The 112,310-nt window shown below is 71.5% G+C and carries 115 protein-coding genes, 4 tRNA genes and 2 pseudogenes (2 of these 121 running past the window's edge); 40 read left to right on the top strand and 81 right to left on the bottom strand.

All coding sequences use genetic code 11. The annotated features are described in order from the left end of the window. The 6 genes from ettA to FZC61_RS19705 all read right to left on the bottom strand — a co-directional run. A protein-coding gene (ettA, locus tag FZC61_RS19730; RefSeq protein WP_148615880.1) for an energy-dependent translational throttle protein EttA crosses the window boundary here: on the bottom strand, positions 1–894 show its 5' portion. 789 nt of this gene lie to the left of the window's left edge; 894 of the gene's 1,683 nt are visible here — the first part of the coding sequence; its start codon is at positions 892–894; its stop codon lies off the left edge, out of view. A gap of 79 nt (positions 895–973) precedes the next feature. Next, positions 974–1,378 (bottom strand): single-stranded DNA-binding protein, encoded by a 405-nt coding sequence (locus tag FZC61_RS19725; RefSeq protein WP_148615879.1) that lies wholly within the window; start codon positions 1,376–1,378, stop codon positions 974–976. Positions 1,379–1,524: 146 nt separating this feature from the next. Then, the gene (locus FZC61_RS19720) at positions 1,525–2,004 is read right to left on the bottom strand and encodes a nuclear transport factor 2 family protein (protein WP_148615878.1); all 480 of its coding nucleotides are present in this window, start codon (positions 2,002–2,004) and stop codon (positions 1,525–1,527) included. Between the two features lie 5 nt (positions 2,005–2,009). Continuing rightward, positions 2,010–3,680, bottom strand: a complete 1,671-nt coding sequence (locus FZC61_RS19715; protein WP_148615877.1) for a GTPase — start codon at positions 3,678–3,680, stop codon at positions 2,010–2,012. Continuing rightward, positions 3,677–5,458 (bottom strand): dynamin family protein, encoded by a 1,782-nt coding sequence (locus FZC61_RS19710; RefSeq protein ID WP_246142809.1) that lies wholly within the window; start codon positions 5,456–5,458, stop codon positions 3,677–3,679. The genes FZC61_RS19715 and FZC61_RS19710 overlap by 4 nt, the downstream gene beginning before the upstream one ends. Next, entirely contained in the window at positions 5,455–6,576 is a 1,122-nt protein-coding gene (locus FZC61_RS19705; RefSeq protein ID WP_148615876.1) for a PrsW family intramembrane metalloprotease, read from the bottom strand. Before FZC61_RS19705 ends, FZC61_RS19710 begins: the two co-directional genes overlap by 4 nt. Positions 6,577–6,646: 70 nt before the next feature. Between FZC61_RS19705 and FZC61_RS19700 the strand changes: the two genes are divergently transcribed. Continuing rightward, positions 6,647–8,089 carry an aminopeptidase P family protein gene (locus tag FZC61_RS19700; RefSeq protein ID WP_246142808.1) on the top strand — a complete coding sequence of 481 codons (1,443 nt, stop codon included), beginning with the start codon at positions 6,647–6,649 and terminating at the stop codon, positions 8,087–8,089. Between the two features lie 29 nt (positions 8,090–8,118). After that, positions 8,119–8,931, top strand: a complete 813-nt coding sequence (locus FZC61_RS19695) for a sensor domain-containing protein (RefSeq protein ID WP_148615874.1) — start codon at positions 8,119–8,121, stop codon at positions 8,929–8,931. 36 nt (positions 8,932–8,967) lie between these two features. On the opposite strand, the gene FZC61_RS19690 is transcribed toward FZC61_RS19695, so the two are convergent. From FZC61_RS19690 to FZC61_RS19680, 3 genes are all read right to left on the bottom strand, one after another. After that, positions 8,968–9,041 (bottom strand) — tRNA-Arg (locus tag FZC61_RS19690). A gap of 285 nt (positions 9,042–9,326) precedes the next feature. Further along, positions 9,327–10,070 carry an SDR family oxidoreductase gene (locus FZC61_RS19685; protein ID WP_148615873.1) on the bottom strand — a complete coding sequence of 248 codons (744 nt, stop codon included), beginning with the start codon at positions 10,068–10,070 and terminating at the stop codon, positions 9,327–9,329. 1 nt (position 10,071) lies between these two features. Beyond that, entirely contained in the window at positions 10,072–10,464 is a 393-nt protein-coding gene (locus FZC61_RS19680; protein ID WP_148615872.1) for a VOC family protein, read from the bottom strand. Between the two features lie 95 nt (positions 10,465–10,559). Between FZC61_RS19680 and FZC61_RS19675 the strand changes: the two genes are divergently transcribed. After that, positions 10,560–11,018: a MarR family winged helix-turn-helix transcriptional regulator gene (locus FZC61_RS19675; RefSeq protein WP_148615871.1), complete on the top strand. Its 459-nt coding sequence runs from the start codon at positions 10,560–10,562 to the stop codon at positions 11,016–11,018. Positions 11,019–11,112: 94 nt separating this feature from the next. Here the strand turns inward: FZC61_RS19675 and FZC61_RS19670 are convergent. The 5 genes and pseudogenes from FZC61_RS19670 to FZC61_RS19650 all read right to left on the bottom strand — a co-directional run. Beyond that, a pseudogene (locus FZC61_RS19670) lies at positions 11,113–11,547 on the bottom strand (SMI1/KNR4 family protein); the annotation flags it as partial. Between the two features lie 135 nt (positions 11,548–11,682). After that, positions 11,683–12,246, bottom strand: coding sequence for a manganese efflux pump MntP (locus tag FZC61_RS19665; RefSeq protein WP_148615869.1), 564 nt, complete (start codon positions 12,244–12,246; stop codon positions 11,683–11,685). A gap of 262 nt (positions 12,247–12,508) precedes the next feature. Beyond that, the gene (locus tag FZC61_RS19660) at positions 12,509–13,540 is read right to left on the bottom strand and encodes an adenosine deaminase (protein WP_148615868.1); all 1,032 of its coding nucleotides are present in this window, start codon (positions 13,538–13,540) and stop codon (positions 12,509–12,511) included. Between the two features lie 30 nt (positions 13,541–13,570). Further along, positions 13,571–14,287, bottom strand: a complete 717-nt coding sequence (locus FZC61_RS19655; protein ID WP_148615867.1) for a DsbA family protein — start codon at positions 14,285–14,287, stop codon at positions 13,571–13,573. Then, the gene (locus FZC61_RS19650; RefSeq protein WP_148615866.1) at positions 14,287–14,829 is read right to left on the bottom strand and encodes a DoxX family protein; all 543 of its coding nucleotides are present in this window, start codon (positions 14,827–14,829) and stop codon (positions 14,287–14,289) included. Before FZC61_RS19650 ends, FZC61_RS19655 begins: the two co-directional genes overlap by 1 nt. Before the next feature lie 76 nt (positions 14,830–14,905). On the opposite strand from FZC61_RS19650, the gene orn reads away from it, so the two are divergent. Then, positions 14,906–15,589, top strand: a complete 684-nt coding sequence (orn, locus tag FZC61_RS19645) for an oligoribonuclease (RefSeq protein WP_281289846.1) — start codon at positions 14,906–14,908, stop codon at positions 15,587–15,589. A 50-nt stretch (positions 15,590–15,639) separates the two neighbouring features. Further along, positions 15,640–15,715 (top strand) — tRNA-His (locus FZC61_RS19640). Positions 15,716–15,757: 42 nt separating this feature from the next. On the opposite strand, the gene FZC61_RS19635 is transcribed toward FZC61_RS19640, so the two are convergent. Then, positions 15,758–17,377 carry a DEAD/DEAH box helicase gene (locus tag FZC61_RS19635; protein ID WP_170286192.1) on the bottom strand — a complete coding sequence of 540 codons (1,620 nt, stop codon included), beginning with the start codon at positions 17,375–17,377 and terminating at the stop codon, positions 15,758–15,760. 588 nt (positions 17,378–17,965) lie between these two features. On the opposite strand from FZC61_RS19635, the gene FZC61_RS19630 reads away from it, so the two are divergent. Next, a complete protein-coding gene (locus FZC61_RS19630) occupies positions 17,966–19,969 on the top strand; it encodes a glycoside hydrolase family 31 protein (RefSeq protein WP_170286191.1) in 2,004 nt (667 codons plus the stop codon). Between the two features lie 52 nt (positions 19,970–20,021). Here the strand turns inward: FZC61_RS19630 and FZC61_RS19625 are convergent, their stop codons facing one another. The 30 genes from FZC61_RS19625 to FZC61_RS19480 form a co-directional block, all read right to left on the bottom strand. Further along, positions 20,022–20,303 (bottom strand): hypothetical protein, encoded by a 282-nt coding sequence (locus FZC61_RS19625; RefSeq protein ID WP_148615863.1) that lies wholly within the window; start codon positions 20,301–20,303, stop codon positions 20,022–20,024. Next, the gene (locus tag FZC61_RS19620) at positions 20,300–22,375 is read right to left on the bottom strand and encodes a flagellar biosynthesis protein FlhA (protein ID WP_246142807.1); all 2,076 of its coding nucleotides are present in this window, start codon (positions 22,373–22,375) and stop codon (positions 20,300–20,302) included. Before FZC61_RS19620 ends, FZC61_RS19625 begins: the two co-directional genes overlap by 4 nt. Before the next feature lie 115 nt (positions 22,376–22,490). After that, positions 22,491–23,624: an EscU/YscU/HrcU family type III secretion system export apparatus switch protein gene (locus tag FZC61_RS19615; RefSeq protein ID WP_148615862.1), complete on the bottom strand. Its 1,134-nt coding sequence runs from the start codon at positions 23,622–23,624 to the stop codon at positions 22,491–22,493. Continuing rightward, on the bottom strand, positions 23,621–24,391 hold the full coding sequence (locus FZC61_RS19610; RefSeq protein ID WP_148615861.1) for a flagellar biosynthetic protein FliR: 771 nt from the start codon (positions 24,389–24,391) through the stop codon (positions 23,621–23,623). The genes FZC61_RS19615 and FZC61_RS19610 overlap by 4 nt, the downstream gene beginning before the upstream one ends. A 13-nt stretch (positions 24,392–24,404) precedes the next feature. Next, positions 24,405–24,674, bottom strand: coding sequence for a flagellar biosynthesis protein FliQ (gene fliQ, locus FZC61_RS19605; protein ID WP_148615860.1), 270 nt, complete (start codon positions 24,672–24,674; stop codon positions 24,405–24,407). Between the two features lie 15 nt (positions 24,675–24,689). Further along, entirely contained in the window at positions 24,690–25,619 is a 930-nt protein-coding gene (gene fliP / locus FZC61_RS19600; RefSeq protein ID WP_246142806.1) for a flagellar type III secretion system pore protein FliP, read from the bottom strand. After that, a complete protein-coding gene (locus FZC61_RS19595; protein ID WP_148615859.1) occupies positions 25,616–26,161 on the bottom strand; it encodes a flagellar biosynthetic protein FliO in 546 nt (181 codons plus the stop codon). Before FZC61_RS19595 ends, fliP begins: the two co-directional genes overlap by 4 nt. 1 nt (position 26,162) lies before the next feature. Beyond that, positions 26,163–27,041, bottom strand: coding sequence for a flagellar motor switch protein FliN (gene fliN, locus FZC61_RS19590; protein ID WP_148615858.1), 879 nt, complete (start codon positions 27,039–27,041; stop codon positions 26,163–26,165). Then, complete coding sequence (locus FZC61_RS19585; RefSeq protein WP_246142805.1) at positions 27,038–27,997, bottom strand: flagellar motor switch protein FliM; 960 nt, start codon at positions 27,995–27,997, stop codon at positions 27,038–27,040. Before FZC61_RS19585 ends, fliN begins: the two co-directional genes overlap by 4 nt. Positions 27,998–28,110: 113 nt before the next feature. Next, a complete protein-coding gene (locus FZC61_RS19580) occupies positions 28,111–28,551 on the bottom strand; it encodes a flagellar basal body-associated FliL family protein (RefSeq protein ID WP_148615856.1) in 441 nt (146 codons plus the stop codon). Next, positions 28,548–29,543 (bottom strand): OmpA/MotB family protein, encoded by a 996-nt coding sequence (locus FZC61_RS19575; protein WP_170286190.1) that lies wholly within the window; start codon positions 29,541–29,543, stop codon positions 28,548–28,550. Before FZC61_RS19575 ends, FZC61_RS19580 begins: the two co-directional genes overlap by 4 nt. A 9-nt stretch (positions 29,544–29,552) precedes the next feature. After that, positions 29,553–30,326 carry a motility protein A gene (locus FZC61_RS19570; protein ID WP_211357345.1) on the bottom strand — a complete coding sequence of 258 codons (774 nt, stop codon included), beginning with the start codon at positions 30,324–30,326 and terminating at the stop codon, positions 29,553–29,555. Then, the gene (locus tag FZC61_RS19565; protein WP_148615854.1) at positions 30,323–30,643 is read right to left on the bottom strand and encodes a flagellar FlbD family protein; all 321 of its coding nucleotides are present in this window, start codon (positions 30,641–30,643) and stop codon (positions 30,323–30,325) included. Before FZC61_RS19565 ends, FZC61_RS19570 begins: the two co-directional genes overlap by 4 nt. A 136-nt stretch (positions 30,644–30,779) precedes the next feature. Then, positions 30,780–31,634, bottom strand: coding sequence for a flagellar hook-basal body complex protein (locus FZC61_RS19560; RefSeq protein WP_148615853.1), 855 nt, complete (start codon positions 31,632–31,634; stop codon positions 30,780–30,782). Between the two features lie 84 nt (positions 31,635–31,718). After that, positions 31,719–32,219 (bottom strand): flagellar hook assembly protein FlgD, encoded by a 501-nt coding sequence (locus tag FZC61_RS19555; RefSeq protein WP_148615852.1) that lies wholly within the window; start codon positions 32,217–32,219, stop codon positions 31,719–31,721. 10 nt (positions 32,220–32,229) lie between these two features. Further along, positions 32,230–33,510: a flagellar hook-length control protein FliK gene (locus tag FZC61_RS19550; RefSeq protein WP_148615851.1), complete on the bottom strand. Its 1,281-nt coding sequence runs from the start codon at positions 33,508–33,510 to the stop codon at positions 32,230–32,232. Next, the gene (locus FZC61_RS19545) at positions 33,507–34,505 is read right to left on the bottom strand and encodes a lytic transglycosylase domain-containing protein (protein ID WP_148615850.1); all 999 of its coding nucleotides are present in this window, start codon (positions 34,503–34,505) and stop codon (positions 33,507–33,509) included. Before FZC61_RS19545 ends, FZC61_RS19550 begins: the two co-directional genes overlap by 4 nt. Beyond that, on the bottom strand, positions 34,502–35,026 hold the full coding sequence (locus FZC61_RS19540; RefSeq protein ID WP_148615849.1) for a flagellar FliJ family protein: 525 nt from the start codon (positions 35,024–35,026) through the stop codon (positions 34,502–34,504). The genes FZC61_RS19545 and FZC61_RS19540 overlap by 4 nt, the downstream gene beginning before the upstream one ends. After that, the gene (locus FZC61_RS19535) at positions 35,023–36,372 is read right to left on the bottom strand and encodes a FliI/YscN family ATPase (RefSeq protein WP_246142804.1); all 1,350 of its coding nucleotides are present in this window, start codon (positions 36,370–36,372) and stop codon (positions 35,023–35,025) included. The genes FZC61_RS19540 and FZC61_RS19535 overlap by 4 nt, the downstream gene beginning before the upstream one ends. Then, entirely contained in the window at positions 36,369–37,100 is a 732-nt protein-coding gene (locus FZC61_RS19530; RefSeq protein WP_148615848.1) for a FliH/SctL family protein, read from the bottom strand. Before FZC61_RS19530 ends, FZC61_RS19535 begins: the two co-directional genes overlap by 4 nt. Continuing rightward, complete coding sequence (gene fliG / locus FZC61_RS19525; protein WP_148615847.1) at positions 37,084–38,109, bottom strand: flagellar motor switch protein FliG; 1,026 nt, start codon at positions 38,107–38,109, stop codon at positions 37,084–37,086. The genes FZC61_RS19530 and fliG overlap by 17 nt, the downstream gene beginning before the upstream one ends. A gap of 1 nt (position 38,110) precedes the next feature. Beyond that, positions 38,111–39,712: a flagellar basal-body MS-ring/collar protein FliF gene (fliF, locus tag FZC61_RS19520; protein ID WP_148615846.1), complete on the bottom strand. Its 1,602-nt coding sequence runs from the start codon at positions 39,710–39,712 to the stop codon at positions 38,111–38,113. Continuing rightward, positions 39,712–40,035: a flagellar hook-basal body complex protein FliE gene (gene fliE / locus FZC61_RS19515; RefSeq protein WP_148615845.1), complete on the bottom strand. Its 324-nt coding sequence runs from the start codon at positions 40,033–40,035 to the stop codon at positions 39,712–39,714. The genes fliF and fliE overlap by 1 nt, the downstream gene beginning before the upstream one ends. Next, positions 40,035–40,424 (bottom strand): flagellar basal body rod protein FlgC, encoded by a 390-nt coding sequence (locus FZC61_RS19510; RefSeq protein WP_148615844.1) that lies wholly within the window; start codon positions 40,422–40,424, stop codon positions 40,035–40,037. The genes fliE and FZC61_RS19510 overlap by 1 nt, the downstream gene beginning before the upstream one ends. After that, positions 40,424–40,798, bottom strand: a complete 375-nt coding sequence (gene flgB, locus FZC61_RS19505) for a flagellar basal body rod protein FlgB (protein ID WP_246142803.1) — start codon at positions 40,796–40,798, stop codon at positions 40,424–40,426. The genes FZC61_RS19510 and flgB overlap by 1 nt, the downstream gene beginning before the upstream one ends. Before the next feature lie 161 nt (positions 40,799–40,959). Then, positions 40,960–41,448, bottom strand: coding sequence for a hypothetical protein (locus FZC61_RS19500; RefSeq protein ID WP_148615842.1), 489 nt, complete (start codon positions 41,446–41,448; stop codon positions 40,960–40,962). Continuing rightward, a complete protein-coding gene (locus tag FZC61_RS19495; RefSeq protein WP_148615841.1) occupies positions 41,448–41,813 on the bottom strand; it encodes a response regulator in 366 nt (121 codons plus the stop codon). The genes FZC61_RS19500 and FZC61_RS19495 overlap by 1 nt, the downstream gene beginning before the upstream one ends. After that, on the bottom strand, positions 41,810–42,289 hold the full coding sequence (locus tag FZC61_RS19490; protein WP_148615840.1) for a chemotaxis protein CheX: 480 nt from the start codon (positions 42,287–42,289) through the stop codon (positions 41,810–41,812). Before FZC61_RS19490 ends, FZC61_RS19495 begins: the two co-directional genes overlap by 4 nt. Beyond that, the gene (locus FZC61_RS19485) at positions 42,286–42,669 is read right to left on the bottom strand and encodes a response regulator (protein WP_148615839.1); all 384 of its coding nucleotides are present in this window, start codon (positions 42,667–42,669) and stop codon (positions 42,286–42,288) included. Before FZC61_RS19485 ends, FZC61_RS19490 begins: the two co-directional genes overlap by 4 nt. A 1-nt stretch (position 42,670) precedes the next feature. Further along, a complete protein-coding gene (locus FZC61_RS19480; RefSeq protein ID WP_211357344.1) occupies positions 42,671–43,573 on the bottom strand; it encodes a CheR family methyltransferase in 903 nt (300 codons plus the stop codon). Positions 43,574–43,674: 101 nt separating this feature from the next. Here FZC61_RS19480 and FZC61_RS19475 point away from each other — a divergent pair, with 101 nt between their 5' ends. Then, positions 43,675–44,730, top strand: coding sequence for a protein-glutamate methylesterase/protein-glutamine glutaminase (locus tag FZC61_RS19475; RefSeq protein ID WP_246142802.1), 1,056 nt, complete (start codon positions 43,675–43,677; stop codon positions 44,728–44,730). Positions 44,731–44,886: 156 nt separating this feature from the next. Here the strand turns inward: FZC61_RS19475 and FZC61_RS19470 are convergent, their stop codons facing one another. The 5 genes from FZC61_RS19470 to FZC61_RS19445 all read right to left on the bottom strand — a co-directional run bounded on the left by FZC61_RS19470 (position 44,887) and on the right by FZC61_RS19445 (position 49,433). Then, complete coding sequence (locus FZC61_RS19470; RefSeq protein WP_148615838.1) at positions 44,887–45,240, bottom strand: hypothetical protein; 354 nt, start codon at positions 45,238–45,240, stop codon at positions 44,887–44,889. Continuing rightward, complete coding sequence (gene fliS / locus FZC61_RS19465) at positions 45,237–45,617, bottom strand: flagellar export chaperone FliS (RefSeq protein WP_148615837.1); 381 nt, start codon at positions 45,615–45,617, stop codon at positions 45,237–45,239. Before fliS ends, FZC61_RS19470 begins: the two co-directional genes overlap by 4 nt. Positions 45,618–45,783: 166 nt before the next feature. Beyond that, positions 45,784–47,115 carry a flagellar filament capping protein FliD gene (gene fliD, locus FZC61_RS19455; RefSeq protein ID WP_148615836.1) on the bottom strand — a complete coding sequence of 444 codons (1,332 nt, stop codon included), beginning with the start codon at positions 47,113–47,115 and terminating at the stop codon, positions 45,784–45,786. A 106-nt stretch (positions 47,116–47,221) separates the two neighbouring features. After that, complete coding sequence (locus tag FZC61_RS24005; RefSeq protein ID WP_148615835.1) at positions 47,222–48,349, bottom strand: flagellin N-terminal helical domain-containing protein; 1,128 nt, start codon at positions 48,347–48,349, stop codon at positions 47,222–47,224. Between the two features lie 214 nt (positions 48,350–48,563). After that, positions 48,564–49,433 (bottom strand): sigma-70 family RNA polymerase sigma factor, encoded by an 870-nt coding sequence (locus tag FZC61_RS19445; protein WP_148615834.1) that lies wholly within the window; start codon positions 49,431–49,433, stop codon positions 48,564–48,566. Between the two features lie 349 nt (positions 49,434–49,782). On the opposite strand from FZC61_RS19445, the gene FZC61_RS19440 reads away from it, so the two are divergent. From FZC61_RS19440 to FZC61_RS23225, 9 genes are all read left to right on the top strand, one after another. Then, a complete protein-coding gene (locus FZC61_RS19440; RefSeq protein WP_148615833.1) occupies positions 49,783–50,262 on the top strand; it encodes a flagellar protein FlgN in 480 nt (159 codons plus the stop codon). Positions 50,263–50,264: 2 nt separating this feature from the next. After that, positions 50,265–51,665, top strand: coding sequence for a flagellar hook-associated protein FlgK (flgK, locus tag FZC61_RS19435; RefSeq protein WP_148615832.1), 1,401 nt, complete (start codon positions 50,265–50,267; stop codon positions 51,663–51,665). Then, complete coding sequence (gene flgL, locus FZC61_RS19430) at positions 51,665–52,555, top strand: flagellar hook-associated protein FlgL (RefSeq protein ID WP_148615831.1); 891 nt, start codon at positions 51,665–51,667, stop codon at positions 52,553–52,555. The genes flgK and flgL overlap by 1 nt, the downstream gene beginning before the upstream one ends. Before the next feature lie 65 nt (positions 52,556–52,620). Next, on the top strand, positions 52,621–53,040 hold the full coding sequence (fliW, locus tag FZC61_RS19425) for a flagellar assembly protein FliW (protein WP_148615830.1): 420 nt from the start codon (positions 52,621–52,623) through the stop codon (positions 53,038–53,040). 54 nt (positions 53,041–53,094) lie between these two features. Next, a complete protein-coding gene (csrA, locus tag FZC61_RS19420) occupies positions 53,095–53,334 on the top strand; it encodes a carbon storage regulator CsrA (protein ID WP_148615829.1) in 240 nt (79 codons plus the stop codon). A gap of 88 nt (positions 53,335–53,422) precedes the next feature. After that, positions 53,423–55,729, top strand: a complete 2,307-nt coding sequence (locus FZC61_RS19415) for a chemotaxis protein CheA (RefSeq protein ID WP_148615828.1) — start codon at positions 53,423–53,425, stop codon at positions 55,727–55,729. Next, on the top strand, positions 55,726–56,220 hold the full coding sequence (locus tag FZC61_RS19410) for a chemotaxis protein CheW (protein WP_148615827.1): 495 nt from the start codon (positions 55,726–55,728) through the stop codon (positions 56,218–56,220). The genes FZC61_RS19415 and FZC61_RS19410 overlap by 4 nt, the downstream gene beginning before the upstream one ends. Then, positions 56,217–58,160, top strand: coding sequence for a methyl-accepting chemotaxis protein (locus tag FZC61_RS19405; protein WP_148615826.1), 1,944 nt, complete (start codon positions 56,217–56,219; stop codon positions 58,158–58,160). Before FZC61_RS19410 ends, FZC61_RS19405 begins: the two co-directional genes overlap by 4 nt. 202 nt (positions 58,161–58,362) lie before the next feature. Further along, on the top strand, positions 58,363–58,713 hold the full coding sequence (locus FZC61_RS23225) for a hypothetical protein (protein WP_170286189.1): 351 nt from the start codon (positions 58,363–58,365) through the stop codon (positions 58,711–58,713). Between the two features lie 12 nt (positions 58,714–58,725). Here FZC61_RS23225 and FZC61_RS19395 read toward each other — a convergent pair whose 3' ends face one another. The 3 genes from FZC61_RS19395 to FZC61_RS19385 are packed head-to-tail and all read right to left on the bottom strand — an operon-like array spanning position 58,726 to position 63,772. Next, on the bottom strand, positions 58,726–60,594 hold the full coding sequence (locus tag FZC61_RS19395) for a penicillin acylase family protein (RefSeq protein WP_148615825.1): 1,869 nt from the start codon (positions 60,592–60,594) through the stop codon (positions 58,726–58,728). Between the two features lie 32 nt (positions 60,595–60,626). Then, positions 60,627–61,574 carry a pirin family protein gene (locus FZC61_RS19390; protein ID WP_148615824.1) on the bottom strand — a complete coding sequence of 316 codons (948 nt, stop codon included), beginning with the start codon at positions 61,572–61,574 and terminating at the stop codon, positions 60,627–60,629. A 35-nt stretch (positions 61,575–61,609) separates the two neighbouring features. Further along, positions 61,610–63,772: a sensor histidine kinase gene (locus FZC61_RS19385; RefSeq protein ID WP_148615823.1), complete on the bottom strand. Its 2,163-nt coding sequence runs from the start codon at positions 63,770–63,772 to the stop codon at positions 61,610–61,612. A gap of 68 nt (positions 63,773–63,840) precedes the next feature. Here FZC61_RS19385 and FZC61_RS19380 point away from each other — a divergent pair, with 68 nt between their 5' ends. The 3 genes from FZC61_RS19380 to FZC61_RS19370 all read left to right on the top strand — a co-directional run bounded on the left by FZC61_RS19380 (position 63,841) and on the right by FZC61_RS19370 (position 69,353). After that, on the top strand, positions 63,841–65,427 hold the full coding sequence (locus tag FZC61_RS19380; RefSeq protein WP_148615822.1) for a phytoene desaturase family protein: 1,587 nt from the start codon (positions 63,841–63,843) through the stop codon (positions 65,425–65,427). A gap of 98 nt (positions 65,428–65,525) precedes the next feature. Then, positions 65,526–69,197, top strand: a complete 3,672-nt coding sequence (locus FZC61_RS19375) for a WD40/YVTN/BNR-like repeat-containing protein (protein WP_148615821.1) — start codon at positions 65,526–65,528, stop codon at positions 69,195–69,197. A gap of 80 nt (positions 69,198–69,277) precedes the next feature. Beyond that, positions 69,278–69,353, top strand: a tRNA-Lys gene (locus FZC61_RS19370). Positions 69,354–69,415: 62 nt separating this feature from the next. On the opposite strand, the gene FZC61_RS19365 is transcribed toward FZC61_RS19370, so the two are convergent. After that, positions 69,416–70,645, bottom strand: a complete 1,230-nt coding sequence (locus FZC61_RS19365; protein ID WP_148615820.1) for a tyrosine-type recombinase/integrase — start codon at positions 70,643–70,645, stop codon at positions 69,416–69,418. Positions 70,646–71,285: 640 nt separating this feature from the next. Between FZC61_RS19365 and FZC61_RS19360 the strand changes: the two genes are divergently transcribed. After that, on the top strand, positions 71,286–72,281 hold the full coding sequence (locus FZC61_RS19360) for an IS481 family transposase (protein ID WP_148615921.1): 996 nt from the start codon (positions 71,286–71,288) through the stop codon (positions 72,279–72,281). Between the two features lie 541 nt (positions 72,282–72,822). On the opposite strand, the gene FZC61_RS19355 is transcribed toward FZC61_RS19360, so the two are convergent. Both FZC61_RS19355 and FZC61_RS19350 read right to left on the bottom strand, forming a co-directional pair. Then, positions 72,823–73,779: an alpha/beta hydrolase gene (locus FZC61_RS19355; protein ID WP_148615819.1), complete on the bottom strand. Its 957-nt coding sequence runs from the start codon at positions 73,777–73,779 to the stop codon at positions 72,823–72,825. Positions 73,780–74,791: 1,012 nt separating this feature from the next. Beyond that, positions 74,792–75,811 carry an AraC family transcriptional regulator gene (locus tag FZC61_RS19350; protein WP_246142801.1) on the bottom strand — a complete coding sequence of 340 codons (1,020 nt, stop codon included), beginning with the start codon at positions 75,809–75,811 and terminating at the stop codon, positions 74,792–74,794. A 113-nt stretch (positions 75,812–75,924) separates the two neighbouring features. Here FZC61_RS19350 and FZC61_RS19345 point away from each other — a divergent pair, with 113 nt between their 5' ends. The 6 genes and pseudogenes from FZC61_RS19345 (at position 75,925) to FZC61_RS19320 (ending at position 81,414) form a co-directional block, all read left to right on the top strand. After that, entirely contained in the window at positions 75,925–76,245 is a 321-nt protein-coding gene (locus tag FZC61_RS19345) for a 2Fe-2S iron-sulfur cluster-binding protein (protein ID WP_148615818.1), read from the top strand. A gap of 66 nt (positions 76,246–76,311) precedes the next feature. Then, a pseudogene (locus FZC61_RS19340) lies at positions 76,312–77,637 on the top strand (cytochrome P450); the annotation flags it as partial. A gap of 19 nt (positions 77,638–77,656) precedes the next feature. Next, positions 77,657–78,859 (top strand): NAD(P)/FAD-dependent oxidoreductase, encoded by a 1,203-nt coding sequence (locus FZC61_RS19335; protein ID WP_148615817.1) that lies wholly within the window; start codon positions 77,657–77,659, stop codon positions 78,857–78,859. Between the two features lie 145 nt (positions 78,860–79,004). After that, a complete protein-coding gene (locus tag FZC61_RS19330) occupies positions 79,005–79,688 on the top strand; it encodes a transglutaminase-like domain-containing protein (protein ID WP_148615816.1) in 684 nt (227 codons plus the stop codon). 55 nt (positions 79,689–79,743) lie between these two features. Then, complete coding sequence (locus FZC61_RS19325) at positions 79,744–80,811, top strand: BtrH N-terminal domain-containing protein (RefSeq protein WP_148615815.1); 1,068 nt, start codon at positions 79,744–79,746, stop codon at positions 80,809–80,811. A gap of 48 nt (positions 80,812–80,859) precedes the next feature. Further along, positions 80,860–81,414: a PaaI family thioesterase gene (locus FZC61_RS19320; RefSeq protein WP_148615814.1), complete on the top strand. Its 555-nt coding sequence runs from the start codon at positions 80,860–80,862 to the stop codon at positions 81,412–81,414. Between the two features lie 12 nt (positions 81,415–81,426). Here the strand turns inward: FZC61_RS19320 and FZC61_RS19315 are convergent, their stop codons facing one another. Beyond that, complete coding sequence (locus FZC61_RS19315) at positions 81,427–82,059, bottom strand: TetR/AcrR family transcriptional regulator (RefSeq protein ID WP_148615813.1); 633 nt, start codon at positions 82,057–82,059, stop codon at positions 81,427–81,429. A 192-nt stretch (positions 82,060–82,251) separates the two neighbouring features. Between FZC61_RS19315 and FZC61_RS19310 the strand changes: the two genes are divergently transcribed. The 8 genes from FZC61_RS19310 (at position 82,252) to FZC61_RS19275 (ending at position 90,697) form a co-directional block, all read left to right on the top strand. Continuing rightward, positions 82,252–83,430 carry a cytochrome P450 gene (locus FZC61_RS19310; protein ID WP_148615812.1) on the top strand — a complete coding sequence of 393 codons (1,179 nt, stop codon included), beginning with the start codon at positions 82,252–82,254 and terminating at the stop codon, positions 83,428–83,430. An 83-nt stretch (positions 83,431–83,513) separates the two neighbouring features. Then, positions 83,514–83,993, top strand: coding sequence for a hypothetical protein (locus FZC61_RS19305; protein WP_148615811.1), 480 nt, complete (start codon positions 83,514–83,516; stop codon positions 83,991–83,993). Positions 83,994–84,433: 440 nt separating this feature from the next. Next, positions 84,434–87,244 carry a MobF family relaxase gene (gene mobF / locus FZC61_RS19300; protein WP_342780344.1) on the top strand — a complete coding sequence of 937 codons (2,811 nt, stop codon included), beginning with the start codon at positions 84,434–84,436 and terminating at the stop codon, positions 87,242–87,244. Positions 87,245–87,427: 183 nt separating this feature from the next. Beyond that, a complete protein-coding gene (locus tag FZC61_RS19295; RefSeq protein ID WP_148615810.1) occupies positions 87,428–87,997 on the top strand; it encodes a hypothetical protein in 570 nt (189 codons plus the stop codon). A 52-nt stretch (positions 87,998–88,049) separates the two neighbouring features. Continuing rightward, positions 88,050–88,271: a helix-turn-helix domain-containing protein gene (locus tag FZC61_RS19290; RefSeq protein WP_148615809.1), complete on the top strand. Its 222-nt coding sequence runs from the start codon at positions 88,050–88,052 to the stop codon at positions 88,269–88,271. Continuing rightward, positions 88,268–88,519 carry a helix-turn-helix domain-containing protein gene (locus FZC61_RS19285; RefSeq protein ID WP_148615808.1) on the top strand — a complete coding sequence of 84 codons (252 nt, stop codon included), beginning with the start codon at positions 88,268–88,270 and terminating at the stop codon, positions 88,517–88,519. The genes FZC61_RS19290 and FZC61_RS19285 overlap by 4 nt, the downstream gene beginning before the upstream one ends. Before the next feature lie 286 nt (positions 88,520–88,805). Continuing rightward, on the top strand, positions 88,806–89,249 hold the full coding sequence (locus FZC61_RS19280; RefSeq protein WP_148615807.1) for a hypothetical protein: 444 nt from the start codon (positions 88,806–88,808) through the stop codon (positions 89,247–89,249). Positions 89,250–89,431: 182 nt separating this feature from the next. Then, the gene (locus FZC61_RS19275) at positions 89,432–90,697 is read left to right on the top strand and encodes an HNH endonuclease signature motif containing protein (RefSeq protein ID WP_148615806.1); all 1,266 of its coding nucleotides are present in this window, start codon (positions 89,432–89,434) and stop codon (positions 90,695–90,697) included. 310 nt (positions 90,698–91,007) lie between these two features. Here FZC61_RS19275 and FZC61_RS19270 read toward each other — a convergent pair whose 3' ends face one another. The 7 genes from FZC61_RS19270 to FZC61_RS19245 all read right to left on the bottom strand — a co-directional run bounded on the left by FZC61_RS19270 (position 91,008) and on the right by FZC61_RS19245 (position 94,711). Next, positions 91,008–91,556 (bottom strand): nucleotidyltransferase domain-containing protein, encoded by a 549-nt coding sequence (locus FZC61_RS19270; protein WP_246142798.1) that lies wholly within the window; start codon positions 91,554–91,556, stop codon positions 91,008–91,010. A gap of 76 nt (positions 91,557–91,632) precedes the next feature. Then, the gene (locus tag FZC61_RS19265) at positions 91,633–91,956 is read right to left on the bottom strand and encodes a GroES family chaperonin (RefSeq protein WP_148615805.1); all 324 of its coding nucleotides are present in this window, start codon (positions 91,954–91,956) and stop codon (positions 91,633–91,635) included. A gap of 21 nt (positions 91,957–91,977) precedes the next feature. Further along, positions 91,978–92,226, bottom strand: a complete 249-nt coding sequence (locus tag FZC61_RS19260; RefSeq protein WP_148615804.1) for a DUF3618 domain-containing protein — start codon at positions 92,224–92,226, stop codon at positions 91,978–91,980. Further along, a complete protein-coding gene (locus FZC61_RS19255; protein WP_148615803.1) occupies positions 92,223–93,017 on the bottom strand; it encodes an energy-coupling factor ABC transporter ATP-binding protein in 795 nt (264 codons plus the stop codon). Before FZC61_RS19255 ends, FZC61_RS19260 begins: the two co-directional genes overlap by 4 nt. Continuing rightward, entirely contained in the window at positions 93,014–93,682 is a 669-nt protein-coding gene (cbiQ, locus tag FZC61_RS19250) for a cobalt ECF transporter T component CbiQ (RefSeq protein WP_148615802.1), read from the bottom strand. Before cbiQ ends, FZC61_RS19255 begins: the two co-directional genes overlap by 4 nt. A 10-nt stretch (positions 93,683–93,692) precedes the next feature. After that, the gene (locus FZC61_RS23500; protein ID WP_211357343.1) at positions 93,693–94,022 is read right to left on the bottom strand and encodes a PDGLE domain-containing protein; all 330 of its coding nucleotides are present in this window, start codon (positions 94,020–94,022) and stop codon (positions 93,693–93,695) included. Continuing rightward, positions 94,019–94,711 (bottom strand): energy-coupling factor ABC transporter permease, encoded by a 693-nt coding sequence (locus FZC61_RS19245; protein WP_211357342.1) that lies wholly within the window; start codon positions 94,709–94,711, stop codon positions 94,019–94,021. Before FZC61_RS19245 ends, FZC61_RS23500 begins: the two co-directional genes overlap by 4 nt. 148 nt (positions 94,712–94,859) lie before the next feature. Here FZC61_RS19245 and bcp point away from each other — a divergent pair, with 148 nt between their 5' ends. Together bcp and FZC61_RS19235 are read left to right on the top strand one after the other, a co-directional pair. Continuing rightward, complete coding sequence (gene bcp / locus FZC61_RS19240) at positions 94,860–95,348, top strand: thioredoxin-dependent thiol peroxidase (RefSeq protein WP_246142797.1); 489 nt, start codon at positions 94,860–94,862, stop codon at positions 95,346–95,348. A gap of 28 nt (positions 95,349–95,376) precedes the next feature. Next, positions 95,377–95,458, top strand: a tRNA-Leu gene (locus FZC61_RS19235). Positions 95,459–95,477: 19 nt separating this feature from the next. Here the strand turns inward: FZC61_RS19235 and rdgB are convergent. The 4 genes from rdgB to FZC61_RS19210 form a co-directional block, all read right to left on the bottom strand. After that, a complete protein-coding gene (gene rdgB, locus FZC61_RS19230) occupies positions 95,478–96,083 on the bottom strand; it encodes an RdgB/HAM1 family non-canonical purine NTP pyrophosphatase (RefSeq protein WP_148615800.1) in 606 nt (201 codons plus the stop codon). A 3-nt stretch (positions 96,084–96,086) separates the two neighbouring features. After that, the gene (gene rph / locus FZC61_RS19225; RefSeq protein ID WP_148615799.1) at positions 96,087–96,815 is read right to left on the bottom strand and encodes a ribonuclease PH; all 729 of its coding nucleotides are present in this window, start codon (positions 96,813–96,815) and stop codon (positions 96,087–96,089) included. Between the two features lie 674 nt (positions 96,816–97,489). Further along, positions 97,490–98,323: an ABC-2 transporter permease gene (locus tag FZC61_RS19215; protein ID WP_148615797.1), complete on the bottom strand. Its 834-nt coding sequence runs from the start codon at positions 98,321–98,323 to the stop codon at positions 97,490–97,492. Next, entirely contained in the window at positions 98,320–99,234 is a 915-nt protein-coding gene (locus FZC61_RS19210; RefSeq protein ID WP_148615796.1) for an ABC transporter ATP-binding protein, read from the bottom strand. Before FZC61_RS19210 ends, FZC61_RS19215 begins: the two co-directional genes overlap by 4 nt. Before the next feature lie 128 nt (positions 99,235–99,362). Between FZC61_RS19210 and FZC61_RS19205 the strand changes: the two genes are divergently transcribed. Next, positions 99,363–100,538 carry a sensor histidine kinase gene (locus FZC61_RS19205; protein ID WP_246142796.1) on the top strand — a complete coding sequence of 392 codons (1,176 nt, stop codon included), beginning with the start codon at positions 99,363–99,365 and terminating at the stop codon, positions 100,536–100,538. Then, the gene (locus tag FZC61_RS19200; protein WP_211357348.1) at positions 100,535–101,185 is read left to right on the top strand and encodes a response regulator; all 651 of its coding nucleotides are present in this window, start codon (positions 100,535–100,537) and stop codon (positions 101,183–101,185) included. Before FZC61_RS19205 ends, FZC61_RS19200 begins: the two co-directional genes overlap by 4 nt. Positions 101,186–101,189: 4 nt before the next feature. Here FZC61_RS19200 and FZC61_RS19195 read toward each other — a convergent pair whose 3' ends face one another. From FZC61_RS19195 to murI, 5 genes are all read right to left on the bottom strand, one after another. Next, a complete protein-coding gene (locus tag FZC61_RS19195) occupies positions 101,190–102,041 on the bottom strand; it encodes an ABC transporter permease (RefSeq protein ID WP_148615794.1) in 852 nt (283 codons plus the stop codon). Continuing rightward, the gene (locus FZC61_RS19190; RefSeq protein WP_211357341.1) at positions 102,038–103,048 is read right to left on the bottom strand and encodes an ABC transporter ATP-binding protein; all 1,011 of its coding nucleotides are present in this window, start codon (positions 103,046–103,048) and stop codon (positions 102,038–102,040) included. The genes FZC61_RS19195 and FZC61_RS19190 overlap by 4 nt, the downstream gene beginning before the upstream one ends. Positions 103,049–103,109: 61 nt before the next feature. Beyond that, a complete protein-coding gene (locus tag FZC61_RS19185) occupies positions 103,110–103,349 on the bottom strand; it encodes a DUF6458 family protein (protein ID WP_148615792.1) in 240 nt (79 codons plus the stop codon). A 115-nt stretch (positions 103,350–103,464) separates the two neighbouring features. Beyond that, positions 103,465–104,232: an MBL fold metallo-hydrolase gene (locus FZC61_RS19180; protein WP_148615791.1), complete on the bottom strand. Its 768-nt coding sequence runs from the start codon at positions 104,230–104,232 to the stop codon at positions 103,465–103,467. Continuing rightward, positions 104,229–105,083 (bottom strand): glutamate racemase, encoded by an 855-nt coding sequence (gene murI, locus FZC61_RS19175; protein ID WP_246142795.1) that lies wholly within the window; start codon positions 105,081–105,083, stop codon positions 104,229–104,231. Before murI ends, FZC61_RS19180 begins: the two co-directional genes overlap by 4 nt. A gap of 106 nt (positions 105,084–105,189) precedes the next feature. Between murI and FZC61_RS19170 the strand changes: the two genes are divergently transcribed. Then, positions 105,190–106,266, top strand: a complete 1,077-nt coding sequence (locus FZC61_RS19170; protein ID WP_148615790.1) for an alkaline phosphatase family protein — start codon at positions 105,190–105,192, stop codon at positions 106,264–106,266. Positions 106,267–106,272: 6 nt separating this feature from the next. Here FZC61_RS19170 and FZC61_RS19165 read toward each other — a convergent pair whose 3' ends face one another. Genes FZC61_RS19165 through FZC61_RS19145 form a run of 5 tightly spaced genes read right to left on the bottom strand, consistent with a single transcriptional unit; the run spans position 106,273 to position 110,001 of the window. Further along, positions 106,273–107,388, bottom strand: a complete 1,116-nt coding sequence (locus FZC61_RS19165) for a DUF3152 domain-containing protein (RefSeq protein WP_148615789.1) — start codon at positions 107,386–107,388, stop codon at positions 106,273–106,275. A gap of 4 nt (positions 107,389–107,392) precedes the next feature. Further along, entirely contained in the window at positions 107,393–107,632 is a 240-nt protein-coding gene (locus FZC61_RS19160) for a hypothetical protein (RefSeq protein WP_148615788.1), read from the bottom strand. Positions 107,633–107,672: 40 nt separating this feature from the next. Continuing rightward, positions 107,673–108,620 (bottom strand): PLP-dependent cysteine synthase family protein, encoded by a 948-nt coding sequence (locus tag FZC61_RS19155; RefSeq protein WP_148615787.1) that lies wholly within the window; start codon positions 108,618–108,620, stop codon positions 107,673–107,675. A gap of 53 nt (positions 108,621–108,673) precedes the next feature. Continuing rightward, complete coding sequence (locus FZC61_RS19150) at positions 108,674–109,423, bottom strand: hypothetical protein (protein WP_211357340.1); 750 nt, start codon at positions 109,421–109,423, stop codon at positions 108,674–108,676. 8 nt (positions 109,424–109,431) lie between these two features. Next, the gene (locus tag FZC61_RS19145; protein WP_148615786.1) at positions 109,432–110,001 is read right to left on the bottom strand and encodes an NYN domain-containing protein; all 570 of its coding nucleotides are present in this window, start codon (positions 109,999–110,001) and stop codon (positions 109,432–109,434) included. Positions 110,002–110,205: 204 nt separating this feature from the next. On the opposite strand from FZC61_RS19145, the gene FZC61_RS19140 reads away from it, so the two are divergent. Then, on the top strand, positions 110,206–110,883 hold the full coding sequence (locus tag FZC61_RS19140) for a hypothetical protein (RefSeq protein ID WP_148615785.1): 678 nt from the start codon (positions 110,206–110,208) through the stop codon (positions 110,881–110,883). A 34-nt stretch (positions 110,884–110,917) separates the two neighbouring features. Here FZC61_RS19140 and FZC61_RS19135 read toward each other — a convergent pair whose 3' ends face one another. The 3 genes from FZC61_RS19135 to FZC61_RS19125 all read right to left on the bottom strand — a co-directional run. Then, positions 110,918–111,208: a MoaD/ThiS family protein gene (locus FZC61_RS19135; RefSeq protein WP_148615784.1), complete on the bottom strand. Its 291-nt coding sequence runs from the start codon at positions 111,206–111,208 to the stop codon at positions 110,918–110,920. 11 nt (positions 111,209–111,219) lie between these two features. Continuing rightward, entirely contained in the window at positions 111,220–111,654 is a 435-nt protein-coding gene (locus FZC61_RS19130) for a M67 family metallopeptidase (protein ID WP_148615783.1), read from the bottom strand. A gap of 82 nt (positions 111,655–111,736) precedes the next feature. Next, a protein-coding gene (locus tag FZC61_RS19125; protein WP_148615782.1) for a DUF2017 domain-containing protein crosses the window boundary here: on the bottom strand, positions 111,737–112,310 show its 3' portion. Its footprint extends 8 nt past the window's final position; the window shows 574 of its 582 coding nt (coding positions 9–582); its start codon lies beyond the right edge, outside the window — the gene reads right to left on this strand; the stop codon is at positions 111,737–111,739.

Genomic DNA, 112,310 nt, shown 5'->3' with positions numbered 1-112,310 from the left:
GGCGGCCATCTCCTCGTAGCGCGCGAGCCGCGACTTGCTCTTGGTCTGGCGGGCCTTGGCGTTGGAGCGCACCCACTCGAGCTCGCGCTCGAGCATCTTGGCGCGCTTGGCGTCCTTCTGGCCCTCGATCTTGAGCCGTTCCTTCTTGGTCTCGAGGTAGGTCGTGTAGTTGCCCTCGTAGGGGTGCGCCGCGCCGCGGTCGAGCTCGAGGATCCACTCGGCGACGTTGTCGAGGAAGTAGCGGTCGTGGGTGATGGCCAGGACGGCGCCGGGGTAGGTCTTGAGGTGGCCCTCGAGCCACTGCACGGACTCGGCGTCGAGGTGGTTGGTGGGCTCGTCGAGCAGCAGCAGGTCGGGCTGCTGGAGCAGCAGCTTGCACAGCGCGACCCGGCGACGCTCACCACCGGAGAGGTTGTCGACGATCGTGTCGGGCGGCGGGCAGCGCAGGGCGTCCATGGCCTGGTCGAGGCGGCTGTCGAGGTCCCAGACGTTGGCGGCGTCGAGCTCGGACTGCAGGTCGCCGGCCTCGGTCGCGACCTTGTCCTGGTCGGCGTCGGGGTCGCCCATGAGCATGTAGAGCTCGTCGAGGCGGGCCATCTTGGTCTTGAGCTCGACCACGGCCTCCTCGACGTTCTCGAGCACCGTCTTGCCCTCGCTCAGCGGCGGCTCCTGCTGCAGCATGCCGACGGTCGCGCCCGGGTCGAGGATCGCGTCGCCGTTGTTGGCGTTGTCGAGCCCCGCCATGATCCGCAGCAGCGACGACTTGCCGGTGCCGTTGGGACCGACGACACCGATCTTGGCGCCGTGCAGGAAGGAGAGGGTGACGTTGTTGAGAACGACCTTGTCACCGTGGGCCTTGCGCACGTTGCGCAGGGTGAAGACATATTCCGCCATGGGGCCCGAGCCTAGTCACCGCACGGGCGCACCGCCCGTGCGGGGTGAGGCGGCGCCCGGGTGGCGCACCGCGACGGACTCAAGCGGCCGCGGCCTCGGCCGGGCCCGGCACCGCCTGCGCCGCCCGCGCCCGATGGAACGTCGAGGTGCCGCGGCACAGGTCGTGGCCGACCGTCATCGCCTCGAGCTGCACGTCGAGGGTCTCGACGCCGGCCTTGTTGATGTAGGTGCGCATGTCGAGCTTGCCGTGGATGACCACGGCGTCGCCACGGTGCAGCGACGCCGCGCAGTGCTCAGCCAGGGCGCGCCAGGCCGAGACGGAGTACCACTGGGTCGGCCCGTCAGACCACGCGTTGGTGGCGCGGTCGAGGCGCCGCGGGGTGCAGGCCACGCGGAAGTTGGCCACCGGGGCGCCGCCGGCCTGCCGCAGGACGACGTCGCCGCCGACCCGGCCCTGCAGGGTCACCATCGTCTCGTTGAACATCTCTGTCTCCTCGTCTCGTGACGCGCCCACGGTGGGCGCAGGCACGAGCCAAGGCGGCGCCGCCGACAAGCACGGCCCGCTGCGGGAGGGCCTGTGGACGACGCCCGGTCGGCCGGCGCCTGGGGACGACTCCTGGTCAGGCCGGCTCAGCGCAGCGGGAAGTCGTGCTCCCGCCAGGGGTCGATCCCGCGCTCGGACTCGGGCCGTGGCCCGAACCAGCGCCGCTCGGACTCGTCGATCGCGACGTCGTTGATGCTGGCCTCGCGACGGCGCATGAGCCCGCTGTCGGCGAACTCCCACAGCTCGTTGCCGTAGCTGCGGAACCACTGCCCCGAGGCGTCGTGGCTCTCGTACTGGAACCGCACCGCGATCCGGTTGCCCGCGTAGGACCACAGGCTCTTGCGCAGCACGTAGTCGATCTCGCGCTCCCACTTGGCGGTGAGGAAGGCCACGATCGCCGTGCGCCCGACCAGGAAGTGCTCGCGGTTGCGCCACTCGGAATCGGCGGTGTAGGCCAGGCTGACCCGCTCGGGGTCGCGGGTGTTCCAGGCGTCTTCGGCCGCCTGCACCTTGGCGAGGGCGCCGTCGAGGTCGAACGGCGGGAACGGCGGGCGTGACTCCGACATCGTGGCTACTCCTTGAGGACCGTCGCGACGTTGCTGCGCACCGTGGCGTACGCCGCCAGCTCGGCCGCCACCGGAGCGACGACGAGCTCGGCCGCGACGTCGTGGACCGCTCCACGCAGCCGCCGCTCCGCGGCCGCAGCACGGGTGCGGGCGGTGCCGGCGACCAGGACGCGGCAGACCAGGGCGAGCAGCACCCCGAGCGCGACCCCACCGACCAGCATCAGCAGCGGCAGCGGCATTCCGGCCACCTGGGGCGCCTCGTCGGCGAGGTTGCCGCCGACGACGAGCAGGGCCGTCCACACACCACCGGCGAGTGCCACCAGAATCAGCGCCCACTGCAGGACCCGGACCAGGCCGGCCCACACGGGCAGCTGGTCGACGCCGAGGTCGGTGCTCGCCATGGCGCGGTCGAGCCGGTCGCCGACCTCGGTCAGGCGCGAGGTGGACGCACGGCGCACGGCGGCGACCCACGAGGGACCGAGCCCGGCCGACGCGTCGTCGGCCAGGGCGCGCACCTCGGTGTCGATGCGGGCGCGCTGCACCGGCGTGGTCTCGGGCAACCGCGGGCGGCGTCCGCCCGACAGCGCCTCGCCGGACGAGCCGAGGTCGAGGTGGAGCTTCTTGAGCGGGTCGGACTTGAGCCGCGAGACCCACGACACGACGGGCCACGTGGTCGCCCGGCCGGCGCGCAGCCGGGTCGAGCGCTCGACGGCGTCGACGACGACCGGCACCCCGGCGGCGTCGGCGAACGCCTCCTCGAGCTGGTCGACGCGGGCGGAGGACAGCTGACGGGGGTCGCCGGTGCCGCCGGCCTCGTCGAGCGCGCCCGCGGCGGCCCGCAGGTCGGCCTCGATGCGCTGCCGGGTGAGCTTCTTGGCCGCGACCCGCGAGGCGATCTCCGCGCGCAGGTCGTCGACGCCGATGCCGGCGCGGGCACTGACGGCGAAGACCGGCACCGAGGCCAGCCCGTCGAGGTCGAGCAGCCGGCGTACGTCGTCGACCATCGCCTGGCGCCGGTCCTCGGGGACGGTGTCGATGTGGTTGAGCACCACCACCATCACCCCGGCGTGCGAGGCCAGGGGCGCGAGGTAGCGGTCGTGGATGGCGGCGTCGGCGTACTTCTGCGGGTCGAGCACCCAGACGAGCAGGTCGGCGAGCACGACGAGCCGGTCGACCTCGAGGTGGTGGCTGACCTCGGTGGAGTCGTGGTCGGGCAGGTCCATGAGCACGACGCCGTCGAGCTCGCGGTCGGCACGCCCGGCGGGGGTGGAGTCGCGGCTGGAGTCGAGCAGCGAGTCGCGCATGGTGCGGTGGCGCGCGGGGATGCCGAGCCAGTCGAGCAGCTCCTCGGCGCCGGCCTTGCCCCACACGCACGCGGTCGCCCACGACGTCGTGGGTCGGCGTACGCCGGTCGAGGAGAGCTCGAGGCCGGTGAGGGCGTTGAAGGTCGAGGACTTGCCGGACCCGGTCGCGCCGGCGATCGCGACGACCGTGTGGTCGGCCGAGAGGCGCAGCCGACCGGCCGCGCGGGAGGCGATGGTCTCGGCCTCGTCGACCACGGCGCCGTCGACGCGACCGCGCGCGGCCGAGGCGGCGGCCTCGAGCGCGTCGATACGGGCACCGAGCTCGGTGCCACGCGTGACGAGCTTGCGGGCGCCTTCGAGCAGTGACGTCACAGAGTGTCTCCAGGCGGGGGGGTCTTGCCAGGCTTGGCGGCCTGGTAGCGCAGGTCGTCGACGCGACGGGCCGCCTCGCGCAGCATCTCGGCCGCGTCCGGTCGCAGCCCGAGTGCGTCGACCCGGGAAAGATAGCGGGCCCGCTCGTCGCTCAGCAGGGCGGTGACCCGCTGCTCGAGCGAACGGCGTGCGCGCTCGGCGAGGGTGCGCACGGCCTGGTCGCCGAAGACGGCCTCGAGCAGCTTCTGTCCGACCACGGCCGAGCCGCCGGCCACACCGGCCTCGGCCCCGGTCACGCCGGCGGTGTGGGCGAAGACGACGACCATCAGCGACACCGCGAGGCCGTTGACCCCGAAGGCCAGGAAGCGCGCGGTCGTGCGCTTGTCGGCGCCCTCGGCGCGCACCAGGTCGAGCACCTCGCCCTGCCACGCGCGCACCATCTGCTCGGTACGACGACGCAGGTCGCGCGAGGCACGGCCGAGGTCGCCCGGGGCGTCCTGGAGGAGGCCGGCGCCCGCGGGCTGCTGCGACCAGGCGCGGTAGGCGCGCTCGGCGGCCGCCTCGGCGTGCTCGAGCACGAGGGTCTCGAGGCCGGACTCGACCGCGACGGTGACGCGCTCGGCCTGCTGCGGCTTGCCCTTGATGGTGTTGACGAGCCGGTCGCGCAGGCCGCCGACGCGGGTCTCGAGCGAGCGGAGCAGCTCGCCGGTGCCGACGAACTCCTGCCAGCGGGCGAGCACCTCGCCGCGCAGCAGCGTGCCGTCGGCGGTCGCCGCGCTCACGTCGGCGATCGCGACGTCGTAGGCGAGGTCGACGTCGTCCTTGAGCTTGGTGGCGATCTCGATCTGGGCGGCGCACGCGTCGGCGACCGGGTAGGCGCTGCGCGTGATGGCGCGTACGGCGCCGTCGAGGGTCTGCCGCACGACGACGGTCCGCGCGTCGACGTCGTCGGCGAGCGTCTCGAGCCAGCTGCGGATCTCGACGACGTGGTGGGCGTCGAGCAGGCCCTGGTCGTCGACCTTGCCCTCGGTGACCACGAACAGCGGCGAGTCCTTCAGGCCACGGCTGGCGAGCATGCGCGCCAGGTGGGTGGAGACGGTCTGGATCGCCTCGTCGGGGGTGCGGTCGAGGATGATCGCCACCGCGGTGGACCGCTCGGCGGCCTGCCTGAGGAACCCCCAGGGCACCTGGTCGGCGTAGCGCGCGGCGGAGGTGACGAACAGCCACAGGTCGCCGGCCGCGAGCAGCTGGGCGGCGAGCAGCCGGTTGCGCTCCTCGACGGAGTCGACGTCGGGGGCGTCGAGGATCGCCAGCCCGGCGGGCACCGCGGTCGAGGCCACCAGCTGCAGCGAGTCGGGGTCGTCGGTCGTGTGGTGGACGCGGACCAGGTCGGGCAGCAGCCGGTCCTGGCCGAACCACTCGGCGTCGTCGGGGTGGTGGACCAGGACCGGTGACCGCGTGGTCGGGCGCAGCACGCCGGACGTCGTGACCCGCTCCCCCACCAGCGAGTTGACCAGCGTCGACTTGCCGGCCCCGGTAGACCCGCCGACGACCGCGAGCAGGGGCGCCTGCAGGGTCATCAGGCGCGGGATGACGTAGTCCTCGAGCTGGTCGACCATCGCGCCCCGCGACGCGCGCAGGTCGTCGGTGCCCGGCAGGTCGAGGGGCAGCTCGGCGGTGCCGAGGGCCTGGCGCAGGCGCACGAGCGCCGTCACCATGCGGCTCTCGTCGACCGTCGGGGTGGGGGGCTCTGGGGGGGTGCTGGTGCTCTTGCTCATGCTGTGGGGACCACCTGTCCGGGGAACGCGACGTGGGGCCGGACCTCGCGGATGCGGGCGACGTGGAGCGCGCCGCGCTCCTGCCAGTCGTCGGGCGCGGTGCCGCGCAGGAGCCGGTGGTGGAGGAACCCGAGCTCGATCAGGGCCTGCTGGTAGTCGGCCATCGCCCGGGCCGCGGCCTTGCCGCCGGTGCGCTGGGCGTGCAGGCGGGCCGCCCGTCGCGCCCGCAGGTCGACGACCCAGCCGATGTCGGTGGCCGGGATCAGGCGGCGCTGGGCGGCGTCCTGCAGGGCCGCGGCGAGCATGGTGGCCTCGGAACGGCGGGCCCACAGGGCCAGAGCCGTGAGGCCGCCGAGCGCCGGCAGCATCAGCACGACGTAGACGAGGCCGAAGCCCGCGACGCCGAAGACGGTCGAGCCGTTCCAGGCGCCGTGGGCGAGCACCGCGACGAGGTAGCCGCCCAGCGGCGCCAGCACGCGCACCGAGCGGCTGCGCGAGCCGACGGCGATGCCGATCCCGATGCCGGTGAAGGCGGTGAACAGCGGGTGGGCGAACGGGCTGAAGACGCAGCGCAGCACGAAGGTGGAGGTCACCCCGGCGATGCCGCCGGGGCCCATGCCGTCGGTCCCGTTGTAGGCCGCGGAGAGGTAGAGGATGTTCTCGGTGAAGGCGAACCCGATGCCGATCATGCCGGCGTAGACGATGCCGTCGAGCAGGCCGTCGAGCTCGGCGCGGCGCCACCAGAGCAGCAGCAGGAGGAAGAAGCCCTTGGCCGCCTCCTCGGTGACCGGGGCGACGACCGCCAGGGAGGCGTGGCCGGTCACCGGCACGAAGAGCCCGCCGATGCCGCCCACGACGATGGCGATCGCGGTGGCCGCGAAGGCGCCCCACAGCATCGCGTAGACCAGCAACGAGGTCGGCTCGGGCTCGTAGCGGTCGAGCCAGAGGTACGCCGCCACGAGGGGCACGACCGGCAGCGCCGCCAGCACCGTGGCCACCAGGGTCACCGTAGGCGCCCCCGACAACGCCAGGACGGCGAGCATCACCAGAACGCCGAGACCCACCGTCACGGTCACGACGACCGTGAACGTGACGCTGTCGAGACGGCGGCCGGGCATGGGGGGAGCCTATCCGCAGCGGGTCCCGGCCACCGGCCGCGGCTGTGTCCGCGCGCGTAGAGTGCACGCCGTGAGCAACCAGAGCACCGACGCGAGCACCAGCGACACCACCGGCGAGACCGCGTTCGACACCGAGTCGCACGACCCGGCCGTGCCCGAGGCCTACTCCGCCTTCATGCGCACCGGCTGGGACGACCGCGAGGTCGTCGTACCGCGGGGCGCGTTCGCCGACCGGACCGCCGAACGCCGTGCGCGGCTGGCCGCGATGTTCCCCGGCGAGCGGCTGGTGCTGCCCGGCGGCGGCTACAAGGTGCGCTCCTACGACACCGACTACCGCTTCCGGGTCGACACCGCCCACGCCTACTTCACCGGCAACCAGCTCAGCGACGCGGTGCTGGTCATCGACGACGGCGAGTCCGTCCTCTACGCGCGACCGCGCTCGGGGCGCGACACCGACGAGTTCTTCCGCGACCGCAGCTACGGCCAGCTCTGGGTCGGCAAGCGGCCCTCGCTCGGCGAGATGTCGTCGGCGCTCGGACTCCCGGTGCGCCACATCGACCGGCTGCCCGACGCCCTGGCCGGCTCGGGCAAGACCCGTGTCCACCGCGGCGTCTCCCTCGAGGTCGACCGCCAGGTGCTCGCCGACGGGGCCCTCGACACCGACTTCGCCCGGGTGATCTCCGAGATGCGCCTGGTCAAGGACGACTGGGAGGTCGCCCAGCTGCAGGAGGCCTGCGACATCACGGCCCTGGGCTTCGAGGACTGCGTGCGCGAGTGGGACGACGTGCTGCGCCACGGCGAGCGCTGGATCGAGGGCACCTTCTTCCGCCGGGCCCGCGCGATGGGCAACGACATCGGCTACGACTCGATCGTCGGCTCGGGCTCCCACGCCACGACGCTGCACTGGATCGACAACGACGGCCCGGTGAAGTCCGACGACCTGATCCTGCTCGACATGGGCGTGGAGGGCCGCCACCTCTACACCGCCGACGTCACCCGCACCCTGCCCGTGGGCGGGCGCTACAGCCCGCTGCAGCGCGACCTCTACGAGCTGGTGCTGCAGGCGCAGGACGCCGGCATCGCCGCGTGCCGGCCCGGCCTGCCCTTCACCGGCACCCACGAGGCCGCGATGACGGTGCTCGCCCACGGCCTCGGCGACCTCGGCCTGCTGCCCGTCTCGGTCGAGGAGGCGCTCGACCCCGAGTCCAAGGTCTACAGCCGCTGGACCCTCCACGGCACCAGCCACATGCTGGGCCTCGACGTCCACGACTGCGGCCAGGCCGCACCCGAGGCCTACAAGCTCGCCGCGCTCGAGCCGGGCATGGTGCTCACCGTCGAGCCGGGCCTGTACTTCCAGGAGGACGACCTGCTCGTCCCCGAGGAGCTGCGCGGCATCGGCATCCGCATCGAGGACGACATCCTCATCACCGCCGACGGCGCCCGCAACCTCTCGGCGTCGCTGCCGCGCAGTGCCGACGACGTCGAGGCGTGGATGGGCGTTCACCGGCGCTGACCCCCGCGTCTCGCGTAGGGTCCTGCGCCGTGGACACCCCCCTGCTGAGCACCTCGACGTCCCTGCGCCGCCGTACGACGGCCGCGTCCACCGCACTGCTGCTCGCGCTGGCCCTGGCCGCGTGCGGGGGCAACGACGACTCCTCCGCCGGTGACGACCCGTCGTCAACCGCGGCCCAGGCCGACGGCAGCACGACGTCCGACGCACCGAGCACCGAGGCGACCGACGACACCTCGAGCGCCGCCGTCCCCACCGAGGACGAGCTGACGGCGGTCCTGGTGACCGCCGACGAGGTGCCCGCGGGCTTCACGCAGAGCCCCGCCGACAGCACCGACGACACCAACGACACCTTCGAGGGCACCTGCCTGGGCGACATCGGCCAGTTCAGCGACGCCCTGGGCTTCGAGCCCGACAGCGAGGCCGAGGTCGAGTACACCGCCGAGGGCGACGGCGGCCAGAGCGCGGTCTCGTCCAAGATCGAGGCCTACGCCGACGCCTCCGCGGTCGCTCCCGCCTTCGCCGACTTCACCGACACGCTCCAGCAGTGCACCTCGGTCGACACGACCGACAAGGACGGCGTCGCGTTCTCCCTCGACATCGCCTACGACGACTCGGTCGACCTGCCCGGCGCCGAGGACCAGCTGCGGGTCGACATGACCGGCACCATCGCCTCGGGCGGGCAGTCGTTCGACCTGGCCTACCAGTTCGTGGTCGCCCTCAGCGGTCAGTTCATCTCGATCGTCGGCACCTACACGCTCGGCGAGGACACCAGCGGTGTTCTCGACAGCACCGACGACCTCGCGGCCCTGCAGGCCGGACGGGTCGCCGACCAGCTGGGCTGACCTCCGCCGGCACGCAACGAACCAGCGCCTCACCAGCACCCCCGGCAGGATTCGAACCCGCGACCGTCGGGGTAGAAACCCGCTGCTCTATCCAACTGAGCTACGGAGGCAACTCCGCCACCTTATCCCGCCGACCGGGCACCCTGATCGTGACCACGCGCTGCACACCGTGCGCCGGTTGTTCACTACTTCGGCATCGTCCGACGCGCGAGCCACGGCTCGATCTTCGGCATGCCCGCGCACCGTACGCGGCAAGGTCGGGCGGATCCCGTATGGCGGCATGGTGGCCGACTATGGCAACCCGGTCGGGGTGGCAGTTCGGCGGTGGGCCGCCTGTGACGGGGTTCGCGGCTTGCGCTTCAAGGCCGAGCCCGGCAGCGGCGTTACTCACGGGGTCATGGCTTGTTGACGATGCTGAGGAACCGGCGTGGCGAGATCCGTGCTCCGATGCGGAGGGCTTTGGTGAGTCCGACGTAGACCTCGGGTCGGCCGGCGTCCAGCCCCTTCATCGTGGCGTCGAGGAAGTCGTCGAGGGCCATTACTCGTGGCGGCGGTGACGGCTGGTCGCGGTGGAGCTCGGTCACCACGGCGGGCGGGATCACCTCAACGACGCTCACGTTGCTGTCCGCGAGCTGCGCTCGCAGGCTGATCGTGAAGGAGTGCACCGCTGCCTTGGTAGCCGAGTAAACGGGTGCGGCCACCAGGGGTACCAGTCCGAGGCCCGAGCCGATGTGAACGACGGTCGCCGACGGTGCTGTCCGGAGTAGCGGAAGTGCAGTCGTGGTGACTCCGATGAAGCCGGTGAGGTTCGTAGCAACCTCGTCAGCGACGAGATCGAGGTCGGGCAGCTGCTCGTTGGTGAAGTTCAGGCGTCGCTGGATCCCGGCGTTGTTCACCAGCATGTCCAGACGGCCGTCGTGACGCTCGGCCACCTCTGCCAGCCCGTTGCGGATCGAGGCGAGGTCGCGGACGTCGATGACGATGCCGGCGAGCTGAGGGTGTGCTTCGGTAACGTGCTTGACCTTTTCCGGATCTCGCCCGCTGATGATGACCTGGTCCCCGCGAGCCGCCATGCGTAGGGCTAGTCCCAGTCCGATTCCAGAGGTGGCGCCGGTGATCAGGACTACGAGGCCGTTCACCTTATTGACCGTCCCCGGTGAGCTCGATCAGGACGCCGTCACGATCACGCAGGTAGGCCACGACCTGACCCCAGGGCTTGGTGACCGGCTCCACCGCCAGAACCGCTCCGGCCTTGACCGCCGTGGTCACCGCAGCCAGCACGTCGTCGACCGCCAGCGAGAGCTGGACCGCAGCCGCCGGTCCGTCGGGCTGGTGGGGGGTGATCTGCAGGCCGCTGGTCGGCGCCGCTGCCAGGGCAGCCAGTTGAAGCGTCGTCTCGCCCGTCTCGAGCTGGGCGTAGTCACCCTCGTCGCGGACCCAGCGGGCTGCGATCCCGAAGGCCTCGTCGTAAAACCGCACCGAGGTCGGCACGTCAGCGACCCAGATCATAATTCCGTCTAACTTCGTCGTCATGGCGTCTCCCTTTGTCCTCGACAGCGAGCTGCTGGCACTCACATATTGAAGGGCATCAACATATTGATAACAAGCATCTCCTTTAGGGTGGCAGCATGAGTGGAGATCAAAGCGCCGGCACAGCGCCCGCTGATCGCGTCATCTGGTCGTTGCGTCGCGCGTTCCTGGCGGTCGAGGCGCTCAAGGAAGCCCGCCTAAAACGGCTGCGACTCTCGAACGCCCAGTACGGGGTACTGATGAACGTCTTTGTCGCTCCCGGCCTGACCGGGGCAGAGCTGGCCCGGCGTCTGGGCGTGAGCCCACAGAACATCACCACTCTGGTCGCTCGGGCCGAGGAGCGAGGTTGGGTGGAGCGTCGCGCTCACCCGCTACACCACCACGTCAGAGAGCTTCACCTCACTGAAGAAGGCGCATCCTTGCTGAAGGCTGCCGAGACGGAGGTCGCGGCGTTGGAGGAGGATCTTCGCGCCTGCCTCGGGGAATCCCATTCTGAGCAAGTCCGCGACGCTCTGAACAAGCTCGCCAGTCTCAAGGTCGACAATCAGCCCGGTTGAGCGCACTACCCGTGGGTCGGACGAGCCAGACGGAGCCTTCGATGCGGCATGACCAGGCGGAGCCCTCATGGCGGCAGAGTCGGGCGGATGAGGTTCACAGCCCGTCGTCGGTCGCTGCCTCGGCGGCAAGGGCGTCAAGAAATGCCGCAAGGGTGGGTGCGACGTTCCGGGGGACCCGGTCCTCGTCGATATAGACGACCGATGGCTCCCCACCTCGCCCGCAGGCTGTGTAGTCGAGCATGACCGTGTCGTGACCTGCGCTGGGAGTGTTGAAGATGACGAGCCCAATGTCGGGGTAGTCCCATTCGTGCACCATGTAGGGACTGCCGAACTTGCCGTCGATTGCAGCATCGGCATTGCCTACCCCCAGCAGCCTTTCGACAGCGATGTGCTCCTCTGACCAGGACGACGCGAGGTCGGTAGGGAAGCGTGTCCGCGCGAGGTAACCGCCGTTCTGCTCGCGCAACAGGCTCTTGTAGGTGTCAGGAAGGACGTAGCCCAACACGCTTTCGGCGGCCTCGAGCTGCTGCTCAGTCGCGGGGGGGCGGTGGGGACACGACGGGCTCGTAGACGGTCACGCGGAGGGAGTCTGCCAAGAGGCAACCCCATGCGCCCGACCCTCGGCAAAGTCGGGCGCTTCGGCGCGCGTGAGGGACGCACCCAGTCAGACGACCCCGGTGTGCTCGAGCAGGATCTTGAGGCCGATCCCGATCAGCACGAGCCCGCCGACGACCTCGGCGGGCCCGCGGAACCTCACCCCGGCCCGGTGCCCGAGAAAGACCCCGACCGCGGTCAGCACGAACGTCGTGACGCCGATCAGCACGGCGGCAAAGGCGACCGAGACGTCGAGGAACGCGAAGCTGATGCCGACCGCGAGGGCGTCGATGCTGGTGGCGACGCCGAGCACCATCAGCTCGACGAAGGGCACGCGGCCGTCGCCTTCATCGCCTTCGTCGTCACCGAAGGCCTCCCAGATCATCTTGGCGCCGATGACGGCGAGCAGGCCGAAGGCGATCCAGTGGTCGACGGAGGTGACGTAGTCGCTGAAGCCGGTCGCGACCGCCCAGCCCAGCACGGGCATCAGGCCCTGGAAGAGACCGAAGGTGATGGCCAGCGCGAGGACGCCCTGCGCCGACAGGCGCCGCATCTGCAGGCCCTTGCCGAGGGCGACGGCGAAGGCGTCGGCCGACAGGCCGACCGCGATGAGGAACAGGGTGAGGAACGACATGAGGGAGGGCCTTCCGGTAGGTGTCTGCCGGAAGAACCAGGGGTCGCTCCGGCACGGGTGACGTGCCGAAGGTCTCGTTCACCCGGGTCCGACCTGACGGTCGAGCCGGGCGGTGCACCGGGCGACCGTGGCCGCCAGTATGTCGATGCACCTCCGCGCCCCGCGAGCGGGACGATGGACGGGAACTACTCCCCTTCGATGTCGCCAGTCTGCCAGAGCGGGGCCAGCCCGGCCGCATCGGACCCGCCAGGCTCCGTCGGGCTCAGCCGGCGACGTACGCCGCGATCTCGTCGTGCAGGCGGGCCTTGACGTCGTCGGGGGCGAAGGAGGCAGCGACCCCGGCCCGGGCGACGTCGGCGACGCCGTGCTCGTCGAGGTCGAGCAGGTCGGCGGCGATCTCGTACTCACGGTTGAGCGTCGTGCCGAACATCGGCGGGTCGTCGGAGCCGATCGTCACCACGACCCCGGCCTCGACGAACTGCCGCAGCGGGTGCTCGTCGAGCGAGGCGACCGCCCGGGTCGCGACGTTGGACGACGGGCACACCTCGAGCGGGATGGCCCGCTCGGCGAGGTGGGCCAGCAGGGCGGGGTCGGAGGCCGACGAGGTGCCGTGACCGATCCGCTCCGCGCCGAGCAGGCGTACGGCGTCCCACACCGTCTGGGGGCCGGTGGTCTCACCGGCGTGCGGCACCGAGTGCAGCCCGGCGGCGCGGGCGGTGGTGAAGTGCGGCTCGAACTGGGGCCGCGGCACCCCGACCTCGGGTCCGCCCAGCCCGAAGCCGACGAGCGCGTCGGTTCGGTGGTCCAGGGCGTAGCCGAGCGTCGCGTCGGCGGCGGGCAGGCCGAACTCGCCGGGGATGTCGTAGATCCAGCGCAGCACCAGGCCGAAGTCGCGCTCCGCGGCGACCCGGGCGTCCTCGATCGCGTCGGTGTAGTCCTCGATCGCGATGCCCGCCAGCACCGAGGTGTACGGCGTGCAGGTCAGCTCGGCGTAGCGGACCGACTGGGTGGTCGCGAGCTCACGGGCGACCTCGTAGGTCAGGTAGCGCACGTCGTCGGGGGTCCGGATCAGGGCGACGACCGCGAGGTAGACCTCGATGAAGTGGGCGAAGTCTCGGAACTCGTAGAAGGCCCGCAGCGCCTCGGACTCGGTCGGCACGGTGCCCGGGTGGCGCTCGGCGAGCTCGGAGACGATCCGCAGCGAGGCCGACCCGACGTGGTGGACGTGCAGCTCGGCCTTGGGCAGGTCGGCCACGAACGCGGCGAGCCGGTGGGCGGACGGGTTCTCGGTCACCAGCAGGATGCTGCCAGACGACAGGTCGGCCTACTGCACGGCGTCGAGCAGCGTCTGGCCGTCGGCGTTGGCGAGGACCTTGCCGTCGACCAGGACGGTCGGGGTGCCGGTCACACCGGCGACCTGGGCGTCCTGGGTCGCCTCGCGCGCGAAGTCGTTCTCACCGGCCTCGATGCCGGCCTTGACGGCGCCCTGGTCCGCGCCGGCCTCGACGGCCTTGTCGATCAGCCACTGGGCGTCGGGGAACGTCGTCGCGGTCTCGCTCGGCTGGTCGGCGTAGAGCAGGTCGTGGAACTTCTTGGCGACCGTGGGGCCGGAGGTGTCGAGCACGACCCCGAAGGCGCTGGTCGCGCGGGCGGAGTAGTCGGACCGGGTCAGCAGGGTGAAGGGCCGGTAGTCGACCTGGACCTTGCCGTCGTCGGCGAGCGTGGCGAGCTGCTTGTGGGTCGCGGCCTCCAGCCGGCCGCAGAACGGGCACAGGAAGTCCTCGTAGACGACCACCTTGTGGGGCGCGCTGTCCGGGCCGATCGTGACGCCGTAGTCGCTCTGGCCGGCGGCGGTCGCGTCGACGTTGTTGCCCTGGCTGACGACGTAGAAGACCACCCCGACCAGCACCAGCACGGCGGCGGCCACCCCGCCGACCATCAGGTTGCGGCGGCGCTCGCGGGCCCGGGCCTGCTTCTTCAGCTCGGCCAGGCGTTCGGCCCGCTGTGTCGCCCTGGTCTCGGCCCTGCTCCTGCCGGCCATCAGTCCACGCCTTCCAGGTCCTGGCGGCGGGCGCCGCGGTCGAGGTCGTCGAGCTCGCACTCGAGGTCGTCGGTCGTACGTCGTCGGAACAGCACCGAGTCGAGGGCGAACCGGCCAGGTCCGACCCACACCACCAGTACGGAGGCCAGGGCCAGTCCCGCGTCGCGGGCGATCTCGAACGGGTACTTCGAGGCGGCGTCGGGGTCGTAGCCGCCGCCGCCGAAGCAGCCGCAGTCGATCTCCAGGCCACGCGCCCAGGCCGAGGCGATGCCGATGGCGAACCCTGCGAAGAGCACGACCGAGATGACGGCCGCGCCGCGGGTCATCACGCCGACGACCAGGGCGAGGCCGATGACGACCTCGACGGCCGGAAGCGTGTAGCCGACGGGCTCCACGAGCGAGGTGGGCAGCAGGTCGTAGGCCTGGACGGCGCGGACGCTGCCGAGGGGGTCGGTGAGCTTGGCCAGGCCGGCCCAGATCCAGACGCCGCCGACGACGAGGCGGGCGCCGAGCGCGAGCCACTGCTTGGCCGATGCGTTCACGTGGCCCGACGCTAGACGCGGTGACTGAGTCGGTCCTGAGAACGATCCGGGCCGCGGCACCGTAGGGTGATCGATCGTGAGTGCCGCCAACGACCGCCTGGTCTGGATCGACTGCGAGATGACCGGTCTCGACCTGACCGCCGATGCCCTCGTCGAGGTCGCCGCCCTGGTCACCGACTTCGACCTCAACGTGCTCGGCGACGGTGTCGACATCCTGATCAAGCCGCCGGCCGAGGCCTTGGAGCAGATGGTGCCGTTCGTGCGCACCATGCACGAGACGTCCGGCCTGCTCGACGAGCTCGAGCACGGGGTCACCCTGGCCGAGGCCGAGGCCGAGGTGATGGCCTACCTGCGCGAGCACTGCGGGGCCGACAGCCGCCCGCCGCTGGCCGGCAACACCGTGGCGACCGACCGCGCGTTCCTCGCGCGCGACATGCACGACCTCGATGGGTTCCTGCACTACCGGATCGTCGACGTCTCCTCCATCAAGGAGCTGTCGCGCCGCTGGTACCCGCGCACCTACTTCGCGGCCCCGGTCAAGCGCGGCAACCACCGCGCCCTCGCCGACATCCAGGAGAGCATCGAGGAGCTGCGCTACTACCGCGAGACGGTCTTCGTGCCGGCCCCTGGACCCGACTCCGCGAGCGCCCGCGTCGTGGCCGAGCGCCACGGCGGCGCGCTCACCGGGCTGGGCCCCACGCCCCCGGTGCCGGGCGATCCGGCATCCGATCCGGTATCCGATTCTGCGCCCGGGACGTAGGTCCCCTACACTTCTTCCGGTCCTGCACGGTGCACGCCGAGCAGGTCGTGGTGGGTATAGCTCAGCTGGTAGAGCGCCGCCTTGTGGTGGCGGATGTCGCGGGTTCGAGTCCCGTTACTCACCCCAGTCGTACGAACCCCCGGCCTGTGCAGGCCGGGGGTTCGCTCGTCAGACGCGGTCCTCGGTCAGGCTCGCGGGCGGCAGCCAGTCGGCCCCGAGGAGCTGCGCGAGGTCGGCGAGCCCCGTGGTGTCGCTGCCCACCGTGTCGGACGCGGCGGCGATCCGCTCCACCATCACCTTGCCGACCTGCTCCTCGACGGTGCCCTCGGCGTAGGCGACGTGCCAGGGCGAGACCTGGTGGTCGCGGTGGGTGCGTCCGGTCACCTGCCGGGCGGCGATGCCCGAGAAGCGGGCCTGGTGGAAGACGCCGACGCGCGGCTCGGTGCTCGCTTGACGACCGTCGGCGAGGGTCTCGCCTGCGTGCAGGCTGATCGAGGCGACCGTGGTGAAGACGCAGACCTTCGCCTGGCCGGTCTGGAACCGCAGCCGCTCCGCCTCGGCGTCGAACCGGTCGCGGCCGTAGATCGAGGCCACCTCGATCCCCGCGTTGCGCAGCCGGTCGGCGATGGGGTCGGCGGCGGTCGAGACGAACTCGACCGAGCACGCCACCTGTCGTTCGGCGTCGACCTGCTGGGCGATCCACGCGACCGTCGAGTCGACCCGGATCAGCCCGGCCTTCTGCCGGAAGCGCAGCAGCGCGGCCCGACCCTGGGCGACGTTGCGGCCCTGTCGGGCCAGGTCCATCTCGCGACAGAACTCACCCCACTCGGCCTCGTACGCCGCGCGCTCGGCCGGGTTGAGCGTCACCGGCATGCCGGAGATCGGGACCGGCCCCCACGGCGCGGCCCGGTGCAGCATCGCCGGGGGTCGCTCGTCGGCCAGCCAGCCGCGCACCAGCGCGAGGTCGGCGGCGCGCCGCTTTGGGTCGGTGGTCCAGGTCGCGCCGTACCGGCCCTGGTCCATCCCGACGCCGTGGCGCTCGAGCGCCGTGGCGAACGCGGCGTCGGGCTTGGTCGCCGAGGTCCATTCGCGCATCGGCTCGTCGAGCACCTGCGCGAACGCGGGCGCCAGGTAGGGCAGCTCCAGGGGCGTGTGGCCGGGGGTCGCGGTCACGGCGATCACGAAGGGGGCCTCGTCGTGCGGCTTCGCGTGCCCCGAGATCCTCGCCCAGAGCTTCCACCGCTTCGTCGACGTACGCCGCAGCGCATGGGCCTCGTCGGCGATGATCACGTCCCACGCGTGCTCCTTGACCTTCTCGAGCCGGTCCCACGTGACCACGACCCACTCCAGTCCCCCGTCGCCCAGCGCCGTGATCGTGCGGCACCAGTGGCCGATGGTGATGGCGGCCGGACGGTCGGCCACCACCAGCACCCGCCGCGCGCCGCGAAGGTCGCCCACCGCCGTCGCGCCGAGGACGGCGGCGATCGTCTTGCCCACGCCCGGCTCGTCGGCCAGCAGGAACTGGCGACCGCCGGCCACCGCGCGTTCCGCGATCGCGTCGGCCGCCTCGAACTGGACCCTGCGGGGCTCGAGGTCGTCGGTCGCCTCGGGCGCGGGCGTCGGATCGCCGGGGTTGAGGGTGGTGTCGATGAACCGCCCCAGCGTGTGGGGCCCCGGGACGTACGGCGCCAGGTGCGGCGGCACGTCGCGGCCGACATGGAGGTGGGCCTTGACCGCCGGGTGCCAGGTCGCGCCGTCGACCTGCGTGCCGTACGGCACGTCGAGCACCCACAACCGCTCCCCCGGCCCGGCGGTCGGCAACGGCCGCGTCGGCTGCCGAGTCCCACCGCGGCGCGGTGACGGGCTGCGCCGACGAGCACCGGACCGGTGAGGACTGACCACCCTCGGACGCTACCGACGTCATCCGCTCACACAGAGCTGACTCGCCCGAGTCGGCTCGGGGCTCAGACCGGCAGCGGTGAGCGCCATCAAGGTCGCTGCTCCGTCCTCATCGGGCCAAGCCGCGGGACTTCCGCACCGAGCGATCGTTATGAGGTCGTGTCCGCCGGTCGTCGTCTCCTCGCCTGCACGATCCTCGTTCTCGGCCTGGCCTCTGCGCCCGCGCCCGCTTCGGTGGCCGCTACCCCGCCCGACCGCGACCTCCCTACGCCGACGCGGGCCGACATCAGCGGCACGCGGCCGACTGGAGTGCTGCGGCTGTCTTTGGACGACGGCACGACCCTCGCGATCACGCGGGAACCTTTCCGGGTGGCGTTGCTCGACCGGCACGGACACCAAGAGATCTCGACCGTGGCCGGGCACGAGGGCCCACCTGTCCGCGTCCCCGGGCTCGATGGACCCGTCCCGCTGGAGCCCTTGGGACCTCTGGGCGCGTTCCCCGCCGTCGGCTTCGTCGTGGGCAGGGCACTGGAGGCGACGTGGCCGCTGCCGCTCTTCACCGGCAACCGCATCCTCGGCGCGGAGGCCGGGGCGGTGGTCTCCCTGGTCGAGGTCACCGGAGCACGCCGGACGGTGAGCGGGTGGGACCTCACCGTCCGTACCGACGCCCCCGCGGTCTCCGAGGCGACGGTACGGGTGCGCGCGCTCCCCGGCGGTGGGGTGGACCTGGCCGTGCGTCCACCACCGGGCCTTCCGGTCGCCTCGACGATCACGACCCTACGGACCCCCCGTACTGAGGGTCTTTACGGGTTGGGGGCGCGCAAGGACGCCTTCGATCAGCGAGGCCTCCTGCGCAACGTGTGGGTGGAGCAGCAGAACGCCACCGACGAGAGGGCCGAGCCCGTGACGTGCCCCACCACAGGCTGCGACGTCACCTTCCCCAATGGCCCCCAGGCCGCCTACCTCGTGCAGCCCTCGGTGCACGGCAGCCGCGGCTGGACCGCCTGGTTCGGCGCGACGACGCTGTCCCGGGTCGACCTGGCCGCGTCCCGTGGCAACCGGCTGCGCTGGGGCGTCGCATCGGCCGGCCTCGACCTCCACCTGGCGGGTGGCGGCCTGGTCCGTTCCGCCCTCGCCCACACCGCCGACGTCGGGCGGGCACCGGCACCCCCCTCGTGGATCTACCAGCCCTGGGTCGACGTCATCAACCAGGGCGAGGGAGAGGCCGCACCGAACGGCGGCGGCTTCACCGGCGGCGCCCGGGTCAAGTCCGACCTGCGCACGATCGTCCGCCGCTCCCGCGAGCTCCGCCTGCCGCTCGGGGTCCTGGGCGTCGAGGGTTGGCAGGAGGTGCCGGACGGCAGCGACTTCTTCCACGGGCTGCGGCAGCGCGGCTACCACCTCGCGGCCTACTGGAACCCTTTCCACTCCCCTGGCAACACCGGGTACGACGAGGCCGAGCGACGCGACCTGTTCATCGAGGGCCCGACCGGCGAGCCCTACGCCTTCGTCAACAACCGCGGGGCCCTGACCTACGCGATTGACTGGACGAAGCCGGGGGCCACGGCTTTCTGGCAAGCCCAGCTACGACGCTCGATGCGCCTCGGTTTCGAGGGGTGGATGCACGACTTCGGGGAGTTCGTCGGCGAGGAGATGCGCTTCGCCGACGGCACACCACCCGAGGTGATGCACAACCGCTACCCCGTGCTGCTCCACCGTGCCGCCGACGCCGCGGCGACGTCGTATGCCCGCACCCACCGGGGCTTCCAGCCCTTCTTCTACGTGCGCTCGGGTTTCGACGGAACCCAGCGCTCTACCGGCGCCGTCTTCCCCGGTGACGAGACGTCCGACTGGGCAGAGGGCTCCGGGCTGCCGAGCGTGGTGCCGGCGATGCTCAACCTCGCTCTCGGCGGTTTCCCGACCTTCACGACCGACGTGGGCGGTTACTTCGACTTCCTGGCTCCGCGCACCACCCCCGAACTGATGACGCGCTGGTCGCAGCTGGCCGCCCTGACGCCGGTCATGCGGGTCCACAACTCCACGGCGAACGGTCAGCTCGACCCGCACGAGCTGACCGGGCCCCATCTGGACGCGTACCGCCGCTACGCACGGTTGAAGGTGCGCCTGGCACCGATGGTCGATCGGCTCACCCGCGCCGCCGCCGACGGCCGAGGTCTGGGGCCCGTGCGCCCGCTCGTGCTGGCCGACCCGTCACCCGCGGCTCGTTCGATCGACGACCAGTGGCTGCTGGGCCCGAACCTCCTCGTCGCGCCGGTGCTCGAACCCGGGGCACGCACTCGGGTCCTCTACCTGCCCCGGGGCCGCTGGGTGCCCGTGCGCGTCGATGCTCGCGGACGACTCGTCCGCGAAGGTCGAGCCCGACCGGGTTCGCGCAGCATCACCGTCCACGTCCGGCTCGCCGACATCCCCCTCTTCGTGCGCAGCGCCAGCGCGCGGCGGCTGGGCATCGACAGCCGCTGACCCGACAGGTCGTCGGCAGGTCGCCGGCGGGTCGCGTGCGGAGAGTGGGGCGCTACGTCACCTGGCCCGCGTCGTACGCCGTCCCGGTCGCGCCGGCGTCGCCAGGACCGGTCGACGGACCGGAGCCGTTCGCGGGTCCCCCGCCCTGGGACGCCATCGGGCTGCCCACCAGGGCACCCAGGGCGGACAGGGCGACCCAGGCGACGACGGCCGCGACGACGAAGCGGGTGAGGGCGACCTCGAGCGAGAGCGTCTCGTCGACCAGGGCCTGCCACAACGCCGACGAGGCGAGCACGGTGGCGGCGCCGAGGACCGGGGCGGAGAAGGGGCTCATACGGTGACCTCCATGGTCGGGGACGTGGCCCTGCCGCTGACCACACCGGCGGAGCGCACCTGCGCGCTGCCGGTGAGCTCGCGGTAGGACAAGACGGGCACCCGCTCGATGATCGGGCGCACGAGACGGCGGACCGCCGCTCGCAGCTGCGGGGCGCAGACGAGCACCGGGCGCTGGTTGTGGTTCTCGGCCTCGGTGACCAACTGGTGCAGCTGCGCCAGCATCGTCTGCAGGATGGTCGGGTCGAGCGCGATCATCGGGCCCTGGTCGCTGGGACGCAGCGCCTCGAGCATCTGCTGCTCCAGCATCGGGTCGATGGTGACGACGTGCACCAGCCCGTCGACGACGTACGGCGCCACGACGCCGGGTCCCAGGGCACCGCGGGCGGCGTCGACGAGTCCGTCGAGGTCCTTGCTCGACTGGGCCCGCAGCGAGAGCGCCTCGAAGATGCGGACCAGGTCGCGCACCGAGATCCGCTCGTCGAGCAGGCACTGCAGCACGCGCTGCACCTCGCCGAGCGAGAGCTGGGCCGGGGTGAGCTCGTCCACGACGTTGGGGTGGGTCCGCTTGACGACGTCGGCGAGCAGACGCACGTCCTCGCGGCCGAGGAGACGGGCCGCGTGGACCGTCACGATCTCCGACAGGTGCGTCGTGATCACGGCCGAGCGGTCGACGACCGTGGCGCCGCCGAGCTCGGCCTGGTGGCGCAGCTCGGCCGGGATCCACTTGGCCTCGAGCCCGAAGACCGGCTCCTGGGTGGCCTCCCCCGGCAGCGAGCCGAGGAAGTCGCCGATCGCCAGCACGGTGCCCGGGGGCGCCTCGCCGCGGGCGACCTCGATGCCGAAGAGCTTGATGACGTAGGTACGGGCGGGCAGCGTGACGTCGTCCCGCGTGCGCACCAGGGGTACGACGATCCCGAGGTCGCCTGCGATCTTGCGTCGCAGCCCCTTGACCCGCTCGAGCAGGTCGCCGCCACTGAGCGGGTCGACGAGGTCGATGAGGTCGGCGGCGAGCTCGAGCCCGAGCGGGTCGACGAGCATCTCCTCGACCAGGGTCTCGGGCAGGTCGGGGTTCTTGGTCGTCTCCAGCGACAGGACCTCGCCGGAGGCCAGGGCGCCGGTCTTGCCGTCCTGGCCCTGCGCCGGGACCCGCGTCGAGACCAGCAGCAGGACGCCGCCGGTGAGCAGGAACGGGATCTTGGGCATGCCGGGGATCAGGCACAGCGCCATGCCGGCGAACCCGGCGATGCGCAGCGGCGCCTGGCGCGCGACGAGCTGGGCGACGATGTCGGAGCCCATGTCGGAGTCGTTGCTGCCGGCGCTGCGGGTCACGACGAGACCGGTGGCCACCGACAGCAGCAGGGCGGGGATCTGCGAGACCAGGCCGTCTCCGACCGACAGCAGGGAGTAGGCCGTGACCGACTCGCCGGCCGACAGGCCGCGCTGCACCATGCCGATGGTGAAGCCGCCGACCAGGTTGACCAGGGTGATGATGATGGCGGCGATCGCGTCGCCCTTGACGAACTTCGACGCACCGTCCATCGCGCCGTAGAAGTCGGCCTCGGCGTGCACCTCCGCGCGGCGGCGGCGGGCCTCGTCCTCGTCGATGAGGCCGGAGTTGAGGTCGGCGTCGATGGCCATCTGCTTGCCGGGCATGGCGTCGAGGGTGAAGCGGGCCCCGACCTCGGCCACGCGCCCGGCACCGTTGGTGATGACGACGAACTGGATGATGAGCAGGATCGCGAAGATGATGAGCCCGACGATCAGCGAGCCGCCGACCACGAAGTGCCCGAAGGTGTCGATCACCTTGCCGGCGTAGCCGTCGATGAGCACCAGTCGGGTGGCGCTGACGTTGAGCGCGAGGCGGAACAGCGTCATCACCAGCAGCATCGCGGGGAAGCTCGCGAAGTCGAGGGGCCGGCCGACGAACATCGCGGTCAGCAGCACGAGGAGCGCTCCGACGATGTTGGCCGCGATGAGCACGTCGAGGAGCATCGCGGGCAACGGCACCACGAGCATCACGACGATCATCACGATGCCGACGGGCACGCCGAGCTGCGTCACGCGCTTCATCGCCAGGGTTTCCTTCCGGGTCGCCACGGTGGGGACGCCGTCCCTGGCGTGAGCGACACCGTCCTGGCGTCAGCGGTCCCATCGGCACGGCCGGGGTGGACCTGAGGCAAAACGCTCAGGCCACCCGGCGACGTCGCCCGGCCGGCGGTACGGCGGGCAGGTCGGCCTCGCGGCGCGGGGACCGGTGCTGACCGCCGCGGACCCCCTGGTTGCGTCGGCTGATGACGAAGGCCAGCACGTGGGCGACCGCGGCGAAGAGCTCGGGCGGGATCTCCTGCCCGACACGGGTCGAGCGGTACAGCGAGCGGGCCAGCGGGATGTCCTGCACGAGCGGCACCCGGTTCTCGGCGGCGACCTCCCGGATCCGGGCGGCGATCACGCCGGCACCGCGTGCCACCACGACGGGTGCGCCGCGCTCGGCCTCGTAGCGCAGCGCGACGGCCACGTGGGTGGGGTTGGTCAGCACGACGTCGGCCAGCGGGATGTCGCTCATCATCCGGTTGCGCGCCGCGGCGTGCTGGCGTGCCCGGATCGCGCTCTTGACGAGCGGGTCGCCCTCGGACTGCTTGTGCTCCTGCTTGACGTCCTCCTTCGACATCTTGGTCTGCTTGTTGGTGCGACGCCGGTTCATCGCGTAGTCGAGGGCCGCCATGACGATGCCGGCGATCGCGACGGTGCGCACCAGCTGCAGGGTCTGGTCGCTGACCACGTGGATCACCACGCCCATCGGCACGAGGGTGCCGATGAGGGGCGCCGTCGCGCGCACCGCGCCCCACACGAGCAACCCCACCACGGAGCACTTGAGGAGCATCTTGACGCCCTCCCACAGCGCGTGGGGACCGAAGGTCCGCTTGGCGCCCTGGAGCAGGTTGAGCTTCTTGGCCGACGGCTTGACCGACTTGGTGGCCAGGTAGAACCCGCCCTGCGCGATCGTCCCGGCGACGCTGATGACCATGACGATCGCGCCGAGGACGACGAGCACCGTCAGCACGTGCCGGCCCGCGTCGCGCAGCAGCTGCCCGGCCCGCGGCACCGTCGGGTCCTCGATCACGCGCAGCGCCCGCTCCATCAGCACCGCGAGGGAGTCGAGCTCGCGACCCAGCAGCAGCGGTGCCGCCAGGGTCAGCGAGGCCAGCGCGAGCCAGGGACCGAGCTCCTGGGTGCGGGCGACCTGTCCCTCCTTGCGCGCCTGCTTGCGACGCTTGTCGGTGGGCTTCTCGGTCTTCTCCCCGCTGCCGCCGCCGCTCACGACGATCCTCCTGCCATCGCCGACGTCGCCTGCATCGCCAGCTCGACGAGGCGGTCGACGACGCCGGGCAGCACCGGGAACGACAACCCCACCAGCAGCAGGGTCAGCCCGATCTTGGCCGGGAACATCACGTTGATCGCGTTGAGCTGGGGCGCGACCTTGGTCATCAGGGCCAGGCCCAGGTCGGCGATGAAGAGCACCGCGATCATCGGCAGCGCGATCTGCACCGCGGTGACGAAGAAGATGCCGAAGGCCTTCGAGAGCACCTGCGCGCCGTTGCCGAGGTCGGGGGCCGACCCGACCGGGAGCATCTCGAAGGTGCGCAGCAGCCCGCCGATGACCAGCAGGTGACCGCCGCTGACGAACAGCAGGACCGTGGCGAGCATCTGGTGCAGCTTGCCCATCACGGTGTTCATGGTCAGCCCGAGCGGGTCGAACCCCTGGGCGAGCGAGAAGCCGCCGAAGACGTCGATGATCGAGCCCGCGGACGCGATCGTGGCGAACAGGACGTAGGTGACGAAGCCCATCGAGACGCCCACCAGCACCTCGTTGAACACCGCGAGCACCAGCTCGCCCGTGGTGACCGGCACCGACGTGGTCGGCATCAGCGGCGCTGCGGCGATCGCCAGGGCCACGGACAGCACGACCTTGGCGGTCGCCGGTACGGCGCGCGAGGAGAACGGCGGCACCACGAACAGCCACGCCACCACCCGCACCGACGCGAGCAACAGCCCGACGGCGGGTGCTCCGGCGATGGTCAGGGTCATGGCGTCGGGCTGGTCAGGAGAGCAGGTCGGGGACCATGGCGAACAGGTCCTGGGTGAAGTTGACGAGGGTGTGCATCATCCAGTTGCCGCTGATGAGCACGGCGATCCCGACGGCGATCACCTTGGGCACGAAGGCCAGGGTGAACTCCTGGATCTGGGTCATCGACTGGAACAGCGAGATGACGAACCCGACGACCAGGGCGGTCACCAGGATCGGGGCGGACAGCTTCAGGGCCACCGTCATGGTCTGCATCGCGATCTCGATGACGTCGGTGTCGCTCATGGATCCTCCGGGCGGCTAGGTGTTGTAGCTCTGGACGAGGGAGGTCACGACGAGCGCCCACCCGTCGACGAGCACGAAGAGCAGGAGCTTGAAGGGCAGCGACACCATCACCGGCGGCATCATCATCATGCCGAGCGCCATCAGGGCCCCGCTGACGACGATGTCGATCACGAGGAACGGGATGAAGATGATGAAGCCGATGATGAACGCCTGCTTGAGCTCGCTGAGGACGAACGCCGGCACCAGGGTGCTGAGCGACACCTCGGTGCGGTCCTTCGGCAGGTCGCGGTGGGCGACGTTGGTGAGCAGCTCGAGCTCGTCGTCACCGGTCTGGTCGAGCATGAAGGTCCGCAGCGGGGCGACCCCGTCGGTGAAGGCCTCGGCCGCGGTGGCGTCGCCGTTCATGTAGGGCTGCAGCCCCAGGTCGTTCATCTCGCTGAGGACCGGCGACATGATGAAGAGGCTCAGGAAGAGCGCGAGCCCGGCCAGCACCTGGTTGGGCGGGGTCTGCTGCAGCCCGAGCGCGTTGCGGGTCAGGCCGAGGACCACGAGGATCTTGGTGAAGCTGGTGCACGTCAGCAGCAGCGCCGGCGCCACCGACAGCAGCGTGATGGTCAGCAGCAGGGTGACCGAGGTGCTGGGCTTGTCGGTCAGCCCGTCGAGGCTGACGTTGACCGAGCCGTCGCCCGCGTTCTTGTTCTTCGGCCCCTTCGGTCCCTTCGGACCGCCCGGCCCCTGCGGGCCCGGCTTGCCCGGGTCGGCGGTGCTCACCGACGCGGTCGAGGCGACCGCTCCCGCGGAGGCGGTCAGGGCCGTCGAGGCACCGGGGTCGGCCGGGGCGGCGTGACCGGCGGCGGGCTGCCCCAGGAGCAGGCCGAGGCCCAGCACGAGGGCAGCCAGGAGGACGGCACCCCAGCGGTGGGGGTGCCGTGCGGGGCGCGTCACGACGCGCGCCTGCCGATGACCTGCCAGCCCTGCTTCCAGGTCTGGGGCGAGAGCAGCGAGCCGGCGAGAGCGCCGCCGGCGGGCGGCGTCCGGTCGGTGGGCGCCTTGTGCCGCGCGGAGTGGCGACCGTCGGGTCGCCCGGGCCCCTCGGGGCTGGTGCGGTCCAGCTCGACCAGGAGGTGCTCGGCGAAGTGGTCGTGGGCGGCGACGGCCGGGGTCGGCCGCAGGGCGGTGAGGAGTTTGGGCCGGGCGGGCAGGGCCGAGGTCGACGTACGGCCGGGGTCGGCTCCGACGCTCTCGAGCTCACCCGGCTCGAGCTCGGCGAGGACCTGCACCTGCTGCTCGGTGACGCCGAGGACCAGCGTGCGTCGCCCGATCTCGACGACGGTGACCGCGCTCCCCCGGCTCAGGGCCTGGCGCTGCACGACCCGCACGGCGCCGGAGCCGCCGCGGTAGCGCCGTCCCGCCACGCGGGTGAGGACCAGCAGCAGGCCCAGCACCACGGCGAGCGAGAAGACGGTGCGGATCGCGAGCTCGGCCATGTCAGACGACAGCGCTGTGGTCGAGGATCTCGGTGACGCGCAGACCGAAGTCCTCGTCGACGACCACGACCTCGCCGCGGGCGACGAGGCGGCCGTTGACCAGCAGGTCGGCGGGGGCCCCGGCGGCCCGGTCGAGGGCGAGGACGGTGCCCGGCGCGAGGGCGAGGAGGTCACGCACCGCCATCCGGGTGCGTCCGAGCTCGACGGTCACCTCCATCTCGACGCCGTGGAGCATCTCGATGCCGCGGCGACCGGCCGCGATGGGGTGCACGCTCGCGCCGCCGGGGGGCGGGGTGACGGCGCTGCCGACCGGTGCCATGGTCTCGATGGCGCTCACCGGGTCGACGGACCCGGGGTGCAGCTCCTCGACCGGCGCCGACGGGGCCCCGGTGGCCGACGGGTCGGCGGCGCGCTGCGCGGCCGTGAGGGACGACGCGAGGGTCGCGTCGGGCACGAGCAGCGCTGCGGCGATCCCGGCCCCGATGAGCGGGACGGCGACGAACCCCCCGCCCTGGAGCTCCACGACGGTGTCGAGGGGCGCCTCGGCGCCGGCGCCGACCGAGCTGCCGAGCGCGGCGGCGGCGGCGTCGAGCGCGGGCTGGAGGGCGGCGGCGACGTCGAGCTGTCCCAGTGGGCTGGTGCGCAGCGTCTCGACGAGCTCCTCGCCCACGAGCAGGGTCACGGTGCCGTTGACGGCCCCGGTGAGCCCGGCGGTGACGGCGGCGGCGAAGAGGGACGCGATGTGCTCGGTCCCCGGCTGCGCCTCACCGGCCTCGAGCGGCTCGGACGACGGCAGCACGGCCGCGCTGGCGGTCGCGACCTCGTGGGCCAGGCGGGTGCGCGGGTCGGAGGCGACGTCGGGCATCGGGGGCAGGGTCATGACTTCTCCTGGTGGGAAGGGCTCGGCACGGTGGCCACGACGAGGGCGGCCAGCCGGGTCCCGTGGGCGCCGGCGGTGGCATGGGCGAAGACCTGGTCGCCGACGGTGACGTCGAGCGGGGCGGCCGACGGGTGGACCAGGCGCAGCACGTGACCGGGCTGCAGGCCGGCCAGCGCGGCGGGGTCGAGGCGGCTGGAGCGGAAGCGCACCGCGACCTCGACCGGCACGTCCTCGAAGGTCTGCTGCAGCAGCATCGCGGCCTCGGCGCGCTGGGCGCGCTCGCGGCCCGAGACCGGGGCCGGGGCCGCTGCGGCGGCCAGGTGCGGGTGCAGCCCGGTGAAGGGCAGGCAGACCGTCATCCGGTGCGGTCGGTCGTCGATGCGCAGCTCGAGCTCGATGACGACCATGACGTCGCCGGAGCTGGCCACCTGGGCGAACTGGGGGTTGTACTCGACCGCCGTGACCTGCGGGTCGATCGGCACGATCACCTCGATCGAGTAGCGCATCTCCGACAGCAGCCGGTCGACGAGACCGCGCACGATCCCGGACTCGATGTCGGTGAGGGGGCGCTGCGGCTGCGACGCGTCGCCGGGCCCGCCGAGCATGTGGTCGACGCACGACATGACCGCGTCGAGCGGCAGGTCGAGCAGACCGCGGCCCGGCATCGGCTCGGTGGTGAACAGGGTGAGGTACGACGTCGTCGCGAGCGAGTCGACGTGCTCGGCGTACGACCGCTGCTCGATGGTGAGCAGGGTCACCTGACAGATCGTGCGCAGGGCCGACGTGAAGACCGTCGTGGCCTGGCGGGCGAAGGAGTCGAAGGCGACGTGCAGGACCCGCTGGTGCTCGCGCGAGAGCTGGATGGGTCGACGGAAGTCGTAGGGGACGGCTTCGACACGGGCGCGCTCCCCGGCACCACGGGGGGCCTCGACGCGGGACGAGGTCGGCAGGCTCACGTCCCCCCCGATCGGCGTCGCCGGGGTGGACCTGAGAGATACGGGCCGGAAATCTTCCGTCCGGCCGACGGCGGCACTGGTCCCGGCCGGTCCTCCGCCCGGCCCGGGCTTCTCTACTGGGTGACGAACTCGGTGAAGTACACCCCCATCACGGTGCCCTCGTAGGCCTCCTCCAGCTCCTTCTCCAGCTCGGTCTTGAGCTTGTCGCGCTCCTTGGCCACGCCGAGCTCCTCCACGCTGCGCCCGCTGAGCAGCGAGATGGTGGCGTCGAGCGCCTTGCTCCCGTCGGTGGGCTTCTCCGCCGTCGTCGTCAGCTGCAGCGCCAGCCCGACCCGCAGGTAGTGCCCGCCCTGGAGGTTGAGCTGGATCGGCTCGATGACCAGCACCTCCCCCGCCTGGGGCTCGACCGGGCCCTTGTCGCGCAGCACGAAGTTGTAGACACCGCCGGCCACGGCCAGCAGGGCCACGACGACGATGATCAGCTTCTTCTTGGATCCGGGCTTCTTCTCGTCGTCGGTTGCCTTCGCCTTCGGGTCTGCGGTCATCGTGGTCATGAGGTGGGTCCTGTCGTGACGGGGGGGAGGGCGGGCTCGGCGGCGGCGCTGACGCCGTCGGGCCCCGTCGGAGCCGGACCGTCGGACGGCCCGGGGAGGTCGGCGCCGCCGACCTTTCCAGCGCGACCGGCGCGGGCCAGGCCCGGGATCAGCGCCGAGGTCTCGCGGTCGGTCGCGTAGCGGACGACGACGTCGACCCGTTTGTTGATCCGCTGCGACTGGGGCAGCGCGGGGTCGACCAGGGGCCGGGTGTGCCCGAACGCCGAGAGGGACAGGCGCTTGGCCGCCAGCCCGGAGACCGACTGGAAGCGACCCAGGACGGTGAGCGCACGGGCGGCGGACAGGTCCCAGTCGGTCGGGTAGTAGCGCGGCTTGACCGGCACCTGGTTGGTGTGGCCGTCGACCTCGAGCGGGTCGGTCACCCGCGCCAGCACGGCGCCGATCGCGTCGACGACCTGGGCCCCGCGCCGGGTGAGGACCGCCAGGTCGTTCTCGAAGACCACGTGACGTGACACCAGGCTCAGCACCAGCCCGCGCTCGTCGTACGACGCCCGCATGTCGCCGTCCAGGCCGGCCAGGCGCAGCGCCTGCTCGAGCCGCGCGCGCAGCTTCTCGAGTCGCTCGAGCTCGCGGCGCGCGGTGGCCTCACGCCGGTCGCGCTCCAGCGCACGGTCCTTGTCGATCGCCTTCGCGACCTGCGCCTGCATCTCACCGTCGGCGCCCGAGAGCTGCAGCTGCGGCGCGATCATCGCCACCCCGACATCGGGGTTCATCGACTGAGTGCCCTGCAGGATCGAGTCCTGCGACCCGAAACCCGCCTGGAGCCCGTCGCGCAGCTCGGCGAACTTGCGCTGGTCGACCTGGCTGATCGAGAACATGACGATGAACAGCACCATGAGCAGCGTGACCATGTCGGCGTAGGTGACCAGCCACCGCTCGTGGTTCTCGTGCTCCTCGTGCTCCTCGTGGCGGGAGCTGCGTCGTGTCGACACCACGCACCCTCAGGCTGCCTTGGCCGGCTGCTGGCTCACGGGCAGCAGCGACGTGAGCTTCTGGGCCACGACGCGCGGGTTGGCGCCGGACTGGATGGCGGCGACGCCCTCGATGACCAGCTCCATGCGCATCGCCTCGAGCTCGCCCAGCCGCTTGAGGCGGTTGCCGAGCGGCAGGAAGATCACGTTGGCGCTGGTGACGCCCCACAGCGTCGCCACGAACGCGGCCGCGATCAGGTGACCCAGCTCCTCGGGGGCGGAGAGGTTCTCGAGCACGTGGACCAGGCCCATGACGGTGCCGATGATGCCGATGGTCGGCGCATAGGCACCGGCGTCGGCGAAGAACTTGGCCGCCTGCTTGTCGGCCCGCTTCTTGGCGAACAGCTCGGCCTCGAGGATGTCGCGCACCTCGTCGGGGTCCGTGCCGTCGATGGCGAACGTGACGCCCTTGACCAGGAACTCGTCGTCGAGCTCGCGGACCATCTCCTCCAGCGACAGCAGGCCCTCGCGGCGAGCACGCTCGGCCAGCGCGACGATCGAGGGCACGACCTCGGAGGCCGGGGCCACCGAGCCTGCGAAAGCACGCTTGAGCGAGGTGACCGCCGTCTTGGCGTCGGCCATCGTCCCGCCCGCGATCGTGATGAGGATCGTCGTGCCGAAGACCAGCAGCAGGGCCGGCAGCAGCAGCAGGCTGGTCGGGTGACCGCCCTCCAGCACGTTGGCCAGGACGACCACGACGAACCCACCACCGATGCCGATGATGGCGGCCAGGTCCTTCTTCACGGCGTCTCCCCCGGCGCGGCACCGGCCGACGCGGGCTCGCCCGACATCTGCTGCCGGATCACCGACAGCACCGGTCGTCGGGCGGGAGCCGAGGACATCGGCTCCTGGGCGATGGTCGCGGCGAACGCGTCGCTGAGCGCCAGGATCTCGGCGCGGTGGGCCCGCACCGTCGAGACGATCTCGGCGAGGCTCTCCGCGACGACGTACTTGGTGCCGCCGACGACCGTGATCACCGTGTCGGGGGTGGAGTCGACGCGCTCGATCAGGTCCGAGTTGAGAGCGAACATCGACCCTGAGAGTCGGGTCAGGAGAATCATGGGGGCACCGTCCTTGATGCGCTGGTGAGGACAGCCGTCCGTGGCCGTCAGGCTGGTGATCGGCCCCGAGCGGACCGACCTGAGCAGAATCCGGCGTACCGACGGACCCGGTTCAGGGCCCGCCGGTACGCACGGATCAGCGCTTGATGTTGACCAGGTCCTCCAGGACCTGGTCGGAGGTCGTGATGACGCGCGAGGAGGCCTGGAAGCCGCGCTGGGCCAGGATCAGGTTGGTGAACTCCGCGGCCAGGTCGACGTTGGACATCTCGAGCGCACCGGCGGTCATGGTGCCGCGACCGTCCTGCGCCGGGACTCCGAGGTCGGCGGTGCCGGAGTTGGCCGAGGCCCGGAACGACGTCTCCCCGACCCGCTCCAGCCCGTTGGGGTTGTTGAAGTTCGCGATCGCGAGACGTGCCATGTCGCGCTGGGTCCCGTCCGAGAGCACCGCACGCAGCGTGCCGTCGCTGGCGAAGTTGAACGACGTGACCTTGGTGCCCGGCGCCGCGGGCGGCGTCAGCAGCGTGGGGTCGAGCACGACGTTGCCCGGTGCGCCGGTCGGGGCACCGGTGGCGTCGAGCGCGTAGCCCTGCACGCGCCCGCCCGAGGGGGTCACCAGGGTGCCGGTCTCGTCGAAGGTGAACGCGCCGGCCCGGGTGTAGAGGTCCTCGCCGTCGGTCTGGACGACGAACATGCCGTCGCCCTGGATCATCAGGTCGGTGGAGCGCCCGGTGAGCTGGGCCGAGCCCTGGCCGAGGTTGCTGGTGATCGCGGCGAGCTGGACGCCGAGGCCGACCTGCACCGGGTTGGTGCCGCCGCGTCCGACGCCCGCGCCCGAGCCGCCGGTGAGCATCTGGCTCAGGGTGTCCTCGAAGACGGTGGTGCTGGTCTTGAAGCCCACGGTGTTGGCGTTGGCGATGTTGTTGCCGGTCACGTCGAGCATGGTCTGGTTGACGCGGAGGCCGCTGATGCCGGCGAAGAGCGAGCGAAGCATGGTGGTGGTCCTTCCAGGACGTGGGGTGGGATGTCCGAGACGTGGGAGGTGCGGGACGTGCGGGACGTGCGGGTGGGGCTGGGGTCAGCGAGACCCTCGCGCGACCGGGTCAGTGGCCGGGTCGGTGGCCGGGTCGGTGGCCGGGTCGGTGGCCGGGTCCGTGGCCGGGCTGCTGCCGTTGGTCACGGTCTGGACCTGCGAGATCGGCACGTCGACGCCGCCGACGTCGAGCACCGGACCCTCGGGGGCGAAGTCGACCCCGTCGACCTGGCCCTGGCCGACGGTGCCGTCGGCGAGGGTGTAGCTGACGTGACGCCCGACCAGTGAGCTGGCGCCGAAGGCCAGCTGGACCCCGAGCAGCATCGTGGTGCGGTCGGCGACGTCCTGCATCTTCTCCAGGGCGTTGAACTGCGCCGACTGGGCGAGGAACTCACCGCTGTCGGCCGGGTTCATCGGGTCCTGGTAGCGCAGCTGCGCGACCATCAGGTTCAAGAACATGTCCTTGTCGGACGAGGGTGTGCTCGTGGTGGGCACGAGCGCCCCCAGACCGACCGGTCCCACGGACTCGGTGGCGGACACGGACATGAGGTCCTCCTCAGACGCTCACGTCGAGCCGGTCAGGGCTCGTCGCTCGCGGATCGGCGCACGTGGGTCCGCGGACCCCCGTGCGCGCGCCATCCGTGGCGTGGGTGACGTCCGACATCCATGTCGGTCGTCCGTGCTCCGGCGAGGCGTCGCCGGGCTGCTGCCCGGGCCGGCGTCCGTCGGAGGATCCAGGGGTGGTGCTGCCGGAGTCGCCGGCAGCGGAGCCGGGCAGGTCCTGCACGACGACCCGCATGTCGTCGGCCCGGGGGCCGAGCAGCTCGCGCAGCCGGCCGAGGTCGTGCGACAGCGACTGCCGCACCGCGGCGTCCCCGGCGCTGAGCTGGACGCTGACGACGCCGGCGTGCACCCGCAGCCGTACGTGCACCTCACCCAGCGAGCCGGGGTCGAGCCGCAGGACCACCTGGTGCGCGACGCGGGACCCCGCGCCGGCCGCCTCGGTGAGTCGTGCGACCTCCTCGACGACGTGGCGCGCGGCGGCCTGCACCTGCGGCGTGTGGGCGACGACGGGCGCCACGAGCGGGGCCGTGGGCGTGACGGCGGCCGGCCCGTTCGCCACGGTCGGGTTCAGGGGCTGGGCCGCGGTCTGGGCGGCGGTCTGGGTCGCGGGCTGGGTCGCGGGCTGGGCCGCGGGCGCGGCCGGGGCGGCCGCCTCCTGACGCTCGTCGTCCGGGCCGTGGTCCCCGGCCCCGGTGTCCGCGGCACCCGACCCGGCCGGGGCCGCAGGCGGTACGACGGCGGGTGCCGTCGCCGGGGCCTGCGTGGGTGCTGCCGTGGGTGCGGGAGCGGCCGAGGAGGCCGCCGTCGTGGCGGCGGCCGCGGTGTCGGGAGTCGTGGCCGCGGTCGGGGTGGACGCGGACGTCGCGGCGACCTGGGCCGCGTCGGCGACACCCTGCGACGGGGCCTGCGCCGGCACGGGACAGGCCGCGCCCGCGGCGGCCACCGCCTGCGGGCCGCCGGTGGCCGGGGCCGACGGCAGCGCGTCCGGCGCCGGCAGCACCGGCGGGACCGCAGGTACCGGCGTCGCGCCGACCATCATGGCGAGCACCGTCGCGTCGGGCGCGAGCGCCGTCGGGTCGGCGGTCTCGTCGTCGGTGGCCGGTCCGGTCGTGACCGCGGCGGCCTGGGGCGTCGGGGCCGCGTCGGTGCCGAGCAGGGTCGCGACCAGGTCGGCGAAGCCGGAGCCACCCTCGGTGCCCGTCCCCGCCTGAGGGGCGGAGCCCGGGGCGGCCGGGGTCGCCGGGGTGGGCGCGGCCACGGGCGTGATGCTCATGCCGCCTCCATCATGGCCATCACGGAGCGCACGTAGTTGCGGGTCTCCGGGTAGGGCGGCACGCCGTGGTAGCGGTCGACGGCACCGGGCCCGGCGTTGTAGCCGGCCAGCGCCAGGTCGACCCGCCCGTCGAAGCGGTCGAGCAGCTGGCGCAGCAGGCGGGCAGCACCGTCGACGGCCTGCGGGGGGTCGAACGGGTCGCTCACGCCGAGGCCGGCCGCCGTCCCGGGCATGAGCTGCATGAGGCCCTGGGCGCCGGCGTGGCTGACGGCCCTCGGGTCGAAGCCCGACTCCTGGCGGGCGACCGACGACAGCAGCACCGGGTCGACGCCGTAGCGCTGCCCGGCCGACTCGAACAGCGACCGGAACGGCACGTCGCCGAGGCCGGCCACCGAGGGCCGCGTGCTGGTGGCCGCGCCGACGGCGGTGCCGGGGTCGGGCGCCACGCGGCGGATGTAGTCGGGGGTCGACGGGACGTCGACCAGGCGGATGTCGAGCCCGGTGCGCGGCGCCTCAATCATCTTGCCGTCGCCCACGTAGATGGCGATGTGGTCGGCGCCGACGTTGCGCGAGGAGTTGTCCCAGGCCAGCAGGTCGCCCGGCCGGGCGTCGGCCATCGAGGCCACCGCGGTGCCGGCCTGGGCCTGGTCGCGCGAGACGCGGGGCAGGTCGATGCCGAGGTCGCCGTAGACGTGCTGGACCAGGCCGGAGCAGTCCATCCCCCCGTCGCTGGGGCTGTCGCCGCCCCAGACGTAGGGCATGCCGAGGTACGTGCGGGCCTCCTCGACGGCGCGCGACCCCAGGTCGGCCCCCACGCCGGTGTCCTGCCCGGCGCCCAGCGTGGCCGTGGTGGTCGGGTCCGTGGTCAGCGACGTGCCGCTCGCCGACTGCAGGGCGGTGGCGAACGCGCCGGCCGACGAGGTGCGGACCGGGGCGAGCAGCGAGAGCTGGGCCTGGATCTGGCTGATGCGCCCGGCGATCTCGGTGACGCTCATGCTGTCGCCTCCTCGTCGCGGGTGTCTCGGGTGTCGCGGGTGTCGCGGGTGTCGTGGGTGTCGCGGGTGTCGTGCCGGTCGTGGGCCACGCGGCGCGCGGCCTCGTGCAGGCGTCCGGCGATGTCGTCGAGCTCGCGGGTCTCGGCCCGGCGCGCCTCCTCGGCGCGGTACTCGGCCCGCCGCTGGAGCAGTCCCTCGACCGCGGCGAGCCGTGACCGGGCGGACTGCCAGCGGGCGAGCGCGTCGAGGCTGCGGGCCTCGGCGTCCCTGAGGTCGGCGCGGGCGAGGGTCAGCGGCTCGTGCAGGCCGAGCAGCGCGGTCCGGGCCACGGCGAAGCCCCCCGCTCCCCCGTCCACCGGCACCGGGGCGGCCAGGCGCCGCTCGAGGTCGTCGAGGGTCGCCGCGGCCCGGGCCTGGGCCTGGGTGGCCTCGCCGAGCTCGAGCCGGCCGTCGCGCTCGCGGACCTCGCGGATCCGGGCCACGGCGCGCAGACCGGCGTCGGCCGGGTGCGGGCGCGTCACGGGGCCACCAGGTCGTGCAGGGCGGCCCAGGTGTCGGCCGTCGTGGTGGCGTCGTCCATGTCCTGGCGCAGGAAGGCGTCGATGCGCGGCAGCCGGGCGATCGCGGCGTCCGCGTCGAGGTCGGTGCCGCTGACGTAGGCGCCGATCTCGACCAGCTCGCGCACTGACCGGTGGGCCGCCATCATCCGCCGCAGCCGTACGGCGTCGGCCCGCTGCTCCGAGGTGGTGACCGCGTTGGTCACGCGGGAGATCGACTCGAGCACGTCGATGCTGGGGAAGTGCCCGGCGGTGGCCAGGCGGCGGGTCAGCACGACGTGCCCGTCGAGGATGGAGCGGGCCGTGTCGCCGACGGGGTCCTGCAGGTCGTCGCCCTCCACGAGGACGGTGTAGAGCCCGGTGATCGAGCCGTGCGGCGAGGTGCCCGCGCGCTCGAGCAGGCGCGGCATCAGCGCGAACACGCTCGGCGGGTAGCCCCGGGTGGCCGGCGGCTCCCCCGCCGACAGCCCGATCTCGCGCTGGGCCATGGCGACGCGGGTCAGGCTGTCCATCATCAGCACGACGTCGCGACCGGCGTCGCGGAACCACTCCGCCACGCGGGTCGCGGTGAAGGCGGCGCGCAGCCGCACCACGGGCGGCGCGTCGGACGTCGCCACGATGACCACCGAGCGCGCGAGGCCCTCGGGACCGAGGTCGTGCTCGATGAACTCGCGGACCTCACGACCACGCTCGCCGACCAGCGCGATGACCGACACCTCGGCGTCGGTGCCGCGGGCGATCATCGAGAGCAGGCTCGACTTGCCGACCCCGGAGCCGGCCATGATGCCGATGCGCTGGCCGCGACCGCACGGCACGAGCGCGTCGAGCGCACGCACCCCGAGGCCGAGCGGGGTGTCGATCCGGGGGCGGGCCAGGGCGTCGGGCGCCTCGAGCTCGACCGCGACGTGCTCGAGCCCCGGGAGGTCCTCGAGTGCCGGACCGCCGTCGAGCGGACGGCCCAGGCCGTCGAGCACGCGTCCGCGCAACGCCTCACCGACGCGGATGCGCAGCGGTCCGCCGGTGTGGCACACGGGGAGGCCGGCCTCGAGGCCGTTGGCCGAGCTCAGGGGCAGGCAGGTCAGGCCGCGGGCCGCGCTGCTGGCGACGACCTCGGCCAGCACCTGCTCCTGCGACGGCGTCTCGACGGCGACCAGGTCACCGACCGCGGCGCGCAGGCCGACGACCTGCAGGTGCAGGCCGAGCAGCTCGCTGACGCGACCGCGCGGGGTCGGGCGGGTCGCGGTGATCGCGCGGGAGCGCGCCTCGGCGAGCCGCTGCTCCAGGGCCAGGGTGATCGTCGGGGCCGTCACGACAGGGCCCCGCGGACGCGCTCGAGCGCGGTGCCGATGGCCAGGTCGACCATGGTCGTCGAGGTCTCGACGACCGCGTCGTCGGGACCGAGGGTGGCGTCGTCGACGACGGTGGCACCGGTGGCCACGAGGTGCTCGCGCAGCTCGAGCGCCCGGGCCGGGTGCACCCGCACGAGGGCGACGACACCGTCGGGGAGCACGGTCAGGACTCGGCGGGCCAGGTCGGCGACCGGCTCGGGCGAGGTGCGCAGCTGGTGGCCGACCAGGGCCTCGGTGAGCTCGTAGGCGAGGTCGAGGCAACGGTCCTCCAGACGCGAGGCCACCTCGGCGGCACTCTCCTGGAACGCCTGGGCCGCGCGGACGAGCGCCGCGAGGGCCTGCTCGTGCTCGACGCGGCGGCGGGCCTCCGCCTCGGCGGCGTCCCGCGCGACCTGCAGCGCGACCTCGCGAGCCTCGGCCGCGGCCTGCTGGCGTCCTTGCGCCCAGCCGATGGAGTAGCCCCGCGCCCGGGCCGCGCCGAGGGCGCGGTCGGCCAGGGCCCCCAGGGCCTGCTCGGTGACGCGGTCGCCCAGGGCGCCGCCGCCGGCGTACCTCGTCCAGTCGCCGCCGCGCAGCTCGGGCGTCGCCAGAGGCTCCAGCACCGTCGGCGGGGTGGTCTTCTCCGCGGGCAGCGACAGCAGGTCCGGGAGCACCGGCGCGTCGGCGTGGAGGTCAGTCGACGAAGTCATTGTCGCCTCCTCGGCGCACCAGGATCTCGCCGCGCTCCTCGAGGTCGCGGATCGTGCGGATGACGGCCTGCTGGGCCTCCTCGACCTGCGTGAGCCGCACCGGGCCGAGCAGCTCGATCTCCTCGGTGAGGTTCTCCGCGGCTCGCGCGGACAGGTTGCGGGTGACCTTGTCGCGCACGTGGTCGGCCACGCCCTTGAGCGCGAGCGCCAGCTGCGAGCCCTCGACCTGGCGAAGCACCTGCTGCACCGAGCGGTCGTCGAGGGTGGTGATGTTCTCGAACATGAACATCCGGCTCTTGACCTCGTCGGCCAGGGCGGGGTCGAGGGACTCGAGGCCCTCGATGATCTGACGCTCGGTGGAGCGGTCGGAGCGGTTGATGATGTCGACCAGCGGGTCCAGACCGCCCACCCGCGACAGGTCCGCGGGCTGCAGCATCGACGAGAGCTTGCGCTCGAGGATGCCCTCGACGCTGCGCACGATGTCGGGGGACGTCCGGTCCATGACCGCGATCCGGTGGGCCACCTGGGCCTGCTGGGCCGGGGGCAGCCCGGTCAGCAGCAGCGAGGCCTTGTCGGGCGTCATGTGCGCGAGCACGAGCGCGATGACCTGCGGGTGCTCGTCGGCGATGAAGGACCGCACCTGGGCCGGGTCGGCCTGGTGCAGGAACTGGAACGGCATCTGGACGGCGGCGGCGTTGAGCCGCTGCATGATCTCGGCGGCCCGCTCGCTGCCGAGGCTCTGCTCGAGCACCTGGTGGGCGAAGCCCAGGCCGCCGCGGCGCACGTGCTCGTGGGCGACCATCAGCTCGTGGAACTCGGTGAGGACCGAGGTGCTCTCGCTGACGGAGAGGTTCTCGAGGCGCGCGATCTCGGCCGTGATGGTCTCGACCTCGTGCTCCTCCAGGCGGCTGAGGATCGCGGCGGCACGCTGCCGGCCGAGCTGCACCAGCAGCACCGCGGCCTTGCGGGCACCGGCTGTGGCGAGGGTGGGTGCCAGGGACGTCGACATGTCAGGCCCTCTCGGTCAGCCAGCCGCGCAGCAGCGAGGCGACGTCGTCGGGTTGGCGCTCGATGAGGGCGTCGAGCTCGTCGCGCAGCTTGTCCTCCTCGGACACCTCCTGCGGCTCGCTCTGCTCCAGCGCGAGCAGGGCGGTCTGGTCGGCGACCGCGGCGCGGCTGGCGCTCTCCTGGCGGATCTGCTCCACGACGTACGTCGTGGCCTGGCGGCGGGCCTTGGCCCTGCTGCGGGCGCGGAGCCAGGCGATCCCGGCCACCAGCATCACCAGGGCGGCGATCAGACCGGTGCGGATCATCTCGCGCGTCGCCGCGCTCGCCTCGGCGGCCCGGGCCGTGGCCAGCTCGGAGGAGGCCGCGTCCTCGACGCTGCGGTTGAAGGGCATCTGGGCGACGCGGACGGTGTCGCCGCGCTTCTTGTCGATCCCGATCGTGTCGGCGACGAGCTGCTGCACCTCCTGCGGCAGGTAGTTCTGGGTGCTGGCCGCGTCGAGGGCGACGCCCACGTGCAGGGTCTTGATCGCGCCGGGCGGCGTCTGACGCCGCTCCTCCACGACGTCGACCGGGGTGTCCGCGGTCTCCTGCTGCTTGACGTACGCCGAGCTGCCGCTGCCCGTCGTGGCGGTCGGGTCCATCTGGCCGTCGGGTCCGACGACACCTCCGGGCACCCCGCTGCCGGCCGGACCCTTGTAGGTCTCCTTGCTCGTCGCGGTGGACGACGGACCGCTGGCCTTGTCGACCTGGTAGTCGGTCGTCTTGGTGTCGGTGGAGTCGAAGTCGAGCTGGGCGGTGACCTGGACGGTGGAGTTGCCCGGCCCGACGACCCGGTCGAGCATCGCCTGGAGTCGGTCGTGCAGCTCGGTCTCGACGGCGGCCTGGCGCTGGTCGCGCGCCATCGAGCTCACGCCGCTCTCGCCGCCGGGCGCCGAGAGCACTGCTCCGCTGGAGTCGGCGACGGTGACCTTGCCGGGGTCGAGACCCTCGACGCTGGCCGCGACCAGGTTGACGACGGCCTGCACCTGCTGCTGCTCGAGGGTGACACCGGGCTTGGTGTCGACGAGCACCGAGGCCGTCGCGGGCTGCTGGCTGTCGGAGAAGACCTCCTTCTTCGGCAGCGCCAGGTGCACCACCGCGGTGTCGACGCCGTCGATCGCCTCGATGGTGTTGGCGAGCTCGCCCTCCATCGCGCGCTTGAAGTCGGTCTGCTCCTGGAAGTCGGAGGTGGCCAGGCCCTGGTTGTCGAGCAGCGAGTAGCCGCCGTCGCTGCCCTCGGGGATCCCCTGGGCGCTGAGGTCGATCCGGGTCTGGTAGACGACGTCGCGCGGGACCATGATCATCGTGCCGCCGTCGGCGAGCTCGTACTTCACGCCCTGGGCGTCGAGCTCGTCGACCACCGCGGAGGCGTCCGAGGCCGACAGGTCGCTGTAGAGCGGGGCCATGCTCGGCGCGGAGGCCCAGCGGAAGACCATGAACCCGCCGAGCAGCAGGGCCGCGGTGCCGAGCACGGCGACGAGCTTCTGGCCGACGGTGAACTGGGAGAAGGTGCGCGAGTAGCCGGCGAGCCGCAGCCCCGCGGTGTCCCTGAACGAGCCTGCCATCAGCCGACCTGCATCCTCATGATCTCGTTGAACGCCTCGACGGCCTTGTTGCGGACCGCGACGGTCATCTGCGTGGTCACCTGCGCCTCGGTGGCAGCGATCGTGTAGTCGTGCAGGTTGGCGAGGTTGCCGGTGGCCGCCTGGACCGCGAGCTGGTCGGCCGTGCGCTGGACGCCGTCGAGCCGGTCGAGGCCGTCGAGCACGAGGTTGCCGAAGTCGACGCTGGGGGCGGCGGCCGTCGTGGGCGCGGACGCGCTGGCGACCGGCGGGGTCATCGGCGTGAAGCCGGCGGCCCCGAGGGCCTCGATGCCGTTGACGCTCATCAGCGGCCGATCCCGAGGGCGGCGGTGTAGGTCTCCTGCGCGTACTTCGTGACCTGCGAGGAGGCCTGGAAGCCGCGCTGGGCCATGATCAGCTGCGACATCTGCGAGGCCATGTCCATGGCGGGCATCCGCACGTTGCCGTCGGCGTCGGCCAGCGGGTGGTCGGGGTTGTTGACCACGACGCCCTCGGGGTCGCTGAGCGCGATGCCGGTGACGTCGACGCCGCCGCCGGGCACGGCCTGCGTCATGACCATCTGCGCCTGGAACGCCGTCTGCGACGTCGACCGGACGGTGTTGACGTTGGCGAGGTTGTAGGCCAGCGTGTCGAGCCAGGTCTGGTGGGCGCCCAGCCCCGAGCCGGCGATGTTCAGCGCGTCGAAGGCCCCCATCACTGGGCCCCTGCGACCGTGCGGACGAGCTCGAAGCGGTCGCTGACCGCCCGCGTGATCATCTGGTACTGGAACTGCGACTGCATCGCCGCCAGCGTCTCCTTGCGCAGGTCGACGTTGTTGCCGTTGGCCCCCACGGGGCTGTCGCTGGCGCCGGCCAGCGGCACCGCGCCGGCCAGGACCCCCGGGGCCCCCTCGCCCTCGTCGACGGCCGAGCGCAGCACGCTCTCGAAGTCGACGTACGACGAGCGGAAGCCGGGGGTGTCGATGTTGGCGATGTTGTCGGCGATGGTGCGCTGACGCGCCGCCAGGCCGTCGAGGGCGAAGCCGAGGACCGCCGAGACGGGGTCCGAGGCAGCGGAGAGGGAGGACACGAACGCGCACCTTCCGATGAAGGGTTGGGCGGCCGATCCTTCGGCATCTTGGGGCGAGCTCTCCGTGCTCACCGGTGACATCGGTCGTCGCCACGACGACCTGAGAGGTTTCTGCCGACGGGCTCGACCGGCCTGGACCAGTCGCTCGTCGGCGCGGCTCGCTACAGCAGCACGACGGCGATCCGTCCGGAGCCGTAGCCCCCGACGTTGACGAGGAAGTCGCAGCGCTGACCGAGGACCTGGGTCCGCGCCCGCACGTCCTGGGGCAGCGGCTCCCCCGAGACCTGGCAGGCGTGCAGCCGCAGGTGGGCGGCGCCGGGGGCGTTGAAGAGGGACGCGAAGATGTTGAACACCTCGCGCACGCTCTCGGCGATCGGACCGGTGACCCGGCCCTCGCCGACCGCCTCGGCGGCCTGTGCCGCCGGGACCAGGGCGAGCGCAGCACCCACGTGGGCCGTCAGCGGCAGGTCGAAGGCCACCACGGCCCGCACGATCACGGAGTCGTCGATGTAGGTGCTGATGCTCGCCGGGTAGGACGGGCTGACTCCGAACGGCGGACCGGGGCGCAGGTCGACCTGACGGTCGAGCAGGTCGCCGAGCAGGTCGCGCACCTCCTTGGGCGCCGGCAGGTGGCTGGTGGCCGCGTTCATCACGCCACCTTCACGGTGGCGATCGCGTCGGCGAAGGCCTCGGGCGTGAACGGCTTGGCGATGAGGAACGAGGCGCCCGAGCTCGCGGCGCGCGCCCGCATGTCGTCGGAGCCCTCGGAGGTGACGAAGCCGAAGGGGACGGCGTTGCCGCGCGAGCGCAGGGCGTCGAGCAGGTCGATGCCCGACATCTCGGGCATGTTCCAGTCCGACAGCACGAGGTCGGGCGAGTGCGTCTCCACGGCATCGAGCGCCTCGCGTCCGTTCTCGGCCTCCACGATGTCGTGCCCGCCCTCGCCGGCCTGGCGCAGGGTCCTGATGACGATCTGCCGCATGACGCGGCTGTCGTCGACGACCACGATCTTCACGAGGTGCCTCCTTCGTCACGGGTGCCGACGGTGACCCACACGCGGTGCGAGCCCCAGGCGAGGTCGAGCCGGCAGGTCTCGACGATGCCGCCGGCCTGGATGGGTGCCTGGGCGACGAGCGGGAGCGACAGCTTGCTCGGGCCGTCCATCAGGCTCTTGATGTTGCCGCCGATCACGTTGACCAGCTCGCCGAGGGCGTCGACGACGTCCTCGTGCGCAGCGGTGTCGCCGTCGTCGAGGCCGAGCATGGCCTGGGTCACCGCGTGGGCGACGGCGTCGTTGACGCTGACCACGATGAGACCGTGCCAGGCGCCGCTCACGGTGACCGCGGCGTCCCACCGCGAGCCGGGGAACGTCCCGGCCGGGTCGAAGTCGGGCGCGACGGGCACCAGGGGCTCACCGCCGAGGAACGTGGTCCACACCTCGTCGACGACCGCCTGGACGTCGAAGGAGCTGGGCTCGGTCAGCACGGTCATGCGGGAACCTCCTGGGCGGCGAGGCCGAGGAGCTCGAGCTTCTCGACGATGGCGTCAGCCGTGAACGGCTTGATGACGTACTCGTGGGCGCCGGCCGCGAGCGCACGCACGATCTGGCCGTGCTCGCTCTCGGTCGTGACCATCATCAGCGTGATGTTGCGCCAGCGCGGGTCAGCGCGCACGCGGGTGACGAAGGTGTAGCCGTCCATGAGCGGCATGTTCCAGTCGATCAGGCACAGGTCGGGCTCGAGCCCGTCCTCCAGCGCGGTGAGCGCCTCCTGCCCGTTGCCGGCCTCGGTGACGTCGAAGCCGAGGTCGACCACGATGCGACGCAGGATCGATCGCATCGTGCGTGAGTCGTCGATGATGAGGGCGTGCACGTCAAGCTCCTGTGGTGGTGAGTCTGGTCGGGTGACTGGTCGAGGGAGTGGCCGGCGACGTGGCGGTGGCCGTGCCCGTCGCAGGGCGTACGCCGGCGGGTTGCCGCGGCCGGTGGACCCAGGCCCGACCGGCCGCCTCGCGGATCCAGGTGTCGTCCAGGTCGAGGGTGGTCTCGGTCGACCCGAGCATCAGGAACCCGTCGGGGGCGACGCGGGCGCGGAACCGACGCAGGATGTCGCGCTTGACGTCGACGTCGAAGTAGATGAGCACGTTGCGCAGCAGCACGAAGTCGTACAGACCGATGCCCGGCAGGGGCGCCGCCAGGTTGATCTTCTCGGTGGTGATCGTGCGGCGCAGGTCGGCCGAGACCTCCCACTCGCGTCCCACCCTCGTGAAGTACTTCACGAGGCGGTTCGCGGGCATCCCGCGGTTCATCTCGACCTGCGAGTAGCGCCCGGCGCGCACGCGCTCGAGCATGGTGGGCGACACGTCGGTCGCGTGGATCCGGTAGGTCCACCCGGGCGGCAGCGACTCGTCGAGCAGCATCGCGATGCTGTAGGCCTCCTGGCCGCTCGAGCACGCGGCCGACCAGATCTCCAGGTGGCGGCGGTCCTGGCGGGCCGCGAGCAGCTGGGGCAGCAGGACGTCGGTGAACGCCTGGTACGGGGCGAGGTCCCTGAACCAGGACGTCTCGTTGATGGTGAGCGCATCGGCGGCTCGGCCGCGCTCGACCGCGTCGGTGCGCAGGAGATCGACATACCTGTCGACGTCTGCGACACCGGCCGCACGGGCGAGCGGGAGGAGCCTGGCTTCCACCAGGTACTCCTTGCCCGGCTCGCAGACCATCGCGGTCTCGCGGAGCAGGAAGTCGGCGACGAAGCCGAAGCTGGACGGGCTGATCACGAGGAACCAGATCGGTCCACCGTGACGCCGTCTGAGGAGAAATCGGTCCGGATCTGGGCGGTACTCCTCAGGCGCACGTCGCGCGGGCCGACCATCCCGACGTGATCAAAGTGCTCGTGGTCGACGACTCTGCCGTGCTGCGGCGCCTGATCAGCACCGTCTTGTCGCGTGACCCGGACCTCGAGGTGATCGGCACGGCGTCCGACGGCCTGGAGGCCATCGAGGCCGTGACCCGGCTCGAGCCCGACGTCGTCACGCTCGACGTCGAGATGCCGCGCCTCGACGGGCTCGGTGCCGTGGAGAAGATCCGCGAGACCCATCCCCGACTGCCGATCATCATGTTCAGCACGCTGACCGAGCGGGGCGCGAGCGCCACCCTGGCCGCCCTGTCCAAGGGCGCCTCGGACTACGTGACGAAGCCGAGCGGGAGCGGCGACATCGCCGGCGCGATGGCGAAGGTCCAGGAGGACCTGGTGCCGCGGGTCAAGGCCCTGGCCGGCGCCCGACGCGTGGCCGCGGCCGCGACCAGCCCTGTTCCTCCCCCGCGTCGCGCACCTGCCGCTGCGGCGCCGCCCGAGGTGCTGGTGATCGCCTGCTCCACCGGCGGACCCGACGCGCTGTCGCGCGTGCTCCCGGGGCTGCCGGCGACGTTCCCCCTGCCGGTGCTGATCACCCAGCACATGCCCCCGGTGTTCACCGCCCAGCTCGCCGAGCGCCTCGACCGCATCTCGCCGCTCTCGGTCCACGAGGCGGCCGACGGCGAGACGCTGCAGGCCGGCCGGGTGCTCATCGCCCCCGGCGACTACCACCTCCGGCTGAGCCGTCGCGGCGACCGCGCCCGCGCGCAGCTCGACCAGGGGCCTCGCGAGAACTTCTGCCGACCCGCGGCCGACCCCCTGCTGCGCTCGGCCGCCGCCGGCTTCGGCAGCGGCACCCTGGCCGTCGTGCTCACCGGCATGGGCCAGGACGGGCTCGTCGGCTGCCGTGCCGTCGTCGAGGCCGGGGGCCGCGTGGTCGTCCAGGACGAGGCCAGCTCGGTCGTGTGGGGCATGCCCGGTGCCGTCGCCACGGCCGGCCTCGCCCACGACGTCCTGCCCTTGGACCAGATCGCCTCGCGGCTCAACGCGCTCTGCGCCCGGATCCCCAGCCGCGCCTGAGGATCCGCTCCTCTCGCGGTGCCTCGGAGCACCGCTCTCGGTCGCGGAGCAGCACGATCCCCGCGGCCGGGACGGCCGCGGGGATCGTGGTCGGTGTCGTCGCAGGGGAAGGCGGTGACGACGCCGGAGGCGGGTGGCTCAGGTGGCCCAGGTGGCTCAGAGGGGGACGTCGACGTAGACCGGGACGCCACCGCGACCCGTCGCGTTGGTGACCGCGACCGCCATCGCGTGCTGTCGGGCGGCACCGCCGAGCCTCTCGGCCATGGCCTCCAGGCACACGGCCTGGCGCTCGAGCAGGTCGCGGGCGCGGTCGACGAGGACCGACGGGATCGGACCGATGCTGGTGGGTGCGTCCCAGCTGTCCGTGCGGATCGGGTCGCCGGTCGGCAACGCCCGCTCGGCGCGCATCACGTCGAGCTCGAGGCGGTCGAGCTCGACGGCCCAGGCGAGCGTGAGGTCGCGGCCGGGCCCGAACGCCGTGACGGCCGGGGGCGCGTAGAGCGGGCTCATGCGACGCGGGCGGAGTGGAGGGCTGCCTCACGCCAGGTGCGGCACAGCTCCGAGACGAGCCCGAGGGTCAGCTCGGTCAGCGCGACGTCCTTGGTGACGTTGGCCTTGACCAGGTTGAGCTGCAGGTAGTCGTAGAGCGACACCAGGGACGCCGCACCCTCCCACGCGTCGGTGCGCAGCGACGACTGCAGCTCGACCACGATGTCCTGGGCGTGCACCAGGTGCCGGTTGGTGTCGGCGATCGAGCCGGCGCGCATCGCGTCGAGCCCGCGCTGGACGTCGAGCGTCAGACGCTCGCAGAGCATCACCAGCAACTGGGCGGGTCCGGCGGTGGCCACCGTCGCGTTCATGTAGGCCGCGCGTGCGTCTGTCGTCATCAGGGTGCCTTCCTTGGCGTGGGTGCTGCTCTCCTGGGACCTGCTGGGTGGTGCGGGTGGGTGGTGCTGGTCGGGTCGGTCGTCGGGTCGGTCGTCGGGTCGGTCGTCGGGTCGGTCGTCGGGTCGGTCGTCGGGTCGGTCGTCGGGTCGGTCACCGCGGTGTCGCTCAACCGCCGGCGCTGGGCAGCGACCCGAGCTGGCCGGCGAGCCAGCTCGACTGCGACTGCATCTGGTTGAGCGCCGTCTCCAAGGCGGTGAACTGGCGCTGCAGCGTGGTCCGCCGCAGCTCGAGGCGCGTGTCCCAGTCGGCGACCGAGTCCTGGAGCCGGGTGACACCGTCGCGGCGACCGATGATGGCCGCGGTCAGGGTGCCCTTGGCCGAGTCGCTGCTCGACTTGGCCACCGCGGCCACCCGTGCCGCCAGACCGTCGGTGACGTTGCCGAACTTCTCGGTGACCCCGGCGGGGTCGGCGAGGTAGGCGGCCTCGAAGGCGGCGGTGTCGAGCTTGAGGGTCCCGTCACGGGCCACCTGCAGACCGGAGCCGGCCAGCGACGACCCGTCGGTCGGGTAGACGCTGTTGAGCAGCTCGGTGCGCAGGGCTCGGACGGCGGACTCGCCGGAGAGGGGCCCCGCGGTCTTGGTGGTCGCGTTGTACGCCGACTGGGTGTCGATGCTGGTGAGCACCGAGTTGACGGTGTCGACCAGGTCCTTCATCGCGGCGGTGACCGCCGCGGTGTCGCGGGAGACCGTGATCCGCGACGTCGTGCCCACGGTGGCACCGTCGCCGAGGGTGACGGTCGTGCCGGGCAGGAGGTCGGTGAAGGTGTTGCTGGTCGAGGTGGCGACGATTCCGGCGCCCAGGTCGAGCGACGCGTCGCTCCCGGCGACGACGGTCGCACCGCCGAGCAGCGGGCTGCCGTCGAGCTTGGTCAGGTCGAAGTCCTGGGCGGCGCCCGTGGCGACCGACTCGACCATGAGGCGGTAGGAACCGCCGGCGACCTGGATCGTGCTGGCGCGCAGCCCGGTGGCGTTCGCCGGGTTGTTGATCGCCGAGACCAGCCCGGCGAGCGTGCCGTCACCGGTGTCGAGGGTGACCGGGGAGCCGTCGAAGCGGTCCAGCTTCACGGAGGTGGAGGCTCCGGTGACGACGTCGGTCAGGGCGGCGGCGGACTGGAAGCCCAGCTGGTGGACGCGGGCCTGGCTGAGGACGTTGACCGAGAAGGAGGCCGGCGCGGCGCCGGCGGCGGTGGTGACCTTGATGGACGTGGCCGAGGACGTGGCCGACAGGGGCGACCAGGCGGTGGCCTTGGTCAGCGCGGTCGCCTTGCCCTGGAGCGTCACGACGCGGGTGTTGAGGGTCTGCATCGAGGTGATGACGGACTGCTCACTGGCGACGCGCGACTTCAGCCGGGACTGCGGGGCGGCCTCCAGCTGCATGAGCTGGTCGATGATGCCTGCGGAGTCGAGCCCGCTCGACAGACCGCTGATGCTGGCCATCGGGACCTCCTGCTACCTGGTTCGTGTCCGGTCGTGCTGTCAGGGAAGGAGCGATGGTCCGGGGCGGAACGAGGGGTCGCCTCGTCCCGCCCCGGACCGCACGCCGTCAGCCGCGCAGGAGCGAGAGGACGCTCTGCGGGGCGGAGTTCGCCTGGGCGAGCATCGCGGTGCCGGCCTGCGACAGGATCTGCGAGCGGGTGAAGCTCATCATCTCCTGCGCCATGTCGGTGTCGCGGATGCGGCTCTCGGAGGCCGACAGGTTCTCGACGGCCACGTTGAGGTTGTTGATGGTGTGCTCGAAGCGGTTCTGCACGGCACCCAGCGAGGCACGGGCCGACGAGATCGTCTTGATCTGGTTGTCGATCGTGGTGATCGCGTTGCGGGCGTTGGTCGCGCTGTCGAACGCGATGGCCCCCGAGACGGCCGAACCTGCGGCGCCACCCGTGCCGGGAGCGGTGGTGGCCAGGGTGCCACCGTTGGTCGCGACGACGACCAGCTCGTTCGACTGGTTGACGCTGGCCGAGAAGCTCGCGTTGAAGCCGGTGTCGCTGTTGAGCTTCTGGGCGACCTCCTGGACCGTGTTGAAGCTGCCGGCCGCACCCATGGCGACGGTCGAGGTGGCAGCGACACCGGTGGTGGTGAAGGTCCAGTTGCCGGTGACGGCGGTCGGGGTGACGACCGCGTACTTGTTGCCCGCACCCGTCGACAGGGCCGTCGCGACGTTGGAGACGTTCGCGGCGTCGAAGTCGAAGGAGATGACGTTGTCCGCCGAGGACGAACCGGCACCGACCTGGAAGTTCAGGGTGTTGGCGCTGCCGTCGAGCAGCTTGGTGCCGTTGAAGTTCGTCGAGCCGGCGATGCGGGACAGCTCCGACTGCAGCTGCGAGGCCTCCGTGGTGATGGCGGAGCGGGCGTCGGCGTTGTTGGTGTCCGACGAGGCCTGCACCGCGAGGTCGCGCATGCGCTGCAGGATGGAGTGGACCTCGGTGAGCGCACCTTCCGCGGTCTGCACGACGCTGATGCCGTCCTGGGCGTTGCGGACGGCGACCTTGAGGCCACCGACCTGCGAGCGCAGGCCCTCCGAGATGGCGAGACCGGCGGCGTCGTCGGCGGCCCGGTTGATGCGGAACCCGCTCGACAGCTTCTCGAGCGACTTCGACATCTGCCCCTGGGTGACGGACAGGTTGCGGTACGAGTTGAACGCGTCGGTGTTGGTGTTGATGCGAAGACCCATGATGATTCCCTCCTGGTCAGGTCCTGACGAAGCCCGTCCGTGGGCTTCGACGAGTTCATCGGCGCTGGTGCCGATGGTCTGAGGAAAACCGCCGACGATTTGTGGCGGTCCCGGTGGTGCGGTGGTGGTGCGGTGGCGGTGGTGCTGGTCGCGGCCCCGCGCACGGGGTCGCGAGCAGGACGGCCCGGTGGGCCGCCCGGCTGCTCGAGGTGGTCTAGGAGACCGAGTTGAACCGCACGGCCGAGAGGCCGTCGGTCATCCGCCGGGGGCGCATCGCGGCCGCGTGCCGGTCGGCCACGGCTTGGAAGTAGGTCTGGCGGCGGCGGGCGACGCAGCCGTCGGCGCGGGCCGGCGCGACGACGAGGTCGGGGTCGAGCGCGGTGTTCATGGCGTCGCGCAGCAGGACCAGGGCCTCCGCGCGGATCTGCGAGACCCGGGACTCGCTGACCCCGAGGGTCGCGGCGATCTCGGCCATCGGCCGCTCGGCGATGAAGTACTCCTGCACCACGACCCGCATCCGCTCGGGCAGCTCGGCGATCGCGTCGACGAGGTAGGACAGCCGCTCGCTGCGGACCAGCTGCTCCTCGGGCGTCGGGGAGGCGCTGACGAGCACCTCCTCGTAGGGGGTCTCACCGCCCGCCTGCAGCGAGAGGACCTGGGCCCGGGCGACGTCGCCCTCGGTGCCCTCGACCTCGGCCGCGGAGATGCCCAGGGAGCTCGCGATCTCAGCCGTGGTCGGCACCCGGCCCAGGGCGACGGCCAGCTCGCTACGCGCGGCGTCGATGTCGCGGCTGCGCCGGCGCACCGAGCGCGAGGCCCAGTCGATGCCGCGCAGCTCGTCGACCATGGCACCGCGGATGCGGGTGATCGCGTAGCGGGCGAACGACACGCCACGCTCGGCGTCGAAGGCACGTGCTGCCTTGACCAGCGCCGTGAGGCCCGCCGAGTGCAGGTCGTCGCGGCTGACGTGGGCAGGGACGTTGCGCACGGTCTCCCGCACGACGTGGGCCACCAGCCCGAGGTGGGAGGTGATGAGCTCGTCGGCCGTGGGGGCTCCGACGATCTCGATCGCGCGCTCGGTCATGACAGTCGAGCTCCTCGTGCGGCGTCCTCGATGGTCCACGTCGTCATGGCCACGACCCTGCGGCGGCGCGGCGCGCATGCCTGCTGTGTCATGTGGTGTCTCCCCTCCCGTTGACCGGACCGACTGCTAGGCCCTCACCCACCGGTCGCTGAGCAGTCTGCAGACAGATTCGGCGACCGCGCAGTGGATACCGGGAGATCTGGCCTATCGGTCGATCGCGCTCTAGTCACTACGGGGGGTCATTCCCTGGGGCCCTGACCAGGTTCTCCTGGGTATTTGACTCAGGTCGGTCGCCCGGCGGCCGACCACACCTGCTGACCCCGTCCGACACGTCGACCTGGAGTAGACCGTGGAGAAGCTCTCACTCGTCCTGTGGCAGGAGCGTGACCTGATGGACACGCTGCTGTACCGCCTGGAGATCGAGCAGCTCGTCCTGGCCAACGGCCGGACCGACTGGCTGATGCGCGCCGCCCGCGAGGTGGAGTCGGTGCTGCACGAGATGCGGGAGAGCGAGGTCCTGCGCTCCATCGCGGCCGGCGAGGCCGCCGAGTCCCTCGGGCTCCCGGCCGACGCGCCCCTGCGCGAGATCGCCGCACGCGCCGACGAGCCGTGGCGCACGACGCTGATGGACCACCACGAGGTGTTCACCACGACCGTCCGTCGTCTGGTCGACCTGGCCGAGTCCAACCGCTACCTACTCACCCAGGGCTACAACTCGGCCCGCGAGACGCTGATGAACATGGCCGGCGAGGCGCCGCAGAGCTACAGCCAGAACGGCACGGCGGTGACCGCCACGCCGCTGTCCCAGTTCGTCGACAGGAGCGTCTAGCGGTGAGCGGCTCCTTCGCCTCGCTCAACACGGCGCTGACCGCCCTGCGGTTCAACCGGGTGGCCCTCGACGTCGCCTCCAACAACGTCGCCAACGCCGGCACCGAGGGCTACAGCCGACGCCGCGTGGTGGGCGAGTCGCTCGGAGCCTCGGCCGTCCCGGCCCGCTGGTCACGCCTGCCCGAGGGCCTGGACGCCGTCGGCGGGGGCGTCGGGGTCGCCTCGGTCGACCGGTTGGCCGACGGGCTGCTGGACGCCCGCGCCCGCACCGAGCACGGCCGCCAGGAGTACCTCGACGTCCGGTCCACGGTCCTGCAGCGTGTCGAGAGCGCAATCGGCGAGCCCGGCACGACCGGCGTGGCCGCCTCGCTGTCGGCGTACCGCAACAGCTGGAGCGACCTGGCCAACGCACCGACGAGCGGCGCGGCGCGCGGCCAGGTGCTGGCCCGTGCCGAGGCGCTCGTCGACGTCGTGCACGCGCAGGCCGCCAACATCGACAACGAGGCCACGACGCAGCGTTCCTCGCTGCTCGCGACGGTCTCGGAGGCCAACACCGTCGCCACCGAGCTGGCCACGGCCAACGCCGCGATCGCCGCGGCGTCGCTCGACGGCGTCGACCAGGGCGACCTGGCCGACCAGCGTGACCGGCTGGCGATGCGGCTGTCCGAGCTCACCGGTGCGACGGCGACCGCCCGGGCCGACGGGGGCCTCGACATGACCCTCGGCGGTGTGTCCCTCGTGCAGGGCTCCCAGGCCGGCGGGCTCGTCGTGACCAGCGGGGTCACCCCGACCGGTGCCGCGGACGGCTCCCCCGTGGGCCTCGCCGTGACCTCGGGCGCCACCACGACCCCCACCGGCGCCGTGGGCGGCAAGCTCGGCGCCACCGTCGACCTCCTCGACGTCACGCTGCCCGCCTACGCCGCGGGCCTGTCCGCCGTGGTCACGACGCTGGCCGACGAGGTCAACGCCCTGCACAGCACGGGCTACGACGCGACCGGGACGACGGGCCGCGCCTTCTTCACCTACACCCCCGGGGACGCCGCCCGCAGCCTGTCGGTCGCGATCACCTCGCCCGACGAGGTGGCCGCCTCGGGCCTGCCCGGTGGCGTCGTCGACGGGTCGCGCGCCGACGCGCTCGCCGAGGACGGCGACGCCGAGGACGGCTACACGCGCCTGGTCACCGACTTCGGCATCCAGGTGGCTTCCAGCCAGCGACTGTCCACCACCCAGGGCCTGCTCACCACGCAGGTCGACTCCGCACGCCAACAGCTGTCGGGGGTCAACCTCGACGAGGAGATGGTCACCATGTTGTCCGCCCAGCGCGCCTACGAGGCCGCCGCCCGGGTGATGTCGGTCGTGGACTCCGTCCTCGACACGCTCATCAACCGCACCGGGGTCGGCTGATGAGCACCACCCGCGTCACCCAGAACCTGCTGGTCAGCCGGTCGCTCGCCTCGCTGCAGGGCAGCCTGTCGCGCCTGGGCAAGGTGCAGGAGCAGATCTCGACGGGTCGCGTGGTCAACCGCGCCTCCGACGACCCCACGGCCGCCTCGGCGGCGATGACCTTCCGCACCGCCCTGGCCAAGCAGGAGACCTACGCCCGCAACGCGGCCGACGGCCAGGCCTGGCTCGGCACCATCGACAGCACCCTCAGCGGGATGTCGACCGGGATCCGCCGGGCCCGCGAGCTCGGCCTGCAGGGTGCGAGCACCGGGAGCTCGACGGCCTCCTCCCGCGCTGCTCTCGCGGCCGAGGTGGACCAGCTGCGCGAGAGCCTGGTCTCCCAGGCCAACACCTCCTACCTGGGCCGACCCGTCCTGGGCGGGGTGACGGCCGGGTCGACCGCGTTCGACGCCACGGGCGCCTACGTGGGCACCCCCGGGGCGGTCATGCGCACGGTCGGCGACGGGGTCAAGGTGCGCGTCGACGTCACGGGGACCGACGTCGTCGGACCCAACGGCGACTCGCTGTTCGACGACCTCAGCGCCCTGTCCGCCGGTCTCGTCGCCGGTGACGCGACCGCGATCCGGGCGACGCTCGGCAAGCTCCAGGGCCGGCTCAACACCCTCGGCACCGTGCAGGCCACGGTCGGTGCGTCGTACAACCGCGTCGAGAACGCCGCGCAGGCGGCCGTCGACACGGGCAACGACCTGCGCGGCCGGCTCTCCGAGGCCGAGGAGACCGACCTGCCCAAGGCGATCGTGCAGGTCAAGATGCAGGAGGTCGCCTACCAGGCGGCCCTGGCCGCAACGGCCCGCGTGATGCAGCCGAGCCTCGTGGACTTCCTGTCATGATGACCACGACCACCACGCTGCCTCCGGTCGGCTGCGACTCGGACGGCACACCGCAGGAGAACCCCATGTCGAGCACGTCCAGCCTGTCGAGCACCGTCACCACCGACCTCCCGGTCATCGACCTGGTGCACCCGCTGCCGGGCTTCCCCGACGCGCGACGTTTCGCCCTCGTGCAGCTCGACGACGAGGGCCACCTGTGCGACCTGCGCTCGCTCGACCAGGACGACCTGAGCTTCCTGGTGGTGCCACCGGCCTACTTCTTCGCCGACTACTCCCCCGTCCTCGACGACGCCACCGTGGCCGACCTCGCGATCGAGTCGGCCGACGAGGTGCTCGTGCTCGTCATCCTCACCGCGGGCGCGTCCCTGGCCGCGACGACCGCCAACCTGCTCGCGCCCGTGGTCGTCAACACGCGCACCCGCCAGGCGGTCCAGGTCGTGCTCGACGACACGACGCTGTCCACCGCCACGCCCGTCCTCTCCTAGGACACTCGCCGTGCCAGCCACCGGGCGCGCTGCGCCATGCCCTAGCGTGGGCACATGCTGGTCCTGAGCCGCCGCATCGGCGAGAGCCTCGTGATCGGCGACAACGTCGTCGTCACCGTGCTGGAGGTCCGGGGCGACGTGGTGCGCATCGGGATCGACGCGCCCCGGTCGGTGGCGGTCAACCGCGCCGAGCTGCTCGCCGAGCTCGAGAGCAGCAACCAGGCGGCGGCCTCGCCGTCCGAGGACACCGTCGCCGCGCTCGCGCGGCAGATGCGCGAGCGCCCGCCCGGCTGACCCCGGTCGCCGGCCGACCGGTTCGCCGGTCGTTCTCCTCAGGTCCGCCCCCCGTGGGCCGAACGTTGCAGTGTCCTGAGGAGGGCACATGAACGACGATGCCGAGATCGTGGCCGAGTTCCTCGTGGAGAGCCACGAGAACCTCGACCAGCTCGACCGTGACCTGGTCGAGCTGGAGCAGAACCCCGGGTCGCGCGAGCTGCTGTCCAGCATCTTCCGCGCGATCCACACCATCAAGGGGACCAGCGGGTTCCTCGCGCTGGACCGCCTGGAGCGGCTGACGCACCACGGCGAGGACCTGCTCTCCCGCCTGCGGGACCGCGAGATGGTGATGACCACCGAGGTCGCCGGCGTGCTGCTGCGCATGGTCGACACCGTGCGGGCCCTGCTCGACCTGATCGAGTCCAGCGGCGGCGACGCCGACGAGTCGGTCGAGATCGACTCGGTGATCGCCGAGCTCAAGCGGATCCTCGCCACCCCGCAGGACGCCGTCCCGGTCGAGGAGCCCGTCGCCGAGCCCTTCGTGGAGACCGTCGTGCACGTGGTCGCCGAACCCGTCGCCGAGACCGCCGTGGAGACCGTCGTGGACGTGGTCCCCGAGCCGGTCGTGGAGCCCGTGGTGGAGACGCCGGACGAGGTCGCGGCCCGCCTGCCGGTGCCACCGACCCCGCCGGCGACGCCCGCGGCACCCTCCGCGCCCATGGAGCCCGCCGAGTCGGCCGAGGCGGTCGCCGAGGACGACGGCACGGCCACCCGGCGCGTCGTGGACTCCTCGGTGCGCGTCGACGTCGAGCTGCTCGACGGCCTGGTGCAGCTGGTCGGTGAGCTCGTCCTGACCCGCAACCAGATCATGCAGCGCACCGACGTCGGCAACACCGACACCGACCCCGACCTGATCCGCGCCGCGCAGCGCCTCGACATCGTGGCCAGCGAGCTGCAGGAGAACGTCATGCGCACGCGCATGCAGCCGATCGGCCAGGTCTGGGCCAAGATGCCGCGGATGGTGCGCGACCTCTCGCTGCAGCTGGGTCGCGAGGTCAGCCTCGAGCTCGAGGGTCACGAGACCGAGCTCGACCGCACGCTGCTGGAGGCGCTCAAGGGGCCGCTGACCCACCTCGTGCGCAACTCGCTCGACCACGGGCTCGAGGCACCGGCCGCCCGCGTCGCCCTCGGCAAGCCCGCCGCGGGTCGCCTGCACCTGCGCGCGTTCCACGAGAGCGGCCAGGTGATCATCGAGATCACCGACGACGGGCGCGGCATCGACCCCGAGAAGATCGCGGCCGCCGCCCTCACCCGCGGGGTCGTCACCCGCGACGCGCTGGCCCGGATGGAGCCACGCGCCATCCTGGACCTGATCTTCCGCCCCGGCTTCTCGACCGCCGAGCAGGTCACCAACGTGTCCGGGCGCGGGGTCGGCATGGACGTCGTCCGCACCAGCATCGAGCGGATCGGCGGCACCGTCGACCTGGCGAGCGTCGTCGGCAAGGGCACCACGGTCCGCGTGCGGATCCCGTTGACGCTGGCGATCATCCCGGCCCTCGTGGTCGGGCAGGGCGGCGAGCGCTACGCCATCCCGCAGGCCAACCTGGTCGAGCTCGTCCGGCTCGAGGGCCAGGACCTCGCGGAGGCGGTGGAGGTGCTCGCCGACGCGCCGGTCCTGCGGCTGCGCGGCCGGCTGCTCCCCCTGGTCGGTCTGTCCGAGGTGCTCGGTGAGCCCTGGGTCAAGGCCGAGCCGCTCACGGTCGTGGTCGTCCAGGCCGACGACGTCCACTTCGGTCTCTGCGTCGACGACGTGCACGACACCCAGGAGATCGTGGTCAAGCCGATCGGGCGCCAGCTCAAGTCGCTGATGATGTACGCCGGCGCCACGATCATGGGCGACGGCCGGGTGTCGTTGATCCTCGACATCGCCGGCATCGCCCGCGAGCGGGCGCTCGTCTCGCCCGACGAGCACGTCGACGACGTCCGGGCCGCGGCCGTCGACAGCAGCGCCCTGCTGGTGCTCGAGGTCTCCAACGGCCGCCGGGCGGCCCTGCCCCTCACCGCCGTCTCGCGCCTGGAGGAGTTCGCGCTCGACCGCGTCGAGCGCTCGGGCGCCGTCCAGGTCGTCCAGTACCGCGACGGGATCCTGCCGCTGGTGTGGCTGGCCGCGGCGATCGGCCTGACCGCGTCACCACCACCCGAGGAGCAGCTCTCGGTCGTCGTCCACGAGGACGGCGACCAGCGGGTCGGCATCGTCATCGACCGGGTGCTCGACGTGGTGGAGGAGGCCGTCGTGTCATCCGACGTGGGGCGTCGCCCCGGTGTCCTCGGCTCCGCGGTCGTGCAGGACAAGGTGACCGACCTCGTCGACCTCGACGCCGTCGTCGGGCCGCTGCTGGTGGGTGCGCGATGAGCGCCACGACCACGACGACCGGCGGCAGCCGCACGATCGCCCGTCAGTACTGCACGTTCTGGGTCAACGGCCTGCACCTCGGCCTCTCGGTCGAGCACGTGCAGGAGGTGCTGCGCTACCAGCAGCTCACGCGCGTGCCCAACGCCACGGACACCGTGCGTGGCCTGATCAACCTGCGCGGCCAGATCGTGACCGCGCTCGACCTGCGGAGCCGGCTCGGGCTGCCGCCGCGACCGGAGGACGAGCTGCCGATGAACGTCATCGTCCGCAGCCGAGGCGAGGTGGTCTCGCTGCTCGTCGACGACATCGGCGACGTCATGGACACCGCCGACCACGCCCTCCAACCGACGCCGGCCAACCTGCCCCTCACGGTGCAGGACGTCATCCACGGCGTCGTTCCCCTGTCCGGCTCGATCCTGCTCGTCGTGGACGCCGACCGCGCGGTCGACGTCTCAGGCGTCACCGACACCCTCACCGAAGGAGCATCATGACCCAGCTCGCCCACAACCCGAAGGCCAACGGCCGTCCGCGGACCACCGCGGCGAAGCCGTCCGACCCCGAGGCCCTCCTCGACACCGCGCACGTCGAGCTGTCGACGCTGCCCGGCGTCCTGGAGGGAATCCCGACCCGGGTGATGCTGGCCGATCGCAACTTCACCATCACCTACGCCAACGCGGCGACGCGTGAAGGCCTGATGCGGCTGGCCGACTGGCTGCCGATCAGCCCGGACCAGATCGTCGGGGCCAACCTCGACATCTTCCACAAGAACCCGGGCTACCAGCGCGCGATCCTCGACGACCCGAGCCTGCTGCCGCGGCGGGCCAACATCTCGGTCGGGCCGGAGACCCTGGACCTGCAGGTGCACGCGCTCTACGACACCGAGGGTGCCTACGTCGGCGCCATGGCCAGCTGGGAGAACATCACCGACGACCTGCGCAAGGAGCGCGAGCTGCAGGAGCTGATGGCCGACGGCGTTGCCATCAACCGGGTGCTCGCCGGCCTGGGCTCTGCCACCGACGTCGAGGCGGCCGTGAGCTCGGTGCTCGACGCCGTGCGCACGGAGTTCGGCTGGGCCTACGGCTCGTACTGGAAGGTCGACCCTGCGGTCAACGCGCTGAAGTTCGTGCAGGAGTCGGGTGACGCCGGTGCGGAGTTCCGGCGCGTCACCCTCGCGGCGTCGTTCGAGCGCGGGGTGGGCCTGTCGGGTCGGGCCTGGGCCACCGAGGACCTGTTCTTCACCCGCGACCTCGGCGAGATGACCGACTGCGTCCGGGCGCCCGCCGCCCAGCGGGTCGGCGTCAAGTCCGGGGTCGTGTTCCCGATCATGGTCGACGGCAGGGTCGACGGCACGATGGACTTCTTCGTCACCGAGACCATCGACCCGAGCCCGCAGCGTCTCGACGCGTTGCGCAACGTCGGCCGACTGGTCTCCCAGGCCTTCGAGCGGATCAGCCGCGAGGCAGTGGAGCGCGAGCGGGCCGCCGCCATGGCCGAGAAGGTCGACCGGGTGCTCGCGGTGGTGCGGGCGGCCAGCGAGGGGGACCTGACGCAGACCCTCGAGCTGGACGAGTCCGACGCGATCGGTCAGCTCGCCGGCGGCCTCGGCTCCCTGCTGGGCACCCTGCGCGAGAGCATGGTCAACATCGGCCGGACCGCCGACAGCCTCGACATCGCCGCCGAGCAGCTCACGATCCTGGCCCAGGGCATGGGCGACGGCGCGTCGCTGACCTCCGACCGCGCGACCAGCGCCACCACGAGCTCCTCGGAGGTCTCGGCCAGCATCCAGACGGTGGCCAGTGCCGCCGAGGAGATGACGGCCAGCATCCGCGAGATCGCCCAGAACGCGACCGAGGCCGCCACCGTGGCGACCGGCGCGGTCGGGGTGGCGAGCTCGGCCCAGGACACCGTGGCCAGCCTCGGTGAGTCGAGCGCCGAGATCGGTCAGGTCATCAAGGTGATCACCTCGATCGCCCAGCAGACCAACCTGCTCGCGCTCAACGCGACCATCGAGGCCGCTCGGGCCGGCGACGCCGGCAAGGGCTTCGCCGTGGTCGCCAACGAGGTCAAGGAGCTGGCCAAGGAGACCGCCCGGGCGACCGAGGACATCGGCCAGAAGATCGAGGCCATCCAGGGCGACACCCGCGGGGCCGTCTCGGCGATCAGCGAGATCGCGGAGGTGATCGGTCGGATCAACGACATCCAGACCACGATCGCCTCGGCGGTCGAGGAGCAGACCGCCACGACCAACGAGATCGCCCGCAGCGTGACCGAGGCCGCCGGTGGCGCCAACGGCATCGCCGACGACATCACCCAGGTGTCCTCGGCCGCCGACGACACCCGCCAGGGAGCGCACAACACCCTGCAGTCGGCCACCGAGCTGGCGACGATGGCCAGCGAGCTCAAGGCGCTCGTCTCCAAGTTCACCGTCTGAACGAGCCGTCCAGCGGCACCACCAGCACCACAGGCGAACCCCGAGGGCGCCGGGCGACCAGCCCGGCGCCCTCGTCTGCTTATGCTGACCCTGGCCGTCACCTCACTGGGCTCTCCTCGTTGTACGTCGTGGGTGGGGACGCCACCCGCGGGAGGAGGGGGTCACCACGACCGAGCCGCAGGGGCGAGAGGGGAGCCGGTTGATGGAGCTCGTCGTCCTCCCGGCGGTCCGCGACGTCGACCCGGCCTCCGGCGGCATCGTCGTGGCCCACGACCAGTCCGGCTTGCGCACGACGATGGTGCCCGGCGAGGAGGTCGTGCTGCTCGACGTCGACGGCGAGTTCCACGCCGGGGTGATCACCGCGCTGAGCGTGCGCGACGGCCGGCTGCACTACGCGATCCGTCAGGGCGTCCGCCTGCCCTCCGAGGCCGCGCACGACCGTCTCGACGAGTCGCCCGCGCCCGACCCCGGGCGCGCCACCACCAAGGGCGTCACCGACCAGTCCCTGCTCGACCTGCTCGGCGAGCTACGCGACACCGACGACGAGGCGTGACCGCACGGTCGCTCAGGACCGGTCGAGCCTCAGCAACGCCCAGTCGGTGACGATCGGGGCCAGCCGCGCCTCGGCCCACAGCGGCAGCTGGTCGAGGTGGTGCGGGTCCCCCGGCACCCCCGAGGCGCCCATCGGCACCACCCAGCCACCGGCGGTGCGGTCGGCGAGGTCCCAGACGTAGCGGGCGACCGCACCGCGGTAGGCCCGGTCGCCGACGCCGGGCAGCGAGCCGACGCAGCGCACGCAGTCCTGGTCGCCGCTCAGCGGTACGCCGGGCACGGCAGGCGCCTCGTGCTCGGCGCCCAGGTCGAAGGCGTGGGTGGGGGCGAAGACGTGCGTGTGGCCCCAGGTGGCGGGCCACCCGGACGCCTCGACGTCGGCCTCGGCGAGCCGCGCGGTCTCGACCAGGTCGATGCCGAAGGGGGTGCCGGCCGCGGCCAGGGCCGGGAGCGCGAGCCCGACGGCGACGGTCACGTCGAACCACGGCGCGACGACCGGGTCGGGCGCCGGCGCCCGCAGCGGGTCGAGGACCGGGTGGGCCGCGATCCGCGTGACGAGCGCCGAGCGCCAGGCGGCGTAGGCCGCGGCGTCGGCGGAGTCGGCGCGCATGTGGCCGTCCCAGCCGGCCAGCCGCGCGGGCGCGAGGTGGCGCAGGGCGTCGAGGCCGCCGAGCAGCGCGTCGTCGTGGATCGCGGTGAAGTCGTCGACGGTGAGCCCGGTGCGGTCGCCGAGCAGGGCGCGAATCCGGTCGGCGCGGTGCGGTGGCGCGAACTCGACCCCGATCTCGGCGCTCTCGGGACCGCGCCGGTCGTTGGCGGTGACGACCTGGCCGTCGGGGCCGACGTCGACGCGGTGCCGGTCGGTGCGCCAGCCGGTCCAGCGCCGCTCGGCGTCACGCGTCGGCACGCGACCGGCCCAGCGGTAGCGGACGGTGCCGTGCACGTCGGCGATCACGACGTTGTTGACCGGCTCGACCCAGTGCTCGAAGGCGGCGTCGACGTCGTCGGCGGTGCGGGCCCGCAGCAGCGGCAGCAGGGCCTCGAAGCCGAGGTCGCCGAGCTCGGTCGAGGGTCCGCGGAACCCGACGCCCGGCAGGACGGTGGGCCCGTCGTGGTCGGGGCCGACGTCGTCGAGGTCCTGGTAGTCGGCCATGGCGTTGGTGATCGCCCAGGCGACGTCGCCCGCGTGGGCGAAGTGCTGGACCCCCGGCACGCCGGTGAACGTGAACCCGACGACGTCGAAGGGGTCGTCGGGGTCCTCGCACGCCAGCCGGACCTGGTGGTAGACCCCGGGCGACTCGAAGGTGCGGTGGGGGTCGCCGCCGATCAGCGGCAGGCCCGAGGCCGTGCGCCCGCCCCCGACGGCCCACGCGTTGCTGCCGGCCGGCAGCGGCCCCTCGTGGGACAGCAGCGCCGCCTCGTCGCCGAGCACGGCCCGCACCCGGCGGTCCCACAGCGTGGAGCCGATGTCGGCGAAGAGCACCTGCTGGGCGTGGAAGGTCGCCAGCGGCATCCACGCAGGCCACGGCTCCGGCCGCAGCCCGACGACGACCAGCTCGGGCGGGGTGACGGCGGTCGGGTCGGCCAGGGCGGCGTTGACCCCGTCGACGTACGACGTGAGGAAGGCCCGGGTCTCCGCGCCCAGCGCGTCGAAGGCGCGGCGCGCGGTGTCGACGAGGCGGACCCGCCCCGCGAACCGGTCCCAGGGCTCACCGGCCACCCCGATCACCCCGACGGTCGTGCCGGTCGCCCGGCGCCGCAGCCACTCCAGCTGCCACGCACGGTCGCGACCGACCGCGACGCCCTGCCCGTGCGCGAGGTCGAGCACGTCGGTCGCCCTGACGTGGGGCACGCCCTGGGCGTCGCGGTAGATCCGGGCCATGGTCGGTGACGCTAATCGACCGGCGCGTGCGATCAGGACAACGGCACCCCGAAGTCGCCGCGCTGGAAGGACTGGTAGGCCTCGAGGACCTCGGCCCTGGTGTTCATCACGAACGGTCCGGCCCAGGCCAGCGGCTCGCGGATCGGACGGCCGCCGAGGACGACCACGTCGAGCTGGGGCGAGCGGCTCTCCTGGGTGCCGTCGGCACGCAGCGTGAGGTAGTCGCCGGCGCCGAGGACCGCGGTCTGGCCGGTACGGACGGGGCGCGCGTCGACGCCGACGGTGCCGTGCCCGTTGAGCACGTAGACCAGGGCGTTGAAGTCGACGTCCCACGGGAGCTCGAGGCGTGCGCCGGGCTCGACGGTGGCGTGCACCAGCGTCATCGGCGTGTGGGTCGACCCGGGGCCGTCGTGGCCGTCGACCGAACCGGCGATGACGCGCACCAGCGCGCCGGCGTCAGGGGTCGTGAGCAGGGCGACCTCGCGCGAGCGGATGTCCTGGTAGGCCGGGGTGGTCATCTTGGCGTCGCGCGGCAGGTTGACCCACAGCTGGATGCCGTGGAACAGGCCGCCCTGCTGGACCAGCCACTCGGGCGGGGTCTCGATGTGGAGCAGCCCGGAGCCGGCCGTCATCCACTGCGTGTCGCCGTTGGTGATCGAGCCGCCGCCGCCGTGGGAGTCGCGGTGGTCGAAGACGCCGTCGATGATGTAGGTGACGGTCTCGAAGCCGCGGTGGGGGTGCCAGGCGGTGCCCTTGGGCTCCCCGGGCGCGTACTCCACCTCGCCCATCTGGTCCATCATGATGAACGGGTCGATCTGGGCCAGGTCGATGCCGGCGAAGGCGCGGCGCACCGGGAACCCCTCGCCCTCGTGGCCCTGCGGAGCGGTGGTGACCGACCGGACCGGCCGCGGCTGGTCGCCGAGCCCGGGGGCCTTCACACGCTGGAGCACGGTCAGGTCGTCGACGGTCTGTGCGGGCACGGCACCCATCTCCTCGGTACTGGTTCAGGTTCGGTCTACGTCGGGCCCGCCAGGTCACGCGCGGGCCTCTGCTCCAACGGTAGTTGAATCTTGGACATTCCCGGTCGGACGGGCAGGTGCACCTCGACCGTCGTGCCCTCCCCGGGGCGCGAGGTCAGCGCGATCGACCCACCGTGCTGCTCGGCGACGGCCTGGGCGATCGCGAGGCCCAGGCCGCTGCCCGGGATGGCCCGGCTCTCGGCCAGCGAGCTGCGGAAGAACCGGGTGAACAGCTGGTGCTGCTCCTCGATCGGGATGCCGATGCCGGTGTCGCTCACGCGCAGCAGCGAGCGGTGCGCGCCGTCGTCGAGGCCCACCGTGACGGCGATCGAGCCGCCGTCGTCGGTGAACTTCACCGCGTTGCCCACCAGGTTGACGATCATCCGCTCGACCATCTCGCGGTCGCCGTACGTCGGCACGGGCACCTCGGGCAGGGTGACCTCCAGCTGCAGGCTGCGCGGCGGCTGCCCGGTGGGGGCCACCACGTCGAGCGCCGTCCGGACGGCGTCGCGCAGGTCGAACGGCTCCTCGTGGGGCCGGATCCCCGCCTCGGCGACGCGCGACAGGACGAGCAGGTCGTCGATCAGCGCGAGCAGCCGGTGGCTGTTGGACTGCACCCGCAGCAGTGCCTCGACCTGGTGCCGCGGCACGACGCCGAGGGTGCCGTCGGCGAGCATCTCGAGGTAGCCGACGATGCTGGTGATGGGGGTGCGCAGCTCGTGGCTGACGGTGGACACGAAGCGTTCCTTGACGGCGTCGACCTCACGCAGCCGCTCGACGGCCCGCCTCTCGGTCTCGAGCGCGTCGCGCAGCGCCTGCTCGGTGTCGAGCTGGTCGGTGATGTCCTCGGAGGTGCTCACGAAGCCGCTGGTGGTGCCGGCCACGGTGAGCTTCGACAGGGTCATGGCGTGCGTGCGCTCGACCCCGTCGTGGCGCAGGAAACGGATCGGGGTGCCGACCAGGCGGCGACCGACGACCGCCTCGACGACGGTCCGGAAGCCGTCGTCGACCCCCAGCTCGGCCGCCTTGTCGCGGATCGCCTCCGGGGTGTGCAGCGCCGACGCGTGCTTCCCGAGCACCTCGTCGGCGCGGTAGCCGAGCAGCCGCTCGGCGCCGGGGTTGAAGAGCGTGATCACCCCGAACGGGTCGGTGCCGATGATGGCGATCCCGGTCGCGCCGTCGACGATCCCGCGCACGAGGTCGCGCTCGGCCGCCGAGGCGGCGGCCGCCCCGACGTACTCCCCCACTCGCACCACCAGCGGGACCACGATCACCGCGCACGTCGCGGCGAACGCCGAGAGCAGCACGCCGCGGTAGTCGCCGGGCAGGCCGTAGCGCGACGGGACGTCGGCGAACGGTCCGCGGTCGAGGCTGGTGAGGGTGAGGGCGAGGCCGAGCACGCCGACGACTTGTGTCACGGCCTCGGCCGGCGTGGCCCGTAGCGCGGCCCAGGCGAGCAGCGGGATCACGAGGAAGGCCAGCGAGATCGACCCGTCGGGCAGGAGCAGTACGGGGGTCACCACCACGACGGCCACCCACTGCACCACGCGTTCGCCGGTCCGCGCCATCGCCCCTGGTGCTGGAAGCCGCAGGAACAACGGCGCCAGGTAGAGGTGGGACGCGGCCGTGGCCGCGCCGAAGCCCAGGGCCGCGCGAGCGGGATCGCCGGTGCCGACGAGCAGGTAGGTGGTCGCGGCCCCGGCGGCCGCGATGCCGCCCGCCAGGAGCGCCGCCGCGAAGTAGCGGCGCAGGTCGGCGTCGGTCCGCAGCTCGGGTCGGGCACCGTCGCTGCGGGCCAGCACCGCCGAGGCGGCCCAGACCACGAGGACCGCGATCGGCGCGAACCCCAGGGCGAGTGCGTCCGGGACCGACGCCAGCAGGACCGCGAGACCGCTGATCAGCGCGACGCAGGAGCAGACCAGGAGCCGCGCACGGACAGGCGCGAGCAGCATCGCGATGCTGCCGAGGGCGATCGGCCACAGACCGGTGACGTAGTCGCGGCGCGGAGCGGTTCCCGTCGCCACCCCCGCCAGCAGCGCCAGCAGCACGAGCAGGCCCACGACGGCGAGGAGCCGTCGCCGCCGGGGCGGGACCACTCGGGCGAGCAGACCCGCGGCGGCCTCGACGGGGGCCACGCGCACCAGGGAGGGGGGCAACACCGACGCCATGATCCTCCCCACCGCGGGGATGTGAAAGGCGACCGGACGAGGTCGCTACGGTGATCGACATGGCTGCACATCCGGGAACGCGCCCCACCTACGACGTCGTGGTCGTCGGGGGCGGCCACAACGGCCTGGTGTCGGCGGCGTACCTCGCCCGTGCCGGCTTGTCGGTGCTGGTGCTCGAGCGGCTCGGCCACACCGGAGGCGCCGCGGTGTCGGCCACCGCCTTCCCCGGCCTCCCGACCCGCCTGTCGCGCTACTCGTACCTGGTCTCGGTCATGCCGGAGCAGCTGATGGCCGACCTGCGCCTCGACGTCACGCTGTCGTCACGGCGCACCGCGTCGTACACCCCGACGCTGCGTGACGGGAAGCCCGGCGGTCTCCTGGTCGAGCGCCACGAGCGCGACGCCACCCGGCACTCGTTCCTCGAGCTCACCGGCGCCGAGACCGAGTACGACGCGTGGCGCGAGTTCTACGCCGACGTCGCCGAGATGGCCCGGGTCGTCGCCCCCACGCTGCTGCAGCCGCTGCCCACGGAGCGCGAGCTGCGAGAGCGGGTCGACCCCGGCACCTGGCGTGACCTCGTCACCCGCCCGCTCGGCGAGGCCGTCGAGCGCCGCTTCACCGACGACACCGTGCGCGGGGTCGTCGCGACCGACGCACTCATCGGCACCTTCGCCTCGTTGCACGACCCGTCGTTGGTGCAGAACCGCTGCTTCCTCTACCACCTCATCGGCAACGGCACCGGCGAGTGGCGGGTGCCGGTCGGCGGCATGGGCTCGGTCACCGGCGCGCTCGAGAGGGCCGCGGTCTCGGCTGGCGCCGAGATCCTCACCGGCGCCGGGGTGAGCGCGGTCCGCGCCGACGAGCACGGTGGTGGCGAGGTGACCTGGACCTCCGATGACGGCGCCTCCCACTCGGTGGGCGCGCGCTTCGTGCTGGCCAACGTGGCGCCCTGGGTGCTGCAGATCCTGCTCGGCGAGCAGCCCGAGCCCGACACCAAGCCCGAGGGCAGCCAGCTCAAGATCAACTTCCTGCTCGACCGGCTCCCCCGGCTGCGGTCCGGCGTCGACCCGGCCGTCGCCTTCGCCGGCACCCTGCACCTCGGCGAGGACTACTCCCAGCTCGAGGCGGCGTACGCCGACGCCGCGGCCGGACGGGTCCCGAGCGTGATGCCGGGCGAGGTCTACTGCCACTCGCTGACCGACCCGAGCATCCTGGGCGACGTGCCGTCGGGCACCCACACCCTGACCTACTTCGGGCTGCTCACCCCCGCGTCGCTGTTCGAGGCCGACCCCGAGGGCGCCAAGGCCCTCGCGGTCGAGCGCGCGATCGCCTCGCTCGACCAGCACCTCGTCGAGCCGCTGATGTCGTGCGTGGCGCGCGACGGCAACGGCGACCCGTGCCTGGAGGCCAAGGTCCCCCAGGACGTCGAGCGCGACCTGGCCATGCCGGGCGGTCACATCTTCCACGGCGACCTCGACTGGCCGTGGGCCCCGGCGCGGGCCCGTCTCGACACCCCCGCCCAGCAGTGGGGCGTGCAGACCAACCGCGACGCGGTGCTGCTGTGCGGCTCGGGCTCGCGACGCGGTGGTGCCGTGTCGGGCCTCGGCGGTCACCACGCGGCCCAGGCCATCCTCGCGATGCGCTGACGACACCCCCTGTGCGGGCGTAGCCTCAGGGCCTCGGGTGCGTTGAACACCCTGGTCAGTGCTGACCTCGCGTCCCGTCTCTTGAGGGAGTCGTCACCATGAAGGTGTCCGCTCGTCGTTCGTCCCTGCTCGCCACCGTCCTGGTCACGGTCCTGGCCCTGGCGCTCGGCAGCTACGCCGTCGTGTCCCGGGCCCGGTCCGGGCCAGGGTCCCGTCCAGGCCCGTCGGCCACCGCGGTCGCCACCGGCACCTGCGCGCGCGGCTTCCAGCCCGTCGTCGAGGCGCTGGGCGAGGTCCGCGCCGAGATGCGCCGGGAGTCCGAGGCGGGCGCCGGGGAGTCCGAGGAGGCCCGGGAGTCCGAGGAGGCCCGGGAGGCCGAGGAGTCCGGCGGCGAGCTCGACGCCGAGCTGGTCCGCGAGGCCACCCGCGAGCTGCCGATGCTCGCCGGTAGCGACCCCGACGAGTGGGATCGGCTGTGCGTCGTCAGCAAGCGCCCGGAGTCGCTCGAGGAGCTGTCGGCCATGTTCGACACCCGCGCGATGGCCCGCCTGGCACCGGTCGGCGCCTACCGCGACGGTGCGGCCCTGAGCGCCGCGCTGCAGGCGCGCGCCCTGCGCCCGGGCTCGGTGCCCGGCACCGCCGGCACGGCCCGTCCCTACGGCCGCGGCCCCCTGGTCGTCGACGACCCGCGCTACCCCGAGGTCAACGGTCTCGGACTGCAGGACAACTCCGGTCGCATCGACAGCTACGTCTACGTGCCCCGGGGCCACCACCTGTTCGCCGCGGTCGGCAACGGCGGCATCTGGCGCTCCGACGACCTGGCCGGCTCGTGGCGCCCCGCCACCGGCAACCTGCCCACCACGGTGACCGGCGCGGTCGGCTACACCCCCTACCGGCGCACCCTGCTGGCCCTCACCGGAGAGCCGACCTTCGGGGCCTCGGCCTACACCGGCCTCGGCGCCTTCTACTCCACCGACCTCGGCCGGCACTGGAAGCGCGCCCGCGGCCTGCCGTCGGGCGCGCTGGGCTTCGCGCTCGCCACCGACCCCGCGCACCCTCGCCGGGTCTACGCCGCCACGCAGCGCGGCCTCTACGCCAGCACCGACGGCGGCCGCAGCTACCGCAACGCGCGGCTGCCCGTCGGGCGCTGCACGGGCCGCAGCAACCCCGCCCGCACCCCCCGGTGCACCCTGGCGAGCGTCGTGACCGACGTCGTCGTCGTCCAGCCCCGTGGCGTGCGCACCACCACGCGACCCGGCACGGTCGTGGCGACGGTGGGCTGGCGCGGCGGGCGCCGCAAGAACATCGACGGCAGCGTCCAGGCCCCCCACAACGGCGTCTACCGGTCGGCGACCGGCGCCGTGGGCAGCTTCAAGCGTCTGGAGCCGCGCGGCTTCGCCGCCCCGGGGGCGATCGGACGCATCGAGCTCGGCAACGCGGTCGGGGCCCGCCAGGACCACGACGTGCTCTACGCGATGGTCCAGGACGCCAACCTGCTCAACAACGGCGGCGTCGGGGGCATCGAGGTGCCCTCCGGGGCCACCAGCCCGGTCGGCACCACCGTCATCAACGGGCTCTACGTCTCCACCGACTTCGGCCTGAGCTGGACCCGTCTCGTCAGCGGCACCGAGCTGACCGCCGACCCCACCTCGGGCTCGGCCCTGATCGGCACCGGCACCGCGACGGGCTACCAGCCCGGCGTCCAGGGTTGGTACAACCAGTGGGTCCAGCCCGACCCCACCCGCGCCACCGCGACCGGCATCCCCACCCGGCTCGCGTTCGGGCTCGAGGAGATCTGGACCAACGACGTGGCGCAGGCCGGGCTCCCGCTGGACGGGTCGGTGCCCACGCACTTCGTCGTGGCGGGCAAGTACTTCGGCGGCAGCTCCTGCCTGCTGCTGAGCGCCGGGTTGCCGGCGTGCCCGACCGACCGCGACCCCACCGACGACGGCAGCACGACCCACCCCGACCAGCAGGACGGCATCTGGATCGCCGACCCGAAGGTCGCCGGCGGCGTCCAGCTGGTCGTCGGCAACGACGGCGGCTCCTACCGCTACCGGTTCGGCTCCGACCCCGACGGCGAGCTCGACAACGCCCACTGGGGCCCCGGCAACCAGGCCGGCCTCTCCACGCTGATGCCCTACTTCGCCGCGATGGCCAAGGACGGCACCGTCTACGGCGGTCTGCAGGACAACGGCAACCTGCGCATCGACGGCAGGACCCGCAAGCAGTACGAGACCTACGGCGGTGACGGGTTCTTCGCCGCGGTCGACCCCGACGACTCCAAGACCGCCTACGAGGAGTACACCAACGGCGCGATCTCGGTGACCACCGACGGCGGGTCCGCCTGGACGAGCATCGACCCCGGTCTGACGGCGTCGAAGTTCTCCAACCCGTTCGCGATGGACCCCACCAACGCCGACCACCTCCTGACCGCGGGCAACGAGGTCGTCGAGACCGTGCTCGGTCCGGCCACGACGGCCGGCATGACCCCGGCGCAGGACCTGCAGGCCGACACCACGACCTGGATCAAGGTCTTCGACCTCGGCACCCGCCTGCACCCCGGCCGAGGGGCCACCCCGACCGCCACCGACCCGGCCAACTCGATGTCGGCCGTCGCGACGCGCGGCCGGGCGTCGTACGTCGGGTTCTGCGGCCAGTGCGACACCCTCAACAAGCTCGGCCCCGGCCGGGCGATCTTCAAGAACGGCCTGGCCACCAACGTCGGCGGACGGGTGCCTGGCCGCGTGGGCAGCAACGCCGGGTGGCACGTCGTGCCCGCCAGGGGCCTGCCCAACCGCTACATCACCTCGATCGCGATCGACCCGCGCAACACCAAGAAGGTGTTCGTGACGCTCGGTGGCTACACGCGCAAGTGGCTGCCGCCCCGGGCCGTGGGCGACCGCAACGCCGACGTGGGCAAGGGCCACCTGTTCGTGTCGACCGACGGCGGCCGGTCGTTCCGCGACGTGTCCGGCAACCTGCCCGACGCGACGGCCAGCTGGGTGAGCCTGCGCAAGGACCAGCTGCTCGTCGGCACCGACGTCGGCGCGTTCGCGTCGTCCCCCGACGGCGCCCGGATGCGCAAGCCGCGCTTCGCCCGTCTCGGCGGCCTGCCGCCGACCCCGGTCGCGAGCGTCACCCTCAAGCCCGGCGACCCCAACGTCGCCGTGCTCGCGCTGTTCGGGCGCGGCGTGTGGACCTACACGTTCAAGCAGAAGCTGCCCCGACCGCCCAGCACCACGCCGACCACGCCGGTGATCCGCGACGTCATCGCGTCCTACGACTTCGACGGGGGCGACCAGTCCTGGACCACCGGCGGCACGCCCACCTGGGCCAGGTCGACCCCCGGGCACGGCGACGGCACGGCCACCGACGACGCCGGGTCGGCGTTCGCCATCGCGGGCCTGACGGGCTACGTCGACAACATGGACGCCACCGTCACCTCCCCCGCCCTCACCGTCCCGGCCGGCGGCTCGGTCCTGCAGTGGTCGATGAAGCTCGACACCGAGGCGGGCTTCGACGTGGTCAAGGTCGAGTACTCCCAGGACGGCACGACCTGGAAGCCCCTGGGCAGCTACTCGGGGCAGAACAGCGACGTCCCGGGCTGGACCAAGTACACCGCGCTGATGGCCACCAAGGCCGGCAGCGTCAAGGTGCGCTTCCACTTCACCTCCGACAGCCTGTGCTCGGGGGCGGGCGGCCCGCTGTGCTCCTCGATCACCGGGTGGGACGGCGTCCACGTCGACGACGTCGTGGTGGGTCGCTGAGCGGTCCGACCGGCGGGGCGGCATCTCGATTTCGGGACCCGCCACCCCACTGGTAACGTTCCGTCTCGCGTTCACCGCATGCGGCATTAGCTCAATTGGCAGAGCAGCTGACTCTTAATCAGCGGGTTCGGGGTTCGAGTCCCTGATGCCGTACCACCACCGCCCCTGACCTGCACAAACAGGTCCGGGGCGGTTCTGTGTCCGGGCGGGTTACCCGTTTACTCCCCTAATATGTCCATAGGCGCCACGCCCATCACGCCGGCCAGGACGATCGACGCTCCGGCTGCAGGCTGGCGGCGGTCGCTGTAGCGGTCGTAGGTCATCGAAGGTCGGGCGTGCCCCAGCACGTTCGCGGCCTCGGTGCCGCTCAGGGTTTTCGTCACCAGGTCACCGACGGTGGTGCGGAACGTGTTGGCGCTCGCCCACGGCATCCCAGCGTCGTCAAGGACACGACGCAGGTGTCGGCCGACGTTGCGTCGGTCTCGGACCGTCTCTCGACTCGCAGAGTCCCACCGACCTGGCGTATGGAAAACGAATCCGTCCGTCCCGTATCGCTCGCTGCGCACCTGCAAGCGCGACGTAAGCCAGGCAGGCATCGGGACCCGACGGTCGGCGCCGGTCGTCTTGGTTCCCCAGATCCGCACCACGCCCACGTCGAGTGACCCGCCGTCGGCATCAACGAGGCACAGGTCTGCCCATCGGACGTTCAGCGCCTCGGAATGACGGGCGCCCGTGCCGGCGAGGAAGTGCACCAGGTCCACCAGGTCGTAGTCCTTGGCCGTTTGATGTTCCCGGGTCACTTTGAGCACGTGGCTCAGCTCGGCGAGCGTGAACGCACGGTCTGCGTCGCGCGTCGTCTCCCTGGGGGCGACAGCTGGGTTCTCGACATCGCGCATGCGGTTGCCGTCGAGGACGTCGTGGCGCACACCCAGGGTGAGGATGCTCGAGACCACAGATCGTGCGGTCTTGGCTGACCCTTTCCCGTGGCCATCGGCGACCGTCTGGAGGTAACGCTCCAGCACCGGCACGCGGTTGACCTCGCGCAGCGACAGGTCGGCGATGCTGCTGCTGAGCACCAGGCGCTCAAACGAACTGCGGTACTGCTTGATCGTGTTCGGACTCAGCTTGCCTCCGGGTCGCTCGATACGTTCGAGCCACCACTCGCCTGCGGCCGCCAGTGTCATCTCAGGCCGCAAGCCGACGGCTTTGGCCGGAGCCTGCCGATCCACTAGGGCGGCCTTCAGCGCGGTCTCGGCCTTGGCTCGCGTCGTCCCGAACTTCGTGACGTCTCGGACAGTGCCATCGGAGTCCCGGAACTTTGTCCGCGCCTTCCATCGCTGCGCCTTCGTGCCCACCGGCGCGGTCTCCCAGCGACCCGTGTCCGACACAACCTGCGGAGTAACCGCGATCCGTCCTGAGGTTCCGAGCGTCAGCCGAGGACGTCCCATCCCCAGATGCTATCAAGATGAGGGATCAGATAACGGGGTTGGAGACCCCAATCTCGACCTGCTCAACAGCGCGATCAGACCTCGCCCTCACCAGCAGTGCGTAACGCTCTGAGCCCAAGCAGCGGCAGAGAGACAACGCGGTGCGGGACCGGCGGGACCGGCGGGACCGGCTGGACCGGCTGGACCGGCTGGACCGAATCACTGTCTTTGACGGCCAGACTGACAGGGTCTCGCAGTGCTACCGGTTGGCCTGTTGAGAACTGCCAAGCCTCCGTCGGCGCGAATGTAAATTCAGTCTGGGGCGCGCTCTGGGCGGCCCCTGCTTCCTAACTGTGCTGCTCGACCGGCGCGTCCGCCACCAACCTGCGGTTATGAGGCACTGGGAGGGCGGACTCGACGGCGGCCAGGTCCTCGACGGGTGGTGCCGTTCCCGGGTGCCACACCGTCGGCGCTGCCCTGAGCGAGGGGTCTCCGCCGCCCTCACCGCCAAAGGAGACCGCTGTGCTGTTTCAGGTCGCCCGTTGAGCTATACAGGAGGGCGGCAAGCTCTGGGCGGCATAGAAGGACGTTCTAGGTGTACCCGGCCAGGACGTTGGTAGCGGCGAGCCTGGTTGAACGAACGAGAACCTCCGAATGGGATGTGGCTTGTCTAAGGCCCACTCCAACCCGGAGGTTCTCGTGTCCCAACGGTAGTGCCCGGCTGACCGTTCACGGTCGGCGATTGATCGTCCAGCGCCACCAGGCCGGCTGGCCCCAAGCCCACATCGCTGCGGCGATGGGGGTGTCTCGCAAGTGTGTGAGGACCTGGATTGACCGCTTCGCCGAGGAAGGCGAGCCCGGTCTGGCCACCCGGTCTTCGCGACCACACACGACACCCACCAAGACCAGTGCTGAGGTCGAGCAGAAAGTGCTGGCTGCGCGTGCTGAGGGCCGTGAGGGTCCCGACGTGCTCGGCCCGAAGGTGGGGGTGCCCGCCCGGACGGTGTCGCGGATCCTGCGGCGCCACGACGTGCCGTACCTGCGCGAGTGTGACCCCATCACCGGTGAGGTCATCCGGTCCTCGAAACAGACTGCGGTGCGCTACGAACGTGAGCGTCCCGGCGAGCTGGCCCACATGGACGTCAAGAAGATCGGCCGTATCCCCGACGGTGGAGGCTGGCGGGTCCACGGCCGCGGTACTGCTCGTGACCGGGTCAACGGCCCCGGATACGACTACGTCCATTCCCTGGTCGATGACTACTCCCGACTGGCCTACAGCGAGGTCCTCTGCGACGAGAAGGGCCCCACCTGCGCGCAGTTCCTACGCCGCGCGATCGACTACTTCGCCGCCCACGGCATCACCCGGATCGAACGATTAATGACCGACAACGCCTGGGCCTACCGGTACTCGCTGAGAGCGGTCTGCGCCGAGCACGACATCAGTCAGAAGTTCATCAAGCCCCACTGCCCGTGGCAGAACGGCAAGGTCGAACGCCTCAACCGGACCCTGGCCACCGAGTGGGCCTACAGCCGGGTCTTCACCAGCAACCAGCAACGAACAGCAGCCCTTGCACCATGGCTGGAGCACTACAACACTGAACGCCGCCACAGCGCACTCGGAGGCAAACCACCGATCAGCCGACTGCTACCAACCTGATGGCGGGGTACATCTAGGCGGCCGTCGGGCGGGTCGTACTAGACGAAGGAACGTCCCCTTGTGGTGGTATCCGGGCCTGATGTCTCAACCCCACCGAAGGCGGACGTTGATGAAAAACGCTAACGCCATGGCTTGCTGGGGTGAAGTCTTGCTCAACGACCGCAACAGGAACGCGCGGCTGGGCCAGCTGCGCGCGGCAGTCTCAATAGGTAACGCGAATCGTCGTCGGGATCGACTTGGCCGATGAGAAGCAGATGGTTGCTGTCTGTGATCACGACTCGCGAGTGCTCGCACGACGCACGTTCCGGTGCCAGGCTTAAAAGCTGGGCTAGGCCCTGGACTGGCAGCCGGTCACTCCGAGGACGCGGCAGCGTGCGAGTTCGCGACACGACTGACGAGCAACTTGGAAGTTAATCAAAGATTGAAGGGACCGATACCTCGTTCACAAGCCCTACCCGGAGATGTTCTGTTGGCGGGACCGCGACTCGTTGGATCGCGCGTTGAATTGCCTTCGCGGCCGCCATCCCGCCTGCTGCACTCTTCAACGGACAGTGTCATCGAGCGAGTTGACGAACGACAGCACGGCCCGTCGCACGGCCGGCGCCTGCTTCTCCAGCGGCAGAGCGCTTCCAGCGCCGGCGAAGCTGCGCCGCTCCAGGCGGGCACCGCCGGTGGCAGTGATGCCGTCGCCATCACGGCTCGCGTCAGCGCGACCGGACAGCACCAGGGTGGGTACGTCGACCGCCTGGCCCTGAGCGGCGAGGACCGACGACGGCAGACTGGCGACGTCGCCGCACGGGGTGCTGTTGCGCAGACGCACGGCAGCTCGCTGGACGCCGACCGGGGCCGACGCGAACAGCAACCGGCGGAAGGAGCGGGCGGTCTTGCCGTACGGCGCGAAGCCGGCGCCCTGGGCGCAGACCATGCCCTGGCCCCGCAGGGTCTCTAGCGTCAGCCTCGACGGGCTCGTCGAGACCGGCGACATCAGGACCAGGGCCTGGACGTCGCTGTAAGTCGCGGCCTCCAGCCGGGCGACGGTCGCGCCGGTGCCATGGCCGTGAAGGACGATGTGAGAAGCGTGCGGGGTGGCTGCGCGCGGACGGCCGGAAACCTCATAAAGGCCGGCGTACAGCGCCTGCACAACGCGCCCGAGCATGGTGGCTTGGGCCCCGAGGCAGGTGGCGTCGCCGTCGCGCAGCGGGCTGCGATCGTACCCGAGACGGTCGAGGACCACGACGGTCTTACCCTTCTCGGCCAGGCGGGTGGCATAGTCCTGCTCGCGTCCCACGCGGCGGCCCTGCAAGTTCCAAAACCAACCGCCGGTTCCGGCATCGTGGACGAGCACGTGAAAGGTCTCGGACCCGTTGCGACCCTCGATCACGCGGGCCGGGCCGATTAGGCGGGCGCGCAGCGTGTGCGGACGGCCATCGGGAGCGGGCAGGCAGGCGACTTCAGTCTCGTTGTGGTTGACCACATCGAAACTAATTTCGCGGCTCATGACGCGTCGGCCAGCAAAATCACGGTCCGACGCTGAGGCAGTCACCGCGGTCGACCCGGTGGTTGGGGCACCGGCGCTCGCGGGGGGGGCAACGGCGGTTAAGACCATAACCAGGGACAGTACGAAACCGAGCGCTGAGTGCGTCATGCCGGGCACTCTTCCAAGGGCGCCTGATGCGTCTCGGCGTCGTACGACACGAACAGAATTACTGCCATGACCAACTCCACTGTTGAGATCTGTGAGCTTGTCACTCTTGTCGCATCAGTCCGTCGTGGCCATGTTCACCCGAACCCGATTAGATGTGAATTCGGCTCACGGGGAGGTCCGAGGGTGGTGAGGAACACGGGCGGGAACCGGGTGTCCCCTACACCGCGTTCGCGCAGCTGCTCGAGAGCGGCGCGATCTCGGCTGACCACAAGGCCAGATTTCTCGCCATCATGGCCCGTGACGGTGCCGAGGAGGAAGTGCTGTCGAGGCCGGACGGGCAGGCGCCGGCGCGGTGGTTCAAATAGGTCTACCCCGAACTCGACATCGACCGGGCCACGCGACTAGGTCAAGACTTCGCAGAGCACGTCCAACTGACGTCCTTCGGCCCGTTAAGCCTCCCGCTCATCAGCGCCGGTTCGGTGGCAGAGGTCGTGGAGCTTTTCGCATATCTTCCGCTCATCACGACTGCTGTCGCCACGCGGGTCCGTCCGCAACAAGACGGCCTGGTTGTTGGCCTGGTGGGGAACACGGGCGATTCGGAGCAGGGCCGCTTAGTCGTCACCTACTTGTTCGTGGCCATGAAAAAGTACCCACTGGTGGCCAAGTAGCGGTCCCCAGTGGTGGCCAGAATAAGTCCCCATTCTTCGTCGTGTCGTAAGAGCCCGCGAGGTCCTGCGTGGTGACGGGGGCGGTTCCTCACCAGCCGACCGCCACCACGCAGGAGACCTCCATCGAAGAGCGCGAGGGAAGTTAATTTACTGAACTCAAGCTGCCTGAGCTCAGCAGGTTCTCAACTAGAGGACGTTTAGCCGTCAAGGCGCGGACGGAACTGGCGCGGTGATTGTCCGGTCCAACGCTTGAATGCGTGAGAAAAGTTTGTCGCATCGCTATAGCCGAGATCGGCGGCAACTTGATTAATAGATATAGATGGGTCGAGGAGCTGAAGTTTGGCACGCTCCAGCATCGAGGTGTGGAGTAGTTCGCGGAACGTGGTGCCCTCGTCGTGGAGTCGTCGTTTCAGGGTGCTGACGGACACGGACAGTTCGGTGGCGACAGTGGCGATGCGTTTCGATCCAGGCCCGTCGTCCAGTGACATTCGAACCTGCTCGGAGAGTGAAGGCGTCTTCGTCCGTTGGTCCAAAGCCTTCTCCAAATCTGCGATCGCAAGCCGGTACGCGGTGGGGTCCGAGAAGCGGCATACGTCGTCTAGCGTCTTGGCTGGTACGTGCAGGTACGTTGCCGGGGCGCCGAACATAAGGCGCGGGCCGAGCCCGGGCAGGTCACCGTCCTTCGACGCCGGCGACGGCCAGCCGCAGTGAAGCGTCATGTCCGATGTGTCGCCGACGAGTAAGTGGATCAATCGGGCGAGGGCGTAGCCGCAGTACGTGACAACTAGGCAGTCCAGCTCCGAATCGCCCGTGTTCCCCACCAGGCCAACAACCAGGCCGTCTTGTTGCGGACGGACCCGCGTGGCGACAGCAGTCGTGATGAGCGGAAGATATGCGAAAAGCTCCACGACCTCTGCCACCGAACCGGCGCTGATGAGCGGGAGGCTTAACGGGCCGAAGGACGTCAGTTGGACGTGCTCTGCGAAGTCTTGACCTAGTCGCGTGGCCCGGTCGATGTCGAGTTCGGGGTAGACCTCTTTGAACCACCGCGCCGGCGCCTGCCCGTCCGGCCTCGACAGCACTTCCTCCTCGGCACCCTCACGGGCCATGATGGCGAGAAATCTGGCCTTGTGGTCAGCCGAGATCGCGCCGCTCTCGAGCAGCTGCGCGAACGCGGTGTAGGGGACACCCGGTTCCCGCCCGTGTTCCTTCACCACCCTCGGACCTCCCCGTGAGCCGAATTCACATCTAATCGGGTTCGGGCGAACATAGCCACGCCTGACTGCCGCGGCAAGAGTAGCGATCTCACCGATCGCAGCAGGAGTTGGTCATGGCAGTGGTTACGTTCGTGTCGCACGACGGCGACACACATCAGGCGCCCCTGGAAGAGGGCCGCTCGCTCATGCAGGTCGCCACGGAGAACGCAGTACCCGGGATAGACGGCGACTGCGGCGGGGAGGCCGCTTGCGGGACCTGCCACGTGGTCGTCGACCCGGCATGGGCCGAACGCGTGGGGTCCTCCGAGGCCGGCGAGGAGGGGATGCTCGCCATGAACCCCGAGCGTGAGCCAACCTCACGGCTGTCCTGCCAGATGGTGCTCTGCGAGGCATGGGACGGACTCACCGTCCGGCTCCCCGAATTCCAGATGTGACGACGAGGAGCTGACGTGACGAAGATCCGCGAGGCCATCACCGCCAAGGTCCAAGCCACCATCCCGATGGAGCGGCAGATCCAGGGCGCCCACCTCTACGACAAGACTCGGAGGTGGGTGACGGGCACGAACGGTCAGAAGATGTTCGTCGAGAGTCCGATCCCCCCTGTCGACGACCTCGAGATCGGGGAGATTGATCTCAGCAATCCGTTCCTCTACCGACAGGGCCGTTGGCAGTCCTACTTCGAGCGCCTCCGAAAGGAGGCTCCGGTCCACTACCAGGCCAACAGCCCCTTCGGGCCCTTCTGGTCGGTCACCCGACACGCGGACATCATCGCGGTCGACAAGAACCACGACGTGTTCTCGGCCGAACCCTTCATCGTCATCGGCGTGCCGCCTCGATTCATGGACATCGAGATGTTCATCGCGATGGACCCACCGCGGCACGACCTGCAGCGCCAGGCTGTGCAGGGCGTCGTGGCTCCGAAGAACCTGCGCGAGATGGAAGGCCTCATCCGGTCGCGTGTCCGAGAGGTGCTGGATGACCTGCCCGTGGACGAGCCGTTCGACTGGGTGCAGAAGGTGTCCGTCGAGCTGACCGCTCGCATGCTGGCGACCTTGCTGGACTTCCCCTACGAGCAACGACGCAAGCTGGTCCAATGGTCGGATCTCGCGGCTTCGATGGAGCAGACCAACGGGGGTCCGTCGGACAACGACGAGGTGTTCGCCGAGATGCGGAGCACGGTGCGGGAGCTCAGCGCCCTCTGGTACGACAAGGCGGCCCGACTTGCCGGCGGTGAGGAGCCTGGATTCGACCTCATCACCATGCTGCAGAGCAACGAGAACACCAAGGACCTGATCGACCGCCCGATGGAGTTCCTGGGGAACCTGACGCTGCTGATCGTCGGGGGCAACGACACGACCCGGAACTCGATGAGCGGCGGTGTCCTGGCGCTCAACCAGTTCCCCGAGCAGTTCGAGAAGTTGAAAGCCAATCCGGACCTGATCCCGAACATGGTCTCCGAGATCATCCGCTGGCAGACCCCGTTGGCCTACATGCGCCGGATCGCGAAGAAGGACACCATCCTGAACGGCCAGTTCATCCGCGAGGGCGACAAGGTCGTCATGTGGTACGCCTCGGGCAACCGAGACGAGGCCGTGTTTGAGCGACCCGACGAGCTGATCATCGACCGGCCCAACGCCCGCAACCACATTGCCTTCGGCTTCGGCGTGCACCGATGCATGGGCAACAGGCTGGCCGAGATGCAGCTGCGGATCCTCTGGGAGGAGCTGCTCACACGCTTCGAGGACATCGACGTGGTCGCTGACCCCGAGTACGTGCAGTCCAACTTCGTGCGCGGGATCAGCCGGCTGATGGTCCGCCTGACCCCGAAGGCCACCGGGTGACCGGGTGACCGGGCGGCGGGCCGTGGTCGTGGGCGCGAGCCACGCCGGCGCCCAGCTCGCGGCCAGCCTGCGACAAGGCGGTTGGAAGGGCGAGATCGTCCTGGTCGGCGACGAGGGGACGCTGCCCTACCAACGCCCACCGATGTCGAAGGCGTACCTCGCCGGTAAGAACACGCTCGACCAGCTCGCCATCCGTAGCGCAGCCTTCTACGCGAAGCAGGAGATCACGCTCCTCGACGACTCGGTGCAGGCTGTCGACCGGACGGATGGTCGCGTCACGCTCAGCCGCGGCGGGTCGCTGGCCTACGACGAGCTGGCGCTCTGCACGGGTGCCCGCGTCCGCCGGCTCGCTGCCCCCGGTGCTGACCTTTGCGGCGTCCACTACCTGCGCACTGCCGCCGACGTCGAGCTGATTCGCGAGGCCGCCTCCCCGGGGCGACGGGCTGTGATCATCGGCGGGGGCTACATCGGACTCGAGACCGCCGCCTCACTGAGCGGGTTGGGTCTGCAGGTCAGCGTGCTCGAGGCGACCGAGCGCGTCCTCGGACGCGTCACCGCGCCGGAGGTCTCGGCGTTCTTCGACCGCATCCATCGCGAAGAAGCCGTCGATGTCCGTACCAAGGCCACCGTCGAAGAACTGGTGGGCACCGATCGGGTCCAAGGGGTCGTCCTCGCCGGGGGTGAGACCGTCCCAGCGGACCTCGTCATCATCGGGATCGGCGTCGAGCCCAACACCGAGCTCGCCGCAGCAGCTGGACTCCAGGTCGACGACGGCGTCGTGATCGACGACCACGCGCGGACGAGCGACCCCGCCATCGTGGCCGCCGGCGACTGCACGAGCCATCTCATGACCCGGTACGGGCGCCGTATCCGCTTGGAATCCGTGTCGAGCGCGACTGAGCAGGCCAAGGTCGCCGCCGCCACCGCGTGCGGCAAGTCCCAGCGGATCACGGCACTTCCGTGGTTCTGGTCGGACCAGTACGACGTGAAGCTCCAGATCGCGGGCATCAACACCGGCTACGACGAGATAGTCCTCAACGGCGACCCCGCTGAGGGCCGCGACTTCACGTGCTACTACCTGCGACGAGGCGAGCTGATCGCGGCTGACTGCGTCAACCGTCCTCGGGACTTCATGTTCAGCAAGCAGGTCATCATCCGCGGGGGCCAGGTCGGCCGCGACGAGCTCGCGCTCCAGGCAGTCGGCTGACCGGTGCGCCCCCTAGATCGGCTTGCGAGGAGAATGTGACAGCGATGTACAGCCCGACCCACCAAGCCGACGACGCGTCGTCCGGGCCACGAGCTTTGGCCATGTCGGATCCCAACGCGACGGTCCGCGACAGACTGGAACAGCGATGAGCGAGACGGCGTCCTTCCTCGAACCGACCGCCTTCCTCGACAGTGACCATGAGGACGTCCGGGCGTTCACGGCCGCCACCGTCGGCGACGCAACCACTGATCGCGAGAAGGCCACTCGGCTGTTCGCCGCGGTCCGCGACCGGGTCTGGTACGACCCGTACACCGTCTCCGAAGACCCCGCCCACTACAGGGCGAGCCATGTGTTGGGCGCGGGCCGCGCCTACTGCGTGCCGAAGGCCGTGCTTTTGACGGCCGTTTGTCGCGCCGCGGGGATCCCGGCGCGTCTGGGCTTCGCCGACGTGCGCAACCACCTGCAGACCGAAACGCTCAGGGCGCGCATGGGTGGCACGGATCTCTTCGTGTACCACGGCTACAGCGCGATCCTCATCAACGGCCGGTGGCTCAAGGCGACGCCGGCCTTCAACAGCGAGCTGTGTGCTCGTTTCAGTGTGCCTCCCGTGGAGTTCGACGGTGAGCACCACGCGCTCATGCACGCCTTCACCGCGAACGGGACCCAGCACATGGAGTACGTGCAAGATCGCGGTGTCTTCGACGACCTTCCTCTGGCAGCGATCCTCGACGAGCTCCGCGTCACGTACGGACCGATGATCGTTGCGTCCGCGGACGTCGCAGACGATGCCTTCACGACCCGGTCCGGGGTCCCACCGGAGCTTGGTTAGCAGGACCACGTTCCTGCCGGCCCCGCGAATTGCAGCATCGACGACAAGGAACTACATGCCCCCCGCACCCCTGATCGAGGACTACCCCCATCGGATGGGGGGACACTGCGGTTCCGGTGCATTGCGCGATCTCATGCAGTGGCACGGACTGGGTTGGGACGGCCCACCCGACGAGGGGCTTGTCTTTGCTCTCGGGGGAGCTTTGAGCCTGTCCTACATGCGGTCGGACGACCTCGTCCCCCCGCTGTACCTCGTAGGGCGAGGCGCCGACTTCGAGATCGATCTACCTGCTCGTCTCGGCGGCCGAGTGGAAGTCCTCGCCACCGACGATCCCGCGGAGGGTTGGGCGTGGGTGCGGGACGAGGTGGACGCGGGCCGTCCCAGCCTTGTATGGGCCGACATCGCCGAGCTGCCATACCTGCGGGTCCAGCTGCGCATGAGCCGCCACGACATCGTGGTCGTCGGCTACGACGACGATGAACAGATCGCGTTCGTCGTCGACAATGACCGCGCCGAGGTACAGAAGGTGCCGTTGCACGCGTTGGCCCGAGCACGCTCCTCAACAGCGTTCCCCCAGCCGACCCGCCACTGCACCTACCGAGTCGACTGGCCGTCCTCGCTGCCGCCAGTCCAAGAGGTCGCGGCCGACGCCTTCCGCCAATCTGCAGCCACCATGCGCGGTGCGTCGCACCGCAGCATCGCAGGTGCCGACGCGACGACGGCCAGCGCCGCCGAGGGTCTCGCCGGAGTCGCTCACTTCGCCGCCGACGTCGCGACCTGGGCGTACCTCACCGAGGACGAACTCGAGATCTTCCTCTTCAGCCTCGGCGCCTTCATCGAGAAGGCAGGAACCGGCGGCGGTCTCTTCCGGCGACTGCTGGCCGACGGCTGCACCGAGATCGCACGGCTGACCGGCGACTCCGCGACCGCGGAGCTGGCGAGCAGCGCCGATCGATGTGCGCAGGCCTGGACCGACGCGGCACGCGCCGCCGTCCAGCGTGACGCGCCGCTGCGGTCGCGGCTGACGAACGTGACCACGATTATTGCTGGATTGCCGGACCTGGAACTGCGCATGGTCGGGGCCCTCGAACGTGCTGCCGGCTCGTTGGTGACGGCGCGTTGACCATCCGCACCACGACGAGCACCCGGACAGACGAGACAGGAGACCGGCATGCATGACGACCACGGACTAGGCGGCGTCGCCCACGCGGGCGACGAGAGCGGAGAACGTGAAGTCACCCACGATGACGTGATCTCCCGTTGGACGACGCACCTCGCCGGTCAGGAGACCGCGGAGGCCGGCCAGGCCCTACCCCCGCACTCCCCGGAGTGCGCCGGATGCGGGCCACTCAATCCCGCCGGCCTGCAGCTGCAGGCGGTTCGTACCGCAACGGGCGTGGAGGCGGTCCACGTCTTCTCGAAGACGCAAGTGGGTGCACCCGGCATCGCACATGGGGGTCTGGTCGCTCTCGCCTTCGACGACCTCTGCGGGTTCGCCCTCTACACAGTCGGGGCTCTCGCCGTCACCCGCAGCCTCACCATCGAGTACCGAGCCCCCTTCCGGCTTCACCGCCCTTACACCTTCCGGGCCCGAGTAGCCGAACACGAAGGGCGTCGACTTTCAATCCGGGCTGACGCGTTGGACGCCGACGGTCATGAAGCCGGGTCGGCCGCAGCCACCTTCGTGACGGTCGATCTCGAGCACTTCAACCGGTCGATTCTGTAGCCGACCTCGGACCTAGACGCGAGGTGAGTCCTCCGAGACCCCAATCTCATCGCCGGCAGCGCCTAGTCCGTCAAAGATGAGTCCGCAGATCGCGGAAGAAAGCCGCGCTGCGTCTGCGGCCTGATCAAGAGATGGTCCCTCAACTGCCCTGCTGAGGCCGGCCACGGTGATCGCGCCGAACACGCTCAGAGCCACCACGCTCGGATCAGCTACCCGGCGAAGCGACCCGTCGGACACGCCATCGGTCAGTAGTTGCTCAATCGGTTCGTAGAAAGCAGCGCGCAGGGCCACCGCCAGCTCGGGGAGCCGGGTCGCCCGTCCGAGATCGCCGACAAGGGCCCGGCACAGAGACGGGTACTCAAGCATCACTCCCAACTGCGCAGCGACAGCCGCCTCAAGCCGAGTACGGGCGTTCTCGTCACTCGACACCGCCACGCCAACTGCGCCGGCGATCATGTCCAACAGGTCGCTGAGGAGGAACTCCAGCACCGCGTTCTTGCCGTCGAGGTGGTAGTAGATCGTGGCCTTCGGAATGCCCGTTGCTTCGGCGATGTCTTCGATCTTGGTCCCATCCAAGCCACGCTCCGCGATCAGATCGGCCGCGCCATACAACTGACTGGCCAGCTTCGCAGGCAGCTTTCGCATTCCTCTTACCTCGCTTCTCAAGTCACCAGAGGCGGTGTGTCAGCGCCCGACACCCTCGACGCAAGGACCATCGTATGTTGTACTGCAAGTACAAACTGCGAATTTAAGCCGCTGTTCTCCAGCCTTGGAGGAGAGAGCGGGGACTGCCCCCGAGTTGAAGCCGCACCCGTAACCGGAGGACCAGGAGAAGTAATGAGCACCCGCCAGCTGACTTACAGTCCGTTCGACGCCGAGGTGATCGCGGACCCGTACCCCGTCTACCGACAGCTGCGCGAAGGCGCCCCTGTCTTTTGGTCATCAAGGGCTGGCACTTGGGTGCTCAGTAGGCACGTCGATGTGTCCGCCGCACTGGGGGACCCCGCGACGTACTCCTCCGCCTCGGGGATCTTCCCGACCCCACCGGGCGTGGACATGACCGAGCTGTTCCTGCCCATGCTCATCATGAGCGACCCACCCCGGCACACCCAGCTTCGCCAACTCGTCAGCAAGGCCTTCACCCCTCGTCGCATCGCCGGACTCGGGGCACAAATCCAGACCCTCGTCGACGACCTCCTTGACGAGACCCCCGAAACCGATGCCTGGGACTTCGTCTCCGGGTTCGCTGGCCCACTCCCGGCCATCGTCATCGCTGACATGCTCGGCGTGCCACGCGAAGACCGAGACCGCTTCAGGGCCTGGTCCACCACTCTCATTCAGTCCAACCCCGCTCGAGGCGAGTTCGGGGCTGGGCTCGACGCCGCCGCAGCCCTCTACAACTACTTCGCCGCCTTTCTTGCGGAACGACGGGCGCACCCCCAAGACGACCTCATGACCGCGCTGGTCCAAGCCGAGGTGGAGGGCGAACACCTCAGCGAGGATGAACTCCTCGGGTTTTGTCTCCTGTTGCTCATTGCCGGGCACGAGACAACCACCAACCTGCTCGCCAACAGCGCCGTCATCCTCGCCCACCACCCCGAAAGCCGCCGGGAGCTGGCCGATGATCCCAACCTCGTTCCCGCTGCTGTCGAGGAGCTGCTCCGCTACGACTCACCGGTCCAGGGCCTCTCTCGCACTCTCACCCGACAGGTCGATCTGCACGGGAAGACCATGGCCACAGGCGACACCGTGCTGCTGCTCTTCGGGTCGGCCAACCGCGACGACCAGGCGTTCCCCGACGCCGACCGCTTCGACATCCACCGCGCCCCCGAACGACAGGTCGCCCTCGGACGCGGCATCCACTTCTGCCTCGGCGCGTCACTGGCCCGCCTCGAAGCACGCATCGCCTTGCAAGCACTTCTCACCCGCCACCGTGACTTCGATGTCGACCTCGACGCAGCGATCCGACTCCACTCCGGCCCGATCCGGGGATTCGCCTCACTGCCCATTCAGTAAGAGGGCCGACATCGGCGACTAGATGAGGAGACCACGTGAAGGTACGGCCTAAGCCAACCCGCGCCAGCGTCCTCCACGCTGTGATGGAGGAGATCCTCACTCGTAACGACGGGCGAATGCCCACCGCCATCGAAGGCATCAACATACATTTCAGCACCATCGACGACCTCGCAAACGCGGTGCTACTTCGCTGGCACACCCGCCTGGTCGCATCCCTCGAACGCGGCCTCGTGGACGACCCCGAGGACCGGGAGGAAGCAGTCATCGAAGCCTGGCGCCACGCCGCACAGATCTACTCAGGCGTGCGCAAAGTCATCGACGAGCTCGCAAACAACCCACCGACAGACGTCGTTCACCACGCCGTCGTGGCCACCGCCCGCAATGACTGGGCCATCATGGCCATCACAGCGGGACTCGCCAGCGGCGTCGACGGCGCAGGAGTTCGAGTCGGCCACCGACTCGAACTTGAAGCGCGACGACGGGACCTCGCTCGAGAGGGCACGGTGAGCCGCCTGGGGGTGCGCACCCTGTTTGGCAAACTCAGGGCCAAACGTGCCGGGTGAGCAACCCCAGGCATGTACCGACTTACCTCAACCGTGGGCTAATGCCCGGCCCTGACGGGGTAGTTGCGCCGCGCAACCCTGAGACACCTGCAGATCAGCCTTGGTCGGGCCGAACGCCGCCGGGTGCCTCGACTTATGGGAATTGATCAAGCGCCTTTGGGCCGAGCTCGACAGCAGCCCTCACAGCCGCAATCCCTACCCCTGCTTAAGACCATGCCCCCTCGTCAGAGCGATGGGCACAACGCACTTGACGACGAGTGACGAACCTCAGAGCCCAGGCCCCGTAACGCTTGTGAGCCTCTAGGAACTCTGCGGCACGCATGCTACGAAGGTCCGTAGATCGATCAGCTCGGCCCGTCCCCCTGGGACGGGCCGAGCGTCATTTCCAGGCTAGGTGACGACCAGTGACGAGCAATCGGCGGGCGCTCGAGGGGCGGTGAGTGCGGGTGCATGGCGGGGTGAAGTTCTACCGCGGCTCAGCTGCTGCGGCACGCACCTATGTCGAGGCGGACCGGTCGCGCGTCGATGACTACTACCTGGCCGAAGGCACCGGCGTCGCCACGCTCTACGTCACCGGCCCGGAGGGTCTCGGAGCGAGGGGGGAACGCGCCAAGGGCCACGCGGGGGGACGCCTCGAGGGGAGGGGGGAACGCAGTGACGGGAGGGGGGAACGCAGCCTGGAACGGGGCCCTGTGGTGGTCCGGGATCGGGGGACGCTCGACGGGGACGCCTACGAGCGATGGGTCGCCGGGTACGACCTCGACGGTGCCGCGAAGGGCCGGTTGCGGAACGATGAGCACGGGCTGCGGTTCGTGGAGTTCACGGTCAACGGTCCGAAGACCTGGTCCCTGGCTGCGTCGCTGCACCCGGAGGTCGCGGCGGCTTATGACGCGGCGCAGGACCGTGCTGCGGGTGAGGTGATCGGGTGGCTGGCCGAGCACGCCACCACCCGGGTCGGACCGCGGGGCCGCCAGGTCCAAGTACCAGTCGATGAGCTCGAGGCCGCAGTGGTGCGGCACTACACCTCGCGGGCCGGTGACCCGCACAGCCACCTCCACGTCCAGATCAACGCCCGGGTCCGAGCTGGCGGCGTTGAGGCGGGCGGGTTGTGGAGGGGTCTGCATTCGGTCGGAGTCGTGGACTCGATCGAGGCAATCAACGGCATCGGACACGCCGCGGTCGTGTGCGACCCCCATCTACGCCAGACGTTGGCTGCGCACGGGTTCACCCTGGACCCGGAATCCGGGGAGGTCCGCGAACTCGCCGACTACGCCGGCGCATTCAGCGCCCGGGCGTCACAGATCAGCAGGAACGTCGACCGCTACGAATCCGCCTGGCGTCGTGAGCACCCCGGCACCGAACCCGGCCCGAAACTCCGGCGGTCGTGGGACCGGCGGGCGTGGGCCGATGCTCGCCCCGACAAGGTCATCCCCGAGTCCGGGACCGATCTCGCACGACGGTGGGTCGAGGAGCTCCATGACCTCGGCTACCGGAACCCGATCGGACAAGCACCGCTCGCGCCGACACCGGTCGGGGTTATCAACCGCAACGCCGTCACCCATCTCGCCCTGTCTCGGCTGGGTGCCCGACGGTCGGCGTGGAACGCCGCCGACATCCGCGGCGAGGTCGAGAAGATCATCGCCACCCTCGCCGCAGCCGGGTCCGACGGTGTCGTGGTCGACCCGGTGGTGCGGCGCGAGCTCGCCGAGGACCTCACCGCCCGCGCTGTCGAAGCCTGCACGCCGCTGCTGGACCGGCCCGACGTCCCCGGGCACGTCCGCGCCCTGACCTCATCGAACGTCCTCGCGGTCGAGGCGGACTTGGTGGACCGGCTCGCTGCCCGTGCCACCACCCCCGGCACGCCCGACTCGGTTGGTCCATCTGTGGCCCGGGGGCGCCTCGACGAGGCGCAGCAACGCACCGTTGCGATCCTGGCCGGCACCGCCCAACTGGCTGTCGTCGAGGGAGCTGCGGGTGCCGGGAAGACCACCACCCTTGCCGCGGCACGGGTCGTCCTCGAGATGCGCCACGAGCAGCTCGTCGTGGTCGCGCCCACCTTGAAGGCCGCCCAGGTCGCCGGACACGAGCTCGGCACGCCAGCGTTCTCAGCCGCCTGGCTCATCCACCAACACGGCTACCGGTGGGACGAGGACGGCCACTGGACCCGCCACCACGTCGACCGGCAGACCCTGGATGTCGGTGCGCGGCTGATCCGGGGGGACCTGCTCCTCATCGACGAGGCCGGGATGCTCGACCAAGACACCGCCCTCGCCTTGCTCACCATCGCTGACGAGACCGGCGCCCGGATCGCGTTCCTCGGCGACCGCCACCAGCTCCCCGCCGTCGGCCGCGGCGGCGTCCTCGATCACGCTGCCCGGTGGGCCCACCCCACCGACCAGGTCACCCTCGACGCCGTCCACCGCTTCACCGACCCCGCCTACGCAGACCTCACCCTGAAGATGCGCACCGGCACCGACGCCGGCACCGTGTTCAACCAGCTCTACGAACGCGGCGACATCGTCATCCACCCCACCGACGTCGAACGACACGCAGCCGTCGCCGACCTTGCCGCCGACTCGCCAGGCGACCTGGTCATCGCCGACACCCGCGAACAAGTGGCCGCGCTGAATGCCACCATCCGCGACCGACGACCTCCGAGCACATGTGACGACCATCAACGGTCGGCTTTCGACACCAACACCGGCGACCAGCTGACTGTCGGTGACCGGGTCGCGACCCGCCGCAACGACCGCGACCTCGACGTCGCCAACCGGGACCAGTGGGAGATCACAGCGATCGACGAGCACACCGGGGACCTCAGCATCGCTGGCCGCCGTGGCACCCGGACCCTGCCCGGCGACTACGCCGCCCGCCACGTCGAGCTCGCCTACGCCACCACCGTCCATGGCGCCCAGGGCGAGACCGTCGGCGCCGCGCACTTCCTACTCGGTGAGACCACCGGCGCCGCATCGACTTACGTCGCGATGACCCGCGGCCGCCAGTCCAACACCGCGCACCTCGTCGCCGGAACCACCGACGACGCGAGGGCACAGTGGATCAGCACCTTCACCCGCGACCGCCCCGACCTCGGCCCCGCCCAAGCCCGCGAAACCGCAACCGAAGCCATCGACACCTACGGGCCTCTCACGCCCCCACCCGAGCAGTCGCTGGAACGGTCTCGCGGGCAGCGCCGTCCACCAGCCTCTGTGCCCGCCTTGTCGCCGGGCCAGCGTCCCGGCGTCCGGCGCTGACGCCCCAGGGCCCCACTCAGGCAGCCAGGAGTCCGCGTCCCCGCACCCGTCAGGACGACGCCAATCACCCGCGGTCTTTACGTCAAAGGTGAATTCATCGCCGCACATTGATCGCCAGCGACCCTGTTTTCGCCTTATGAGAAGTAGGAGAACTTCTCTCGCATCGACCTCGGAGGCACCCCGATGACCGAACACCCACCCACACCCCGCCGCGGCGACGACACCAACACCACCCCAGACGTCGATCGCGTCGACTCCGTCGGCCTCATCGATTGCGCTCGCCACGCCGAAGACGCCCTCCGGCAACTCGCCCGGCTGACCCACCCAGGGCCCCGGGCGCCCGGCCTGACACCGGCTGAGGTCGACACCGCTTTGAGTCATCTCGCCGAGGCGATCGCCGCAGTACCCCAAGTCGCCTCACAGCTCGGCGCCATCCTCGACCAGTCGCGTCACACGCACCTACTCGCCATGGACCACATGACCGCCACCACCGACCCGGACCTCGCTGTCGACGCCGCCCGGTGTCACCTCGACGCGCTCCGCAGCCCCGCCGTCCAGACCTACCGCCACCTCAACGCCGCCCGCAACGAAGCCGCCCACATCTGCGCCCACCCGTTACACCCCGCCGACCGCGTCGTCCACGACATCGCCGGCGAGACCTACCCGCCGTTAGGCATCGGAGGGGCATGGCGCCGCGAAGAACGCGAAGCACCCCGCCCCTCGGCATCACACCGCTCCGGGCCTGCCCGCTGAACCGACACAAGCACCCCAACCTGAGCACCTACCGAACCATCAAGGACACGACATGCAGCCCATCCACATTCCCAGGGAATGGCACGACGACGACCTGCTGACCTTCGACCAGTTCTGCGACCTCGTTCAGATCCCTTCGCGCACCGTCCGCGACTGGCGCCGCCGCGGTATCGGCCCCACCTGGGCCCGCTTCGAGGGATGCGGTCGCCTCTACATCACCGCTGCCGAAGTCCGGCGGTTCGTCAGCGCCGTAGCCCCGGGCAGGTCAGCATGATTGATGACAGCACCCACGTCAGCGCCGCCGACACAACGCGGCGCGACCTCCTCACCCCGGCGCAGCTCGCCGACCGGTGGCACGTCAGCACCGGCCACTTGGCCAACCTCCGTCACCAAGGCGAAGGCATCGGCTACGTCAAGATCGGCAGCCGCGTCGCTTATCGCTACAGCGACGTCATCGCCTACGAGAACCAGCACTACGTCTCACCGGTTGGATCGGCCTCATGGCCCGCCACCACAGCCTGAGCTCAGGGGACATCGAGATCCGCCTGTCGCGCGGCGTCCAAAACTCCCCGTTTACTCCCCTAATACGGCATGGCTAGGGCTGATCTGGCGTGAGCCGGCGCAGAACGAAGAGTGCTCAATCTGGCTCTGTTGAGCGGGATTGAGGATTTCGGATGATCTGCCATGAAACCCATCGGCCTACTCAGCGGGTTCGGGGTTCGAGTCCCTGATGCCGTACCACCAGCGAAGGCCCGGTCCAGACGGACCGGGCCTTCGTCGTACGATCCGGGTTCGCGACGATCGACAGATGAGGCAGCTCGTGGGCGGACCGTGGGTCCTCGGCCGGTGGCGCACCGTGCTGCTGGTCGCCGTCCCGCTCGTCGCCGTCGTCGACCTGGTGACCTTCGTCGCGCTGGTCACCCGCGACGAGTCACCGGCAGCGCCGGGGCCACCGGGGCCCGACCAGGTCGCCCTGGTGGTGATGCAGGCGTTCGCCGACGACGACTGCGGCGACCTCGGCTCCCTGCTCGCCGACGACGCCGACCTGCCCTCCCCCATGACCGCGTGCCTGGCCGGCGAGGTCAACCCCGCCGACGTCACCGACGCGACGGTCGACGACACCGCCACCCGCGGGGCCTCCTCGACGGTGACCGTCGGGGTCGACGTCGACGGTGAGGCCACCCAGGTGGTCGTCGACCTGCGCCGGGTCGGCGACCGGTGGCGGGTCGTCGCGATCCGCCGTCCCGGCTAGACGGGCTCGACGGCGGGACTGCGGGGCTGCGGGACCCGGGACGGCGACCCGACCCCTCGGTGGTCGAGGAGGCCGCCCGCGGCCGTCACGAGACCCACCCACCCCCACCGACCCTCGAAAACCCATCCACAAACTCGTCGATCACACTGTCGAATATGCGCGACCGGGCGTAGAATGAATCCATGACGACCCGCACCCGGACCCCCAGCAGCGACCCGCTGCTGGAGTCCGTGCGCGCACACCGCGACGACGAGTCCAGGGCGCAGGTCGCCAAGCTCAACGCCGTCCTCGACTGGGCAGCGGTCAACACCGCCGACCCCGACGAGACCGCAGCCCTGCTCGACCCCATGGAAGAACCGGCCCTGCACCTGGGCGGTCCCGGGTGCCCCGTGATCGGCGAGTACGCCGCCCTCGACCTCGCGTTGTCACTAGGGATGTCCACCGACGGTGGGCTGGCCTACCTCGGCAAGGCGTTGGAGCTGCGCTACCGCCTCCCGCGCCTGTATGCACGCGTCGTGCGGCTCGAGGTGCCGGTGTGGAAGGCGTTCCGCGTCGCCGAGCACACCACCGACCTCCCCCTCGCCGGTGCAGCCGAGGTCGATAAGGACATCGCCCCGTTCCTGCACACCTGTTCGTGGGCGCAGGTCGACCGGGCCGTCGACGCAGCCCGGGCCAAGCACGACCCCGACGAAGCCGAACGCCGCCGCAAGAAGGCCGCCGAGGGTCGCCACGCCGACGTCCACCTCGGCGACGCCAACACGTCGGGCACCGTGGAGATGACCGCCACCCTCGACCTGGCCGACGCGATCGACCTCGAAGCCGCGCTGAAGAACGGTGCTCAGGCGTTGGCCGACCTCGGGTCCACCGAGACCCTGGACGTCCGCCGGTCCCAGGCCCTGGGGGAGATGGGCCGCCAGCAGCTCGCCCTCGACCTCCTCACCGGAGAGATCACTGGTGCCGGGCGGGGTGTGACCCTGTACTGCCACCTGGACGCTGAGCACCCCGACCTGCCCGGGTTCCTCGACAACACCTGGTCCCCGGTCCTCATCGAACAGATCCGCGCCTGGTGCCAGACCGCCGGCACCAAGGTCACCGTCAAACCCGTCGTCGACCTCGCCACCGACCCCTCGACCGAGGCCTACGAGCCCACCGACGCGATCCGTGAGCTCGTACGCCTCAGGGACCACACCTGCGTGTTCCCCGGCTGCACCCGACGCCGGGTCGACCTCGACCACATCATCCCGTTCTCAGCGGGTGGGCCGACGTCGGCGCACAACCTCGCGATGCTCTGTCGGCGCCACCACCGAGCCAAGACCCACTCCCGCTGGCGCTACGTGATGCTCCGCCCCGGGCTCTACCACTGGACCAGCCCCACCGGCGCCACCTACCTCGTCGACCGAAGACCCCCACCACCACGCCCACCCCGCCCACCACGCCGACAACCCTGACCGCCCCAAAGACCCCGCCCACCACCACCACAGCGGGGTCACCGGCACGCCCAGCGGTCCTCACCCCAGCCCACTCCACGGTGGTCGAGGTGCGAGGGCCCCCAGGCCCGAGCCTCGAGACCCCAGTCAGGAACGCCGCCAACCCCGTGGTCGCCCGGGCAGCGCCGGTGGTAGCGGTCTCGAGGCTCGGCCGCGGGCGGCCTCACACCTCGACCAGCGTGGGGTCGGGCCGGACACGCCGGCTGTGATCGGCAGCGGTCTCAAGGCTCGGCCGGGGGTGGCCCCCGTCGACCACCGTGTCGCCGGCGCGTCAAAGAGCGGCCGCCCAACGGCGCCCCGGATGCGCGAGATCCAGCGCCCAGCGCAGCCATGCTCGGGGTCCAGGGGCGAGGAGCGGCGCCGCCGCGTCAAAGTCGAACTGGTCCTGGGGTCGCAGGGCGCGCGCCTTGTGGAGCAGCTGGATCTCAGGTCGCAGGTAGGCGATGCCGTCCTGGGTCCACAGCACCTGCGCCAGCAGCAGGGCGATGCGTGCGTCGCGCTTGAACGTCCAAGTCCCGGAGACGACGTCCATCAGGATCACGTCGTACTCCCAGGGAGCGGCGCCACTGGCCCGCAGCCAGAGGTTCTCGCAGGTCGGGGGCACCGGCTCGTCGGCCTCGACCAGGGCGCGGAAGACGCCCGAGTCGGCGGTCCAGACGTCCAACCTGCCCGCGAGGTGGCGGTGGAACGACGCGACGTCGGAGCGCGGGATGCTCGGGTCGATGTCGCTGTGGCCACGAGACACCCCAGTGAAGGCCTCGATGGCCCACCCGCCGGCGATCCACCACGGCCCCGGGTAGCCCTCGAGGAGCACGGCCACCTCGGCAGGCGTCCGGGCGGTCCACGGACCCCAAAGCCGGACGGACCCGTCGTGGTCCATCAGGGTCGCCGGGGGCTCAGAGGTAGAGCCCGGCCGCCTCGTCGGCGAGCCGGTCGGCGGCGACGGCGTGGACGTCGCGCTCGCGCATCACGACGTAGGTCTCGCCGTGGACCTCGACCTCGGACTTGTCGTCGGGGTCGAAGAGCACGCGGTCGCCGACCTCGACGGCGCGGGCGTGAGGACCGACCGCGGCGACGACGGCCCAGGCCAGACGGCGGGCGCCCATGGCGGCGGTGGCGGGGATGACGATGCCGCCGGAGGAGCGCCGCTCCCCCGCCTCGCGGTCGACCTCGCACAGGATGCGGTCGTGCAGCATCTTGATCGGCTGCTTGTCAGCCATCGGCGGACCTCCTCGGTGCGGTCAGCGGGTGACGCGGCGCAGCACTACCACGAGCACGATCGCACCGACGACGCCACCCACGGTCTTGAGGATGTTGTCGGTGCGCGGCTCACCGGTGGCCGCGTCGACGTAGTAGCCCTTGATCTGCGCGACCTGGCGGCTCGCGATCGTCTTGGGGTGCGAGCGGTAGAGCAGCTGGTCGATCGTGGTCGCCAGGCGCTCCCGGGTCTCCTCGATCTCGCGCTCGAGGTCAGCCAGTTCGTCACTCACCCGGGCAGCGTATCCGAGCGTCGCTCCGGCGCGGAGACCGGGAGCGTCGAGAGGTCGATGGTGCGGGGGTCGAAGCCGAACGGCAGCTCGAGCCGGTTGGCCCTCATCAGGGCGTCGTCGGTCAGCACGTCGTACGTCGCGCCGTCGGCCACCACGTGCCCGTCGCTCAGCACGACCGAGCGCGGGCACAGCTCGAGGGCGTAGGGCAGGTCGTGAGTCACCATCAGCACGGTGACGTCGAGCGAGCGCAGGATGTCGGCCAGCTCGCGGCGCGAGGCGGGGTCGAGGTTGGACGACGGCTCGTCGAGCACCAGGATCTCGGGCTCCATGGCCAGCACGGTCGCGACGGCCACCCGGCGCCGCTGCCCGAACGACAGGTGGTGCGGGGGCCGGTCGGCGAAGTCGGCCATCCCGACCTGCTCGAGCGCGGCCATCACCCGGGCGTCGAGCGCGGCCCCGGACAACCCCAGGTTGGCCGGGCCGAAGCCGACGTCGGCGCGCACGGTGCCCATGAAGAGCTGGTCGTCGGGGTCCTGGAAGACGATGCCGACGCGGCGGCGGATCTCGGGCAGGTTGCGCTTCTCGACCGGTAGCCCGCTGACCGCGACCGAGCCCTGCCCGGCGACGAGGATGCCGTTGAGGTGGAGCACGAGGGTCGTCTTGCCGGCCCCGTTGGGCCCGAGCAGCGCGACCCGCTCGCCCTGGTGGACGTGCAGGTCGACGCCGAACAGCGCCTGGTGCCCGTCGGGGTAGGCGTAGGCCAGGCCGCGGACGTCGAGGACGGGGATCACGAGGGCAGCCTGCCGGTGTAGCCGCGCGACAGCATCGCCAGGTGCACGCGCTCGCCGCGCTCGTAGCTGCGGATGAACAGGGCGCCGAACGACTTGGCCAGCACCGGCCAGTGGCGCGGGTCGCGCGCAGTGAAGCCACGCGACTCGCGGGCCACCTTCATCCGGCGCAGCTCGTCGGTGACGACCTCGAGGTAGCGGACCATGAAGCCCATGATCTGCACCAGCAGCGACGGCACCCGCAGCCGGGTCAGGCCCTGGAGCAGCGCCTGGGCCTCGGTGGTCGCCGCCAGCGTGAGGCTGGCGATGACGCCGAGGGTGGCCGTGACCAGCAGCCGGGCCCCGGCGTGCAACCCCGACTCGCTGACCGAGACCCCGAGGACCTCGGTGCGCGGACCGGTCGCCACGAACGGCAGCAGGAGCGCGAAGACCACGAACGGCACCTCGACCACCATCCGCTTGAGCAGGTACGTCGGCGGCACGTGGCTCACGGCGATCACGGCGACCAGCAGCGCGAGGTAGGCGGCGTAGGCCGGCCACCACCCGCGCGGGGTCGCCACGACGACGAGCATGAAGACCACGAGCGCGACGATCTTGAGGTGCGCCGGCGCCCGGTGGACCCGGGAGTGGGCGTGGAAGTGCAGCTGGTGGCCGTGCGCGCCGCCCATCAGTCGGCCATCAGACGTCGGCGTCCTCGGGCGTACGGCGTCGCAGCACCATCGTGAGCCCGCCGGCGAGACCCAGCACCACGACGACCCCGACCACGCCCGCGAGACCGCCGCTGAGCCGGTCGTCGTCGACGAACGACGCGCCGTAGCCCGCGAACGGTCCGTCGTCGGTCGCGTGGTCGGTCTGGGTGTCGGCGAACCCCTGGTCCTGCGCGACCTTGGTCAGCCCGTCGGGGGCGCTGGCGGCGTAGTAGCTGACGACGCCGGCGAGCAGGAGCGCGACGACGAGGATGCCGAGCGCGACGGCCCGGTTCGAGACACGGGTCGAGAGGTTCTTCATGCGGCGGGCACCGTCGTGCGGACCTCGAGGGTGCGGGCCTTCAGCACCGAGCGGGCGCCGTAGACGAGGTCGGGGCGCACGGCGATGATGCTGCCGACCGCGAGGAAGGTGATCACGCCCTCGCCGATGCCGATGAGCAGGTGGACGCCGACCATGGCGCCGGCGAGCCGGTCGATCGGGATGTCCGCGGCGCCGCCCACGGCGTAGAGCAGCACGAAGACCAGGGCGGCGACCGGCACGCTCAGCAGGGCGCCGATGCCAGCGGCGACCGGCACCATCGCCGTCCTCCTGGGCAGCACGACCTGCAGCGCGCGGAAGACGAGCCAGCCGACGGCGACGGTCGTGACGCCCATCAGCGTGATGTTGGTGCCGAGGGCGGTGATGCCGCCGTCGGCGAAGAGCAGGCACTGGACCACGAAGACCACGCTGGTCGCCAGGACGCCGGTCCAGGGCCCCACCAGCACCGCGGCGAGCGCACCGCCCAGCAGGTGGCCGCTGGTGCCACCGGCGACCGGGAAGGTGATCATCTGCGTGGCGAAGACGAACGCCGCGACCAGCCCGGCGAGCGGCGCCGTGCGGTCGTCGAGCTCGTGGCGGGCCTTGCGCAGCGACACCCCGACGGCGACCACGGCGAGGGCGCCCGTGGCCAGCGACGTGGGTGCGTCGAGGAATCCGTCAGGTACGTGCATGGGTCCGGCTCCACCCTCAGTAGGTTGACCTCGGCTGAGATCGTCGCGACATCGCCACACTATGTTGCTGCAACCAGTTCGCAACAACCGCCCGTTCGGATTTACCCCTCTTCCGCAGACCCCCGGACCCCTCGGACAGGAGCCCACCGTGACCACGAGCCAGCCCACCCGCCTGGAGCCCGGCGACACCGCCCCGGCCTTCACCCTCACCGACGACACCGGCGCCGAGGTCTCCCTCGCCGACCTCACCGGTGACGGCTCCAAGGTGGTCGTCTACTTCTACCCCGCCGCAATGACCCCGGGCTGCACCAAGCAGGCCTGCGACTTCAGCGACTCCCTCGACTCGCTGCAGGCCGCTGGCCTCACGGTGGTCGGCATCTCGCCCGACAAGCCCGAGAAGCTCGCGAAGTTCCGCGAGAAGGAGGGCCTGACCATCCGGCTGCTCTCCGACCCCGACAAGACCGTCATGCAGCAGTGGGCGGCGTTCGGCGAGAAGACGATGTACGGCAAGACCGTGCAGGGCGTCATCCGCTCGACCTTCGTCGTCGACGCCGACGGCAAGGTCGAGGTGGCCCAGTACAACGTCAAGGCCACCGGCCACGTCGCCAAGCTGCGCCGCGACCTCGGGCTCGACTGACACAATCGGCCGAGCAGGCGCAGCACCCGCCGGAGTGGTGGAACTGGCAGACACGCAGGTTTTAGGTACCTGTGCCCTAGGGCGTAGGGGTTCGAGTCCCCTCTTCGGCACCCGACCCGTACCGAGTGGTCAGGCCAGCAGGTCCGACAGCTTCGGAGCCAGGGCCCGCAGCGCGGCCCCGCGGTGCGAGATCGCGTCCTTGTCGGCGACGCTGAGCTCGGCCGTGGTCAGGCCGGGCCGCGCGTCGGCCACGAAGAGGACGTCGTAGCCGAACCCGCCGTCGCCGCGCACCTCACGGATGACGGTGCCGTCCATGCGGCCCTCGACGACGTGCTCGCGCCCGTCGGGCAGCACCACGGCGACCGCGCACGTGAAGTGCGCCCTGCGCCGCTCGTCGGGCACGTCGGCCAGCTGGTCGAGCAGCAGCCGGTTGTTGCGGGCGTCGTCCTTGGGAGGCCCCGACCACCGCGCCGACAGCACCCCGGGCATCCCGTTGAGCGCGTCGACGCACAGGCCGCTGTCGTCGGCGACGGTGGCCAGGCCGGTGGCGGCGACCCCCGCGCGCGCCTTGAGCAGCGCGTTGCCCGCGAAGGTCGCCTCGTCCTCGACGGGCTCGGGGTAGGCCACGACGTCGTCGAGACCGAGCACGGTCACGTCGGGCACGTGCTCGGCGAGGATGCGGGCCATCTCGGCGATCTTCTTGGCGTTGCGCGAGGCGAGGTGGAGGTCGGGCACGGCTCAGGCTCCCAGCGCGACCCGCTGCAGCTCGGTCAGGTCGGCGCAGCCCTTCTGGGCCAGGTCGAGCAGCGCGTCGAGCTCGCGGCGGTCGAACGCGGCACCCTCGGCGGTGCCCTGCACCTCGACGAACGAGCCGGCGCCGGTCATCACGACGTTCATGTCGGTCTCGGCGCGCACGTCCTCGACGTAGGGCAGGTCCAGGCGGGGTACGCCGTCGATGATGCCCACCGAGACCGCGGCGACCGAGCCCGTGAGCGCACCGGCGACGCCCAGCGAGGCGCAGGCGTCGACGAGCGCGACGTAGGCACCGGTGATCGCGGCCGTGCGGGTGCCGCCGTCGGCCTGCAGGACGTCGCAGTCGAGCTGGATGGTGTTCTCGCCCATCGCCTGGTAGTCGATGACCGCGCGCAGCGACCGTCCGATCAGCCGGCTGATCTCGTGGGTGCGACCGCCGATGCGGCCCTTGACCGACTCACGGTCCGAGCGGGTGTGCGTGGCCGCCGGCAGCATCGCGTACTCGGCGGTGACCCACCCCAGGCCCGAGCCCTTGCGCCACCGCGGCACACCCTCCGACGCCGACGCCGCGCACAGCACCCGGGTCTTGCCGAACTCGACCAGCACCGACCCCGCTGCGTGGTCGAGCCACCCGCGGGTGATCTTCACCTCGCGCAGCTCGTCGTCGGCACGGCCGTCCTCGCGCGGGGTCCGGGTGGAGGTCTCAGAAGTCATGACCACGACCCTAGTCAGGGCCGGCGGGCGCGGACCGAGGGCATACTCGAGACGTGGACCGGACGCTGCAGGGCCAGCTCGTGCGCGACGACCTCGCGCAGCGCGACCCGGCGTACGTCGCCATGGTGCTTCCGGTGCTCGGGCGGCTGATGCGCCTGTGGTGCCGCTACGAGGTGCGCGGGATGGAACGGGTGCCGGCCGAGGGCAGCGCCCTGCTCCGCCCGCGCCGTGAGGGTGGGCTGCTGGCGCTGGACGTGCCGATCCTCGCCGCCGCGTTCGTCGAGCGGTTCGGGTCTACGCGGCCGTTGTACGTGCTCGGCGACCCGGCGCTGCTCGACGGCCCCGCCGGGGCGTACTTCCGCCGGTCGGGGCTGCTCGACCCGACCGGCGACAGCACCGAGGCCGCGCTGGCGGCGGGGGCGGTCGTGATCGTGCCCGACGACGGCGACGACACCGACGACACCGACGACAACGACGACGTGCGCACCGCCCTGGCCGGGGGCGTGCCGGTCGTGCCCGTGGTCTGCTCCGGAGGGCACGAGGCCCGGCTGGGTGTGCCCGGCGCGTCGCTGCTGGCCCTGGCGGCCCGGGTCACGGGGGTCGGCCGGCTCGCCGGGCTGCCCCGCGTGCCCGTGCCGCTCCCGACCAGGATCACCGCGCAGGTCCTCGACCCGCTACTTGACCTCGGCCCTCACCAGGCGCCACAGCCCCAGGACGAACGGGACCACCAGCCAGATCAGGCCCGTGACGGCGATCTGGGCCCACTCCTCGCCCGTGGCGCGGTAGTCGCCGGTGAACAGCGGCGTCTGCGCGGTGTTGAACTCGATCCACGGGGCGACCTTGTCGAAACCGTCGACCAGCGCACCGAGCGCGGCGACGACGCCCGGCAGGATGAAGGTGTAGACGAAGTAGACGACGATCGCCACCGGTGAGCTGCGCAGCAGCATGGCCAGGGCGAACCCGACGAGCACCCCGATCAGGCTCGACAGCGAGAAGTTCTGGACCTCGTTGTAGCCGAGGTTCCACACGGCCTCCCCGCCGTTGGCGGGGCTCAGCAGCACCCCGACCGCGGCGATGGCCGCACCGAGGGCGAGGACCACGACGGCCAGGCCGAGCCCGGCGGTGATCTTGGCGCCGATCACCCGCGTACGACGCGGCTCGAGGGTGAACGTGTTGAGCCCGGTGCGCTGGCTCCACTCGCTGGTGACGAGCATGATCATCAGGATCGGCAGGAAGTAGCCGAGGACGCCGCCGGTCACGCCGAGCAGGCTGACGTAGTCCTGGGCGTCGTCGGGGAAGGCGAACACCCCGACCCCGACCACCACGAGCACGAGGCCGACGATGGAGATCGTCAGCCAGCGCCCGGCGCGGGTGTCGAAGGACTTGCGGGTCTCGACCGCCACGAGCCTGGCGAAGGGCACGCGCTGGTCGTCGGTGACGTCGATGGTCCGTGGGAGTTGTCCGGCACCGGTCGGTGCGGAGGTCTGGTGGTCGTCGGTGGTGGTCATGCTGCGGCTCCTGCCGTCTCGCGCTGGGTGTCGGAGGTGAGCTCGAGGAAGAGGTCCTCGAGCCCGGCTGCGCCGTTGCGCAGCTCGGTGAGCACGACGAGGTGCTCGAGGGCCGCACGGCCGACCTCGGCCGTGGTGGCCGCGACCTTGAAACCGTTGCCCTCGGGCGTGGGGTCGAGCCCGCAGGCGCGCAACGCCGTGGCGAGGGCGGTGGGGTCGAGGGCCGACACGATCGTGGTGGCCTCACCGTGGTGGGCGCCGGCCAGCAGCGACTGCTTGTCGCCCTGCGCCACGATCCGGCCCCGCCCGATGAGGATCATCTCGTCGGCGACCAGCTCGACCTCGTTGAGCAGGTGGCTCGACAGCAGCACCGTGCCGCCCCGGCGCGCGTAACCCTTGAGCAGGTCGCGCATCCACCGGATGCCGGCGGGGTCGAGCCCGTTGGCCGGCTCGTCGAGGACCAGCACCTCCGGGTCGCCGAGCAACGCGTGGGCGATGCCCAGGCGCTGCTTCATGCCGAGCGAGTAGTCGCGAACCCGGCGTCCGGCCTCGTCGTCGGTGAGCGACACCGTGTGGAGCATCTCGTCGACGCGGGAGCGGGGCAGCATCATCGAGCGGGCCCCGAGGGTGAGGATCTCCCGGCCGGTGCGCCCGGCGTGCTGCGCACCGGCGTCGAGGAGCACCCCGACGTGCCGCCCCGGGTTGGGCAGGTCGCGGTAGAGGTGACCGCCGATGGTGACGCGGCCCCGGGTCGGCGGGGTGAGCCCGACCATGACCCGCATCGTGGTCGACTTGCCGGCCCCGTTGGGGCCCAGGAAGCCGGTCACCCGCCCTGGTTCGCAGGTGAAGGTGACGTCGTCGACGGCCGTGAAGCCGCCGTAGGTCCGGGTGAGTCCAGTGACTTCGATCATGGCTCCACCTTCGTCGTGGGTCGCGGCGCGCACATCGGCCCGGCGCCTCGAGACCTGCGACCAAAGTCGTAGACGACGACGGCTCCGGGACGATGCCCGACGGTCCCCCGGGTGCCTAGGGTGGAGCCGTGCCTGACTCGGGCCGGCCCAGCCCGGACGCCTACCAACCGCCGCTGCGGTGGTGGAGCCACGCCTGGCGGCTGGTGGCCATGGCGCTGGTGGTCGGCGTCGTCTGGGGGACCATCGGGGCGCAGCGGTCGACGGCCGAGGTCGTGCTCGACCTGGCCCTGGGGACCGCAGCCCTCGTGCTGGTCCACCTGCGCCGCCGCGCACCGCTGGCCGTCGCGCTGGTCACCGCGGTGCTGTCGTCGCTCTCGGCCACGGCCTCGGGCCCGGCGATCCTGGCCGGCGTGTCGCTCGCGACCGGTCGGCGCTGGGTCCAGGTCGTGGCCGTCGGCGCCGTCAACTTCGCCGCCGGCACCGTGTTCAGCGCCGTCTACCCGCCGTCGGACCCCCAGCCGTGGTGGGTCACGGCCGTCACCAACCTGGTCTTCACCTCGGCGATGCTCGCGTGGGGCATGTACATCGGGTCGCGACGCGAGCTGCTGTGGACCCTGCGCGCCCGCGCCGAGCGCGCCGAGGCCGAGCAGGAGCTGCGCGCCGACCGCTCGCGGCTGGAGGAGCGCGGCCGGATCGCCCGCGAGATGCACGACGTCCTCGCGCACCGGATCTCCCAGATCTCCATGCGGGCCGGTGCGCTGGGCTACCGGACCGACCTGTCGGCCGACGAGCTGCGCGAGGGCGTCGCGGTCATCCGCGACGCCGCCAACGACGCGCTCACCGACCTGCGCGGCGTCCTCGGGGTGCTGCGCGGCGGTCCCGACGGTGCCGACGGTGCCGACGGGTCCGACCATGCGCCGCAGCCGACGTACGCCGACCTCGGCGAGCTCGTCGGCGAGGCCCGGCGCGACGGGGTGCGGGTGGCGTTCTGCGACGCGATCGTCGACGCGCCCGTCCCCGAGGCGACCGGCCGCACGCTGTACCGCATCGTGCAGGAGGGCATCACCAACGCGCGCAAGCACGCTCCGGGCGCCGAGCTCTCCATCGACGTGCACGGCTCCCCCGAGGACGGCATCGGCGTGGTGCTGGCCAACCCGCTCGGCTTCGGGCCCACCGCCACCCCCGGCTCCGGGCTCGGGCTCGTCGGCCTCGCCGAGCGCGCCGCGCTGCGCGGCGGCCGGATCGAGCACGGCACCCACCAGGGCAGCTTCGTGCTGCGGGGGTGGATCCCGTGGACCGCGTGACCCGGGTGCTGCTGGTCGACGACGACCCCCTGGTCCGCTCGGCCCTGCACCTGATGCTCGGCGGCGCCGACGACCTCGAGGTCGTCGGCGAGGCGGTCGACGGCCACGACGGCGTACGCCGGGCCGGCGAGCTCATCCCCGACGTCGTGCTCATGGACATCCGGATGCCGCGTCTCAACGGCCTCGACGCCACGCGGCGGCTGCTCGCCGGCGCCCGCCCCCCAAAGGTGATCGTGCTGACGACCTTCGACGCCGACACCTACGTCGTCGAGGCCCTCGCGGCCGGGGCCGACGGGTTTCTGCTCAAGGACACCCCACCCGCCGACATCGTCGCGGCGATCCGCAAGGTCGCCCAGGGCGACCCCATGCTGTCGCCGTCGGTCACCCGCACCCTCATCGCGCGCCTGCGCGCCGAGGACGGCGACGACCGCTCGGAGGTCGCAGCGCAGCGCCTGGCCGCTCTCACCGGACGCGAGCGTGACGTCGCCCTCGCCGTCGGCCGGGGACTCTCCAACGCCGAGGTCGCCGCCGAGCTCCACCTCTCGGTGCCCACGGTCAAGACCCACGTCTCACGGGTCTTCGACAAGCTGGGCGTCACCAACCGGGTGCAGGTCGCGATCTGCGTCCATGACGCCGGGTTGGACTGACCCGCTACTTCACCTCGGCGCGCACGATGCGGGTCAGGCCCAGCGCGAGCGGGACGACGACCCAGACCAGCAGCGCGACCAGGAAGTGACCCCACTCCTCACCGGTGTCGAGCGAGCCCGACAGCACCGGGTAGAGCGCGCCCTGCAGGTTGAGGTAGCGACCGAAGTCCCGGAAGTCGCCCCAGAGCGCCCCGATCGTCGCGACGACCGTCGGCACGGCGTAGACGACGGCGAGGAAGGCGGCGATCGTGGCGGGGGTGTTGAGCAGCAGGGTCGCGGCGGCGAACGCCACGGCCACCCCGACGAAGAGGAACACGAGCAGCCCGAGGGTCCCCGAGACGCTGGTGCCCCAGTCGACGTTGTCCTGGAAGACCCACAGCACCAGCAGGCACGCCAGGGCGACGACGAAGAGCACGAGGGTCATCGCGAGCGCGAGCAGCGCGCCGGCCGCCAGCTTGGCGTAGACGACGACCAGGCGTCGGGGCTCGGTCGCGAAGGTGACCATCGCGGTGCGCTGGCTCCACTCGCTGGTCACCTGCAGCGCCACCACGATCGGCAGCAGCGGCTGCAAGACGTAGCCGCCCAGGGTGGTGAAGTCGACCAGCCGGAACTCGGTGGTGCTGTCGAAGAGCCCCACCACCAGCACGAAGCCCTCGACGATGATGATCAGCACCGCGATGGCGGCCAGCAGCCAGAACCCCGCGGAGGTGTCGAGCGCCTTGCGCAGCTCGACCTTGACCAGCCGCGAGAACGGGATCGGCGCGGTCTGCGAGACGTCGATGACCGGACCGCGGTGGGCCGGGGGGCCCTGCGGCGGGCCCTGCGGCGGGCCGGCGGGCGGGTACGGCGTGCTCATCGGGGGGCTCCTGGCTGCGGGCGGTAGGCGGGCGGGCCCTGCGGTGGGCCCTGCGGTGGGCCCTGCGGTGGGCCCTGCGGCCGGTAGCCGGGCGGTCCAGGTCGATGGCCCTCGCGCTGGGTGGTCGAGGTGAGCTCGAGGAAGAGGTCCTCCAGGCCGCTCTCGACCGAGCGGAGGTCGACCAGGACGACCTGGTGCTCGGCGGCGACGCGGCCGACCTCGACGGCCTCGCACGCGACGGCGAGCGCGTCGGGGCCGGGCGTGACCTGCAGGCCGCGGGCGCGCAGCGCCTCGGCCAGGCGGGCGTTGTCGAGGGAGACCACGGTCGTGGTGGCGGTGCGGGTCGCCCGCTGCGACTCCAGCAGGGTCTTCTTGTCGCCCTGCGCGACGATGCGGCCGTGGCCGATGAGGATCATCTCGTCGGCGATCTGCTCGACCTCGTGCAGCAGGTGGCTCGACAGCAGCACGGTGCCGCCACGGTCGGCGTAGCCCTTGAGGAGCCCGCGCATCCACCGGATGCCGGCGGGGTCCAGGCCGTTGGCCGGCTCGTCGAGGATCAGCACCTGCGGGTCGCCCAGCAGCGCGTGGGCGATGCCGAGGCGCTGCTTCATGCCCAGCGAGAAGTGTCGCAACCGGCGCGACGCCTCGTCGGGGGTCAGCGAGACCAGGTGGAGCATCTCGTCGACCCGCGACATCGGCAGACCCATCGCGGTCGCGCCGAGGGTGAGGATCTCGCGGCCGGTGCGCCCGCCGTGCTGGGCGCTGGCGTCGAGGAGCACGCCGACGTGACGCCCGGGGTTGGGCAGGTCTCGGTAGAGGTGACCGCCGATGGTGGCCCGACCGCGGGTGGGCGGGGTGAGCCCGACCAGCACGCGCATGGTGGTGGTCTTGCCGGCGCCGTTGGGCCCCAGGAAGCCGGTGACCCGACCGGGGCGGCAGACGAAGCTGACGTCGTCGACGGCGGTGAAGCCGCCGTAGGTGCGGGTGAGCCCCTCGACCGTGATCATGGGCGCCACTCTGCCCGATCGTCCCGCGTCGCCACCCGCGACCCTCGGTCGCCGGCGGAGGTCAGCTCTGCGAGCGGTTCTCGACCGTCGTCTGGGTGCCGTCCGGGTGCGTCACGGTCTGCACGTTGCGCGCGCGCCGCCCGGAGTTGAGGGTGATGGCGGTCAGCGCGATCATCGCCACCCCGACGGCCGCCATGATCCAGCCCACCATCGTCAGGTCGACACCGTTGACCTGGTCGGTGACCGCCAGGGCGAGCACCAGACCGACCACGACCAGGAACCCACCGAATCCGTAACCCACGACTGATCCTCCTTCGCACGCGCCCGAGAGCCGGGACAGGCGTCCCGCCGCCTTTCAGCGTCCACCGGGTCACGCCCGGGCTGCCCACCCCCGCGGGTGACCTCTGAGCCGTGGCTCAGAGCTCGTACGTCGTGCCGACGGCCGCGAGCTCGATCGGCCCGGAGTAGGCCGTGCGGGCCTCGGCCAGCATCTCCTCGCGGTCGAACCACGGCGGCACGTGGGTGATCAGAAGGCGTCCGGCCCGGGCGCGCGCCGCGGTCGCGCCGGCCTCGACGCCGGTGAGGTGGATGCCGGGCGGGTTGTCGTCGACCTCGCGGAACGACGCCTCGCACAGCAGCACCCGGACGTCGGCCGCCACCTTGTCGAGGCCCTCGCAGGTCGCGGTGTCGCCGCTGTAGCCCAGCGAGGACTGCCCGGCGGTGACCCGCAGGCCGTAGGCCTCGACCGGGTGCTCGACGGGGATCGGCAGCACGGTGAACGGCCCGATGCTCACCGGGCCGGCGTACTCCTGGAAGTCGAAGGCGTCGGCCATGCCGAGCCCGTCGGGCAGGCCGTAGGCGTCGGACATGCGCTGCGAGACACCGGTGGGGCCGTAGACCGGGATCCGCGGCTGGGCGCCCTCGGGGTGGTACTTGCGCAGCACGTAGAAGCCGCACAGGTCGCTGCAGTGGTCGGGGTGCAGGTGGCTGAGGAACACGGCGTCGACCGAGAGCGCGTCGACGTGGCGCTGCAGGACCCCGAGCGCACCGTTGCCGAGGTCGAGCAGGATCCGCCAGGTGCGCTTGTCGTCGCCGTCGCCGACGTCGGCCTCGAGCAGGTAGCAGCTCGCCGGCGACTCCGGACCGGGGTAGGACCCCGAGCACCCGATGATGGTGAGTCTCATCTGATCCCTTCCCCGACGAACTGGCTGGCAGAGACCATCTCAGGTCCGAGGAACCGGCGTCCGATCGTCTCGAACTCGACCGGGGAGCCGGTGGTGACGAAGCGGTAGGTCGGGTCGCCCGAGGCACGCATCAGGCCGGTGTCGGCCAGCATCCGGTAGACGTCCTTGGCGCACTCCTCGGCGCTGCTGACGAGCGTGACGCCGTCGCCCATGACGTAGGAGATGACGCCGGTCAGCAGCGGGTAGTGGGTGCAGCCCAGGATCAGGGTGTCGACGCCGGCCTCGACCAGCGGGTCGAGGTAGTCGTGGGCGGCGGCGATCAGCTCGTCGCCGCCGGTGACGCCGGCCTCGACGAAGTCGACGAAGCGCGGGCAGGCCCGGGTCGTGAGCTCGACCTGGGGTGCGGCGGCGAACGCGTCGTCGTAGGCCCGCGACTCGGCCGTCGAGCGGGTGCAGATCACGCCGATGCGACCGGTGTGGGTCGCGGCGACCGCGCGCCGGGTGGCGGGGAAGATCACCTCGACGACCGGGACGTCGTAGCGCTCGCGGGCGTCGCGGAGCATCGCCGCGCTCGCGGAGTTGCACGCGATCACCAGCGCCTTGACCCCCTGGTGGACCAGGTGGTCGAGGCACTCGAGGGCGTACTCGCGGACCTCGCCGATCGGCTTGGGGCCGTAGGGCTGGCGCGCGGTGTCGCCGACGTAGAGGACCGACTCGTGGGGCAGCTGGTCGATGACCGAGCGGGCGACGGTCAGCCCGCCGAAGCCGGAGTCGAAGATGCCGATCGGGGCGTCGCGCAGGCCCGGGTGGTCGGGCCGCGCGACCGGAGGCGACGTCGGCTCGGTGGTCACGAGGCGCAAGGCTACGGCGTACGGCGGCGCCTGCGCAGGTGCCACGAGGGTGATCTGGGCGACGGTTCCCTCCCCGCGAACCGCGGTGTGCGCCTACCGTGGGGGCGTGCCCCGATCGCAGCCTGCCCGCCCCCTGCTCACCCGCGCCTGCGGTGCCGCCCTCGCGGTCCTCACCGTCGTGGCCGTCGTCACCGTCATGCTCTCGGCCGCCGGTGGCCGCGACCGCGACGCGGTGACACCGACGGCAGCGCCCGCCGCGCGCACGGCTGCGCCCGACACCGACCCGCAGGTGCTCGTCATCTCGCTCGACGGCTTCAACCCGACGGTGCTGCGCACGCTCGGCCACCAGGGGCTGCCCCACCTGTGGCGGCTCTTCGACGAGGGCGCCGGCACGCTCGACGCCCGCACCCAGGTCGAGCTGACCATCACGCTGCCCAACCACACCAGCATGGTGACCGGCCGGCGCATCGACGCCCGCCGCGGCGGCCACGGCGTCACCTGGAACGACGACCGGCTCCGGCCGCGCACCGTGCAGCGCGCCGCCGGCCACCCGGTCGCGTCGGTCTTCACCCGCGTGCACGCCGAGGGCGGCTCGACCGCGCTGTACGCCGCCAAGACCAAGTTCTCGCTCTGGCCGCGGTCGTGGCCCCGCGCGATCGACCGGGTCGGCATCCACGAGGAGGACGACCGCGCGGTCGTCGCCGACGCCCGCGCCGACCTGGTCGCCGCGGACCGCGCCCTGACCTTCATGCACCTCGGCGACGCCGACAAGACCGGCCACGCCTCCGGCTGGCTGTCGCCGGCCTACCTCGACGCCGTGCGCCGGCTCGACCGGCTGGTCGGGCTCGTCCTGCACGACGCCGACCAGCGCCCCGAGCTCGACGACCTGACGATCGTGCTGACCGCCGACCACGGCGGCGTGCCCGGCACGACCAGCCACAGCGACGTACGCCGTCCGGCCGACTACACGATCCCGTTCGTGGTCTGGGGCCCCGGCATCACCCACGCCGACCTCTACGACCTCAACCCCGGCTACCGCGACCCCGGCACGAGCCGCCCCTCGCTGAAGGGCAAGCAGCCGGTCCGCAACGGCGACGTCGCCAACCTGGCCCTCAGCCTGCTCGGCGACGACCCCGTGCCCGGCAGCCTGTTCGGCCGGGTCCGCCCGCTCCGCGTGCGCTGAGGCGCGCTACCCCAGCTCGGCGAGGGTCGGCCAGGGGTTGAAGCGGCAGCCGTCGGTGCCCTTGGACTGCTGCATCATCACCGGCGCGAGCGCACCCGGGCGCGGGCACCCGGCGTGGCCGAAGCCGAGCCAGTGGCCGGTCTCGTGGTTGACCACGAGGTGGCGGTAGTCGCGCAACGACCGACCGGCGGCGTTCCACGGCGGCGTCGCGGTCTGCCACCGGGTCTGGTTGATGATCACGTAGCGCCCCACGCGACAGCTGTAGGTCGTCGAGCACTCGGCCGAGAACGACGGCACCGTGCTCCCCTCGGCCAGCACGACGGTGAAGGAGCCGCCACGCGCCACCGGCCTGAACCGCACGCCCCGGCCCCGCCAGCCGCGCGGGTCGTCGTAGGTCTGCTGCACCAGGCGCCGGAAGCGCGGCAGGCTCGCGGTGACGCGCCCCCGCGTCGTGACGCTGTAGGTGACCGTGCGGCGCACGTCGACGCGGTGGCGCACGACGACGGCCGTCGAGCGCACGGTCGCGGGCCGGTGCCCCTCGGCGTACGCCGTCACCTCGAGCCGCAGCCGGCGCCCGACGTCCTCGGGTGCGGGCGCGTAGCGCGGTGACCGCGCCCCGCGGACCGGCTCACCGCCGCGCAGCCACCGGAAGCGGAAGCGGTCGGGGGCGGTCGACCAGCGGCCCGGCCGTGCGGTGAGGGTCCGCCCGAAGCGCGCCTGGCCGACCACCCGCGGCTCGCGGCGGTTGCGCAGGTCGGCGCGCACGACGCGCGACGTCGGCGCCGAGGTCGCTTGGCCGGTGGCCCCGCTGGTGGCGGTCGCGGTCACCCGCACGCTGATGCGGTGACCGAGGTCGCCGGTGCCGAGCACGTAGGTCTCCGCCGTGGCGCCCGCGACCGGCGCGTCGTCACGCAGCCAGCGGTAGGTCAGCGTCACGTCGGCCGGCTCCCAGGTGCCGCCGTCGGCCGTGAGGGTGCGGCCCCAGACGGCCGCGCCCCGCACGGTCGGCGCGGCGGTGGGGACGACGGTGCCCTCGCGGGCCGACGCGGCCGGGGCCAGCCCGACCGCAGTCGTCACGAGCAGAGCGGCGAGCACCACCACCCGCCGCACCCGACGCGGCACGGTCTCAGTCCTGCCCTGACGCGTGCAGGGCCAGGCCCCACGCCACGCCCTTGGCGACCGCGCCCATCACCAGGAACGCCAGGCCCACGGTGACCATGAGCCAGGCCAGCGGCAGCGGCCCGCCGTCGGTCAGGGCCCACAGGCCCACGAACATCAAGGACCCTCCCGGCAGCAGCGCGGAGGCGGGCGAGGGTGTCTGCCAAGCGGAGCGGGAGCCGGACGACGGGACCGAGGACTGCGTCATGCCCCCATCCTCGGCCATCCGGTGGGATCGGGACAGCGGGTCAGGCCCAGAGCTGGCCCTCGAGCCGGTCCTCGGCCTCGTCGACGGTGCCCTCGTAGGCGCCGGTGGAGAGGTACTTCCAGCCGCCGTCGCACACGATGAAGACGATGTCGGCCCGCTCCCCGGCCTTGACCGCCTTGGCGGCCTGGCCCAGCGCCGCGTGCAGGATCGCGCCGGTCGAGATGCCGGCGAAGATCCCCTCGAGCTCGAGCAGCTCGCGCACCCGGCGTACGGCGTCGCGCGGGCCCACGGAGAAGCGTCCGTCGATGAGGTCGGCGTCGTAGAGCTCGGGCACGAAGCCCTCGTCGAGGTTGCGCAGGCCGTAGACGAGCTCGCCATAGCGGGGCTCGGCCGCGACGATCCGCACGTCGGGCTTGGCCTGACGGAAGAACCGCGAGACGCCCATCAGGGTGCCGGTGGTGCCGAGGCCGGCGACGAAGTGGGTGATCGAGGGGAGGTCGGCGAGCACCTCGGGGCCGGTGCCGCGCTCGTGCGACAGGGCGTTGGCGGCGTTGCCGTACTGGTAGAGCATCACCCAGTCGGGGTGCTCCTCGGCGACCTGCTTGGCGACGCGGACGGCCTCGTTGGAGCCGCCGGCGGCCGGGGAGGAGATGATCTCGGCGCCCCACATGCGCAGCAACTGGCGGCGCTCCTCGGAGGTGTTCTCGGGCATCACGCACACGATGCGGTAGCCCTTGAGCTTGGCGGCCATGGCCAGCGAGATGCCGGTGTTGCCCGACGTGGGCTCCAGGATCGTGCACCCGGGGCGCAGGGTGCCGTCCTTCTCGGCCTCCTCGATCATCATCAGCGCCGGGCGGTCCTTGATCGAGCCGGTCGGGTTGCGGTCCTCGAGCTTGGCCCACAGGCGCACGTCGGCGCTCGGCGAGAGCCGCGGCAGCCCGACGAGCGGGGTGTTGCCGACGGAGGCGAGCAGGGAGTCGTAGCGCATGACTACACAATGACATCCGACCGTGAGGTGTTCCGCCGGTGCCCAACCAGAGGTCAGACGTGGCCTGAGAGCTGCGCCATACGCGTCTCGAGCGCCGCGAGGTAGGCGTCGCGCTGGTCGCTGCTGACGGCGTCGCCCTCGAGGTGGCTGCACGCCGGCAGCACGTCGATCGACAGCTTGGCGGCCCCGGCCAGGGCGCGCAGCTCGTCGAGCCGGTCGCCGAACGGGGTGCCGCTGCCGGGTGAGTAGGACCGCACCACCGCGTCGACGTCGTCGGCGAACAGGTCGACCTTGGTCACCACGACGACCAGCCAGGTCGGGTGCGGGCGGCGTACGGCCATCGAGGCGATGCGGTGGGCGGTGACGGTCCAGTCCTCGAGCTCGCGGGCCAGCTGCTCCTCGCGCTCGACGGCGGCGGGCCCGGTGGTGCCGGCCAGCCGGCGCCCGGTGGCCAGGCCGTTGGCGACCACGTGGAGCACCCCGTCGACCGGGTCGTCGTGGAAGACCTCGTCGAGGGCGCCGAGGCGGGTGGCGGCGTTCTCGCCGGGCACGACGCGGAACCGGAAGCCGCGCAGCCGCCGGTCGCGGCGGACCCGCCGCTCCATGACCGCCGACCCCGACTCCGACGTGCCGCCCGGCGCGGGCCGGCCGCACAGGTGGTCGACGAGCTCGGTCTTGCCGACGCCGGTCATGCCGGTGACGGCGACCGTCGGGTAGCGGTGCTGGAAGACGCCCGTCACGCGGTCGCGACCGCGGGCGACGGCTCCGGGGACGGCGCGCACGCCGCGACGCGGGTTGACCACGGGACTCCTCAACGCAGGAAGTAGGTCGGGTCGAACTCCTCGAGCGGGATGATCCGCACCCGCGGGAGCTCGGTCTTGAAGGCGTGCACGTCGTACTCGAGGTCGAAGTGGTGGACCCCCTCGATCGCCAGTTGGGTGCTGGTGAACTCGCGGAACCCCAGCACGCCGACCTTGCGGTCGTGGCTGTGGTCGCCGTCGACCAGCGCGTGGATGGCCTCGGCGAAGTCGGCGTCGTGGCTGCCGAGCACCACGTCGGCGTCACCCATGTCGCGCAGGGCGTCGAGCGTGCGCAGGATGCCGATGTCGACGACCTTCTCGTCGGCGCGACCCGACAGGGGTACGGGCCGGTAGCCCATGGCGAGCAGCGCCTGGACGAACCCGGTCGGCAGGCTGCCGCTGCTGGCGTTGAGGAAGAACAGCCCGGTGACCGGCTGTCCCCACTGCTCCTCGAGGTAGGCCGTCACCCGCTCCCAGCGGGGCCGTTCCTCGGGCAGCGGACGCCGACCGAGGACCGACGAGCCGAGCGTGGCGTCGAGGTTCTCACCGTCGACGAGGACGAAGGTGCGCCGCTCGGTCATGCGTGGAGACTAGCCAGGGTGTGGCACCGCGTCCCACCGGTCGGGGGCGTACCAGTCCCCGGCGGTCTGGTCCACGCCGGGGATTCGCGTCGTTCGGCCACCCGTCGAGATCGGCGCGTCCTAAGGTCGCGGCCGGCACCGGCGCACCTGCTCCGGACCAGCACACCTCGTCTGCAACTCCCGCGCACCCACCAGGAGCACCTCATGACCTCCTCAGACGCCTCCCCCGCCGCCCGCGACGAGAGCGGCCCCCCCGCCCCGGTCAAGGACGCCGGCGAGGACCGCCTGTCGATCTACGCCGCCATCCTCCTCGGCATCGCCGCCACGCTGACCGCCTTCTCGGCCTACAACGCGGCCCTGACCGACGGCGACGCGCTCAAGGGCTACACGGAGTCCAACAGCCAGCTCTCCGACAGCAACTACTTCTACGGGCGCGGCGACGCCAAGCAGTCCCAGGACTACCAGCTGTGGCTGAGCTACAACGTCGCCTACCTGGAGAACCAGAACGGCACCGGGGCCCCCGAGACCAAGGACGCCATCTACGAGGCGATGGACGACAACCTGCGCCAGGCCGTCGACTGGTGGGCCACGACGGAGACGTCCGAGACGCCGTTCGACGACGACTCCCCCTACATCAACGACGACTACGGCGAGGGCGAGAGCACCGGCGAGGCCTCCCAGGCAGCGTTCCTCGCCGGCCAGGCCGCCGACAACCAGGGGGATGACTACGAGCTGGCCTCGGTCCTCCTGGCCCTGTGCCTGTTCTTCGCCGGAATCGCGACCCTGTTCCGCAAGCGCGGGGTGGTCGTCTCGCTGCTGGTCGTCGCGACCCTCGTGCTCGCGGCCGGGGCCGTCCAGCTCGCCGTCGGCGCCGGCGCCTAGCCGGCCCGGGGACCGAGCCGCCGCCGGAGCGGTCCTAGCGAGCGCCTCCGGCGACGGCCGGCAGCACGACGACCTGGTCGCCGTCGGAGAGCTGGGCGTCGAGGGAGCCGATGAAGCGGACGTCCTCGTCGTTGATGTAGACGTTGACGAAGCGGCGCAGCTCGATCGAGCCGTTCTTGTCCTCGACCAGGCGGTCCTTGATGCCGGGGTGGTTGCCCTCGAGGTCGTCGATGAGCGCCCTCAGGGTGTCACCGGCCCCGTCGACGGCCTTCTCGCCGTCGGTGTAGGTGCGGAGGATGGTCGGGATGCGGACCTCGATGGCCATGTGCGGTGCTCCTAGCTGTTCGTGAGCTCGGGGACGACGGTGACCTCTTCCTCGGTCACCACGCCGTCGACGATCTTGTAGGACCTGAACTCCACCGGGCCCTCGTTATTCCCGTGCTCGCGGGTGCTGACGAGCACGTAGTGGGCGTGGGGCTCGCTGGCCAGGCCGATGTCGGTGACGCTGGGGTAGGCCTCGGTGGCGGTGTGAGAGTGGTAGACGACGACGGCTTCCTCGTCGCGCTTCCACATCTCCTTGTAGAGCGCCAGCAGCTCGGTGGAGTCGAACTCGTAGAACGTGGGGCTGCCGGCAGCGTTGACCATCGCGACGTGCCGCTCGGGCCGGTCGCTGCCCTCGGGGCCGGCGACGATGCCGCAGGCCTCGTCGGGGTGGTCGCGCTTGGCGTGCGCCACGATGGCGTCGTACGTCGCCTGGTCGATGGTGAGCACGACGTCCAGGCTAGTGGGCGTCGCTCACCCGGTCGTGCGCGGTCCGGCCCCAGGACCGCCTCAGGACCGCCTCAGGACCGCCTCAGGACTGCAGCGCGTCGACCAGGGTCTCCTGCAGGGCGCCCATCCACTCGTAGATGTCGTGCGCCTGGGCGCGGGGGTCGTCGTCGGGCAGCGACCACCAGAACTCCTCGTCGCCCTCCTCGACGCCCAGCCGGGTCGCGAGCGCGAGGCGCACGTCGGCGAAGGAGCGCAACCAGGTCATCGCGTCGGGCTCGTCGAGCTCGACGTCGATCACCAGGCCGTCCTCCTCCAGCAGCGGCGGCAGCCCGGCCTCCTCGAGCGCGTCGATGACCGCGGACGCCGCGGCGGCCTTGCCGTCACGCAGGCCGCCCTCGGTGAAGCGCCGGAACTCCGAGGCGGCCTCGTCGTCGTCGGGGTAGGCCGTGGGGAACAACCGGGCGAGCACGGGATCCTCGGGGGGCACGGTCGGCCCGGAGAAGTCCATCAGCGCCTCGAACGGGTCGCGGTCGTCGACGGTCGCGGCCTCGTTGCGCAGCAGCTCGACGAGCTGGCCGGTCAGGGAGCGCAGCAGGTCGGCCTCGAAGCCGGTGAACGTCGCGATGACGCGCCGGCTGCGGCGGTGCCGGGTGAAG

Origin of the sequence: Nocardioides rubriscoriae, assembly GCF_008087085.1 — a bacterium.
Classification (GTDB): Bacteria; Actinomycetota; Actinomycetes; order Propionibacteriales; family Nocardioidaceae; genus Nocardioides; species Nocardioides rubriscoriae.
Note: the sequence above shows the minus strand (reverse complement) of the source record. Positions and strands in the feature narration are given on the sequence as shown.

Excerpts from the sequence above, each read along its gene's own strand:
- FZC61_RS19720 (WP_148615878.1), bottom strand. The coding sequence starts at position 2,004 with ATGTCGGAGTCACGCCCGCCGTTCCCGCCGTTCGACCTCGACGGCGCC.
- FZC61_RS19310 (WP_148615812.1), top strand. The coding sequence starts at position 82,252 with ATGAGCACCCGCCAGCTGACTTACAGTCCGTTCGACGCCGAGGTGATC.
- FZC61_RS19245 (WP_211357342.1), bottom strand. The coding sequence starts at position 94,711 with ATGCACGTACCTGACGGATTCCTCGACGCACCCACGTCGCTGGCCACG.
- FZC61_RS19545 (WP_148615850.1), bottom strand. The coding sequence starts at position 34,505 with ATGAGCGTCACCGAGATCGCCGGGCGCATCAGCCAGATCCAGGCCCAG.
- FZC61_RS19530 (WP_148615848.1), bottom strand. The coding sequence starts at position 37,100 with ATGACTTCGTCGACTGACCTCCACGCCGACGCGCCGGTGCTCCCGGAC.
- FZC61_RS19320 (WP_148615814.1), top strand. The coding sequence starts at position 80,860 with ATGCATGACGACCACGGACTAGGCGGCGTCGCCCACGCGGGCGACGAG.
- fliF (WP_148615846.1), bottom strand. The coding sequence starts at position 39,712 with ATGGCAGGCTCGTTCAGGGACACCGCGGGGCTGCGGCTCGCCGGCTAC.
- FZC61_RS19145 (WP_148615786.1), bottom strand. The coding sequence starts at position 110,001 with ATGACCGAGCGGCGCACCTTCGTCCTCGTCGACGGTGAGAACCTCGAC.
- FZC61_RS19580 (WP_148615856.1), bottom strand. The coding sequence starts at position 28,551 with ATGACCACGATGACCGCAGACCCGAAGGCGAAGGCAACCGACGACGAG.
- FZC61_RS19330 (WP_148615816.1), top strand. The coding sequence starts at position 79,005 with ATGAGCGAGACGGCGTCCTTCCTCGAACCGACCGCCTTCCTCGACAGT.
- FZC61_RS19135 (WP_148615784.1), bottom strand. The coding sequence starts at position 111,208 with ATGGCCATCGAGGTCCGCATCCCGACCATCCTCCGCACCTACACCGAC.
- rph (WP_148615799.1), bottom strand. The coding sequence starts at position 96,815 with ATGACTTCTGAGACCTCCACCCGGACCCCGCGCGAGGACGGCCGTGCC.
- FZC61_RS19215 (WP_148615797.1), bottom strand. The coding sequence starts at position 98,323 with ATGACCACCACCGACGACCACCAGACCTCCGCACCGACCGGTGCCGGA.
- FZC61_RS19280 (WP_148615807.1), top strand. The coding sequence starts at position 88,806 with ATGAGGCAGCTCGTGGGCGGACCGTGGGTCCTCGGCCGGTGGCGCACC.
- FZC61_RS19625 (WP_148615863.1), bottom strand. The coding sequence starts at position 20,303 with ATGAGCCCCTTCTCCGCCCCGGTCCTCGGCGCCGCCACCGTGCTCGCC.
- FZC61_RS19355 (WP_148615819.1), bottom strand. The coding sequence starts at position 73,779 with ATGAGCCGCGAAATTAGTTTCGATGTGGTCAACCACAACGAGACTGAA.
- FZC61_RS19315 (WP_148615813.1), bottom strand. The coding sequence starts at position 82,059 with ATGCGAAAGCTGCCTGCGAAGCTGGCCAGTCAGTTGTATGGCGCGGCC.
- FZC61_RS19410 (WP_148615827.1), top strand. The coding sequence starts at position 55,726 with ATGAGCGCCACGACCACGACGACCGGCGGCAGCCGCACGATCGCCCGT.
- FZC61_RS19155 (WP_148615787.1), bottom strand. The coding sequence starts at position 108,620 with ATGCGCTACGACTCCCTGCTCGCCTCCGTCGGCAACACCCCGCTCGTC.
- FZC61_RS19655 (WP_148615867.1), bottom strand. The coding sequence starts at position 14,287 with ATGGCCGGCAGGAGCAGGGCCGAGACCAGGGCGACACAGCGGGCCGAA.
- FZC61_RS19395 (WP_148615825.1), bottom strand. The coding sequence starts at position 60,594 with ATGGCCCGGATCTACCGCGACGCCCAGGGCGTGCCCCACGTCAGGGCG.
- flgL (WP_148615831.1), top strand. The coding sequence starts at position 51,665 with ATGAGCACCACCCGCGTCACCCAGAACCTGCTGGTCAGCCGGTCGCTC.
- FZC61_RS19325 (WP_148615815.1), top strand. The coding sequence starts at position 79,744 with ATGCCCCCCGCACCCCTGATCGAGGACTACCCCCATCGGATGGGGGGA.
- FZC61_RS19375 (WP_148615821.1), top strand. The coding sequence starts at position 65,526 with ATGAAGGTGTCCGCTCGTCGTTCGTCCCTGCTCGCCACCGTCCTGGTC.
- FZC61_RS19305 (WP_148615811.1), top strand. The coding sequence starts at position 83,514 with ATGGAGGAGATCCTCACTCGTAACGACGGGCGAATGCCCACCGCCATC.
- FZC61_RS23225 (WP_170286189.1), top strand. The coding sequence starts at position 58,363 with ATGGAGCTCGTCGTCCTCCCGGCGGTCCGCGACGTCGACCCGGCCTCC.
- FZC61_RS19210 (WP_148615796.1), bottom strand. The coding sequence starts at position 99,234 with ATGATCGAAGTCACTGGACTCACCCGGACCTACGGCGGCTTCACGGCC.
- fliE (WP_148615845.1), bottom strand. The coding sequence starts at position 40,035 with ATGAGCGTCAACGGCATCGAGGCCCTCGGGGCCGCCGGCTTCACGCCG.
- FZC61_RS19380 (WP_148615822.1), top strand. The coding sequence starts at position 63,841 with ATGGCTGCACATCCGGGAACGCGCCCCACCTACGACGTCGTGGTCGTC.
- FZC61_RS19595 (WP_148615859.1), bottom strand. The coding sequence starts at position 26,161 with ATGGCCGAGCTCGCGATCCGCACCGTCTTCTCGCTCGCCGTGGTGCTG.
- FZC61_RS19665 (WP_148615869.1), bottom strand. The coding sequence starts at position 12,246 with ATGTCGTTCCTCACCCTGTTCCTCATCGCGGTCGGCCTGTCGGCCGAC.
- FZC61_RS19285 (WP_148615808.1), top strand. The coding sequence starts at position 88,268 with ATGATTGATGACAGCACCCACGTCAGCGCCGCCGACACAACGCGGCGC.
- FZC61_RS19500 (WP_148615842.1), bottom strand. The coding sequence starts at position 41,448 with ATGAACGCGGCCACCAGCCACCTGCCGGCGCCCAAGGAGGTGCGCGAC.
- FZC61_RS24005 (WP_148615835.1), bottom strand. The coding sequence starts at position 48,349 with ATGGGTCTTCGCATCAACACCAACACCGACGCGTTCAACTCGTACCGC.
- fliD (WP_148615836.1), bottom strand. The coding sequence starts at position 47,115 with ATGGCCAGCATCAGCGGTCTGTCGAGCGGGCTCGACTCCGCAGGCATC.
- FZC61_RS19180 (WP_148615791.1), bottom strand. The coding sequence starts at position 104,232 with ATGAGACTCACCATCATCGGGTGCTCGGGGTCCTACCCCGGTCCGGAG.
- FZC61_RS19680 (WP_148615872.1), bottom strand. The coding sequence starts at position 10,464 with ATGACGACGAAGTTAGACGGAATTATGATCTGGGTCGCTGACGTGCCG.
- FZC61_RS19275 (WP_148615806.1), top strand. The coding sequence starts at position 89,432 with ATGACGACCCGCACCCGGACCCCCAGCAGCGACCCGCTGCTGGAGTCC.
- FZC61_RS23500 (WP_211357343.1), bottom strand. The coding sequence starts at position 94,022 with ATGAAGAACCTCTCGACCCGTGTCTCGAACCGGGCCGTCGCGCTCGGC.
- FZC61_RS19365 (WP_148615820.1), bottom strand. The coding sequence starts at position 70,645 with ATGGGACGTCCTCGGCTGACGCTCGGAACCTCAGGACGGATCGCGGTT.
- FZC61_RS19290 (WP_148615809.1), top strand. The coding sequence starts at position 88,050 with ATGCAGCCCATCCACATTCCCAGGGAATGGCACGACGACGACCTGCTG.
- FZC61_RS19445 (WP_148615834.1), bottom strand. The coding sequence starts at position 49,433 with ATGACCGAGCGCGCGATCGAGATCGTCGGAGCCCCCACGGCCGACGAG.
- FZC61_RS19610 (WP_148615861.1), bottom strand. The coding sequence starts at position 24,391 with ATGACCCTGACCATCGCCGGAGCACCCGCCGTCGGGCTGTTGCTCGCG.
- fliS (WP_148615837.1), bottom strand. The coding sequence starts at position 45,617 with ATGACGACAGACGCACGCGCGGCCTACATGAACGCGACGGTGGCCACC.
- FZC61_RS19705 (WP_148615876.1), bottom strand. The coding sequence starts at position 6,576 with ATGCCCGGCCGCCGTCTCGACAGCGTCACGTTCACGGTCGTCGTGACC.
- FZC61_RS19565 (WP_148615854.1), bottom strand. The coding sequence starts at position 30,643 with ATGATTCTCCTGACCCGACTCTCAGGGTCGATGTTCGCTCTCAACTCG.
- FZC61_RS19550 (WP_148615851.1), bottom strand. The coding sequence starts at position 33,510 with ATGAGCATCACGCCCGTGGCCGCGCCCACCCCGGCGACCCCGGCCGCC.
- FZC61_RS19140 (WP_148615785.1), top strand. The coding sequence starts at position 110,206 with ATGACCTCCTCAGACGCCTCCCCCGCCGCCCGCGACGAGAGCGGCCCC.
- FZC61_RS19675 (WP_148615871.1), top strand. The coding sequence starts at position 10,560 with ATGAGTGGAGATCAAAGCGCCGGCACAGCGCCCGCTGATCGCGTCATC.
- csrA (WP_148615829.1), top strand. The coding sequence starts at position 53,095 with ATGCTGGTCCTGAGCCGCCGCATCGGCGAGAGCCTCGTGATCGGCGAC.
- FZC61_RS19345 (WP_148615818.1), top strand. The coding sequence starts at position 75,925 with ATGGCAGTGGTTACGTTCGTGTCGCACGACGGCGACACACATCAGGCG.
- fliN (WP_148615858.1), bottom strand. The coding sequence starts at position 27,041 with ATGACCCTGCCCCCGATGCCCGACGTCGCCTCCGACCCGCGCACCCGC.
- FZC61_RS19490 (WP_148615840.1), bottom strand. The coding sequence starts at position 42,289 with ATGACCGTGCTGACCGAGCCCAGCTCCTTCGACGTCCAGGCGGTCGTC.
- FZC61_RS19620 (WP_246142807.1), bottom strand. The coding sequence starts at position 22,375 with ATGAAGCGCGTGACGCAGCTCGGCGTGCCCGTCGGCATCGTGATGATC.
- FZC61_RS19295 (WP_148615810.1), top strand. The coding sequence starts at position 87,428 with ATGACCGAACACCCACCCACACCCCGCCGCGGCGACGACACCAACACC.
- FZC61_RS19510 (WP_148615844.1), bottom strand. The coding sequence starts at position 40,424 with ATGGGGGCCTTCGACGCGCTGAACATCGCCGGCTCGGGGCTGGGCGCC.
- FZC61_RS19415 (WP_148615828.1), top strand. The coding sequence starts at position 53,423 with ATGAACGACGATGCCGAGATCGTGGCCGAGTTCCTCGTGGAGAGCCAC.
- FZC61_RS19555 (WP_148615852.1), bottom strand. The coding sequence starts at position 32,219 with ATGTCCGTGTCCGCCACCGAGTCCGTGGGACCGGTCGGTCTGGGGGCG.
- fliG (WP_148615847.1), bottom strand. The coding sequence starts at position 38,109 with ATGTCGACGTCCCTGGCACCCACCCTCGCCACAGCCGGTGCCCGCAAG.
- FZC61_RS19195 (WP_148615794.1), bottom strand. The coding sequence starts at position 102,041 with ATGAGCACGCCGTACCCGCCCGCCGGCCCGCCGCAGGGCCCGCCGCAG.
- fliW (WP_148615830.1), top strand. The coding sequence starts at position 52,621 with ATGTCGAGCACGTCCAGCCTGTCGAGCACCGTCACCACCGACCTCCCG.
- FZC61_RS19265 (WP_148615805.1), bottom strand. The coding sequence starts at position 91,956 with ATGGCTGACAAGCAGCCGATCAAGATGCTGCACGACCGCATCCTGTGC.
- FZC61_RS19725 (WP_148615879.1), bottom strand. The coding sequence starts at position 1,378 with ATGTTCAACGAGACGATGGTGACCCTGCAGGGCCGGGTCGGCGGCGAC.
- FZC61_RS19190 (WP_211357341.1), bottom strand. The coding sequence starts at position 103,048 with ATGATCACGGTCGAGGGGCTCACCCGCACCTACGGCGGCTTCACCGCC.
- FZC61_RS19405 (WP_148615826.1), top strand. The coding sequence starts at position 56,217 with ATGACCCAGCTCGCCCACAACCCGAAGGCCAACGGCCGTCCGCGGACC.
- cbiQ (WP_148615802.1), bottom strand. The coding sequence starts at position 93,682 with ATGGGCGGCGCGCACGGCCACCAGCTGCACTTCCACGCCCACTCCCGG.
- fliQ (WP_148615860.1), bottom strand. The coding sequence starts at position 24,674 with ATGAGCGACACCGACGTCATCGAGATCGCGATGCAGACCATGACGGTG.
- FZC61_RS19160 (WP_148615788.1), bottom strand. The coding sequence starts at position 107,632 with ATGACGCAGTCCTCGGTCCCGTCGTCCGGCTCCCGCTCCGCTTGGCAG.
- FZC61_RS19470 (WP_148615838.1), bottom strand. The coding sequence starts at position 45,240 with ATGAGCCCGCTCTACGCGCCCCCGGCCGTCACGGCGTTCGGGCCCGGC.
- FZC61_RS19560 (WP_148615853.1), bottom strand. The coding sequence starts at position 31,634 with ATGCTTCGCTCGCTCTTCGCCGGCATCAGCGGCCTCCGCGTCAACCAG.
- FZC61_RS19710 (WP_246142809.1), bottom strand. The coding sequence starts at position 5,458 with ATGAGCAAGAGCACCAGCACCCCCCCAGAGCCCCCCACCCCGACGGTC.